The organism is Streptomyces sp. NPDC054866, from assembly GCF_053610745.1.
Genome location: NZ_JBSGZA010000003.1, coordinates 672,458 through 787,800 on the forward strand (window position 1 = coordinate 672,458; position 115,343 = coordinate 787,800).

90 protein-coding genes are annotated in these 115,343 nt (G+C 71.0%); 66 read left to right on the forward strand and 24 right to left on the reverse strand.

The window, feature by feature from the left end; translation table 11 throughout:
• Positions 1-104: 104 nt before the first annotated feature.
• From ACWGI2_RS18520 to ACWGI2_RS18570, 11 genes are all read left to right on the forward strand, one after another.
• Positions 105-1,037 carry a 3-oxoacyl-[acyl-carrier-protein] synthase III C-terminal domain-containing protein gene (locus ACWGI2_RS18520; RefSeq protein ID WP_453696334.1) on the forward strand — a complete coding sequence of 311 codons (933 nt, stop codon included), beginning with the start codon at positions 105-107 and terminating at the stop codon, positions 1,035-1,037.
• A gap of 84 nt (positions 1,038-1,121) precedes the next feature.
• The gene (locus ACWGI2_RS18525; protein WP_453696336.1) at positions 1,122-2,519 is read left to right on the forward strand and encodes a preATP grasp domain-containing protein; all 1,398 of its coding nucleotides are present in this window, start codon (positions 1,122-1,124) and stop codon (positions 2,517-2,519) included.
• A 2-nt stretch (positions 2,520-2,521) separates the two neighbouring features.
• Complete coding sequence (locus tag ACWGI2_RS18530) at positions 2,522-3,808, forward strand: type III PLP-dependent enzyme (RefSeq protein ID WP_453696338.1); 1,287 nt, start codon at positions 2,522-2,524, stop codon at positions 3,806-3,808.
• A gap of 48 nt (positions 3,809-3,856) precedes the next feature.
• On the forward strand, positions 3,857-4,141 hold the full coding sequence (locus ACWGI2_RS18535) for an acyl carrier protein (RefSeq protein ID WP_453397149.1): 285 nt from the start codon (positions 3,857-3,859) through the stop codon (positions 4,139-4,141).
• A gap of 2 nt (positions 4,142-4,143) precedes the next feature.
• Entirely contained in the window at positions 4,144-5,040 is an 897-nt protein-coding gene (locus ACWGI2_RS18540) for a hypothetical protein (RefSeq protein ID WP_453696340.1), read from the forward strand.
• Positions 5,015-5,809: a hypothetical protein gene (locus ACWGI2_RS18545; RefSeq protein WP_453696341.1), complete on the forward strand. Its 795-nt coding sequence runs from the start codon at positions 5,015-5,017 to the stop codon at positions 5,807-5,809. Before ACWGI2_RS18540 ends, ACWGI2_RS18545 begins: the two co-directional genes overlap by 26 nt.
• A complete protein-coding gene (locus ACWGI2_RS18550; protein WP_453696343.1) occupies positions 5,806-6,966 on the forward strand; it encodes an acyl-CoA dehydrogenase family protein in 1,161 nt (386 codons plus the stop codon). Before ACWGI2_RS18545 ends, ACWGI2_RS18550 begins: the two co-directional genes overlap by 4 nt.
• Entirely contained in the window at positions 6,963-7,709 is a 747-nt protein-coding gene (locus ACWGI2_RS18555) for a 4'-phosphopantetheinyl transferase family protein (protein WP_453696345.1), read from the forward strand. The genes ACWGI2_RS18550 and ACWGI2_RS18555 overlap by 4 nt, the downstream gene beginning before the upstream one ends.
• 169 nt (positions 7,710-7,878) lie before the next feature.
• Positions 7,879-10,071: an MMPL family transporter gene (locus ACWGI2_RS18560; RefSeq protein ID WP_453696347.1), complete on the forward strand. Its 2,193-nt coding sequence runs from the start codon at positions 7,879-7,881 to the stop codon at positions 10,069-10,071.
• Between the two features lie 273 nt (positions 10,072-10,344).
• Positions 10,345-10,635, forward strand: a complete 291-nt coding sequence (locus tag ACWGI2_RS18565) for a helix-turn-helix domain-containing protein (RefSeq protein ID WP_453696348.1) — start codon at positions 10,345-10,347, stop codon at positions 10,633-10,635.
• A 162-nt stretch (positions 10,636-10,797) separates the two neighbouring features.
• Complete coding sequence (locus tag ACWGI2_RS18570; RefSeq protein ID WP_453696767.1) at positions 10,798-11,526, forward strand: AfsR/SARP family transcriptional regulator; 729 nt, start codon at positions 10,798-10,800, stop codon at positions 11,524-11,526.
• Positions 11,527-11,594: 68 nt separating this feature from the next.
• On the opposite strand, the gene ACWGI2_RS18575 is transcribed toward ACWGI2_RS18570, so the two are convergent.
• The gene (locus tag ACWGI2_RS18575; protein ID WP_453696349.1) at positions 11,595-18,785 is read right to left on the reverse strand and encodes an amino acid adenylation domain-containing protein; all 7,191 of its coding nucleotides are present in this window, start codon (positions 18,783-18,785) and stop codon (positions 11,595-11,597) included.
• Between the two features lie 295 nt (positions 18,786-19,080).
• Here ACWGI2_RS18575 and sbnA point away from each other — a divergent pair, with 295 nt between their 5' ends.
• From sbnA to ACWGI2_RS18655, 16 genes are all read left to right on the forward strand, one after another.
• A complete protein-coding gene (gene sbnA, locus ACWGI2_RS18580; protein WP_453696351.1) occupies positions 19,081-20,139 on the forward strand; it encodes a 2,3-diaminopropionate biosynthesis protein SbnA in 1,059 nt (352 codons plus the stop codon).
• A gap of 71 nt (positions 20,140-20,210) precedes the next feature.
• Positions 20,211-28,214: an amino acid adenylation domain-containing protein gene (locus ACWGI2_RS18585; protein WP_453696353.1), complete on the forward strand. Its 8,004-nt coding sequence runs from the start codon at positions 20,211-20,213 to the stop codon at positions 28,212-28,214.
• A complete protein-coding gene (locus tag ACWGI2_RS18590; RefSeq protein ID WP_453696354.1) occupies positions 28,211-35,659 on the forward strand; it encodes an amino acid adenylation domain-containing protein in 7,449 nt (2,482 codons plus the stop codon). The genes ACWGI2_RS18585 and ACWGI2_RS18590 overlap by 4 nt, the downstream gene beginning before the upstream one ends.
• Positions 35,643-35,849, forward strand: coding sequence for an MbtH family protein (locus tag ACWGI2_RS18595; protein ID WP_453696355.1), 207 nt, complete (start codon positions 35,643-35,645; stop codon positions 35,847-35,849). The genes ACWGI2_RS18590 and ACWGI2_RS18595 overlap by 17 nt, the downstream gene beginning before the upstream one ends.
• 1 nt (position 35,850) lies before the next feature.
• Positions 35,851-36,822, forward strand: coding sequence for an ATP-binding cassette domain-containing protein (locus tag ACWGI2_RS18600; RefSeq protein ID WP_453397674.1), 972 nt, complete (start codon positions 35,851-35,853; stop codon positions 36,820-36,822).
• Positions 36,819-37,730, forward strand: a complete 912-nt coding sequence (locus ACWGI2_RS18605) for an ABC transporter permease (RefSeq protein WP_453696356.1) — start codon at positions 36,819-36,821, stop codon at positions 37,728-37,730. The genes ACWGI2_RS18600 and ACWGI2_RS18605 overlap by 4 nt, the downstream gene beginning before the upstream one ends.
• Positions 37,731-37,881: 151 nt before the next feature.
• The gene (locus ACWGI2_RS18610) at positions 37,882-38,133 is read left to right on the forward strand and encodes an acyl carrier protein (RefSeq protein WP_453397676.1); all 252 of its coding nucleotides are present in this window, start codon (positions 37,882-37,884) and stop codon (positions 38,131-38,133) included.
• A gap of 63 nt (positions 38,134-38,196) precedes the next feature.
• Positions 38,197-39,465: a beta-ketoacyl-[acyl-carrier-protein] synthase family protein gene (locus tag ACWGI2_RS18615; protein ID WP_453397677.1), complete on the forward strand. Its 1,269-nt coding sequence runs from the start codon at positions 38,197-38,199 to the stop codon at positions 39,463-39,465.
• Positions 39,466-39,467: 2 nt separating this feature from the next.
• On the forward strand, positions 39,468-40,595 hold the full coding sequence (locus tag ACWGI2_RS18620) for a beta-ketoacyl synthase N-terminal-like domain-containing protein (RefSeq protein ID WP_453696357.1): 1,128 nt from the start codon (positions 39,468-39,470) through the stop codon (positions 40,593-40,595).
• Entirely contained in the window at positions 40,592-41,320 is a 729-nt protein-coding gene (gene fabG, locus ACWGI2_RS18625) for a 3-oxoacyl-ACP reductase FabG (RefSeq protein ID WP_453696358.1), read from the forward strand. Before ACWGI2_RS18620 ends, fabG begins: the two co-directional genes overlap by 4 nt.
• On the forward strand, positions 41,320-43,035 hold the full coding sequence (locus ACWGI2_RS18630; RefSeq protein ID WP_453696359.1) for a phytoene desaturase family protein: 1,716 nt from the start codon (positions 41,320-41,322) through the stop codon (positions 43,033-43,035). Before fabG ends, ACWGI2_RS18630 begins: the two co-directional genes overlap by 1 nt.
• Before the next feature lie 70 nt (positions 43,036-43,105).
• A complete protein-coding gene (sbnB, locus tag ACWGI2_RS18635) occupies positions 43,106-44,137 on the forward strand; it encodes a 2,3-diaminopropionate biosynthesis protein SbnB (protein ID WP_453696360.1) in 1,032 nt (343 codons plus the stop codon).
• 21 nt (positions 44,138-44,158) lie between these two features.
• A complete protein-coding gene (locus ACWGI2_RS18640) occupies positions 44,159-44,614 on the forward strand; it encodes a MaoC family dehydratase (protein ID WP_453696361.1) in 456 nt (151 codons plus the stop codon).
• Between the two features lie 164 nt (positions 44,615-44,778).
• Positions 44,779-46,098, forward strand: a complete 1,320-nt coding sequence (locus tag ACWGI2_RS18645; protein WP_453696362.1) for a sensor histidine kinase — start codon at positions 44,779-44,781, stop codon at positions 46,096-46,098.
• Positions 46,062-46,706, forward strand: a complete 645-nt coding sequence (locus ACWGI2_RS18650; RefSeq protein ID WP_453397684.1) for a LuxR C-terminal-related transcriptional regulator — start codon at positions 46,062-46,064, stop codon at positions 46,704-46,706. The genes ACWGI2_RS18645 and ACWGI2_RS18650 overlap by 37 nt, the downstream gene beginning before the upstream one ends.
• A gap of 147 nt (positions 46,707-46,853) precedes the next feature.
• Positions 46,854-47,534: an NADH oxidase gene (locus ACWGI2_RS18655; protein WP_453696363.1), complete on the forward strand. Its 681-nt coding sequence runs from the start codon at positions 46,854-46,856 to the stop codon at positions 47,532-47,534.
• Between the two features lie 18 nt (positions 47,535-47,552).
• Here ACWGI2_RS18655 and ACWGI2_RS18660 read toward each other — a convergent pair whose 3' ends face one another.
• The 4 genes from ACWGI2_RS18660 to ACWGI2_RS18675 all read right to left on the reverse strand — a co-directional run bounded on the left by ACWGI2_RS18660 (position 47,553) and on the right by ACWGI2_RS18675 (position 52,230).
• Entirely contained in the window at positions 47,553-48,158 is a 606-nt protein-coding gene (locus ACWGI2_RS18660) for a response regulator transcription factor (protein ID WP_160506961.1), read from the reverse strand.
• A 70-nt stretch (positions 48,159-48,228) separates the two neighbouring features.
• On the reverse strand, positions 48,229-49,470 hold the full coding sequence (locus tag ACWGI2_RS18665; RefSeq protein ID WP_453696364.1) for a sensor histidine kinase: 1,242 nt from the start codon (positions 49,468-49,470) through the stop codon (positions 48,229-48,231).
• Between the two features lie 259 nt (positions 49,471-49,729).
• A complete protein-coding gene (locus ACWGI2_RS18670) occupies positions 49,730-52,054 on the reverse strand; it encodes a TOMM precursor leader peptide-binding protein (protein ID WP_453696366.1) in 2,325 nt (774 codons plus the stop codon).
• Positions 52,051-52,230 (reverse strand): hypothetical protein, encoded by a 180-nt coding sequence (locus ACWGI2_RS18675; protein WP_160506964.1) that lies wholly within the window; start codon positions 52,228-52,230, stop codon positions 52,051-52,053. The genes ACWGI2_RS18670 and ACWGI2_RS18675 overlap by 4 nt, the downstream gene beginning before the upstream one ends.
• Before the next feature lie 346 nt (positions 52,231-52,576).
• Between ACWGI2_RS18675 and ACWGI2_RS18680 the strand changes: the two genes are divergently transcribed.
• From ACWGI2_RS18680 to ACWGI2_RS18710, 7 genes are all read left to right on the forward strand, one after another.
• Positions 52,577-53,356, forward strand: a complete 780-nt coding sequence (locus ACWGI2_RS18680) for a thioesterase II family protein (protein ID WP_453696368.1) — start codon at positions 52,577-52,579, stop codon at positions 53,354-53,356.
• 26 nt (positions 53,357-53,382) lie between these two features.
• Positions 53,383-54,033 carry a thermostable hemolysin gene (locus ACWGI2_RS18685; protein ID WP_453397689.1) on the forward strand — a complete coding sequence of 217 codons (651 nt, stop codon included), beginning with the start codon at positions 53,383-53,385 and terminating at the stop codon, positions 54,031-54,033.
• The gene (locus ACWGI2_RS18690) at positions 54,023-55,648 is read left to right on the forward strand and encodes an AMP-binding protein (RefSeq protein ID WP_453696369.1); all 1,626 of its coding nucleotides are present in this window, start codon (positions 54,023-54,025) and stop codon (positions 55,646-55,648) included. Before ACWGI2_RS18685 ends, ACWGI2_RS18690 begins: the two co-directional genes overlap by 11 nt.
• Positions 55,645-56,556 carry a TauD/TfdA family dioxygenase gene (locus ACWGI2_RS18695; RefSeq protein ID WP_453696370.1) on the forward strand — a complete coding sequence of 304 codons (912 nt, stop codon included), beginning with the start codon at positions 55,645-55,647 and terminating at the stop codon, positions 56,554-56,556. The genes ACWGI2_RS18690 and ACWGI2_RS18695 overlap by 4 nt, the downstream gene beginning before the upstream one ends.
• Before the next feature lie 103 nt (positions 56,557-56,659).
• On the forward strand, positions 56,660-58,879 hold the full coding sequence (locus ACWGI2_RS18700; protein WP_453696371.1) for an MMPL family transporter: 2,220 nt from the start codon (positions 56,660-56,662) through the stop codon (positions 58,877-58,879).
• Positions 58,880-58,929: 50 nt separating this feature from the next.
• Positions 58,930-61,281 (forward strand): LuxR C-terminal-related transcriptional regulator, encoded by a 2,352-nt coding sequence (locus ACWGI2_RS18705; protein WP_453696373.1) that lies wholly within the window; start codon positions 58,930-58,932, stop codon positions 61,279-61,281.
• On the forward strand, positions 61,281-62,030 hold the full coding sequence (locus tag ACWGI2_RS18710) for a 4'-phosphopantetheinyl transferase family protein (RefSeq protein ID WP_453696374.1): 750 nt from the start codon (positions 61,281-61,283) through the stop codon (positions 62,028-62,030). The genes ACWGI2_RS18705 and ACWGI2_RS18710 overlap by 1 nt, the downstream gene beginning before the upstream one ends.
• A 69-nt stretch (positions 62,031-62,099) precedes the next feature.
• Here ACWGI2_RS18710 and ACWGI2_RS18715 read toward each other — a convergent pair whose 3' ends face one another.
• The 5 genes from ACWGI2_RS18715 to ACWGI2_RS18735 all read right to left on the reverse strand — a co-directional run bounded on the left by ACWGI2_RS18715 (position 62,100) and on the right by ACWGI2_RS18735 (position 67,435).
• The gene (locus ACWGI2_RS18715) at positions 62,100-62,594 is read right to left on the reverse strand and encodes a hypothetical protein (protein ID WP_453696376.1); all 495 of its coding nucleotides are present in this window, start codon (positions 62,592-62,594) and stop codon (positions 62,100-62,102) included.
• Positions 62,595-62,629: 35 nt separating this feature from the next.
• The gene (locus ACWGI2_RS18720; protein ID WP_453696378.1) at positions 62,630-63,865 is read right to left on the reverse strand and encodes an FAD-dependent oxidoreductase; all 1,236 of its coding nucleotides are present in this window, start codon (positions 63,863-63,865) and stop codon (positions 62,630-62,632) included.
• A gap of 80 nt (positions 63,866-63,945) precedes the next feature.
• Positions 63,946-64,971, reverse strand: a complete 1,026-nt coding sequence (locus ACWGI2_RS18725; protein WP_453696379.1) for a 3-oxoacyl-ACP synthase III family protein — start codon at positions 64,969-64,971, stop codon at positions 63,946-63,948.
• Entirely contained in the window at positions 64,968-65,648 is a 681-nt protein-coding gene (locus ACWGI2_RS18730) for an SRPBCC family protein (protein ID WP_453696380.1), read from the reverse strand. The genes ACWGI2_RS18725 and ACWGI2_RS18730 overlap by 4 nt, the downstream gene beginning before the upstream one ends.
• Positions 65,645-67,435 carry a thiamine pyrophosphate-binding protein gene (locus tag ACWGI2_RS18735; RefSeq protein WP_453696381.1) on the reverse strand — a complete coding sequence of 597 codons (1,791 nt, stop codon included), beginning with the start codon at positions 67,433-67,435 and terminating at the stop codon, positions 65,645-65,647. Before ACWGI2_RS18735 ends, ACWGI2_RS18730 begins: the two co-directional genes overlap by 4 nt.
• A 205-nt stretch (positions 67,436-67,640) precedes the next feature.
• Here ACWGI2_RS18735 and ACWGI2_RS18740 point away from each other — a divergent pair, with 205 nt between their 5' ends.
• From ACWGI2_RS18740 to ACWGI2_RS18800, 13 genes are all read left to right on the forward strand, one after another.
• Entirely contained in the window at positions 67,641-67,889 is a 249-nt protein-coding gene (locus ACWGI2_RS18740) for a phosphopantetheine-binding protein (protein ID WP_160506975.1), read from the forward strand.
• Positions 67,886-68,779, forward strand: a complete 894-nt coding sequence (locus tag ACWGI2_RS18745; RefSeq protein ID WP_453696383.1) for a class I SAM-dependent methyltransferase — start codon at positions 67,886-67,888, stop codon at positions 68,777-68,779. Before ACWGI2_RS18740 ends, ACWGI2_RS18745 begins: the two co-directional genes overlap by 4 nt.
• A 2-nt stretch (positions 68,780-68,781) precedes the next feature.
• Entirely contained in the window at positions 68,782-70,107 is a 1,326-nt protein-coding gene (locus tag ACWGI2_RS18750; protein WP_453696384.1) for an NAD(P)/FAD-dependent oxidoreductase, read from the forward strand.
• Complete coding sequence (locus tag ACWGI2_RS18755; RefSeq protein ID WP_160506978.1) at positions 70,104-71,120, forward strand: SDR family oxidoreductase; 1,017 nt, start codon at positions 70,104-70,106, stop codon at positions 71,118-71,120. The genes ACWGI2_RS18750 and ACWGI2_RS18755 overlap by 4 nt, the downstream gene beginning before the upstream one ends.
• A 41-nt stretch (positions 71,121-71,161) precedes the next feature.
• Positions 71,162-72,094 (forward strand): SDR family NAD(P)-dependent oxidoreductase, encoded by a 933-nt coding sequence (locus tag ACWGI2_RS18760; RefSeq protein WP_453397702.1) that lies wholly within the window; start codon positions 71,162-71,164, stop codon positions 72,092-72,094.
• A 51-nt stretch (positions 72,095-72,145) separates the two neighbouring features.
• Complete coding sequence (locus ACWGI2_RS18765) at positions 72,146-73,624, forward strand: MFS transporter (RefSeq protein ID WP_453696386.1); 1,479 nt, start codon at positions 72,146-72,148, stop codon at positions 73,622-73,624.
• A 63-nt stretch (positions 73,625-73,687) separates the two neighbouring features.
• Complete coding sequence (locus ACWGI2_RS18770; RefSeq protein ID WP_453397704.1) at positions 73,688-74,698, forward strand: acyl-CoA desaturase; 1,011 nt, start codon at positions 73,688-73,690, stop codon at positions 74,696-74,698.
• A 2-nt stretch (positions 74,699-74,700) separates the two neighbouring features.
• The gene (locus tag ACWGI2_RS18775; protein WP_453696388.1) at positions 74,701-76,350 is read left to right on the forward strand and encodes an AMP-binding protein; all 1,650 of its coding nucleotides are present in this window, start codon (positions 74,701-74,703) and stop codon (positions 76,348-76,350) included.
• A 57-nt stretch (positions 76,351-76,407) separates the two neighbouring features.
• The gene (locus ACWGI2_RS18780) at positions 76,408-77,517 is read left to right on the forward strand and encodes a pyridoxal phosphate-dependent aminotransferase (protein ID WP_453696390.1); all 1,110 of its coding nucleotides are present in this window, start codon (positions 76,408-76,410) and stop codon (positions 77,515-77,517) included.
• Complete coding sequence (locus ACWGI2_RS18785) at positions 77,514-79,352, forward strand: acyl-CoA dehydrogenase (protein WP_453696391.1); 1,839 nt, start codon at positions 77,514-77,516, stop codon at positions 79,350-79,352. Before ACWGI2_RS18780 ends, ACWGI2_RS18785 begins: the two co-directional genes overlap by 4 nt.
• A gap of 64 nt (positions 79,353-79,416) precedes the next feature.
• Positions 79,417-80,058, forward strand: a complete 642-nt coding sequence (locus ACWGI2_RS18790) for a hemerythrin domain-containing protein (protein ID WP_453397708.1) — start codon at positions 79,417-79,419, stop codon at positions 80,056-80,058.
• Between the two features lie 176 nt (positions 80,059-80,234).
• Complete coding sequence (locus tag ACWGI2_RS18795) at positions 80,235-80,897, forward strand: DUF6875 domain-containing protein (RefSeq protein ID WP_453696392.1); 663 nt, start codon at positions 80,235-80,237, stop codon at positions 80,895-80,897.
• On the forward strand, positions 80,894-81,895 hold the full coding sequence (locus ACWGI2_RS18800) for a beta-ketoacyl-ACP synthase III (protein ID WP_453696394.1): 1,002 nt from the start codon (positions 80,894-80,896) through the stop codon (positions 81,893-81,895). Before ACWGI2_RS18795 ends, ACWGI2_RS18800 begins: the two co-directional genes overlap by 4 nt.
• Before the next feature lie 57 nt (positions 81,896-81,952).
• On the opposite strand, the gene ACWGI2_RS18805 is transcribed toward ACWGI2_RS18800, so the two are convergent.
• Positions 81,953-82,198: a hypothetical protein gene (locus tag ACWGI2_RS18805; RefSeq protein WP_453397711.1), complete on the reverse strand. Its 246-nt coding sequence runs from the start codon at positions 82,196-82,198 to the stop codon at positions 81,953-81,955.
• Positions 82,199-82,375: 177 nt separating this feature from the next.
• On the opposite strand from ACWGI2_RS18805, the gene ACWGI2_RS18810 reads away from it, so the two are divergent.
• Positions 82,376-82,660 carry a chaplin gene (locus ACWGI2_RS18810; RefSeq protein WP_453397712.1) on the forward strand — a complete coding sequence of 95 codons (285 nt, stop codon included), beginning with the start codon at positions 82,376-82,378 and terminating at the stop codon, positions 82,658-82,660.
• 47 nt (positions 82,661-82,707) lie between these two features.
• On the opposite strand, the gene ACWGI2_RS18815 is transcribed toward ACWGI2_RS18810, so the two are convergent.
• The 7 genes from ACWGI2_RS18815 to ACWGI2_RS18845 all read right to left on the reverse strand — a co-directional run bounded on the left by ACWGI2_RS18815 (position 82,708) and on the right by ACWGI2_RS18845 (position 87,090).
• Positions 82,708-83,580, reverse strand: a complete 873-nt coding sequence (locus ACWGI2_RS18815) for a tyrosinase family protein (protein ID WP_453696395.1) — start codon at positions 83,578-83,580, stop codon at positions 82,708-82,710.
• A gap of 42 nt (positions 83,581-83,622) precedes the next feature.
• On the reverse strand, positions 83,623-84,012 hold the full coding sequence (locus ACWGI2_RS18820; RefSeq protein ID WP_453696397.1) for a tyrosinase family oxidase copper chaperone: 390 nt from the start codon (positions 84,010-84,012) through the stop codon (positions 83,623-83,625).
• On the reverse strand, positions 84,012-84,662 hold the full coding sequence (locus ACWGI2_RS18825) for a vitamin K epoxide reductase family protein (protein ID WP_453696399.1): 651 nt from the start codon (positions 84,660-84,662) through the stop codon (positions 84,012-84,014). Before ACWGI2_RS18825 ends, ACWGI2_RS18820 begins: the two co-directional genes overlap by 1 nt.
• A gap of 13 nt (positions 84,663-84,675) precedes the next feature.
• Positions 84,676-85,179: a DUF5949 family protein gene (locus ACWGI2_RS18830; RefSeq protein WP_453696401.1), complete on the reverse strand. Its 504-nt coding sequence runs from the start codon at positions 85,177-85,179 to the stop codon at positions 84,676-84,678.
• 311 nt (positions 85,180-85,490) lie between these two features.
• Entirely contained in the window at positions 85,491-85,772 is a 282-nt protein-coding gene (locus ACWGI2_RS18835; protein WP_453397717.1) for a hypothetical protein, read from the reverse strand.
• 247 nt (positions 85,773-86,019) lie between these two features.
• Positions 86,020-86,670 carry a hypothetical protein gene (locus ACWGI2_RS18840; RefSeq protein ID WP_453696402.1) on the reverse strand — a complete coding sequence of 217 codons (651 nt, stop codon included), beginning with the start codon at positions 86,668-86,670 and terminating at the stop codon, positions 86,020-86,022.
• A gap of 180 nt (positions 86,671-86,850) precedes the next feature.
• Positions 86,851-87,090 carry a chaplin gene (locus ACWGI2_RS18845; RefSeq protein ID WP_453397719.1) on the reverse strand — a complete coding sequence of 80 codons (240 nt, stop codon included), beginning with the start codon at positions 87,088-87,090 and terminating at the stop codon, positions 86,851-86,853.
• Positions 87,091-87,476: 386 nt separating this feature from the next.
• On the opposite strand from ACWGI2_RS18845, the gene ACWGI2_RS18850 reads away from it, so the two are divergent.
• The 9 genes from ACWGI2_RS18850 to ACWGI2_RS18890 all read left to right on the forward strand — a co-directional run bounded on the left by ACWGI2_RS18850 (position 87,477) and on the right by ACWGI2_RS18890 (position 97,056).
• Positions 87,477-87,689 (forward strand): hypothetical protein, encoded by a 213-nt coding sequence (locus ACWGI2_RS18850; RefSeq protein WP_453696404.1) that lies wholly within the window; start codon positions 87,477-87,479, stop codon positions 87,687-87,689.
• A gap of 33 nt (positions 87,690-87,722) precedes the next feature.
• Positions 87,723-88,877, forward strand: coding sequence for a glycosyltransferase (locus ACWGI2_RS18855; RefSeq protein ID WP_453696406.1), 1,155 nt, complete (start codon positions 87,723-87,725; stop codon positions 88,875-88,877).
• A complete protein-coding gene (locus ACWGI2_RS18860; RefSeq protein ID WP_453696408.1) occupies positions 88,874-90,352 on the forward strand; it encodes a sugar transferase in 1,479 nt (492 codons plus the stop codon). The genes ACWGI2_RS18855 and ACWGI2_RS18860 overlap by 4 nt, the downstream gene beginning before the upstream one ends.
• Positions 90,353-90,450: 98 nt before the next feature.
• Complete coding sequence (locus ACWGI2_RS18865) at positions 90,451-91,737, forward strand: O-antigen ligase family protein (RefSeq protein WP_453696768.1); 1,287 nt, start codon at positions 90,451-90,453, stop codon at positions 91,735-91,737.
• Positions 91,734-93,386, forward strand: coding sequence for a murein biosynthesis integral membrane protein MurJ (murJ, locus tag ACWGI2_RS18870; protein WP_453696410.1), 1,653 nt, complete (start codon positions 91,734-91,736; stop codon positions 93,384-93,386). Before ACWGI2_RS18865 ends, murJ begins: the two co-directional genes overlap by 4 nt.
• 61 nt (positions 93,387-93,447) lie before the next feature.
• Positions 93,448-94,161 carry a polysaccharide deacetylase family protein gene (locus ACWGI2_RS18875; RefSeq protein WP_453696769.1) on the forward strand — a complete coding sequence of 238 codons (714 nt, stop codon included), beginning with the start codon at positions 93,448-93,450 and terminating at the stop codon, positions 94,159-94,161.
• Entirely contained in the window at positions 94,158-95,288 is a 1,131-nt protein-coding gene (locus ACWGI2_RS18880; RefSeq protein WP_453696411.1) for a glycosyltransferase, read from the forward strand. The genes ACWGI2_RS18875 and ACWGI2_RS18880 overlap by 4 nt, the downstream gene beginning before the upstream one ends.
• Positions 95,288-95,947, forward strand: coding sequence for a lipopolysaccharide biosynthesis protein (locus ACWGI2_RS18885; protein WP_453696412.1), 660 nt, complete (start codon positions 95,288-95,290; stop codon positions 95,945-95,947). Before ACWGI2_RS18880 ends, ACWGI2_RS18885 begins: the two co-directional genes overlap by 1 nt.
• The gene (locus tag ACWGI2_RS18890) at positions 95,947-97,056 is read left to right on the forward strand and encodes a GNAT family N-acetyltransferase (RefSeq protein ID WP_453696413.1); all 1,110 of its coding nucleotides are present in this window, start codon (positions 95,947-95,949) and stop codon (positions 97,054-97,056) included. Before ACWGI2_RS18885 ends, ACWGI2_RS18890 begins: the two co-directional genes overlap by 1 nt.
• Positions 97,057-97,078: 22 nt before the next feature.
• Here ACWGI2_RS18890 and ACWGI2_RS18895 read toward each other — a convergent pair whose 3' ends face one another.
• Positions 97,079-98,254 carry a glycoside hydrolase family 26 protein gene (locus tag ACWGI2_RS18895; protein ID WP_453696415.1) on the reverse strand — a complete coding sequence of 392 codons (1,176 nt, stop codon included), beginning with the start codon at positions 98,252-98,254 and terminating at the stop codon, positions 97,079-97,081.
• 130 nt (positions 98,255-98,384) lie between these two features.
• Between ACWGI2_RS18895 and ACWGI2_RS18900 the strand changes: the two genes are divergently transcribed.
• Together ACWGI2_RS18900 and ACWGI2_RS18905 are read left to right on the forward strand one after the other, a co-directional pair.
• Positions 98,385-99,716 carry a carboxylate--amine ligase gene (locus ACWGI2_RS18900; RefSeq protein ID WP_453696416.1) on the forward strand — a complete coding sequence of 444 codons (1,332 nt, stop codon included), beginning with the start codon at positions 98,385-98,387 and terminating at the stop codon, positions 99,714-99,716.
• Positions 99,716-100,996 carry an NAD(P)-binding domain-containing protein gene (locus tag ACWGI2_RS18905; RefSeq protein ID WP_453696417.1) on the forward strand — a complete coding sequence of 427 codons (1,281 nt, stop codon included), beginning with the start codon at positions 99,716-99,718 and terminating at the stop codon, positions 100,994-100,996. Before ACWGI2_RS18900 ends, ACWGI2_RS18905 begins: the two co-directional genes overlap by 1 nt.
• A gap of 189 nt (positions 100,997-101,185) precedes the next feature.
• On the opposite strand, the gene ACWGI2_RS18910 is transcribed toward ACWGI2_RS18905, so the two are convergent.
• From ACWGI2_RS18910 to ACWGI2_RS18920, 3 genes are all read right to left on the reverse strand, one after another.
• Positions 101,186-102,052 (reverse strand): chaplin, encoded by an 867-nt coding sequence (locus tag ACWGI2_RS18910; RefSeq protein ID WP_453696418.1) that lies wholly within the window; start codon positions 102,050-102,052, stop codon positions 101,186-101,188.
• A 97-nt stretch (positions 102,053-102,149) separates the two neighbouring features.
• Complete coding sequence (locus ACWGI2_RS18915) at positions 102,150-102,407, reverse strand: chaplin (protein WP_453696420.1); 258 nt, start codon at positions 102,405-102,407, stop codon at positions 102,150-102,152.
• Between the two features lie 209 nt (positions 102,408-102,616).
• Positions 102,617-103,027 carry a rodlin gene (locus ACWGI2_RS18920; protein WP_453696422.1) on the reverse strand — a complete coding sequence of 137 codons (411 nt, stop codon included), beginning with the start codon at positions 103,025-103,027 and terminating at the stop codon, positions 102,617-102,619.
• 206 nt (positions 103,028-103,233) lie between these two features.
• On the opposite strand from ACWGI2_RS18920, the gene ACWGI2_RS18925 reads away from it, so the two are divergent.
• The 7 genes from ACWGI2_RS18925 (at position 103,234) to ACWGI2_RS18955 (ending at position 109,388) form a co-directional block, all read left to right on the forward strand.
• Positions 103,234-103,644 (forward strand): rodlin, encoded by a 411-nt coding sequence (locus ACWGI2_RS18925; protein WP_344521470.1) that lies wholly within the window; start codon positions 103,234-103,236, stop codon positions 103,642-103,644.
• Positions 103,645-104,243: 599 nt separating this feature from the next.
• Positions 104,244-105,173: an LCP family protein gene (locus ACWGI2_RS18930; RefSeq protein ID WP_453696424.1), complete on the forward strand. Its 930-nt coding sequence runs from the start codon at positions 104,244-104,246 to the stop codon at positions 105,171-105,173.
• Positions 105,174-105,284: 111 nt separating this feature from the next.
• Entirely contained in the window at positions 105,285-105,692 is a 408-nt protein-coding gene (locus ACWGI2_RS18935; RefSeq protein WP_453397734.1) for a rodlin, read from the forward strand.
• 103 nt (positions 105,693-105,795) lie between these two features.
• Positions 105,796-106,095 (forward strand): trypco2 family protein, encoded by a 300-nt coding sequence (locus ACWGI2_RS18940; RefSeq protein WP_453397735.1) that lies wholly within the window; start codon positions 105,796-105,798, stop codon positions 106,093-106,095.
• A gap of 11 nt (positions 106,096-106,106) precedes the next feature.
• Complete coding sequence (locus ACWGI2_RS18945; protein ID WP_453696425.1) at positions 106,107-107,177, forward strand: effector-associated domain 2-containing protein; 1,071 nt, start codon at positions 106,107-106,109, stop codon at positions 107,175-107,177.
• A gap of 124 nt (positions 107,178-107,301) precedes the next feature.
• A complete protein-coding gene (locus ACWGI2_RS18950; RefSeq protein WP_160507013.1) occupies positions 107,302-107,469 on the forward strand; it encodes a hypothetical protein in 168 nt (55 codons plus the stop codon).
• Between the two features lie 29 nt (positions 107,470-107,498).
• The gene (locus ACWGI2_RS18955; protein WP_453696427.1) at positions 107,499-109,388 is read left to right on the forward strand and encodes an aKG-HExxH-type peptide beta-hydroxylase; all 1,890 of its coding nucleotides are present in this window, start codon (positions 107,499-107,501) and stop codon (positions 109,386-109,388) included.
• Positions 109,389-109,573: 185 nt separating this feature from the next.
• Here ACWGI2_RS18955 and fxsT read toward each other — a convergent pair whose 3' ends face one another.
• Both fxsT and ACWGI2_RS18965 read right to left on the reverse strand, forming a co-directional pair.
• The gene (fxsT, locus tag ACWGI2_RS18960) at positions 109,574-113,473 is read right to left on the reverse strand and encodes an FxSxx-COOH system tetratricopeptide repeat protein (RefSeq protein WP_453696428.1); all 3,900 of its coding nucleotides are present in this window, start codon (positions 113,471-113,473) and stop codon (positions 109,574-109,576) included.
• A 398-nt stretch (positions 113,474-113,871) separates the two neighbouring features.
• Positions 113,872-115,323 (reverse strand): VMAP-C domain-containing protein, encoded by a 1,452-nt coding sequence (locus ACWGI2_RS18965; RefSeq protein ID WP_453696430.1) that lies wholly within the window; start codon positions 115,321-115,323, stop codon positions 113,872-113,874.
• Between the last annotated feature and the right edge of the window lie 20 nt (positions 115,324-115,343).

Here is a 115,343-nt window from a genome sequence, read left to right on the forward strand (position 1 = left end):
CAAAGGCTCCCCGCCCCGGGGTACGGCACCCCAGAACCCGCCTGTGAGGCTGTGGTCAGCGTGCCGTCAGCTGAGCGTCAGCGCTGCCCGCGACTGTTGTCGGCATGACGTCGATCGTGGCCGTTTCCAGCTACCTTCCCGACACCATCCCGATTGCCCTGTTCCAGAAAGAACTCCAGCTGACGGATGTCCAGTTGAGGCGGTACCAGCGCTTCTACGGGCTTTCCGAGGTCTGCCGCGAGCCGCAGGCGACCGAGACGGAGCTGCTGCTGCGTGCCGCGGTCAAGCTGGTGGAGCTGCGGGGGCAGGAGCAGCGGGTCAAGTACGTGCTGCAGGCGCGGACGATGCCCTCGCCGCTGCCCTATCCGCTGACCTCGCTCGGGCCGATCCAGGCCGAGCTGGGGCTCGAGCACGCCGCCGGGTTCGTCGTCTCCCACCACGCCTGCGCGTCGGGGCTGCTCGCCGTGGACATGGCGGGGACGCTGCTCGCCGCCGATCCGGACCCGGACGCGCTGGCCCTCGTACTCGCCGGTGAGAAGGCCTGCACGGCCCAGACGCAGTCCATCCCCGACGTCACGGTCATGGGGGAGGGCACGGTCGCCTTCCTGGTCGGCGCCGACCGCAACACGGGCGACCGGATGCTCGGGTACGCGGCCCGTACGTACGCGCAGTTCGGTGACGAGTTCATCATGGGCGACGACGCGGCCAAGGAGTTCCAGGAGCTGTACGGGCCGGGGCTCCGCGAAGTGATCGCCGCGGCCCTGGAGGAAGCGGACTGCGCCCTCGACGACGTGGCGCTCGTGCTGCCGCACAACGTCAACCGGCTGTCGTGGATCGGCCTTTGCACGGCGCTCGGGTTCCCCCTGGAGCGGGTCTTCCTCGACCTGGTGCCGCAGGCCGGGCACTGCTTCTGCGCCGATCCCTTCATCAACCTGCAGAAGGCCGCCGAGCTGGGGCGGCTGCGCCCCGGCGACCGCTATCTGATGACCAGCGTGGGACTGGGGGCGACCTTCGCGGCCATGGTCTTCGAGCACTGAACCCAGCCGGTCCCACCCCGCGCACCTGACCGCGCACCTGGCCGCGCACCTGAGCGGGCGCACACGAGAAAAGACGAGGTCGACATGCATCTTCCGCCCACCGGTTTCAGCGGGCGCCTCAAGCGTGCCGTCACCGGGGCAGCCGACACGCCCCTGGTGTTCCTGGGCAACTTCGAGGTCGAGAACCAGTGGGCGCTCGGCGAGCCCGCGCTGCCCCGGGTCGCCTCGCACGCGGGCAGCGCCGTCGTGAACCGCATGGACGAGTTCGCGCTGCTGCTCGGCGGCAAGGACGACCACGTCGTCCTCAAGACCGCCCTGGACGACGGCTACCGCCGCTACCTCGAAGGCCTCGGCCTCACGCTGCCCACCGTGCACGTCGTCGCCGGGCAGGACCCGCAGCGCACGGTCAGCGAGGACGCCCTCGCCGACCCGGAGCTGCTGCGCACCCTGTCCGCGCTCGCCGCCGAGGGCGCGCAGCTCACCGCGCACGGGATCTCCACGGTGGAGGAGGAGCTCGCCGAGCGCACCGGACTGCGCCTCGGCGCGCCGACCGCCGAGCGGTGCAAGCGCGTCAACAGCAAGGTCTACAGCCGCAGGCTCTCCGACGAACTCGGCATCCGGCAGGCGCGGGGCTGGGCGTGCGAGACGCTGAAGGAGCTGGCGGCCGCGGTCTCCAAGGCGTCCCAGCTGCTCGCGTCGGGGCGCAAGGTCGTCATCAAGGACGCGTTCGGTGTGTCCGGCAAGGGCATCGTCGTACTCGACAGCGAGAAGCGGCTCACCCGGCTGCACCGCATGGCGGTCGCCCAGGCCGAGCGCGCGGCTGCGGCCGACGGCACGGCGCCGCGTACGGCACTCGTGATCGAGGAGTGGGTCGCCAAGCGGGCCGACCTCAACTACCAGTTCACGGTGGGCCGTGACGGGTCCACCCACTTCGACTTCGTCAAGGAACTGCTCACCGAGGGCGGTGTCCACAAGGGCCACCGCATGCCCGCCCGGCTCACCGAGGCACAGGTCGCCGAGATCAGCGGGACCGCGGCCAGGCTCGGTGAACGCCTCGCCGCCGACGGCTACTTCGGGGTGGTCGGCGTCGACGCGATGGTCGACCCGGACGACGGCCTCTACCCCGTCGTCGAGATCAACGCCCGCAACAACATGTCCACGTACCAGAACGTGGTGCACGAGCTGGCCGGCCCCGAAGAGGTCGCCGTCGCCCGCCACTTCCCGATCCGCCTGACCAGGCCGCTGCCCTTCGCGGAGCTGCGCGAGGTCCTGGACGGCCTGCTCCTCGACGAGCGGGAGGCGCGGCCGCGCGGCCTGTTCGTGAACAACTACGCCACGGTGAACGCCGCCGCTGCCGGCGCCGGAGCCGACGGCTTCGAAGGCCGCCTGTACGGCGTGCTCGTGGAGTCGTCCGACGACCGGATCGACGCGCTCGACACCGACATCACCCGCCGCCTCGCGGCCCACACGGAACGGACCTGAACGTGAGCGTCGCATTCGACGTGCAGGGCATCGGCATCACCGAGCTCGCCGAGGAGTTCGGCACCCCCCTCTATCTGTACGACGGCGGGGAGATCACCAGCCGCTTCCAGGGGCTGCGCGAGCAACTGCACCCGGCCCTCGAGGTCTTCTACTCCCTCAAGGCCAACCCCAACATCTCCATCTGCTCCCTGCTGTACCGCTGCGGTGCGCGGGCCGAGGTGTCCTCGCTGACCGAGCTGGCGACGGCGCGCCGCGCGGGTGTCGCGCCGCGCGACATCATCTTCCTCGGCCCGGGCAAGAGCCGCGCCGAGCTGGCCGCCTGCCTGGACGAGGACATCCACGCCATCGTCTGCGAGTCCCTCGGCGAGCTGGCCCTGATCGACGAGGTGGCGCGCGAGCGCGGCGTACAGGCGCGGGTCGCGCTGCGCGTCAACCCGAGCTTCTCCGTGAAGGGTTCGGGCCTGACGATGGGCGGCAAGCCCCGCCAGTTCGGCATCGACGAGGAGCAGCTGCTCGCCGAGGACTCCGGGCTCGCGGCCCGCTACCCCGGCGTACGCCTCATGGGCGTACAGGTCTATCTGGGCACGCGCATCCTCGGCGAGGAAACCGTCGTCGAAAACACCCGGCGCATCCTCGACCTGGCCGAACGCATCTCGGCGCACCTCGACTTCCCGCTGGAGACGGTCGACGTCGGCGGCGGTCTCGGCATCGCCTACTTCGACAACGAGAAGGACCTGGACCTCGCGGAGCTCACCACCCGGCTCAACCCGCTCATCGAGGACTTCACGGGCCGTCACCCCGACACCCGCATGATCATGGAGCTGGGCCGCTTCCTCGTCGCCGCGTCCGGCACCTATGTGACGCGCGTGCGCTACACGAAGACGTCGATGGGCGAGAACTTCGCGGTCACCGACGGCGGCACCAACCACCACATGGCGGCGGTCGGCATCGGTTCGTACGTGAAGCGGAACTTCCCGATGTCCGCCCTGGAGCGCGTCGACGAGCCGACGACCGAGCCCTGGCACATCACGGGGCCGCTGTGCACGCCGAACGACGTCGTCGGCAAGAAGGTGCCGATGCCGCCGCTGCGGGCCGGGGAGCTCGTGGGCGTGCACCGGTCCGGCGCGTACGGGCCGACGGCGTCGCCGGTGCACTTCCTCAGCCACGGCTATCCGGCGGAAGTGATGGTCCTGGACGGACAGGCGCACCTGATCCGCGAGCGGGACGACGTCGAGGTGATGCTCGGGCGGCAGCGCCTCTACGAGCCCAGCGGCACCGACGAGAACTGAAATCCACTGACCGGCCTTCGCCGGTCGGCACTGAACAAGGAGACCAGCATGACCGAGAACACCGCAGTCGTCGTGGGCGGCCCGGAGCGCGAGCGGTACGTGGACGCCGTCCGCAAGGGCCTGTCGGAGGTCCTGAACAAGGACGTGTCCGAGGCGAACGAGGGGGTGCGGCTCTTCGACGAGCTGGGCCTCGACTCCAGCAGCGCGCTCGAACTGCTCATCACCATCGAGGAGATCCTCGACGTGCAGTTCGACGCCGACGAGCTGGAGATGACGCACTTCGAGACGGTGGGATCCCTCGCCGACTTCGTCGCCGCGGATGCGAGCGCCTAGGCATGTTCCGCACGACTGCGCCCGTGCGGCGCTCCGGTGCGGCGGCGGACCCCCCGGGGCCCGTGCCCCGGGTGGTACGGGCCGCGCGCCACACCGCGCCGGGGCCGGGCGTGCCGTACGAGCCGGTGGCCTCGCGTGAGGAGTTCTTCCGCGAGATGGGTGCCCCCTACGGGGCGGAATTCGACCGCGAGGGGTACGCCGCCTCGGGTCGGCGCACCTCTGTGGAGCTTGCGTACGGCGCGCTCGACGCGCTGGGGCCGCTGACCGCGGGGGAGTGCCCCGAGGTGGTCGTGGTCGGGTACGCGTCCCCGGACTTCGACCACGCCGAGCTGGTCGCGTCCTGTCTCAAGCAGCGGCTCCCGGGCGAGCCCCTGTCGTTCGCCCTGTCCGACCAGGGTGTCATCGCGCCGTTCAGTGCGCTGCGGGTGGCGTCGGAGTACGCCAGGCGCTGCGGCTTCCGGCGCCTGCTCCTGATGGTCGTGGACCAGAGCACGCAGCCGTTCGCCGTGCCGGACGCCGGGCAAACCCCCGTACGCGAGGACGTGGCGGTGGCCCTGCTCATCGACTGGGACGGCGGCGGGAACGCCGTGCCGGGCATGGCGCACGGCCGGCCGTCGGCCGGGGTGTTCGCGGCGTGGGACGCGGCGGTCGACGTCGTGGCGGGGGCGGGGCTCACCGGCGGCGGGGCTGCTCCCGAACTCCCGGTGTACGACGGGACCTTGACGGAGGCCGAGCCCGGACAGCCGTGCACGGGTGTCTGGACGGCTCTCCTCGGAGCACCGGCCGGGGCCCGGCACACGGTCGTGGCCGACTACGACCGGGAACGGGATTTCCTGGCCTATTGCACGCTGGACATGGGGGAGTTGGAGACGGATGACGGGTTCTGCACAGGCGCGTGAGCACTGGCGGGAGGCGCGGGTCAACGCGCGTGCGGACGGGCTTGTTCCCGCGCTGACGCTGCTGGGCCGCGCCTTCTCCACCAAGGTGCCGCCGCGCGGCCCGCGCGGGCATGCCGTGCTGCCGAAGGAACTGCTCGACGAGTTCGCCGCGATGGAGGCCGAGGCGGACGCCGAGAGCGGGAGCAGGAGTGGGAGCGCGAGCGGCGAGGACGGGCCGATGCCCGGCCTCGCCGTGCTGCGGCCCGGCGAGGGTGCCGGTACCCGTGCGGGCGCCGGTGAGCCGTCGGCCCGGTCCGACCCCGCGTCCCGCGACTGGAACACCGGTCTGGCCTGGCTGCGGCTCGGGGCGTCCGAACGGCTGCGGGACGCCTGCATCGCCTATCTGGCGGCACGGGAGGTCGAGGGAACCTCGCTGCTCATGCAGCAGATGGTCAAGGGAGCGCTTGCCGACGTCCTCATCGACCACCTGGAGATCGAGGGGGTCCTCGACGACCTCGCCGAAGGCATCGGGCCGTTCGCGCCCCAGGAGCCGATGGACGAGCAGGCGCTCGGCCGCCTTCAGGCGCAGATCACCCAGGCCGACCGGACGCTTCTGCGGCTGCTCGGCGCGCACGGCTTCACGGCGGAGGGCCCCGGCATGACGGCCCACGCCTCCGAGCTCATCGCCGACGCGTACTGCGGGGCGCAGCACGTGCGCGCTGCCGGTGAACGGGCCGACGGGGCCGGCGAGAACGAGAACGACGACGAGAACGACAAGAGGTACTTGTGATCAGCTTGCCCGGTTCGCTCGCCACGACGCACCGGTACGTGCGGAACTGGGCCGAGGACCTGCGGGCGGGCGCCCTGGAGCTCGACCGGGACCCGGAGGCGATCCACCGGCACCTGGACCTGCCCGCCGTACGTTTCCTCGCCGGGCACGAAGTACCGCCCGACTGGGACCGGTCGGGCCCGGAGGCGGGCAGCGGACCCGCGCACGGTCTCGCCACGCTCGAGCGGGTCCTGGTGAGCGAGGAGCTGGCGCGCGGCGACGCCGGGATGATGCTGGCCTCGCCCGGAGCCTCGATGTGCGGGGTGCTCCTGAGCATCCTGGGCAGCCAGGAGCAGCGGGACTGGGTGTACGGCAGGCTCGCCGAGCGTCCCCGCTGGACCTGCTTCGCCCTGACCGAGCCCGAACGCGGCTCCGCCATCGGGGAGATGACCACCACTCTGACCCCGGTGGGGGACGGTTCGTACGTACTCGACGGCGTGAAGCGGTACGTCGGCAACGCCGCGCGCGCCGACGTCGGTGCGGTCTTCGCGCGCGTCGCGGGCACCGACCGGCTCGGTGTCATGGCCGTACTCGTCGACACCGCCGACCACGGCTTCCACGCCGAGCCGCTGCCCACGGTCGGGCTGCGCGGCGTGCAGCTCACGCACATCAGGCTCGACTCGGTCCGGGTGCCCGCCGAGCGGGTGCTCGGCGCCCATCTCCCGCCGACGCGCCGTGGCATGTGGAGCATCGTCGCCGTCTTCAACCAGCTGCGTCCGAGCGTCGCCGCGATCGCCATCGGCATCGCCCGCGCCGCCCATGAGTACGTGGCCGAGCACCGGCGGGAGCTTCGGGGCGCGGAGCGCGAGCTGTTCGACGCGCTCGGCCAACGGATCGATGCCGCACGGCAGTTGACGTACCGAGCCGCTCTCGCCGTGGACGCGAGGCCCTCCGCCGGCCATCTCGCGTCGGCCGCGAAGGCCCGCGCGTGCGAGCTCGCGGAGGACGTGACGATGCGCTCGCTCGGCTTCTTCGGGCCCGGTGCCCGCCTCGACCACCCGCTCCTGGACAAGCTCGCCAGGGACGCGCGCGGCGTGGAGTTCATGGAGGGGACGCGGACCATCCAGAAGCTCAATCTCTTCCAGGGGCTCCACACGGGAAAGGTGGGGCGGCCTTGAGCACGGCAGAGGTCGTACGCGACACGGACCAGGTCGAGGTCTGGCAGATCCCGCTCGACGGCGGGGGCGGCGGGCCCCACGCGGACCTGGCCTCCTTCGAGGATCTTCTCGACGACGGCGAGGCGGCCCGCGCCCGCCGTGGGCAACGCCCGGGAATGCGGCGCCGTTTCGTGATCGCGCACGCCGCCGCCCGGATCATCATCGGCGAGCGGCTCGGCCGTGCGCCGGCTTCGGTGCGCATCACGCGTGGCCGCTGGGGCAAGCCGGTCGTCGCGGGCGTGGAGCAGCCGCACTTCAGCCTGTCGCACTCGGGGGAGATGGCCCTGCTCGCGCTGGCGCCACGGCCCGTCGGGGTGGACGTGGAACTGGCCCGCGCGAGCCTGGACGTCATGCGCCTGGCCCGCCGCTTCTTTCCCGAAGAGGAAAGGGAGTTGGTGGAACGCGGCGGCCACGACGCCTTCACCCGGCTGTGGACGAGAAAGGAAGCCTGTGTGAAAGCCGCGGGCGGCCGGCTCACGCAGGGCATGGGACTTCCCGTCGCCCACACCGGGCCACAGGCCACCACACGCCAACCGGGCGCACTTCCCGGTCCATGGAGAGTGGCCGATCTGTTACTTCCCGAGGGGTATGCGGGGGCCGTCGCGATGCTGGGCGACGGCCCCTTCAATGTGTCGCGGCGGATGTGGTATCCAATGCTGCAGGAAAACCCCCGAGTCGAGCGGAACCGGTGGGATGTCAAGTAGAAGAAACTCCCCCTGGTTTCGGAGTACTTGTACCCGTGATCGCGTGCCGGAGCGTCACTAGATTTATGAACGTTAAGAGCACGCGGTAAAGCACTGGCCGATAGACATTTCTGTGGTCAGACCTGTGTCCCGCGCACCTGGGCATTTCATTTGAGGAGGGGAAGTAATCGTGGGAAGCAGGAACCTGATCACCAGGGCTGCTCGGTGGAGCGCAGTCCATCCCTGGCTGGCGATGTCGCTCTGGGTGGTCTTCGTCGTGGGGGCCCTGGTGGTCGGGGGCATGACGGGCACCCGGAACGCCACCGAATCGGACCTGGCCATCGGACAGTCCGGCCGGTCGGCCGAGATCGCCAAGAGCGGCGGTCTGAAGAGCAGTGCGATGGAGAACGTCCTGGTCACGCCCTACCAAGGCAACCTGGACATGGACAAGGCGCGCGCCGCGGCCAAGGACACCGTGGCCGAGCTGAAGGGCCTCAAGGGCATCGCGTCGATCGGTGAGCCCGTGGCGGCGCCCGACCGCTCCGCACTGCTGGTCCCGGTGACTCTCAAGGGCGACCCCGAGACCGCGGCCGACCGGGTGCAGCCGCTGCTCGACAAGGTGGACAAGGCCCGCCAGGCCCACACCGACGTACGCGTCGAACTCGTCGGCGCCGGCTCCATCAAGGCCGGCCTCAACGACATGCTGGGCAAGGACCTCGGCAGGGCGACCGGCCTGAGCCTGCCGGTGACGCTGCTCGTCATGGTCTTCGTCTTCGGTGCGATCGTCGCGGCGAGCGTCCCCGTCATCCTGGGCATCTCGTCGGTGCTCGCCGGCCTCGGCCTGTGGGGCGTCGCCTCCCAGCTCGTGCCCGACCCGGGCCCGGTGACCCACATCATCGTCCTGATGGGCATGGCCATCGGCGTCGACTACTCGCTCTTCTACCTCAAGAGGCAACGCGAGGAACGCGCACTCGGCGCCAACAACGTCGACGCCATCGAGATCGCCGCGGCCACGTCGGGCCACTCGGTGATGGTCTCCGGCCTGGTCGTCATGGTGTCCATGGGCGCGCTCTACCTCGCGGGACACGTCGCCTTCGAGTCGATGGCGACCGGCGCGGTGCTCGTCGTCGCCATCGCGATGCTCGCCTCGCTGACCGTACTGCCCGCCATGCTGTCCAAGTTCGGCCGCTTCCTGGACAAGCCGCGTGTGCCGCTGCTGTGGCGCCTCTCGCGGGGCGGCGTCAAGCCCCGCCTGTGGTCGGCGATGCTCAAGCCGTCCCTGCGCCACCCGGTCATCGCCCTCGTCCTGTCCGTCGGCGCGCTCCTTCTCCTCGCGGTGCCCGCCCTCGACCTGAAGCTCAAGGCCACGGGCATCGATGACCTGCCCAAGTCGATCCCTGCGATGCAGGCCAACGACCGTCTGACGAAGTCCTTCCCGAGCCAGGCGGACACCCACACCGTCGCGGTGAAGGTCCCGGGCGGACAGACCGAGGAGCTGCGCGCCGCCGTGACCGAGCTGGTCGACCGCGCCCTGCGCGACGACCTCTTCACGCACACCCCGCCGCCCGAGACCCGGGTGTCGAAGGACGGCCAAGTCAGCACCATCGCCATCGGCACGCGCTTCAACAGCAGTTCGGTGAAGGCACAGGAGTCCCTGACCAAGCTGCGTGAGGACATCGCGCCGAAGACGGTCGGCAAGATCGAGGGCGCCGAATTCGCGGTCGGCGGCAGCGACGTGGCGTACGACGTGGACTACCGCGCGAACGTCGTCGAGAAGATGCCCTGGGTGCTCGGTGTCGCGCTGCTCCTGACCTTCCTGGTCATGGCCTTCGCCTTCCGGTCGGTCGTGCTCGCCCTGATCACCGTGGTCCTCAACGTCATCTCCGCCGCCGCGTCGTTCGGCCTGCTCGCCCTGATCTTCCAGCGGACCTGGGCCGAGGGCATCCTCAACTTCGAGTCCACGGGCCGGGTGGTGGCCTGGCTGCCGCTGATGCTCTTCGTGATCCTGCTCGGCCTCTCGATGGACTACCACGTCTTCGTGGTCAGCCGGATCAGGGAGGCGGCCCGCGGCGGGCTCTCCATCCGGGACGCCGTCGAGCAGGGCATCACGCGCACGGCGGGCGTCGTGACCAGCGCCGCCGTGGTGATGGTCTCCGTGTTCGCCCTGCTCGCCTCGCTGAGCTTCATCGAGATGAAGCAGATGGGCGTGGGCATGGCGTGCGCGGTGCTCCTTGACGCCACGCTCATCCGGATCGTCGTCCTGCCCGCGGTGGTCATGTTGCTCGGCTGGAAGACCTGGTGGCCCTCGCGGCTCTGCCAGCAGGACGAGGCGAAGCCGCTCCGGATGCCGGCCGCGGTGTCGGAGCGGATGCCGGTTCCGTAGCGGTTCGCAGGCTTCTCCGAGGTTTTCCGTGTGGCTGCGGGGACGGGCAACAGCCCGTCCCCGCAGCCACTTTTTGGGTTCGGCACCTGAACGCATCTGTGCGTTCTATGTGCGCAACTTGTAACTCCTGTGGCGAAAGTTGTGAGAGTTGTATACTCGCCCGTGCGTTCGCCGGGGGGGTGCAGGAGTCGACCGCAGCCGACCTTTTTCGTCGTCCAGCAACTTCCCGGAGTGAGTGCAACGGGGGTTACGGGCGACCAGGGGGAGTGGCTCATGGGTGGCGACGGCGGCCTGCCATTGCGGCGTTGGCAGACCGAGCTTGACCGCGTCGGAGAACTCTCCGAACGGGAGATGCAGGTTTTCGTGTTACTGGCGGCCGGACTATCCAATCGTTCCATTTCCGTTCACCTGCATGTGACGGAACGCACGGTGAAGGCGCATGTCGCGGGGATTCTGGCCAAACTGGAAGTGGAATCCCGTCTTCAGGTCGGCCTGGTGGCCCAGGCGCATCAGCTCATGTACGAAAGTACAATGCGAAACCGGCCAGATGTGGACGATAATTGAGCAGCGCGAAAAACTCTCAGGTTTGCCACGCTTCAGGCTGGGCGGAATGCGTTGACCGCCATTCTGTACACCCTGCCTGAGGCGTGACTTGGGGGCTTGTGCCTGAAGTTTATGGGTAGGGACGGGGACTTGGTGTACATCTCAATATTGGGCCCGCTGCTGATGGGGGACGGTCGCAATACCGTTGGTCTGCGGGCCAAGAAAAACCGTGTGATGCTCGCGATGCTGGCCCTGAACCCGGGGCATGTGGTCGCCTTCGACGAGTTGATCGACGAACTGTGGGGTGAGGCCCCGCTCAAAAACGCGCGGAATGCCCTGCAGGCGAACGTCAAGCGCATGCGCAAGTCCCTGGGCGAGCTCGGGCTCGAGGCTCCGGACCAGGTGCTCATCCGTACGGTGGACAACGGCTATGTGCTGGACGCCTCCGAGGACGCCCTGGACGCGTACCGCTTTCTGCGCAAGGCGGAGAAGGGCGCGAGCCTGGTCGCCGAGCGGCCGCACGAAGCCATGGATCTGCTGCGCGAGTCCCTCGCCATGTGGCGGGGTCCTGCCCTGCTCGACGCCAGTGACGGCCCCCGGTGCAGAGCCGTGGCACTGCGCCTCGACGAACAGCGCAAGACCGTGAGGGAAGACCTCATCGCGGCTCAGCTCCAGGCCGGCGAAGCGGGGGTCGTCGTCGCCGAGTTGAAGCAGCTGCTCGCGCAGTATCCGGAACGCGAGCGGTTCAGCGAGCAGTTGATGATCGCTCTGTACCGCTGCGGGCGGCAGTCCGAGGCCGTCGACATCTTCCACCGCACCCGCAAGTGGCTCGACGAGGAGCTGGGGCTCAAGCCGAGCCGCCAGCTGTACGGCCTCTACCAGGCGATCCTGATGCAGGATCCGTCTCTCTGAGATCCCTGGGACCGCGGTTCCGCCCGTAGCGCCGGCAGCTCCCCAGGAGCTGCCGGCGCTACGGCGTTTCAGGCGTTGCCCAGGGCCGCGTCCGTGAGGGCGCCGATGTGCCGGGCGGCCTCGGTGGCGAGCATCTCCTCGTGGCCGCAGGGCACTTCGTGCACGGCGAGCGGCCCGCCCACGTGCGGCAGCCAGCGGCGCGTGAGCTCGGCGACCGGGGCGTCCGGCTCTCCCGTGGCCACGAAGAGTGTCAGCGGGCCGCTGAAGTGTCCGGGCGTGAACTCCCTCGCGATATCGGTGTGATGGCGCATGACCGCCATCAGGCGGTTCAGGTCCTTCTCGCCGATCTCCATGCCCTTGGCGTGGTGTTCGAGGAACGCCGCGCGGATGTCCTCGTCGGAGGGGTTCGGGTCGCTCGGGACCACAGGGAAGACGTCCAGAGCCCCGAGGAACGCGACGCTCTCGCCCGCCTCCTGGAGCTGGACGGCCATCTCGTGGGCGACCAGGCCGCCGAAGGACCAGCCCAGAAGGTGGTAGGGCCCGTGCGGCTGCACCTGCTTGACGCGGTCGATGTACGTGGCCGCGAGCACCGGGATGTCCCGTGGCCGGTCCCAGCCGTCCGGGTCCGCCGCGATGCCGTCGGACTGCAGGGCGTAGACAGGCCGGTCCGCGTCGATGTGCGGGGCGAGCTCCGCGTACGGAAGTCCGAAGCCGACCCCTCCGTGGACGCAGAAGAGGGGCGCGGCGGTGCCGGTGGGCCGGATGGTGAGCAGTGGGTCCGAGGGTGGCGACAGCTCCGATTGCTCCGAGGGCGTGGTGGACCGGGCGGCCGCGGCGAGTGCCGCCACCGTCTTGTGGGTGAAGACGTCGGCCAGTGAGAGCGTGAGCCCGGCCTTCGCGGCGCGGCTGACGATCTGCACCGAGCGCAGGCTGTCCCCGCCGAGGGCGAAGAAGTCCCCGTCGGCGTCGACCTGTTCGAGGCCGAGGATCTCGCAGAAGACGTCTGCCAGAACCTCCTCGTTGGCCGTACGGGGCGCCCGCCCCGGCGACCCGGGGCCGGGCGCCGCGGAGGCGCTCGCCGTGAGGGCCGGGAGAGCGCGGGTGTCGAGCTTGCCGTTCGCCGTCAGGGGCAGTGCGGGCAGGCACACCAGGGACGCGGGCACCATGTGCGCGGGCAGCGACTCGGCGGCATGGGCGCGCAGGACGGGCACGTCGACGGCCGCGACGCCGGACACGGGCACGACGTACCCGGTCAGCTGCTGGGCACCGGTCGGGGACGGCGTGAGGATGACGGCGGCCTGGGCGATCACCGGGTGACGGGCCAGGACGGTCTCGATCTCGCCCGGTTCGATGCGGAAGCCGCGGAGCTTGATCTGGTGGTCGGCGCGGCCCACGTAGTCCAGGGTGCCGTCGGACCGCCACCGTACGAGGTCGCCGGAGCGGTACATGCGGGCCCCGGCAGGCCCGTTCGGGTCGGCGACGAAGCGTTCGGCGGTGGTGACGGGGCGGCCCAGATAGCCCTGGGCGAGGCCCGCTCCGGCGATGTAGAGCTCGCCGGTGACACCGACGGGTGTGGGGGAGAGCGTCGCGTCGAGCACGTACACCCGGAAGTTGTCCAGGGGCCGGCCGATCGGCGGCTTGCCGCCCGGGGCCAGCGGGGCGCTCCAGGTGGCGCAGACCGAGGTCTCGGTCGGGCCGTAGGCGTTGCGCAGCATGCCGCGGGGGGCGAAGCGTTCGACCACGGCGGGTGGGCACGCCTCGCCGCCGACGAGCAGGCACATGTCGTCGGGGAGCACGGCCGTGTCGGGGAAGCCGCCGAGGACGGTGGGCGGCAGGACCGCGTGGTTGACGCAGTGCTCCGTGATCAGGCCCGCAAGGAGTTCTCCGGAGAGCCTGCTGTCGGCGGTGGAGAGGACGAGGGTGCCGCCGGAGTAGAGCGAGGCGCACAGCTCCCAGACGGTGGCGTCGAAGCTGAACGACGCGAACTGCAGGACGCGCGAGCCAGGCCCTGTGCCCAGGTGCGCACGGTGGTTGGCGACCAGGTTGGCCGCACCCTCGTGCGGCACGACGACACCCTTGGGGCGCCCCGTCGAGCCCGATGTGTAGATGACGTACGCGGCGTCCTGCGGGGTCAGCGGCCGGCTCCGGTCGGCGTCCGTGGGGTCGGCGTCCGGCAGGCCGCCGAGGTCGGCCAGGGTCCCGGGGGCGTCGAGGACGAGGGGGGCGGCGCCGCCGGGAAGCGCGGGGAGACGGTCGGCGACCGTCGTGACGGTCAGGACCACGGCGGGCGCCGCGTCCCCGAGCATGTACGCGATGCGGTCGGCCGGGTAGTCCGGGTCGACCGGCAGATAGGCCGCGCCGGCCTTCAGCACGGCGAGCAGGGCGACGACCGTCGTGGCGGACCGGGGAAGGGCCAGGGCGACCACGTCACCCGGTCCGACACCGCGGTGCAGGAGGAGGTGGGCGAGCCGGTTCGCACGGGTGTTGAGTTCGGCGTAGCTGATGTGGGCCGGATCGGTGGGGGCGCGGTCGGGTGCGATCAGCGCCGGGTGGTCCGGGGCCTTGGCCGTGTGGCCTTCGAAGAGGGCGGTGAGGGTGACCGGCGTCCGGGGGACGGGGCGCCCGTTCCAGGCCGTCAGGAGCGTGTCGCGCTCCTCGGGGGTGAGCAGGGCCAGAGTGCTGAGCGGGGCGTCCGGGGTGCGCGCCGCGGAGGCGAGGAGCGTGGCGAGGAGGTCCGCGATGCGGGCCGCCGTCGCCTCCGTGTAGAGGTCCTCGCTGTACTCCAGGAGGATGTCGAGACCGTCGGGGGCGCCGCCCGCGGTCGTCCGCTCCGCCACCTGGAAGGAGAGGTCGAACTTGGCCGTGGTCGTGCCGACCGGTTCGAGCGTGGCCTCCAGGCCCGGCAGGCCCGGCAGCGGGTCCGTGCCGTTCTGGAACGCCAGCATGATCTGGAACAGCGGTTGCCTGGCCATCGATCGCGCCGGGTTGAGCTCCTCGACGAGGTGCTCGAAGGGCAGCTCGGCATGGGCGTACGCCGTCAGATCCCGCTCCCGTACCCGGGAGAGCAGGGTGCTGAACGAGGGGTCGCCGCCGGTGTCGGTGCGCAGGACGAGCGTGTTGACGAAGAAGCCGACCAGGTCGCGGACCGCGTCGTCCGTGCGGCCCGCGACGGGGCTGCCCAGGGGGATGTCGGTGCCCGCGCCCAGGCGGGTCAGGAGCGCGGCGAGCCCGGCCTGGACGGCCATGAAGAGGCTGGCGCCGTTCCGGTGCGCCAGGTCCGTCAGGCGGGCGTGGGTCTCGGCGGGCACCGTGCGGGCGACGTCCTTGCCGCGATGTCCCGCCCGCGCGGGGCGCGGGAAGTCGGTGGGCAGGTCGAGCTCTTCCGGGAGGCCCGCCAACCTCTCGCGCCAGTAAGAGAGTTCCGCCGAGGCGAGGCTGTCCGGGTCGCCCTTGGCGCCGAGCAGTTCGCGCTGCCACAGGGCGTGGTCCGCGTACTGCACGGGGAGCGGTTCCCACTGCGGCGCGGTGCCCGCGAGCCGTGCGCGGTAGGCGTGCGACACATCACGGGCGAGCGGCCCGAGGGACCAGCCGTCGGCGGCGATGTGGTGCAGGGTCAGCGACAGTACGTGACAGTCGTCGGCCAGGGTCAGCAGGCGGGCGCGCAACGGGACTTGGCAGGACAGGTCGAAGCCTTGGGCCGCCTCGGCGGCGAGGGCGTCGGCAAGAGCGCCTTCGCCGGGCAGCCGCACCTGCTCCAGGCGGGCGCCCGCCTCGTCCGCCTCCTCCAGGGAGAGGACCAGCTGGGAGGGGATCCCGTCGGCCTCCGCGAACACGGTGCGCAGGCTCTCGTGCCGGCCGACCACGTCGCGTACCGCCGCCCTCATCGCTCCGGCGTCGAGCGGGCCGGTGAGCCGTACGGCAAGCGGGATGTTGTAGGTGCCCGATGGGCCGTCCATCCGGCTCAGGAACCACAGGCGCTCCTGGGAGTACGAGAGAGGGGCGGAGGCCGAGCGGTGCGCGACGGCGCGCAGGGGCGGGCGGCGGGTGGCCGAAGCGCCGTCGGGTACGGCGGGGTCGTCGGTCCCGGCGGGTGACGCGGGCAGCGTGCGGGACAGGGCCTCCGCCGTGCGGGCGTCGAACAGGGACCGCACCGGGACGTCGACGCCCAGGGCGGCGCGCAGCCGGTTGGTGACGCGGGTCGCGGACAGCGAGTGCCCGCCCAGGGCGAAGAAGTCGTCGTCGGCGCCCACCCGTTCGAGACCGAGCACCTCGGCGAAGACTCCGCACAGCAGCTCTTCCAGCGCCCCCTCCGGCGCCCGGCCGGTTCCCGCCCGTTCGTCGGGCGGCGCGGGCAGCGCCTTGCGGTCGGTCTTTCCGTTCGGGGTCCTCGGCAGCTCGTCCAAGGGAACGTACACGGCAGGGACCATGTGTTCGGGCAACACCGCGGACGCGCGCTCCCGTAGCAATTCGCGGTCGGTCCCTGCCGGTACGACATAGGCGACCAGGCGGGTTTCCCCGCCCCGGTCGGTGCGGGCCGTGACGACGGCCTGCTGGACTCCGGGCTGCGCGCCGAGCACGGACTCGATCTCGCCGAGCTCGATGCGGTAGCCGCGGATCTTGACTTGGTGGTCGCTGCGGCCCGCGTACTCCAGGGCCGAGCCGGTGGCGTCCCAGCGGACCACGTCACCGGTGCGGTACATGCGCGCCCCGTGCGGCGTGAACGGGTCGGCGACGAAGCGCTCCGCGGTCAGACCAGGCCGGTTGAGATAGCCGCGCGCGAGGCCGGACCCGGCGATGTACAGCTCACCGAAGGTGCCGTCGGGGACGGGGCGCAGGGCGCCGTCGAGGACGTACACGCGGGTGTTGGCGAGGGGGCGGCCGATGGGCGGCGGGCCCTGCTCGGCCGGTTCGCCCGCCGGGAGGTGCGCGGCCGTCGACCAGATGGTGGTCTCCGTCGGGCCGTACAGATTGGTCACGGACGCGCAGTGCGCGGTGAGCGCGCGGGCCAGCGGCTCGGGCAGCGCTTCGCCGCCCACCAGGGCTTTTAGGCCGGCCAGTTGAGGCGCGTGGTCGGCGGCGAGCGTCTGCCAGAGGCTGGGCGTGGCCTGCATCAGGGTCGCGCCCGACGCGGTGACGGCCGCGGCGAGGGCGGCGGGGTCACGGACGGTCTCCCGGGAGGCGACGAGCAGTTCGGCGCCGGCCGCGAGCGGCACGAACAGCTCCAGGTTGGCGATGTCGAAGCCGAAGGTCGTGACCGCGAGGAACCGGTCGGCTGACGTCACCGCGAAGCGCCTGCGCATGTCGTCGGCCAGGTTGGTGAGCGCGCCGTGCGGCACGACGACGCCTTTGGGGCGGCCGGTCGAGCCCGAGGTGTAGATCACGTACGCCGGGTGGTCGGCGTGCGGTGCGACGCCGTCCATGGCGGGCAGGCCGTCCGTGACCGGCCGGGCGTCCGGATCGTCGAGGACCCAGAGCCGGCCCGTGTGCGACTCGCCCTCCCCGGTGAGGAGCGCCTGGACGCGGCGATGGGTGAGCGTGACGACCGGGGCCGCGTCCGCCAGCATGTAGCGGATGCGGTCGACGGGGTAGTCGGGGTCGAGCGGGAGGTACGCCGCGCCGGACTTGAGTACGGCGAGGGCGGCGACGACCAGGTCGCAGGAGCGGTCGAGCGCGATGGCCACCACGCGCTCAGGACCCGCGCCCGCCGCGCGCAGGGACCGCGCGAGACGGTCGGCCCTCTCGTGCAGTTCACGGTGGCTTAGGCTCTGCTCGCCGCAGGTGACGGCGGGTGCGTCCGGGGTGCGGGCGGCCCACTGGGAGAGGACGGGTGCGAGCCAGTGCGCGGGCAGGTCCGCGGCGGTCTCGTTGCGCCCGTCGACCAGGTGCGTCCGCTCGGCCCGGTCCAGGACGTCCAGGCGTCCGCAGGGCACGTCGGGCCGGGTGACGGCCGCCTCCAGGAGCCGCGCGAAACGCATCCCGATGCGGAGCGCCTCGGCGCGTGTGACCAGCGCGGGGACGTGGTTGACCGCAAGGCCGAGCGGGGTGCCGGGGAACACCGTGAGGGTCACCGGGAAGTGCGTGGCGGAGCGGATGTCGACGCCGGTCACCTGGGGGCCCGCGTCCGAAGTGACCGGCAGCTGACCCATCGGGTAGTTCTGGAACATCATGACCGTGTCGAAGAGTTCGCCGCGCACCGAGCTGAGCTGCTGGACCTCCGCCAGGGTCAGGTGCTCGTGCGGGAGCAGGTCGGCCTGGCTCCGCTGTACGTCGGCGAAGAGGTCGGCCGGTGTACGGGACGGATCGACGTGCACCCGCACGGGAAGCGTGTTGGCGAACAGGCCCACCATGTTCTCGACGTCCGGGATCTGCGCCGGCCTGCCCGACGTCACGGCGCCGAACAGCACGGTGTCCTGACCCGTGAGCCGGGAGAGGAGCAGCGCCCAGCAGCCCTGGACCACCGAGTTGACGGTCAGACCCCGGCTGCGGGCGAACTGCGCAAGCGCCGCCGAGACTTCGGGCGTGACGTCGATGGGGACCGGCTGGGGCAGCGCCCCCCGGCCCGCGGCGACGCTGCCGCTCGGGCCCGCGGCCGGGATGAGCCGCGTCGGCTCCGCCACGCCCGCGAGGGCATGCGTCCAGGCCCGCCGGGCGGCGTCCTTGTCCTGTGCGCCGAGCCAGGACAGGTGGGCCTGATAGGGGGCGGAGGGGGCGGGCTCCTTCCGTACGTCCAGCCCGGGGCCGGACATCAACTGTGCGGCCACAGTTGCCAGTTCGCGAGTCAGGGTCGCCATCGACCAGCCGTCCACCAGGATGTGGTGGACCGTCCACACCAGACGGCAGCGCCCACCGCCCGCCCTGATCAGGGTGAAGCGGTGCAGGGGCGGACGGGACAGGTCGAAGCGAAGCAGGCGGTCCTCCTCCGCCACGCGGTAGAGGTCCTCCGCGGTGGCCCGTCCGCCATCGGCGCCGGTCACCTCGACCTCGCGCCACGGAGGCTCCACCGAGGTGGGCACCACCTGGATCGCCTCGCCGTTCTTGCGGTGCCGGAAGCAGGCCCTCAGATTCGGATGCCGCTCAAGGAGCACGCCCGCCGCGCCGCGCAGGGCCGTGGCATCGGCGTCGGTCATTCCCTCGAAGTCGACCACCAGCTGAATGGTGTAGACATCCGTCCCCTCACGGTCGTACTCCGAAAGGAAGAGCAGGCCCTGTTGGAGCGGTGAGAGCGGAAGGACTTCACTGATGGCGGATGGCCGATTCAAGCCGTGCTCCCCAAGGAAGGGCTGGATGCGCATAACTGGCTGTGCGCAAAGCCGGATGGGCGTATACCTGGCTGGGCGTAAAGCTGGCCGGGTGTAAAGAGAGACGATTTCTCATCGCGCTGACGCTCAACTGACCGGCAACTGACGGACCGCTGACGCACCCCCTGGTGGACCCCCTGGTGGCGCGGCCGGAACCGGGCGCCCCGGCCCCGTCAGCAGTCCGTCAGCACCTCGTCAGCGCACGGCGCGAGTCTTATGGCGAGGCTAATTCGTTGCCGAAGGCCAGGAGTCCTCAGTGCCGGTTATATCCGCGTCGCATGAATTCGATGTCAGCGACCTCTTTGTGAATCTGCAGCCGTTCTTCGGTCGCCGTCTCTTTCTGAAGGTCGAGGGATTCAACTTCGCCGGATCCATCAAGCTGAAGGCCGCCCGCGAGATGGTCGCCCAGGCGGAGGCCGCCGGCAGGCTCGGTCCTGGCTCGACCCTGGTGGAGTCCTCGTCCGGGAACATGGGCGTCGCCCTGAGCCTGCTCGCCGCCAACAGGGGCTTCAAGTTCCTCTGCGTGACCGACTCCCGGTGCAACGCCGTGACCCGGCGCACCATGGAGTCCCTGGGCGCCGAGGTCCACGTCATCACCGAGCCCCACGAGACCGAGGGCTTCCTCGGCGCGCGGATCCGCCACGTCAAGGCGCTGCTCGCCGCCGACGACAAGAAGGTCTGGCTCAATCAGTATCTGAGCCCGGGCAACTGGATGGCCCACTACCGGACCACGGCGCCGGCCATCGCCCGGCAGTTCCCCGACCTGAACGTGCTGTTCATCGGCGCGGGCACCACGGGGACCCTGATGGGCTGCGCCCGCTACTTCCGTGAGCGCCGCCCCTCGGTGCGGGTGGTCGCCGTGGACAGCGTCGGCTCCGTCACCTTCGGCGGCCCCTCCGCCACCCGGCACATCCCGGGCCTCGGCACCAGCGTGCGGCCCGCGCTCCTCGACGAGTCCCTGGTCGACGCCATCGTGCACATCCCGGAGGCGGAAACCGTCCGCACCTGCCGCGACCTCATGCGGGGCGGATTCTCCTTCGGCGGCTCCACCGGAACCGTCGTCGCCGGCGCGCTCCGCTGGCTCTCCGAGCAGTACGGGGACGGTGCCGGAGGCGCGCGCGACCAGGTGACCGCCGTGACCATCTCACCGGACCTGGGCGAGCGCTACATGGAGACCGTCTACCACGACGAATGGGTACGGAATTCGCTCGGCGCCGAAAGCCTCCTGGCGAGCGCGAGCGCGAGCGCGGGTTCGGGCGAGGGCGCGGGAACGGGAGCGGAATTCGCCGCAGGAGTCGAAGCCGTTTCCGGCTGAGCGGCGGCAGTGGTTCGAGTGGTTCGACAGTTGGGGCGGGGCTGAGGCTGACGATGACGGAGAGCAAAGCGATGACGACAAACCGAGGCGCTGTCCTCCCGCTCACCGCGGCACAGGCCGAGATCTGGTTCGACGAGCAGTTCGCCACCGGGCCGCTCGCCTACAACATGGCCGACTACATCGACCTGCGCGGACCGCTCGACACGGAGCTGCTCGGGCGCGCCCTGCAGCGCCTCGGCCACGAGGCCGAGGGGCTGCGCGTGCAGTTCGTCGAGGAGGAGGGCGCCCCGGGCCAGATCGTCCGCCCGCTCGCCCAACTGCCCCTGAAGTCCTTTGACTTCAGTGCCGAGAGCGACCCGCTCGGTGCGGCCGTGCAGTGGATGCGCGCCGACCACGCGGACCCCCTGAAGGTCACCGACTTCCCGCTGTTCCGCGGCGCGCTCATCAAGCTGGACGCCGAGCGTCATCTGCTCTACCTGTGCATGCACCACATCCTCGCCGACGGCTTCAGCCGCGCGCTCCTGTACCCGAAGCTCGCGACCCTCTACAGCCGACTCGCCGAAGGCTCGGACGTGTCGGGCCTCGACGCCGATGCCATCCCGCCCTTCCACCGTCTCCTGGACGCCGAGGGGGCATATCTCGAATCGTCGCAGGTCGAGCGGGACCGCGCGTTCTGGACCGGACTCCTCACCGCCGGCGAGGGCGGGCGGGCCCCCGAGCTCGTCTCCCTCTCCGACCAGGAGCCCGCCCCGGGACGCGGCGCGCTGCGGCACACCTCGCGTCTCTCCGCCGAAGCCACCGACGCACTGCGCGACCTCGCCAGGGACGGCAAGGTGACCATGCCGGTCCTGATGGTCGCCGCGATGGCCGCCTACACGCAGAGGGTGACGGGCGTCGCCGATCCGCTGCTCACCCTGCCGGTGACCGGTCGCGTCGGCGCGGTCAGCCGCGAGATCCCCGGCATGCTCGCCAACTACCTGCCGCTCTCCGTGGGCGTACGCCCGGAGCTGACCCGCAATCAACTTCTGCGCCGTGCCTGGGTGGAGGTGTCCCGCGCCCTCAAGCACCAGCGCTACCGGGGCGACCGCATCCGCCGCGACATCGGTCTGCGCACCGACGACCGGCGCGCGTTCGGACCGTTCATCAACGTCCTGAACCAGGACCCGGAGCTCGGCTTCGGCGACGACTGCCGGGGCACGGTGGTCAACCTCTCCACCGGCATCGTCAACGACCTCATCATGACCGTCCTGAACACCTCCGACGGCACGATGGAGATCCACCTCGACGGCAACCCCGAGCTGTACGGCTCCGCGGAACTCGCCGCCCATCTCGCCCGTTTCGAGGCCTTCCTCGCCACCCTCGCCTCGATGCCCGCGGACCAGCCGATCGGCCAGGCCGGCCTCGGCGCGCCCGGCGAGACCCTCGGACTGCTCGGCGCCTGGGACCCGTCCGACGAACAGGCCGCGTACGAGGGGCTTGTCGAGCGGGTGCGTGCCGTGGCCGAGCGCACCCCCGACGCGGTCGCCGCGTACGACGGCACCGAGAGCGTCACCTACCGCGAGCTGGTGACGCGCGCCGCCGGTGTCGCCTCCCGCCTCACCGGGGCCGGGGTGGGCGTCGGGTCGGTGGTGGCGATGCTCGCTGACCCTGGTGTGCCCTTTGTGGCAGGGGTGTTGGGAGTTATGGGGGCGGGTGGCGCGTATCTGCCGCTGGACCCTGCGGCGCCGCAGGCCCGCAACGCGGGACTGCTGAAGGACAGCGGGGCCAGGTTCCTGCTGGTGGGCGCCGCCTACCGCGAATCGGCCACCGCGCTCACGGCGGACCAGGGCCTGCCCCTGACGGATGTGACCGTGCTCCCGCTCGCCGAGACCGCCGATGCCTCCTGCACCGCCGAACTCCCCTGTGTGGGAGGTGGGTTGGATCTGGCGTATGTGATGTTCACGTCGGGTTCGACGGGTCGTCCCAAGGGGGCGATGGTGCAGCGTTCGGGGATGGTCAACCACTTGTGGGCGAAGGTGGGGGATCTGGATCTGGTGGCGGGGGAGTTGGTGGTGCAGAACGCGCCGCTGACTTTTGATGTGTCGGTGTGGCAGATGCTTTCGCCGTTGTTGGTGGGTGGTCGGGTGCGGGTGTCGGGTGTGGAGCTGGCGGCTGATCCGGCGGGGTTGTTCGCTGTGGTGCGGGATGAGGGTGTGGCGGTTCTTGAGGTGGTGCCGTCGTTGTTGCGGGCGGCGTTGGACATGTGGGATGTGGAGGGGGTTGCGCCTGAGCTGCCGTCGTTGCGGTGGTTGATGGTGACGGGTGAGGCGTTGCCCGCGGATCTGTGTGAGCGGTGGCATGCCCGGTATCCGGGGGTGCCGATGATGAATGCGTATGGGCCTACGGAGTGTTCGGACGATGTGACGCATGCGGTGATCGCTGCGGGTGATGTGTTGGGTGCGCGGGTGCCGATCGGTGGTGCGGTGCGTAACACCCGGCTGTATGTGCTGGGTGATGAGTTGCGGCCGGTTCCGGTGGGTGTGCCGGGTGAGTTGTACGTCGGTGGGGCCGGGGTGGGGCGTGGCTATCTGGATGATCCGGCGCGTACGGCGGGTACGTTCATGGCCGACCCGTTCGCCGGGGCGGGCCATCGCATGTACCGCACCGGCGACTTGGTGGTCCAACGTCCGGACGGGCAGCTGGAGTTCATCGAGCGCCGGGATCACCAGGTCAAGATCCGCGGACGACGTGTCGAGACCGGCGAGATCGAGTCCGTCATCCGCTCCCTGGACTCCGTGGTGGACGCCGCGGTCGCCGTGCTGTCCGACGCGTCCGGCAACCCCCGTCTCGTCGGCTATCTGAGCGGCCCCGGCGTGGACGCAGGCCAGGTGCGTGCCGAGCTCGCCCAACTGCTCCCCGCGTACATGATCCCCGCGTCCTGGCTGGTCCTTGACGCGATGCCGCTCACTCCCAACGGTAAGCTCGACCGCAAGGCGCTGCCCCGTCCCGCCGTCGAGGTGCAGGACACCACGCGCGGCCCGCGCGACGAGCGGGAGGCCGCTCTGTGCGGCATCTTCGGAGACGTGCTCGGCGTTGCCCGCGTCGGCATCGACGAGGACTTCTTCGCGCTCGGTGGCGACAGCATCCGCTCCATCCAGGTCGTCAGCCGGGCCCGCAAGGCCGGACTCGCGCTGACCACCCGCGACGTGTTCACCCACAAGACCGTCGCCGCCCTCGCCCATGCGGCGATCGACACGGCCGCCACGAGCGTGCTCGCAGAGGTCGACGACGACGGAGGGGTCGGGCCGTACGAACTGACCCCGATCATGGGGCAGTTGCACGACGACACCCGTACTCTCTCCGGTCCCGTCGTCAAGTACAGCCAGCACGTCGTCGTACGCGTCCCCGCGGACATCGACGCCGATCTGCTCGACGCCGCCCTGCACACCTTGGTCGACCACCACGACGCCCTGCGCACCCGGGCCACCGAACCCTCCCCGGGGCTCTGGCAGATGGAGGCCCTGGAGCCGGGCGCCCTGTCCGGCGTGCGCCTGGTCACCGCCGCCGACAGCGGCCCGGACGCCAAGGACGTACTCGACCTCGCCGAGCGGCAGGCAGCGGCCGCCCGCGCCCGTCTCGACCCCGCGTCCGCCGTCATGGTCCAGGCCGTGCTGCTCGGCGCCGAGCCGGGCGCGGACACCGCCTGGCTGGTGATCTGCGCCCACCACCTCGTCATCGACGGCGTGTCCTGGCGCATCCTGCTGCCCGACCTGGAGGCCGCCTGCCAGGCGCTCGCCGGTGGCCGCACGCCGGCTCCCGACCCCGTCGGCACCTCGTACCGCGGCTGGTCGCGGCTGCTCGCCGAGCAGGCCCGCACCCAGGTGCGCGGCCCCGAACTCGCCCTGTGGCAGGACATCCTGGACGGCCCCGACCCCCTGGTCGGCACCCGCAGGCTCGACCCGGACCAGGACGTGTACGGCACCCGGCGCACCCTGCGCCTCGAACTGGGCCCCGACATCACCGGCCCGCTGCTCACCGACGTGCCCGCGGCCTTCCACGCCGAGGTCAACGACGTCCTGCTGGCCGGTCTCGCCGTCGCCGTCGCGGACTGGCGCAGGCGGCACGGCCACGCCCACTACGCGCAGACCCTGATCGAGCTGGAGGGCCACGGCCGCGAGCAGCTCAGTGACGGCCTCGACCTGTCGCGCACCATCGGCTGGTTCACCAGCGCCTTCCCGGTTCGCCTCGACCCCGGGACCCTCGACTGGGACGAGGTGTGGGCGGGCGGCCCCGCCCTGTCCACGGCCCTGAAGAGGGTCAAGGAGCAGCTGCGCGCCCTGCCCGACAAGGGCGTCGGCTTCGGTCTCCTGCGCTATCTCAACCCGCACGCGGCCCGCACTCTCGCCTCGGCCCACCGGCCGCAGATCGGCTTCAACTACATGGGCCGGTTCGACGCCCGCGAGGCCGGACTGTGGGAGCCCGCCGGCGGCGACGGCGTCGTCGGCACCGGCGCCCACCCCGGCATGCCGCTGCCGCACCTCCTCGACGTCACCCCGGCGACCGAGGACCGGCACGACGGACCGCACCTGATCGCCAACTGGGCGTGGGCGGGCCGGACGGTGGCGGAGGAGGACGCGCTGGACATCGCGCAGACCTGGTTCCGCGCCCTGGAGCTCCTGTCCCGGCATGCCGCAGGGCCGGGCGCGGGCGGCCTTACGCCGTCCGACCTGCCGCTCGTGGACCTGGCGCAGGACGAGATCGAGGAGTACGAGGCCGACCTCGCGCGGAGGGGCGCCGCGCTGGCCGACATCCTGCCGCTCACGCCGCTGCAGCAGGGCATGTTCTTCCACGCGGACTACGACACCGCGGTGGCGCGGGACACGGGTGACGGCACGGACGCCGTGGACGGCGTGGACGGCGTGGATGTCTACACCCTGCAGATCGTCGCCGACGTGGAGGGCGATCTCGACCCCGCCGTGCTGCGTGCCGCCGGACAGGCACTGCTCGACCGGCACCCCAACCTGCGCGCCTCGTTCCGGGCCCGCTCCACCGGCGACCCCGTGCAGATCATCCCGCAGAGCGCCGAACTGCCCTGGCGGGAAGCCGACCTGCGCGACCTGCCGGAGCCCGCGCGCGCCGCCGAACTCGACGCCATCACCGAGGCCGAGCGCACCCGCCGGTTCGACCTGGCCGACGCGCCCCTGCTGCGCTTCACGCTCATCACCCACGGCGAGGGACAGCACCGCTTCGTCTGGACCAGCCACCACATCCTCGTCGACGGCTGGTCGATGCCGCTCCTGGTGCGCGAGCTGTTCGCGTTGTGCGCGCCCGGCGCCGACATCGCACTCCTCCCGGACCCGGCCCCGTACCGCTCCTACCTCGCCTGGCTGACCGCACAGGACCGTGAGGCGGCCAGGGCGGCCTGGCGCGAGGCGCTCGCCGACGTGGCCGAGCCCACGCTCCTCGTCCCGGCCGATCCGGACCGCACACCGGTGCTGCCCGACTCCGTACGGGCCGAGATCCCCCGCGAGCTGACGGCCGCCCTCACCGGGTGGGCGCGCACGCAGGGGCTGACCCTCAACTCCGTGGTGCAGGGCTGCTGGGCGCTGCTGCTCGGGCGGCTCACCGGCCGCCAGGACGTCGTCTTCGGCGCCGTCACCTCCGGCCGTCCCGCAGAGGTCCCGGGCGTCGAGTCGATGATCGGCATGTTCCTCACCACCGTGCCGGTCCGCGCCCGGCTGCACCCCGGCGCCACCCTCACCGAGCTGCTGCGTGCACTCCAGGACCAGCAGACGGCGCTGCTGCCGCACGAGCACCTCGGCCTTGCCGACATCCACAAGGCCGCCGGGCTCCCCGGCGAGGTCTTCGACACCGTGGTGCTCTTCGAGAACTTCCCGCTGGACGAGAACGGCCTGGACAGCGGCGCCTCCGACGGCCCGCGCGTGGTGCGTGCCGAGGCCAAGGACGCCCGCCACCACCCGCTGAGCATGGCGGTCTTCCCCGGCGACACCCTGAGCCTGCGTCTGGACTACGCGCCGGACCTGTTCACGCGCGCCGAGGTCGAGCGGGTCGCCGCCATGGTCGAGCACCTGCTGCGCACCGTCACGGAACACCCCGAACTGCCCCTGGCCCACGTCGACGTGACCGCGGGCGGGGAGTGGGGGCAGCCCGGTGGGCTCGGCGGACTCCTCGGCACCTGGGACCCGGCGATCGTCGAGGAGAGCCTAGGCGTCGTCGAGCGGGTGCGAGCCGTGGCGGCGCGCGTCCCCGAGGCGGTGGCCGTCACGGACGGCTCCGGCTCGGTCACCTACGGGGAGCTGGTCGAAGCGGTCGGCGGACTGTCCGTCGAACTGACCGGGGCCGGGGTGGGTGTCGGGTCGGTGGTGGCGATGCTCGCTGACCCTGGTGTGCCTTTTGTGGCAGGGGTGTTGGGTGTTCTGGGGGCGGGTGGCGCGTATCTGCCGCTGGACCCTGCGGCACCTGTGGCCCGCAATGCCGGGCTGCTGAAGGACAGCGGGGCCAGGTTCCTGCTGGTGGGCGCCGGCTATGAGGAGCGGGCCCGCGAGCTCACCGCCGTCGACGCCACCGCCACATCGCCCGTCACCGTCATCGGCCTGGAAGAGGGCCTGACATCGCGCGCTCTGCCTCCGTGCCTGGGGGGTGGGTTGGATCTGGCGTATGTGATGTTCACGTCGGGTTCGACGGGTCGTCCCAAGGGGGCGATGGTGCAGCGTTCGGGGATGGTCAATCACCTGTGGGCGAAGGTGGGGGATCTGGATCTGGTGGCGGGGGAGTTGGTGGTGCAGAACGCGCCGCTGACTTTTGATGTGTCGGTGTGGCAGATGCTTTCGCCGTTGTTGGTGGGCGGTCGGGTGCGGGTGTCGGGTGTGGAGCTGGCGGCTGATCCGGCGGGGTTGTTCGCTGTGGTGCGGGATGAGGGTGTGGCGGTTCTTGAGGTGGTGCCGTCGTTGTTGCGGGCGGCGTTGGACATGTGGGATGTGGAGGGGGTTGCGCCTGAGCTGCCGTCGTTGCGGTGGTTGATGGTGACGGGTGAGGCGTTGCCCGCGGATCTGTGTGAGCGGTGGCATGCCCGGTATCCGGGGGTGCCGATGATGAATGCGTATGGGCCTACGGAGTGTTCGGACGATGTGACGCATGCGGTGATCGCGGCCGGTGATGTGTTGGGTGCGCGGGTGCCGATCGGTGGTGCGGTGCGTAACACCCGGCTGTATGTGCTGGGTGATGAGTTGCGGCCGGTTCCGGTGGGTGTGCCGGGTGAGTTGTACGTCGGTGGGGCGGGCGTGGGGCGTGGCTATCTGGATGATCCGGCGCGTACGGCGGGTACGTTCATGGCCGACCCGTTCGCCGGGGCGGGCCATCGCATGTACCGCACGGGTGACTTGGTCGTCCAGCGCCCGGACGGGCAGCTGGAGTTCATCGAACGCCGTGACCATCAGGTCAAGATCCGCGGACGACGTGTCGAACTCGGCGAGATCGAATCCGTGCTGCGCGGGCTCGACGGCATCTCCGACGCGGCCGTGTCCGTCCTCCCCGACGCGTCCGGCAACCCCCGTCTCGTCGGCTATCTGAGCGGCCCCGGTGCGGACGCCGTACAGGTGCGTGCGGAGCTCGCCCAGCTGCTTCCCGCGTACATGATCCCCGCGTCCTGGCTGGTCCTTGACGCGATGCCGCTGACCCCCAACGGCAAGCTCGACCGCAAGGCCCTGCCGCGGACCGATCACGCGGACGAGACGGAGCGGCGCGGCCCGCGCGACGAGCGCGACGAGGTGCTGTGCGGCATCTTCGCCGACGTGCTCGGCGTACCGGGCGTCGGCATCGACGAGGACTTCTTCGCCCTCGGTGGCGACAGCATCCGCTCCATCCAGGTCGTCAGCCGCGCCCGCAAGGCCGGACTCGCGCTGACCACCCGCGACGTGTTCACCCACAAGACCGTCGCCGCCCTCGCCCACGCGGCGGGCGAACTGGACCAGGACGGTCCGCACACCGCTCCCGCGGAGCCCGAGAGCAGTCTCATCACGCTCTCCGACGAGGAGCTCGCCGATCTGGAACTAGAGCTGAATGAGGAACTGTCGTGACCGTGTCCAAGACCGGTTCGAAGATCAGCGAGGTGCTTCCGCTCTCGCCGTTGCAGCAGGGGCTGCTGTTCCTGTCGTCGTACGATCAAGCCGAACCCGACCTCTACACGCTCCAGTTCGTCGCGGACATCGACGGGGAGCGCGCGGGTGACAGCGAGGAGGTCGGCGACCGGCTGCGCGGCGCCGCGGCGGCTCTGCTGCGCCGGCACCCGAACCTGCGGGCCTGTTTCCGCAACCGCAAGAGCGGTGAGCCCCTCCAGGTCGTCCTCAAGGAAGAAGAGGTGGAGCCGGACTGGCGGGAGCGGGATCTGACGCACCTGCCCGAGTCCGAGCGGGACGCCGCCGCGCGGCTGATCGCCCGCGAGGACCGGCTGCTCCGGTTCGACACGGCACGGCCGCCCCTGATGCGGTTCACGCTGATCCGGCTCGGTGAGCGGCGCCACCGGCTGCTCTGGTCCGTGCACCACATCCTCATGGACGGCTGGTCCTTCCCGCTCGCCGTGCGTGAACTGATGCTGCTCGGCGAGGAGCAGGGCCGTGCCGGGCGGGGGAGCGAGCAGCGCGGGCGCACGGAGCTGCCCGTGCCGACGCCCTATCGCTCCTACCTGACCTGGCTGCAGGGTCGTGACCGGGCCGCGGCCCGCACGGCATGGGCCGGCCTGCTCGACGGTCTGGACGGGCCTGTCCGGGTCCTGCCCGACGCGGGCGACACCGGCCGTTCGCCCGAACTCCCGGCCTCCGTGGGGCGTTTCCTGCCCCAGGAGCGGACCGCGGCGCTCACCGCATGGGCGCGCACGCAGGGGCTGACCCTCAACTCCGTTGTGCAGGGCTGCTGGGCGCTGCTGCTCGGGCGGCTCACCGGGCGGCAGGACGTCGTCTTCGGTGCCGTCACCTCCGGCCGTCCCGCCGAGGTGCCCGGCGTCGAGTCGATGATCGGGCTCTTCGCCAACACCGTGCCCGTACGGGCCGACATCAGCCCCCATCTGCGGGCGGGAGACCTCTTCCGGGCGCTGGCCGGGCAGCAGCTCGCGATGATGCCGCACGAGCACCTGCCCCTCGCCGAAGTCCAGGCCGCTTCCGGGGTCAAGGGCGAACTCTTCGACACCGTCATGGCCTTCCAGAGCTATCCCCTGGACGAGGAGAGCCTGCGCGAACAGTCGGGCGGTGCGGTGAGCGCGGCCCAGGTGCACTCCGCCACGCACTACCCGCTGAGCCTCACCGTCTTCCCCGGCGACCGCCTGGAGCTGCGGCTCTCCCACCAGGAGTCGGCGTGGCAGCAGGGCGGGGAGAGCGCTCAGAGCGTCCTCGACCGCCTGGTCCGCATCCTCGGCGAGGTCGCCGACGACCCGGAGGCGTACCTCGCGCACCTCGGCGCGCCGGAACCCGCCGAGCGGGAGCGCATCCTCACCGAGTGGAGCGGCGCGCAGGACGCCACGGCGGCACCCCAGCGCCGTACGACCATCCCCGCGCTCTTCGCCGAGCAGGCCGCACGCACGCCCGACGCCGTCGCGCTCACCGTGCCCGCACCCGACGGGGGCGCCACCACCCTCGGCACCACCCTCACGTACCGCGAGCTCGACGCGCGCGCCAACCGGCTCGCGCACCTCATCGCCGGGCGGGGCGCGGGGCCCGAGACGTTCGTGGCGCTCGCGTTGCCGCGCGGCGCCGACCTGATCGTCGCGGTGCTCGCCGTCCTCAAGGCGGGCGCCGCCTACCTGCCCGTCGAACCCGGCCACCCGGCCGACCGCATCGCCTACACACTGGGCGACGCGCGCCCCGCGCTCCTGCTGACCGGTGCGGACATCCGACTGCCGGACGCCCCCGCCGTGCAGCGCGTCGACCTCGACGCCGACGCGACGCTGGCCGAGCTCGCCACGTACCCGGACACCGACCCGGGCTTCGGCGCCGCCGCAGACCCCGAGCACCCCGCGTACGTCATCTACACCTCCGGATCCACCGGCCGCCCCAAGGGCGTGGTGGTGCCGCACCAGAACGTGGTGCGGCTCCTGGACTCCACCGAAGCCTGGTTCGGCTTCGGGCCCGACGACACATGGACCCTCTTCCACTCCATCGCCTTCGACTTCACAGTGTGGGAGCTGTGGGGCGCGCTCCTGCGCGGCGGCCGCCTTGTCGTCGTGCCGTACGACGTGTCGCGCTCGCCCGACGCGTTCCTCGACCTGCTCGCCGCCGAACGGGTCACCGTCCTCAATCAGACGCCGTCCGCCTTCTACCAGCTGATGCGCGCCGACGCCGAGCGGCCCCGCGAACTCGCCCTGCGCCGCGTGGTGTTCGGCGGTGAGGCACTCGACGTGGGCAGGCTCACCGACTGGTACGCGCGCCACGAAGGACCCGACGCGCCGCTCCTGGTCAACATGTACGGGATCACCGAGACGACCGTGCACGTCTCCTACCAGGAGCTGGACGCGGCGACGGCGGCCGGTGGCGGCGGCAGCGTGATCGGGCGCGGCATACCGGACCTGCGGACGTACGTCCTCGACGGCGCGCTGCAGCCTGTGCCCGCGGGCGTGCCCGGTGAGCTGTACGTCGCGGGACCCGGCCTGGCGCGCGGCTACCTGGGGCGCCAGGGCCTGACGGCGGCACGCTTCGTGGCCTGCCCGTTCGGACCCGCGGGCGCCCGCATGTACCGGACCGGCGACCTGGGGCGCCGGCGGCCCGACGGCACCCTGGAATACCTGGGGCGAGCCGACGAGCAGGTCCAGCTGCGGGGATTTCGCATCGAGCTCGGCGAGATCGCGACGGTGCTCGGACGGCACCCGGCGGTCGGCGAGGCGGTCGTGCTCGCCCGCGAGGACCGGCCGGGGGACCAGCGTCTTGTCGCGTACGTGGTGGTGCGCGAGGGCGAGGAGTCCAGCGAACTCACGGCTGTATTGCGGGAGTTCGTGGGCGCGCGACTGCCCGAGTACATGGTCCCGGCGGCCGTGGTCCGGCTGCCCTCGCTGCCGTTGACCGCCAACGGCAAGCTCGACCGCCGCGCGCTTCCCGCGCCCGAGTACGCCACGTCGGCGCGTGCCCCGCGCACCCGCGAGGAAGAGGCGCTCTGCGGTGTCTTCGCCGAGACGCTCGGACTCGAACGCGTCGGTGTGGACGACGACTTCTTCGCCCTCGGCGGCCACTCGCTGCTCGCGACGCGCATCGTCAACCGCGTCCGCGCCGAACTGGGAGCCGAGCTTCAGGTCAGGGACCTGTTCGAGGCCCCGTCCGTGGCGCGGCTCGCGGCCAGGCTGCTCGATGCGGAGCGCGGCAGGACGCCACTGGTCGCGGGCCCGCGTCCTGCGGTCCTTCCGCTGTCGTACGCGCAGCAGCGCTTGTGGTTCATCGAACGCCTCGGCGCGCCCGACGGGCTCTACAACATCCCGCTGGCAGTGCGGATGTCGGGGAGCCTGGACGTGGCGGCGCTGGAGGCGGCACTGCGGGATGTCGTGGCGCGCCATGAGGCGCTGCGGACCGTGTTCCCGCTCCGGGAAACCGGTGAACGAGCCACCGGCGCCGGGTCACCCCCCGGCTTTGGCGCCGGTTCGGCGGGTGGTGTCGGTCCGGCCGAGCAGCGAGTGCTCGCGCCGGCCGATGTCCCCGTGACACTACCGGTGAGCGACAGCACCGAGGCGGGCCTGCCCGCCGCGCTCGCTGCGGAGGCGGCGCTCGGCTTCGACCTGGAGGCCCAAGCCCCGCTCCGGGCACGCCTGTTCGCAATCGGCCCCGACGAGCACGTCCTGCTGATCGTCGTCCACCACATCGCCGCCGACTGGTGGTCCCTCGCCCCGCTCACCCGCGATCTCACGCAGGCCTACGAGGCCCGGAGCGCCGGACGCGCACCCGCCCTTCCGGCGCTTCCCGTGCAGTACGCCGACTACGCCCTGTGGCAGCGCGAGCTGCTCGGCGACGAGGACGACCCGCGCAGTGAGATGGCCCGCCAACTCGCCCACTGGGCCAAGGCCTTGGACGGCCTGCCCGAGGAGCTGCGGCTGCCCTTCGACTTCGCGCGAGGGACGCGCACCAGCCACCGGGGCGGCACGGTGCGCACCACCGTCGCCGACACGCTCGTCCGTGACCTGCGGGAGCTGGCGGCCCAGTGGGGCGTCAGCGTGTTCATGATGCTTCAGGCCGGACTCGCGGCGCTGCTCACCCGGCTCGGCGCGGGCGGCGACATCCCGATCGGCACCCCCGTGGCGGGCCGCACCGACGAGCGCCTCGACGACCTGGTCGGCATGTTCGTGAACACGCTGGTCCTGCGCACCGACACCTCGGGCGACCCGGGGCTGCGTGAACTGGTCGAGCGGGTACGGGAGTACGACCTGGCGGCCTACCGCCATCAGGACGTGCCCTTCGAGAAGCTGGTGGAGCTGCTCAACCCCGAGCGGTCCATGTCGCGCCACCCGCTGTTCCAGGTGATGCTCGGTTTCCAGCAGGCCGCGGAGGCCAACAAGCCCGGGGACGCCGGTTCGGCGCTCTCCGTGCGGCAGGAGCGGGTGGCGGGGGACACCGCCAAGTGGGACCTGTTCTTCCAGCTCACCGAGGAGAGCGAAGGACCCGGGACGGACGGCGGGGAGCTCGTGCTGACCGTCGAGTACAGCGCCGACCTCTTCGAGCACGCGACGGCCCGCCGCATCACCGACGCCTACCTCCGACTTCTCTCGGCCGCGGTCGCCGACCCCGACCGCCCCCTGTCACGCCTGGACGTCATCGCCCCCGCCGAGCGCGAGGAGCTCCTGGCCCGCGGCGCCCACCACGCGGGCACCCCCAGAACCACCGTCACGGACCTGGTGGCCCGGCAGATCGCGGCCACGCCGGACGCGGTGGCGCTCGTCCACACGGAGCCGGGCGCCCCCGAACGCTTGGTGCGCACCACGTACGCCGAGATGGACGCCGCCGCCAACCGGTTGGCGCACCTCCTCGTCTCCCGCGGCACCCGCCGCGGCGACCTCGTGGCCCTCTGCCTGGAGCGCGGCCCGGCCACGGTGACCGCTGTCCTGGCGATCGCGAGGACGGGCGCGGCCTATCTGCCCGTCGACCCGTCGTACCCGGACGAGCGGGTGCGCGACATGCTGACGGACAGCGGTGCCCGCCTCCTCGTGACCCAGGAGTCCCTGGCGGACCGCCTCGCGGGCTCCGCCGACGCGGGCGCGGAACTCCTGATCCTCGACGCACCCGCCACCCGCGACGCGCTCGACGCGCTGCCCGCCACGGCGCCGCCCGTCGACGAGGCCCGTCCCGACGACCTGCTCTACGTCATCTACACCTCCGGTTCCACCGGCAGGCCCAAGGGCGTCGCCGTCCCGCACCGGGCCGCCGTACGTCTGGTGCGGGGGCTGCCCGATCTCGAACTCACCCGGGACGACACCTTCCTGTACTTCGCGCCGGTCGCCTTCGACGCGTCCACCTTCGAGATCTGGGGACCGCTCACCCATGGCGCGCGCCTCGCGGTCTGCCCGCCGGGGCACACCGACCCCGAGGCCCTGGAGGACTTCCTCGGCCGGGCAGGCGTGACGGTCGCCTTCCTCACCGCCCAGTTCGTCCACACCCTCGCCGACACGCGGCCCCGCGCCCTCGCCCCTCTGCGGGCGCTGCTCACCGGCGGCGAGGCGCTCTCCAAGGGGCACATCGAACGGCTGCGGGCCGCGTTGCCGCACACGCAGGTGTTCAACGTGTACGGCCCGACCGAGACCACCACCTTCGCCACCACCCAGGACGCCGCCCAGGCAGTCGACGGCGCGGCCACCGTCCCGATCGGGCTGCCCATCGGGGACACGTCCGCGTACGTCCTGGACGAGGCGCTGCGGCCGGTGCCCCACGGTGTCGTCGGCGAGCTGTACATCGCGGGCGAAGGCCTTGCCCGCGGGTACCTCGACCGGCCGGGCATGACCGCCGATCGCTTCGTGGCCGACCCGTTCGGGCCGCCGGGCGCCCGTATGTACCGGACGGGCGACCTCGTCCGCTGGGACGGGCGCGGGCGGATCGACTACGTCGGGCGCGCCGACCATCAGGTGAAGGTCCGCGGCTACCGCATCGAACTCGGTGAGATCGAGCGCCACTTGACCGCGCATGCCGCCGTGGCGCAGGCCGTCGTCCTGGCCCCCGCCGAGCACGGCGGACAGCGCCGTCTCGTCGCCTACGTGGTGCCGGCCCCGGGTCACGAAAGCACCGAACCGTCGCAACTCCAGGGCCACTTGGCGCGCCACCTGCCCGGCTACATGATCCCGGGCAGCTACGTCACGCTCCCCGCGCTGCCCCTCACCAGCAACGGCAAGCTCGACGTCAGGTCCCTGCCGGCCGCGCCCGCCCGCACCGCACCGGCAGCGGGCGACCGTGCCCCGCGCCCGCCCCGTACCGAGCGGGAACGGCTGTTGTGCGCCGCCGTACAGGAAGTGCTCGGCGGCGGCCCCGTCGGCCCGGACGACGGGTTCTTCACGCTGGGCGGTGACAGCCTCAAGGCCATCAGGCTGGTCAACAGCGCCGCCCGCAGCGGGCTTCGGATCAGCCTCGCCGCGGTCTTCGAGCACCGCACCGTCGGTGCCATCGCGGCGAGCGCGGTCACCGCGGGCGAGGGACTCGACCTGCTCGGGCCCGTCCTGCCGATCCGTTCGACCGGCAGCCGGCCGCCGCTGTTCTGCGTGCACGGTGGGCTCGGTTTCGGCATTCCGTTCGCGGCGCTTGCCGAGCACCTGGACCCGGAGCAGCCGGTCTACGCCCTCCAGGCGCGTGGTCTCGCGGCGGCGGGCCCGCTGCCCCAGGACATCGGGGACGTCGCCGACGACTACCTGGACCGGATCAGGAGCATCCAGCCCACGGGCCCGTACCACCTGCTCGGCTGGTCCTACGGCGGTGTCGTCGCCCACGAGATGGCGGTCCGGCTGCGTGGCGCGGGCGAAGAAGTGGCGTACCTCGCCAACATGGACGCCTTCCCCGACGACGCGCACGGCGTCCGCCCGACCGACGAGGAGTTCCTCGCCGAGTTCGTGACGGAGGCCGGTGTGGACGTGACGGGCCCCGGCCCGCTCACGCCGCGGAGCGTCGCGGCACATCTGGCGCGCTCCGGCCACGCACTCGCCGCGTTCGAACAGGACACTCTGGAGCGCCTGTTGACGATCATGCGCAACAACCTGGAACTGTTCCAGTGCTTCACGCCCGGCCGCTTCGACGGCTGCCCGATGACGCTCTTCCTCGCGACCGGCGGCGCCGCAGCGGGCGCCGGCGGACTCACCCGCGAGGAGCGCACCCTCAAGATCAAGAGCTGGGAGCCGCACATCGGCCGCGCCATCGAGGCGTACGACGTCGACTGCGGCCACCAGCAGATGCTGCGGACCGCACCGGCGGCCGCGATCGGACGCACCGTCGAGCACCACCTCGCCGCACTGCAAGAGCAACCGACCGCCGAAGAGCGGTCCACCATCCAAGATCTGGAGAACCGTCATGGCCAACCCCTTTGACAACGAAGACGGAACGTTCCACGTCCTCGTCAATGACGAGGGGCAGTACTCACTGTGGCCCTCCTTCGCCGCGGTGCCCGACGGCTGGCGGGTGGAGCTCGAAGCGACCGACCGTGCCACGGCCGTCGCCCACGTCGAGAGCAACTGGACGGACATGCGCCCGCTCAGCCTGCAGCGGCAGGCGGGCTGAGGTGTCATCTTCCGACATCGCCGTCCTCGCCGAAGGGCTGCAGAAGCGATACCGCACCCACACGGCGCTGCACGGCATCGACCTCTCGGTCCCGGCCGGCTCCGTCCTCGGAGTGCTCGGCCCGAACGGGGCGGGCAAGACGACCACCGTCCGTGTGCTCGCCACCCTGGTCCAGCCGTCCGGCGGGCGGGCCACCGTCGCCGGACACGACGTGGTGCGTGAGAGCAAGGAAGTACGGCGGCGCATCGGCCTCGCCGGGCAGTACGCGGCCGTCGACGAACTCCTCACCGGGCGCGAGAACATGATCCTGCTGGCCAAGCTGCTGCGGTTCGGGCGGCGCGGCGCGGCCCGCCGTGCCGCCGAGCTGCTCGACCGGTTCGAGCTCACCGAGGCCGCCGACCGCACGGTGAGCACGTACTCGGGAGGCATGCGCCGCCGCCTCGACCTGGCCACCTGTGTCATCGGCGAGCCGGAGGTGCTGTTCCTCGACGAGCCCACCACCGGCCTCGACCCCAACAGCAGGGCCGTCCTGTGGGGCGTGGTGCGCGGACTGGTCGCCGACGGCGTGACCATCCTGCTCACCACCCAGTACCTGGACGAGGCCGATGAACTCGCCGACCGCATCGCCGTGATCGACGCGGGACGCGTCATCGCCGAAGGCACCCCGGAGTCCCTCAAGCGCAAGGTCGGCAACGAACGCCTTGAGGTCACCGTCGCCCGCCGCGAGAGCCTGGGCGACGCGGTCGCCGCGCTCGCCGCGCTCGGCGACCCGCAGCCTCCGGTCGCCGACGAGACGACGCTGCGGGTGTCGGTGCAACTCGGCGGGGCGGGTCTCGACGAGGTGGCGCGGGCCGCCGTGGCGCTGCGCGACAAGGGCGTGGACACCGTCGACTTCGAGGTGCGCAAGCCCACGCTCGACGACGTGTTCTTCGACCTCACAGGAACGGCACAGAAGAAGGAGGTCCAGCGATGACGCCGACGACGGCCACCGCAACGCCGGAGGCCATGTCCGCAAAGCCGGCGGGACCGGCTCCCGGCAGGCCCGCCCGGCGCACGAACGAGCGGCCCGCGGAGTCCAGGGGCGCGCTCCTCGGCTACGTCGGTGACACCCTCGCCCTCGCCGGACGCCACCTGACGCATCTGCGCCGCTCCCCGGGCAGGCTCGTGCTCGTCACGATGAACCCGCTGGTGATGCTGATCGCCATCGGCTATCTCTTCCGCGACGCCATGAACATCCCCGGCGGCATCGCGTACGAGGACTTCATCATGGCGGGCATCGCCATCCAGGTCGGCCTCACCAGCGTCGGCCCCACGGCCGTCGGCGTCGCGCTCGACCTGCGCCACGGCCTCGTGGACCGGTTCCGTTCGCTGCCGATCGCGCCGAGCTCAGTGCTCATCGGCCGTACGCTCTCGGACCTGGCCGTCGGCGCGGTCAGCCTGACCGTGGTGTCCCTGGTCGGCCTCGGCGTCGGCTGGCGGCCGCACGAGGGCGTGCTGCGCACCGCCGCGGGATTCGGTGTCCTGCTCGCCTTCATCTACACCATGCTGTGGGTCGGAATTCTGCTCGGCACCACGCAGAAGAACGTCGAGTCCATTGACGGGACGGGCGCGCTCGTCCTTGTCGTCTTCAGCTTCCTTTCCAATGCGTACGTCGGTGTGAGCGGACTGCCGTCATGGCTGCGCCCGGTCGCCGAATGGAACCCCGTCACGTCCGTCATCACCACCTGCCGAAGGCTGTGGGGCAATGACCCGGCGGGCGCGGCGGGCGGCGGATTCCCGTCCCACCACCCCGGGCTCGTGACCGCTATCACCCTGTCGGTGCTCCTGGTCATCGCGGTCGCCGGCAGTGTCCGGGGCTTCCGCAACGCCGTCGGCAAGTGAGCCGAACCCGCCGTCAGTGAGCAGTCAGTTGGACGTCATCGGCCCGTCATCGGCGCTGACTATTTTTCCTTGCGGAGCAATGCAGGAAGCCCAGGAAGCCGCAATGCAAGAAGCATTGCCGCTCTGCGCGAATCAAAACGGAGGAACGAGCATGACAACGGTTGCGCCCCAGCGTCTCACTCGTATCAAGGAAATCATCGCCGAGAACATCGACGTGGAGGTCGAAAGCCTCTCGGACACGGCCCTGTTCATCGATGAACTCGGCGCTGACTCGCTGAAGCTCATCGACGTTCTCAGCGCCCTGGAGATGGAGTACTCCATCGTCATCGACATGAACGAGCTTCCCAAGATGGTGAACGTGGAAGCCACGTACCAGGTGGCCGCCGAGGCCGCCGGCTGGTGACGGGCGGGGGCTGCCGGATTCCGGTTCCCCGTTCCGCAGGCATCCCACCGCTTAAGGAGTCCCATGTCCACCGCACAGTCACCAGCGGCATCGCCGACCGCCTCGTCGGCGGATCGCCGCAGGGTCGTCCTCACCGGCCTCGGGGCGATCTCCAGCATCGGCACCGGTGTCGAGGAGTACACGGCGGGGTTGCGGGCCGGCCGCTCCGGCGCGCGGCCGGTCACCCGCTTCGACACCACCGGGTTCGGCCAGAACACCGCCTGCGAGGTCCCCGACTTCGAGCCGGAGCGCTGGATCCACAACGTCCCGCTCGACGACATGGGCCGCGCCGGGCAGTTCGCGGTCGCCGCATCCCGGATGGCCGTGTCGGATGCGGGGCTCACCGAGGCCGACCTGGGCGAGCGCAAGGCCGTCATCAGCGTCGGCACGACCGACGGTGAGTCGCACGACATCGCCGTGCTCCTCGAGCAGGAGCTGGCCGCCGGGGACCCCGAGGCGATGGACCCGGTCATGTCCCGCCGCATCAACGCGGGCCGGCTGACCACCGTGATCGCCCGCGAGCTGCGCATGCCGAACGTGGAGGCCACCACCATCACCACGGCCTGCGCGGCGGGCAACTACTCGATCGGCTACGGCCTGGACGCCATCCGCTCCGGCGAGGTCGACATCGCGCTGTGCGGTGGCGCCGACGCCGTGAACCGCAAGGCGTTCGCCCTCTTCAAGCGCTTCGGCGCGCTCACCCCGGACGTGGTGCGGCCCTTCGACAAGGACCGCCAGGGCATCCTCACCGGCGAGGGCGCGGGCATCCTCGTACTGGAGAGCCTGGAGTCGGCGCTCGCACGCGGCGCGCACATCTACGCCGAGGTACTCGGCTACGGCCTCAGCTGCGACGCGAGCCACCCCACCGCACCGAACCGCGACGGCATCGCGCGCGGCATCCGCCTCGCCCTCGACGACGCCGGGGTCAAGGAGCAGGAGATCGACTTCATCTCCGCGCACGGCACCGGCACCAAGGCCAACGACCGCACGGAGTCGGCGGCGATCCTCGACGTCTACGGCGACAATCCGCCACGCACCGTCGCCGTGAAGTCGATGCTCGGCCACTCGATGGGAGCGGCCAGCGCGCTCGGCGCCATCGCCTGCGGCCTCGCGATCGAGCACGGTTTCATCCCGCCGACCATCAACCACGTGGAGACCGACCCGGAGTGTCCGCTCGACGTCGTGCCGAACGTGGCCGTCGACGCGGACGTCCGGATCGTGCAGAACAACTCCAGCGCCTTCGCGGGCAACAACGCCATCCTGATTCTCGGCACGTACGGGGAGAGTGTCTGATCATGAGTACCGCAGCAGCCGCCACGGCGGACCCACTGCCACCGGAAACGCTCGTCATCACCGGCTGGTCGGCGGTCTCGCCGCACGGAATCGGCCGTGAGGAGTTCGCCGCGGGCGTGCGCGGCGGCGCGAAAGCCGCCACGAAGGCGGCCCCGGAGCTCGGCCCGCTGCCGTCGTCCGACGTCTGCACCGTGCCGGGCTTCGACATCCAGGGCCTGCTCGGCAAGAAGGGCACGGCCAAGATGGACCGGCTCACCGCCCTGGCTCTCGTCGCGTCCGACGGGCTGCTCCTGGACGCCGAAGGCAACAAGGCGGTGCGGACCGACGACATGACCGGCGTCGTCCTCGGCATCTCCATGGGAAGCCTGGAGAACGTCACGGACTTCCTGCGCCAGTCGTACACGAACGAGCGTCCCTTCTACGTCGACGCGGGCCGCATCCCCTTCGGCAGCCTCAACCACGCCGCCGGCGCCACCGCGATCCGGCACGACCTCAAGGGGCCCAACACGACGGTCGCGGGCGGCCGCGTCAGCGGTCTCCTCGCCCTCAACTACGCGCGCCGCCTGATGGGTCAGGGCCGCGCGACGAAGTATCTGGTGGGTTCGGCCGAGGAGTTCTCCGCCGCCCACGCCTGGTTCGAGCACACGGCCGCCGAGCCCGGCGACTCCGCGCCCCTGCTGGGCGAAGGCTGCGGACTCTTCCTCGTCGAGCACGCCGGAACCGCCGAACACCAGCCGCTGGCAGCCGTGTTGAGCGTCGAGACCCGCATCGACATCGACGACGACCCGCACGCCGCCGTCACCGCCTGCGTCCGCCGCGCCCTCGACCGCGCCGGGGTCGGCGCCGACGAGGTGTGGGCGGCCGTGCCGTGCGCGGCGCCCAGCGCCGCCGGCAGGGCGGAGCACGAGGCGCTCGCCGCGCTCGTGCCCGCCGCCGCGCTGTCCCGCGTGCCGTCCATGGAACTGCTCGGCGACACCAGTGCGGCGTCGGCGTCCTTCCAGATCGGTGCCGTGCTCGGCGTCGCGGAGACCGACCCGGACGCCCGGGGGCGCATCGCCCTGGTCTCCGCGGTCGACCGTGACGGCGCCGTGGCCTGCGCCGTGCTGCGACTTATGGGGGAGAGCGCATGATCGCGCTGGTCAGTGGAGGCTCCAGGGGCATCGGCAGGGCTGTCGTGCGGCGCCTGGCCCAGGACGGGTACGACGTCGCGTTCTGCTACCGCTCGAACGAAGACGCCGCCGAGCAACTCCTCAAGGAGACCGCCGAGTTCGGCACCCGCGTCACGGCCACCCGCTGCGACGTGGCCGACGCCGCCGACGTACGCGACTGGTTCGCACGCACCGAGCGCGAGCTCGGCCCCGTCGACGCCGCCGTCACATCGGCGGGCATCACCCGCGACCGGCCGCTCGTCCTGATGCCCGAGGACGACTGGAACCAGGTCCTGCGGACCAACCTGGACGGCGTCTACCACGTGTGCCGCGCCGCCGCGTTCTCCATGAGCAAGCGCAAGGCGGGCACCATCGTCAATCTGTCCTCGGTCGCCGGGATCTACGGCAACATGGGCCAGGCCAACTACGCCGCGTCCAAGGCCGGGATCATCGGCTTCACCAAGTCCCTCGCCAAGGAGTGCGGGCCGCGCGGCGTGCGCGCCAACGTGATCGCGCCGGGCCTCATCGAGACCGACATGGTCGGCGACATGACCGAGGCCGCGGTGGCCAAGCAGCTGAAGAACGTGGCGCTCGGCCGCTTCGGCCGCCCCGACGAGGTGGCCGACCTGGTGTCCTTCCTGGTCTCCGAAAGGGCCACGTACATCACGGGGTCGGTCTTCGAGATCCACGGCGGCGGTACGTTCTGATGGGCGCGGGGACGCAGCAGCCGGGGGACGGGCCCGGGGACCGGTACGACGCCATTGTCGTCGGCAGTGGCATCGGGGGACTGGTCAGCGGCGGCTATCTGGCCGCCGCGGGCCGCCGCGTCCTGGTCCTGGAACAGCACGACGTGGCGGGCGGCAACGCGCACGTCTTCCGCAGGCGCCGCAAGTACGAGTTCGACGTCGGCACGCACTACCTCGGCGACTGCGGCCCGGACGGACTCATCCCGGCGATCCTGTCAGGGCTCGGCGTCCGCGACCGCGTGACGTTCAGGCCCATGGACAACGAGAACGGCTTCGACCGGATCATGACGCCCACGGCCACCGTGGACGTCCCGGCCGGCTGGGAGCCGTACCGGCAGCGGCTGAAGCGGGCGCTGCCCGAGGAGGCGGGCCGGGTCGACCGGTTCATCGACCTCGCGTCCGCGGTGGCCGCCGCGAGCCGGGACGGCCTGATGGGCACGCCGATGGTGGAGCTGTTCCGCAGGTCCCCACAGACGATGCGCTGGACCCGCCGCACCCTGGCCCAGGCACTCGACCACTGCGGCCTTTCCGCCAAGGGACGCACCCTGGTCGCGGCGCAGGCAGGCAACTACGGCGCCATGCCCGACGGGATCGGCTTCGCCGAGCACGTCAACATCATGGATCACTACCTGCGGGGCGCGTACTACCCCGAGGGCGGCGGCATGACCCTCGTGGCCGCGTTCGTCGAGGCCCTGGAGGCGTACGGCGGCGAGCTGCGCACCCGCTGCCCGGTCAGCCGCATCATCGTCGACGGCGGGCGGGCCACCGGCGTGGAACTCGCCGACGGGCAGCGGATATCGGCGCCCGTGGTCGTCTCCAACGCGGACTACCGACGCACCGTCCTCGACCTGTGCGGCGGCGAGGCGGCGTTCCCCGCCGACCTCGTCGCGCGCACCCGCGAGGCGACCATGCGCAGCGCCGTCGTCGCGGTGTACGTCGCGCTCGACACGGAGCTGCCGGGCCTGCCCAACGCCAACATCTGGTGGCACGACAGCGACGACATGGAGGGTGCGCACGCGGCCGTCCTCGAACGCTACGAACGCGACGGCTCCATGGTCTCCGTGCCCCAACTCGCCTTCTCCTTCGCCTCGGTGAAGGACGCGGGTTCCCCCGCCGTCTGCCCGCCGGGCCACAGCAACTTCCAGATCATGACGGGCTGCCCGCCCGGCTACGACTTCTGGGGGCTGAAGGGCGGCCCCGTCGACGGCATGCCCTATCGCCGCGACCCCGCGTACATGGCACGCAAGCAGCAGCTGACCGAGGTGATCCTGGACACCGCCGAGAAGGTCATCGGCCCGTTCAGGGACCGCGTCACCCACGTGGAGACGGCGACCCCGCTCACGAACGAGCGCTACATCGGCGCCACCGGCGGCACACCGTACGGCATGGCCACCTGGGGCGGCGCAGGTCAGCGCCCCGATGTGCGCACCGACGTCGAAGGTCTCTACGTCGTCGGCCAGAACGTCCGCTACGGCAGCGGCGTCGGCGGCGTCGCGACGGGCGGCATCGCCGCCGCGTCGCACATCCTCGGCCGCGGGCTGCTCGGCGAGGTGTTCGCGGGATCGGTGCTCGGCGACAACGCCCTGCTGCCCGAACGTCCCGCGGGCTGGGACCCGTTGGCCGTCTCACGCGGACAGGCGCGACAGCGCGCGAAGGGCCTGGCCCGCATCGGCTGACGGCAGTCGGCCGCCCGTTACTCCCCCCTCCTTCTTCCTTCTCTCCCTCCCGACCAGGAGCAGTGTGTCCATGAATCAGGTTCCTCCCTTCGCCGTGGTCTCCGGCGCCCAGGTGCACGAGGCCCTCAGCGGGCACGAGGACAGCGTCGTCGCGACGGTCGAGGCCGCCTACCGCCTGCACGGCGAGGGGCAGACGATCAACCCCGACTCGTACTTCCTGCGCTTCCCCGACCGCCCGTCCTCCCGGATCATCGCGCTGCCCGCGTCGGTCAAGGGCGACGTGAGCGTGCACGGCCTCAAGTGGATCTCCAGCTTCCCCGACAACGTGGCCCAGGGACTCCCGCGCGCCTCGGCCGTCCTGATCCTCAACGACGCCGAGACCGGCTACCCGTTCGCCTGCCTGGAGAGCTCCATCATCAGCGCGGCGCGCACCGCCGCCTCGGCGGCTCTCGCGGCCGTGAAGCTCAGCGATGCGCGCGGCGAGCGCCCCAAGCGCGTGGGCTTCTTCGGCGTCGGCCTGATCGCCCGCTACCTGCACATGTATCTCGCGGCCGGCGGCTTCGACTTCGAGTCGATCGGCGTGCACGACCTGTCGGCCGAGCATGCCGAGGGCTTCAAGAGCTACCTCCAGCGGTCGGAGGGCGAAGACTGCGAGATCACCGTCCACGACAAGGCCGAGGACCTGATCCGCTCCAGCGACCTGGTGGTTTTCGCCACCATCGCGGGCGAGCCGCACGTGACGGACCCGCAGTGGTTCACGCACAACCCGCTGGTGCTGCACGTCTCCTTGCGCGATCTGTCCCCCGAGATCGTGCTGCAGTCCTGGAACGTCGTCGACGACATCGACCACTGCATGAAGGCGAACACCTCACCGCACCTGGCCGAACAGCGGGTCGGCCACCGCGACTTCGTCGCCGGCACGCTCTACGACGTGCTCACCGGGTCGATCACCCCGCCGTCCGACCGGCCGGTGATCTTCTCGCCGTTCGGCCTCGGCGTCCTCGACATGGCGGTCGCGAAGTACGTGTACGACAGCGTCCAGGCGGCGGACCAGCTGCACACCGTCCCGGACTTCTTCCACGAGCTCAAGCGGTACGGCTGAACCCCTCGGAGAATCGGAATCATGAGATCTTTCGCCAGTCTGGCCGAATTCGCCGACGCCGCAGGTGAACACCTCGGCCACAGCGAGTGGCAGGAAGTCACCCAGGCCCAGGTGGACCAATTCGCCGGCGCGACCGGCGACCTGCAGTGGATCCACGTGGACCCGGAGCGGGCGGCGACCGGACCGTTCGGCGGGACCATCGTCCACGGCTATATGACCCTCGCGCTGCTGCCCACGATGATGCGGGCGATCTTCGAGATCGAGAAGGTCGACCTCGGCGTCAACTTCGGCCTGGGCAAGGTCCGTTTCCCCCGCCCCGTCCCCGTCGGCGCCCGCGTGCGCGGCAGCGCCGTCCTCACCAGCGTGCGCGAGACGCCCTCCGGCCATCTCGCGGCCGTGCGCATGACGGTGGAGGTCGAGGGCGAAACGCAGTCGGCCTGTGTGGCGGAGACCCTGTCGCTCTTCGTCGGCTCGTAGGACGTCCGCCGTGGTCCGTCCGGCGGGGGGTAGAAGAAGTACCCCTCACCGGCCGCCCAAGAGGGGATGTAGTACTACCGATTTCCGTGTCCGAACGCCGACACAATGAGGGCACGGGCCCTTCGGCCCCGTACTGCGAATGGCACCAGAGAGGAGCGAGTCCAATGGACCGCACGATGCAGCTCGGAGAAGGCCGCCCGGCAGGGGAGATCAGGGGATTCTCCGTCGCGGCCGGGGCAGTGGGCCTGCGGCGGGCGCTGAGCCTGTGCTGGATGTCGGCCGCGTCCCTTGGCCGGTCCCTGGCGGTCTCCTCGGCGATACTCCTCGTGGGGCCGGGCCTCGGCATGGTGCCCCGCGCCATGGAGGGCGTACGCAGCCTGGGTGACCGTCAGCGCGAACTGGCCCTGCGCTGGTCCGGCGTGGAGATCAAGGCCCCGGCGAGTCCGCCGCCGCCCGTGCCCGCCGGCGCCTCGGGCGCCATCGCACGCTACCGCTGGATCATGAGCGACCCGCAGACCCGGCGCGAGTGGGTCTGGGTCCTCGCCGATCCGCTGGCAGGCGCCTTCCTTGCCTTCCTCCCGATCGCCCTGTTCCTCAGTGGCCTCTGGGGCATCTTCCTCGCGTTCTTCGGTGTTCCCCTCTCCACGGAGTGGGACGGCCTCTGGTACCAGTTCATCCCGATCGAGGGCCAGACCACCGCGGTGCTCGCGGGCATGCTCGGCGTACTGCAACTCCCGCTCTCCCTGTGGGCGGCGCCACGAGCCGTACGCAAGCACGCCCTCTACACCCGTGCGATGCTCGCTCCCAGCGAGAGCGAGCTGATGGCAAGCCGGATCCAGCACCTCGCCGAGACACGCTCCGACGCGGTGGACACACAGATGGCCGAGATCCGCCGGATCGAGCGCGACCTGCACGATGGCGCCCAGGCCCGCCTGGTGGCGATGGGCATGACCCTGGACGCCGCGGAGCACCTTCTGGAGACCAACCCCGAGGCCGTGCGCGCCCTCCTGATCGAGGCGCGCCAGTCCTCCTCCAAAGCACTGGAGGAGCTGCGCAATCTGGTCCGCGGAATCCATCCCCCGGTGCTCGCCGACCGTGGACTCGCGGACGCCGTAAGGGCGTTGGCCATGGTCTGCCCGGTCCCCACCGAGGTCACGGTCGACCTGCCGGGCCGCCCCGAGATGCCGGTCGAGTCCGCCGCGTACTTCGCGATCTCGGAGATGCTCACCAACGTCGCCAAGCACTCGGGAGCAGTCCGGGCCTGGATCGACATCCGTTACGATCACGGAATGCTGTGCGTCACCGTCACCGACGACGGACACGGTGGCGCGGACGCCACCCGTGGCACCGGTCTGCGCGGCATCGAGCGACGACTTGCCACATTCGACGGAGTCCTGGCCGTGAACAGCCCCGTCAACGGCCCGACCATGGTGACGATGGAGCTTCCGTGCGTATTGTCCTCGCCGAAGACCACTTCCTCCTGAGGGACGGACTGATCCGCCTCCTCGAGGCGTACGGCCACGAGATCGTGGCCGCGGTGGACAACGGGACGGAGCTGCTCGCGGCTCTCACCCGCGAGCAGCCGGACGTCGCGGTCGTGGACGTCCGGCTGCCACCGAACTTCACCGACGAGGGTCTGCGCGCGGTCCTCGCCGCCCGCCGCGAGATGCCCGACCTGCCCGTCCTGCTCCTCTCCCAGTACGTCGAGCCGCTGTACGCACGTGAGCTGCTGGCCAGCGGCGGCCGGGGAGTCGGTTACATGCTCAAGGACCGGGTGACCAACGGAACCCAGTTCCTCGACTCCATCCAGCGGGTGGCCGCGGGCGGCACCGCGATGGACCCCGAGGTGATCTCCCAGCTCCTGATGCGCAAGGAGCGCGACGAGAACGTGGGCAGCCTTTCCGCCCGCGAGCGCGAGGTCCTGGAGTGGCTCGCGCAGGGCCGGTCCAACGCGGGGATCGCCCAGGGGCTCTTCATCTCCGAGAAGGCCGTCGCCAAGCACATCAGCAGCATCTTCACCAAGCTGGGCCTGCTTCCGACGGACGGCGACAACCGCCGCGTCCTGGCGGTGCTCGCCTACCTGGAGAAGTGAACTGGACTTCGTCCGCACCCTCTGCCCTGGGTACGGCGTCTCCTGAACCCGTGAAGGGATCACAGCCCCGGCATGAGTTCATGACTGTCGGGACACCTCCCCGCGCCGTCAGAGTGGACACTCTCAGATACTGCGAGGAGAGCGCGCATGGAGGCCACGATCGACCTGCTGGAGCTGCCCGGTGGACGGCTCCGGCATCTCTGGTCGCTGCGCGAGGACGTCGTGGTCGAGTCCGATGCGCTCACGGGGGCCCTGGTGCTCACCTGGGATCAGGGCACCGCCCGCATGACGAGCCCGGAGCCCACCGTCCTCGAAGTGCTCCGGCGCATGCAGCTGGGTCCAGTTCTGCTCGGCAACGCGCTGCTGGACGACGGTGAAGGAGGCCGGGACCGGGACGCGAAGGTCTACTTCATGATGCGGCCGGTCTTCGGGCGCTTTCCCCATCTGCTGGTCCGCACCCTGGGGCTCGACGGCCTGAGCGGCCCGCTCCTCTCGATCGCACCCCTGGCCGACGCGAGCCGAGCGTCCCCTGCCGACGCCTGCGAAGCCTCCCTGGCCGTCGTCCCGCTGGATCAGGCCAGGCCCGTCCGGCTGTTCCTCGGCCTTTCCTTCGCGTTCGATCCGCTGACGGCCACCTTCGAGTCCCGCACGGCCTCGCACCGCCTGATCATCCACCGGCAGGAGGCCATGATGGTCTTCGCGCTCGCCCTCGCCCGCCCCGTCACGCCGAAGGCCATCACCGCCGTGCTGCCGCTGCCCGACGACGTGACGGAAGGCATCCTCTGCTACTTCACCGCGGCGGGAGTCGCGGCCCAACCGCGGGCCTGAGCAGCCCCGGAGGACGGCTCACAGCCACCCGGAGTCGTTGGCGATGCGGATCGCGTCCACCCTGTTGCGGGCGTTGAGCTTGGTCACCACCGTGGTCAGATAGTTCCGTACCGTCCCCACCGACAGGCGCAGCCGCTTCGCTATCTCACTGGCGTCCGTGCCCTGTGACGCGAGGCGCAGCACCTCCGTCTCGCGGGAGGTGAGCGGACTGTCCGCGCTGCCCCATGCGGCAAGCGCCAGTTCGGAGTCGATGACCCGCTGGCCCGCCGCCACTTTCCGTACCGCCTGGGCGAGTTCCTGCGGCGGGGAGTCCTTGAGCAGATAGCCCGAGACCTTGGCGGACATCGCACGGCGCAGAGTGCCGGGGCGGCCGAGGCTGGTGAGGATCAAAGTGCGGCACTGCGGCAGTCGTTCGTGCAGTTGCTCCGCCGCGCTCAGCCCGTCGAGGCCGGGAAGATCAATATCGATGATCGCGACGTCCGGCTGGAACTCACGGGCTGTGGAGAGAATCTCGTCGCCGCGTTCCACGCTCGCCACGACGTCCAAGTCATGTTCGAGATTCAACAAGGCGACCAATGCGCCTCTCAGCATGTACATATCCTCAGCGAGCATTACACGGATCATCGATAGCCCCCCATGATTACCCGTATCGCGAACCCCTGTTGTTGCTCGCGCGCCACATGTTATCAGCCGCCTAGAACGCGCCATTCGGATTTATTCGCCCGATTTTCTGGGGTTGTTCCACATTGTTTCGGCCAACTGCCTGCGCGGGCACCTCGGCCACTAGGCGGAACCAGCCCCCGCAGTCCGGAGGCGTCTCCTGCTCGCGCTCGGTGATCAGCCGGCCGCCGATCTCGTCGAGCCGCTGCTTCAGGTTGCCGAGGCCGTTCCCGCTGTCCGGAGAGGGGTCGTGATAGTCGTCCACCACACCGTCGTTGATGAGGGTGAGGCGCGCCGTCCCGTCGTCGACCACCGCGGTGATGCCGCAGCGTGACGCCTTGCTGTGGCGCAGCAGATTGGTGACGCCCTCGCGCAGGACCGTGGCGAGCGCCGTGCCGGCATGTGAGCTGATCTCCTCGATGGCCGGGGCGAGGACCACCTCGACCTCGACCTCCGCGGCGTCGAGCACCGACCGGGCCGACGACACCTCGGACACGAGTGACATGTCGCGGTAGCTGCGGGCCACCCTGCGGACGTCGCTGAGCGCCTGCCGGGAGATGGCGAGGACCTCCTCCACCTCCTGGTCGGCACGGGGGTGCTGGGCGCGGATCAGCCGCTGGAGGAGCTCGCTCTTGAGGACGATCGCGGAGATGCTGTAGCCGAGGAGGTCGTGCAAGTCCCTTGCCAGGCGCAGGCGTTCACTGGCGACCGCCATCCTGGCTATCTCCGCGCGAGCGGCGTACACCTCGTCGACGAGGGACGAGAGGCGGGACAGGCCGTAGATCACCAGGCCGGTGAGCAGGGTGCTCTGGCACATGTAGACGAGGTCGATCACCGACATCCCCGCGGTGATCCCCGGGACCAGCAGGCTCAGTCCGGTCACCCCGTAGAGCGGCCAGGCCACCCGGGGCCTGAGCAGGAGCAGCAGCGATCCGCCGAGGAAGCCCGCCATCGCCCCCCACAGGATGCCGAAGAAGACCAGGGGCAGATACGTGAGGAGCGCCTGGGCGCCCAGCGTCGCCGCCTTCGCCCAGGGTGCGGCGCGGTCGGCTCCTGGCCTGGAGTGCACGAGTTGCAGGCCGAAGACGGCGGAGAGTGTGACGAGTCCGGTGATGAGCTCGGGCGCGGAGGGCTTCTGGCTCATCAGGTTGATCGCGGTGATGCCGAGATAGCAGATGAGCGCCGCCAACAGGATGACGTGGGCCAGCCGGGGGGCAGGCCGGGGGCTCCATCGGGAACCAGCCACGTCAGACGTGTCCTTGGTGTCGCTGTGCATCCTCGAAGTGCTCCTCTTCTGCCAGGAGAGCGTACGAGAGCGCGTCCCTGCGGGCGCTCCCGAACCTCGGGCCCGTGGTATTCGGCCACAACGCTCGTCCAGCAGACCTTACGTGGAATGTCCGCGCATCAGCCCCTTCCGGAAAAAACCGTGCTTTCGCATCAACTCGCGGGATGGAACTCAGAGTTTGTGTGGGCGCAAGCTCTGAGAAATGCCGTCCGTGTTGGACGACCTGTCAAATGCATCGCCGCACGAACCGTCAGACGAACAGCGGGATCGGGTTGAGTTCCTCGTACGGCGTCGGCTCCGCGATCCGGCCGAGCGCGACGGGAACGTCGTAGAGGCGCCCGGGCGCGTATCTCGCCCAGAAGTGCCGGAGTCCGGGCACGACGACCTTGACCACGGGGAGGCCGATGTCGGGGCGGGTCTGGTCGAGTACGAGCAGATCCATGCCGTGCGAGGCGAGCAGACCGGTGGCCGCCGAGAGGTCGTCCCGCAGGTCGTCCCTCGCGGTGTAGTCCCAGGAGCCGGGCGCCCTGCGGGCCGTGTCGGCTGCGGGGGTCAGATAGGGCTGCGTGGCCGTGGTCTCGCGCAGCCACCAGCTCATGGCTTCCGGCTGGTCGACGCGGTAGCCGGAGCCGTCCGGACGCGCCCCCGAGACGGCGGGCAGCAGCTGCCCCATCTCGGTCAGGGCTCGGCGCAGTGCGATGCGGGGGTCGAGGTGGGCGCCGAAGCCGAAGATGATGTCCTCGGACGGTTTGTCGGTGCGCCGGGAGAGGGCCGCGACGACGGGGATGCCGAGGTCGGACGTGAGGTCGAGCGCCCAGACCTCGCGGTTGAACCGGCGGTAGCCGTCGCGCAGTTGGTCGATGTACGGCTCGGCGAAGGCGTGCAGGTCGATGCCGGGCTGGCGTGTGCGGTTGTACCACCACAGGGCCACCGCGTCACGTTCGACCAGTTCGAGGAAGCCCTGGAGCACGGCGTCCTCGAAGCTGCTGCCCGCCGCGTTGCCGTTGGAGTCGGCGATCGGCTCGTGCGCGGACACCGCGTCGGCGGGGAAGTACAGCATGTTGGTCGGCAGGAGCCGGTGCGTGCCCGTGGCCAGGGACCACAAGGGGGTCCAGTCGACGGGGCGGTTCTCGTCGAAGCGTTCCGGTACGTGGGTGAAGGGCGAGCGGGCCGCGTTCCAGCGGGACCGGTCGCGGAACTGCCGGTCGTCGTACAGCTGGCAGGAGTTGGGGTGCAGCGCCACGTCCCCGAGACCCCGGAAGGTGTCGCGCACCACCGCCTCGTCGCCGCGCCGGGTGCCGCTGTACCGCTCGATGGCCTCGCCCAGGGCGCTGACCTTCGCCTCCTCGGCGGTCAGGCCCTTGCCGCCGCTCAGCGAACGGAGTCCTGCGCGCAGGCCGGAGAGGGTGCTCGCCTCCATGGCGAGGTTCTGGCCCGACACGTAGGCCTGGGTGAAGTCGGGGGCGTCGGGGGCCCGGCGGATCTCCTTGACCACGCCCGTGACCGGGCCGACCAGATGGCCGTAGCGCTCCAGCATCCGCGCGGTGCCGAGCGCGCGATGCCCGCCGCCCGTGCCGTCCGCCGACTTCGGGCGGCTCCGCGGTTCGGTGGGCCGCCAGCCGCGCTCGCTCATGAGCGCCGGGTCGCCGCACGCCGCGCACTGCGGGATGCGGGACACCGGGTGGGTGGCGGTCTGCAGCGTGAGGGTGTCGAGGGTGCGTACGGCGTTCTGCTCCGGACTGCGAAGCCCGCTCGCCCACTTGACCGCTTCGAGCACCGCGGCGTGTACGGCGAGGGCACGCCCGGTCGGCAGGTCGGCCGCCGGCCTGGCCACCGGGTGGTCGAGGCGCAGTGCGCGCTGCAAGGGCAGTTCGGTGGTGCGGTGGCCGCGAAGACGCGTCGCGAGACACGACCAGCAGGGTCCGTCGTCGGGGCGGAACACCGGCCCGAACCAGGGCTCGGGCCCGCCGAGGCGTACGAGGAGCCAGGGGCGCCCCGTCGCCCGGTGCTCGGCGTCCACCTGGCGCAGGCCGGGGGAGAGGTAGTCGTCGCACAGGACGATGCTGAGGCAGGCCTCCTGCGCCGAGTCGGTGATCCGGAGGCCCGAGGCCGCGCAGGCCTCGCGGACACCGGCTTCATCAGCGGGGCCGGGCGGCCCGGACGGCCCCGGAAGCGCCACGATCCGCACCGCCGCCCGCGCCGCCTCTTCGGTGGCGCGGGCACCGTCGAGGCCCGCGAGATCCCAGTAGGCCTCGGCGGCCCGGTCGGCCCGTGACCTGCCGGGCCGCCGCTGGAAGCGCAGAAGACCGGCGTCGGCGAGCACCCGCAGCGCGTCGTCGACCTCCTCCGAGGTCAGGGAGGAGGCGGCGGCGCGGGCGATGGCGGCCGGTGTGCGGGTCCCGTCGAGCAGGGGGGCCAGCGCTTCCGCCTGTGCTCCGCGCAGTGCCGTGATCCCGGAGTGCGACACCAGATAGGCCGCCTCTCCGGGGACGACCGCGCAGCGCAGATGGCTCTTGAACTCGACGAACTCGGTCTCTTCCCCCGTGACCGCGGCCTCGTCCCCCGTGACCGTCATGCGTGGGAGAGCTCGGTGCCTGCGTTGGTGCCGGACAGGAGGGTGCAGAAGGTGAACAGGGCCACCGAGTCGTCGGCGCTCGTGTCGAGGTGGTCCACGACGAGTGCGGGGCGCGGGGAGGTGTGGCTGTCCGCGGCGGCGGGGAGCGTGAGTGCGCCGGCAATGATCTCGATCATCACAACGTTCCTTTTCGGTCTGGGGAGGCGTTCTCCGTTGCCAGGATCCTCATACGGGGAAAGCGTCCGCAGAAAGTGAAGGGCTCATCAGTGAGGGGTGAGACTTTCCCATACCCCGCCTTCGTATTTCACTCCGTGGTCACCCCAGACCTGCGGTGATAATCGGAGACCTCCATTCAGCTTCGCCTCATCTCATGGCAGGGGATCTTCTGGAGGATTTGATTCCGGTGCTGTGATTTCTTCACGGGGTGTGACGTGGTCACATACCGGAGCAGAGAAACCCACCCCGGACGCCGGTACGCACCCACTGTTTCAAGCCCCGGTCCGAATGGAATCTTCGGTGTCCATGAGGGTCACCGAGACGCCGTATCTGCCGCAGCCGGCACCCACCGCAGCCGCGGGGCCGAACCTGTTCTGCCTGCCGTGTGCGGGCGGCGGTGCCTCCGCCTATGCGCGGTGGCAGCAGGAGCTCGACGCGCGCGGCGCCGGAGTCCAGGTGCGGCCGGTGCAGCCGCCGGGCCGTGAAGAGCGCGCCCACGAACCGAGGTTCACCGACCTGGCCGCGCTGGTGGAGGAGATGGACGAGCAGCTGGACGACGCGTTCTCGCGGCCCCATCTGCTCTATGGACACAGCATGGGGGCGTTCATCGCCCACGCGCTGACCCTGCGCAGGCAGCGGCGGGGGGCCGTGCTGCCACGGGCGCTCATCCTCAGCTCCCACCGCGCACCCCACATACCGCCCAACCGAATCCTGGATCCGGCGGCGGACGACGAGGAACTCGCCGCGAGGCTTGCTGAACTGGGGGGAATTCCCCCGGAGTTGGCGGCGCGGCGCAGATTCCGGCAGCGCTTCATGCCGCTGGTCCGGGACGATCTCAGGCTCTGCTCGGGGGCCGTGAAAGAGAACGAGATCGAACCGCTGCGGGTGCCTCTGCGCCTGTTCGTGGGGGAGCGGGACCGGCTGGTGCCGGTTCACAAGATGGCCGCTTGGTCGGAGCACGGAAGCAGGGGGGCCGAGCTGCGCACGATGCCGGGCGGACACTTCTTCGTCCGCTCCCAGGAGAGCGCCTTGTTGGAAGAACTCGCGGGGGTTCTCAGCGAGTTCGGTGCCGTACCGGCCGAGTAATCCCATTCTCGAAAGGAACACGGAACGTGAAGATAGTGATCGCCCGGCGGGGGACTCCGGTCTGGCTGGAATCCGCATCGCTGGTCAGCAAGGTGTTCGGGACGAGTTTCGGGGCTCAGGTGACCCCGGATCCGGATCAGTTCATCGCGTACGTAGGACGGCAGGACGGCGGCCCCGACGAGGTGGAGGCCTGCATCGGGATCTCCTTCCCGGAGAACGGCCCGATCTTCCTGGAGCGGTACCTGGACGGGTCGATCGAGGACGCGCTGTGCGAGGCGGCAGGTCAGGAGGTGCGACGGCACCAGATCATCCAGCTCGGCAGCGTCGCGTCGGTCGCGAACCTGGCGGGCGCGGAGATCTACCGCGCGCTTCCGCTGATCCAGGCCTGCCTGGGCCGGTCGTACGCCGCCATGACGATGACCAACCGGTCCGCGGCGCTCGCGAAGCGCCTCGGCCTCATCACCCACCGGCTGTGCGACGCCGACGGCACGCGCCTGGGCGCCGAGGAACTGGCCCGCTGGGGAACCTTCTACGACCAGCGGCCCGCCGTGCGCTGGGGGCGTCTGGCCGACCACTCCCAGCAGCTGGTCACGGGGGTCGAACGCTACGCACTCGACTCCGTCGACATCCGCCTGCTCTCCTCCCGGAACCGAACGGAGCTGACCCGTGCTGCCTGACGTCATGCCCCACACCACCTCCTTGACGGCCGGGCTCCTGAAGCGTGCCGAGAGCGACGCGGTCATGGTCGAGGTGCTCTCCTCCACCGGAGGGCCCGGAACCCGCCACACCTACCGTGAACTCATCGGCGCCGCCCGCGTGTTCGCCGCCGACCTGCGCCGGCGCGGGGAGGCACTCGGCCGCCCCGTACGGGTGGGGCTGCTCGCCGAGAACTCCGCGCAGTGGGTGGTCGCCGACCTCGCCGCCCTGTTCGCGCGGGCCGTGGAGATCCCGGTCCCCACGGCCTTCACCGCCGAACAGGCCTCCTCGCTGCTCGCCGACGCCGACCTCTGTCTGGTCGACACGCGCGGGGAGCAGTGGCTGGAGCGCGCCGCCGCCACGGGGGCCCGGGTCCTGCCCGCGGGCTGCCCGGTCGTCGGGATCGACCTGCCGGGGCTCATCGAGGCCGCCGCCGACCGTCAACTCCCGTCGCTCGAAGCCGAGATCGCCGCAGCGGAAGCCGCCGGCGACGCCGTCGTCAAGGTGGTGCACACCTCGGGCACGACCTCCGCCCCCAAGGGCGTACGGGTCAGGCTGTACGGCATGGAGGCACTGCTCGCCTCGCTCGGCGGCCGGGTCGACGACGCGGTCTTCGCCCGCTATCTCTCCGTGGTGCCGCTGAGCCTGCTCATCGAACAGGTCGCGGGCCTCTACATGCCCTTCCTGAACGGCGGCAGCGTCACCTTCCTGCCGCCGGGCACCGCCCTGATCGGCACCGTGGCCGACGCGGGCCCCCGCATGCTGTCGCTGCTCCGCCAGGCGCAGCCCACCGCCATGGTCGTACCGCCCACCGTCGCGGGCCTGCTGCTCGGACTGTGCGAACAGAACCCCACGGAGGACCTGGCCCAGCGCAGGCACCGGCTCTTCGGCCACACCGGCCCCGTCTTCATCGCCTGTGGCGGCGCGCCCGTCTCGCTCGACGTCCTGGAGCGCCTCGAAGCGTTCGGGATCCCCTTGTACGAGGGGTACGGGCTGAGCGAGAACAGCTCGGTCGTGGCCTGGAACTTCCCCGGACAGTTCCGGTTCGGCACGGTGGGTCGGCCGCTCGACCACGTACGGGCGCGCTTGGCGCAGGACGGTGAACTCCTCATCCAGAGCACGTCGTTGTTCGACGGATACACCCAGGAGGACCCGTCGAGCGTGGTCGTCGACGACCAGGGGTGGCTGCACACCGGCGACCTGGCCACCATTGACGACGGCGGCTACATCCGGATCACCGGCCGCAAGAAGAGCCTGGTCATCACGGCCGCGGGACGCAATCTGTCCCCCGAGTGGGTCGAGGCCCGCTACCGCGAACTCGGCTTCGTGCGCGAGGCGGCCGTCGTCGCGGACGGCCTGGACGAGGTGCTCGGGCTCTTCGTGATCGACGCCGGCACGGACCGCGTGGAGGCCCGCCGCCAGATCGAGGAGTTCGGCGCCGGACGCCTCTCCGCCATCGAACGGGCCACCTCCGTATGCCTCATGGCCGAGGACGACCCGGAGTACAGCGCCTTCTTCACCGTGACCGGACGCCCCCGCAGGGACGCCGTCCGCGACCTGCTGACCCGCACCGCACCCGAGGAGATCACCGCATGAGCACCGCCCTGAGCACCACTCCGTACGGCACCGGCGGCGGACTGCTCGTGACGCCCGCCGAGCCGGGCACCCTCTCCGGCGTCGAGCCCAAGGAACTGCTCGACCTGCTTGCCGAAGCGGGCTTCCTGCTGCTGCGCGGCTTCGGCGCCGACATGGCCTCGTTCACCGATCTCGTGCAGCGCACCTCCACGTCCACCACCCTCGACCCGGCGCGCGACTTCTACTCGGAGGTCGCGCAGAAGGTCGACGCGGGCCTCGGCGAGGTCGGCCTGCACACCGAGAACGGCAACAGCCCCTTCCGCTCCCACCTGGCCTGGTTCTTCTGCGAGAAGGCGGCCGCGTCCGGCTCCCAGACCACCGTCTGCGACGGCTACCGGGTGTGGGACGAGCTCGCGGAGCCCGTACGCACGGCCTTCCTCGGCCAGGACATCGTCTACAGCCGCCACGTCGCCGAGCCCCAGTGGCGCGCCATGGCCCACCACCTCACCGGCAGGCCCGCCGACGAGATCGCCGTCGACGAGCTCGTCGTCCTCGCCGCGTCGATGCCCGGCACGGAGGTGACGCCCGAGGCGGACGGCGGGGTGCGCTACTCGTTCCGCACACCGGCCGCGGGACCGACGCTGTTCGGCGACCGGACCTCCTTCGCCAACAGCATCCTCGGCCCGTCCTTCAACTACGAGAAGCCGCGCATCACCTTCGCGGACGGCAGCGAGCTCTCCGATGAGCTGCTCGCCGCCGTCACCGGGACCACCGGCGCCCTCACCGAGAACCTGGAGTGGGCCGACGGTGACGTCGCCGTCATCGACAACACCCGGGTGATGCACGGCCGCAGGGCCATCACCGACCCTCGGCGGACCATCTACAACGCGCTGAGCTTCGTCGAGACCGCGGGCCCTGTGGCCGCCTGACCGCGCCGCCCGAGCGGCGGCGCACCCGACCGGCGGAGGCCGGTACCAACCCCCCGGCGCCGACCTCCGCCCCGTACTCCCGAAACCCCGAAGGTGATCTCGCATGTTCTCTGCCCTGGGCTCCGCCCTCCACGCGAAGCGGAGGCTGACCCTGTACCTGGTCATCGGCCTCGCCGTGCTCGCCGCCCTCTTCGGCGGCACCCTGCAGAGCAAGGTGACCAACGGCCTCGCCGACTACGACGACCCGACCGGGTCGCACACCGTGGCCCGCAAGGTCATCCAGGAAGCCACCGGCATCGACGCCCAGCAGGGGTATGCGCTCCTGATCCGTACGGATGAGGCCATCGAGCCCGGCGGGCCGCGGCCCGAGGCGGTGACGGCGGGCATCGCGCTCCTGAAGGACCGGCCCGAGGTGAAGCGGGTCGTCGACTACAAGTCGGCCGGTGACCCGGCCCTGATCTCCAAGGACGCGCGCTCCACCGTTCTCGTCGGCGCGGTCAGGCCGATGAAGGACAAGGAGACCAAGGACGCCGAGAAGGCGTTGCAGAAGGCGATCGACGCCGACCCCGCGCTGCGCGGACACGCCCATCTCGGCGGGCCGACCATCGGCATGGTGCAGGTCGGTGAGGTCACCACCAAGGACCTCTCGATGGCCGAGGGGATCGCCCTTCCCGTCGTCCTCGTGCTGCTCTTCCTGGTCTTCCGCGGCCTGGTCGCCGCGCTCCTTCCGGTCATCGGCGCGATCTTCACGCTGCTGCTCACGATGGCGGGGCTGCGCCTCGTCACCCTCTTCGACAACGTCTCCACCGGCGCGCTCAACCTGGCGTTCGCGCTTGCGCTCGGACTCGCCGTCGACTTCGGCCTGCTGATCGTCTCGCGCTACCGCGACGAGCTCGCCCAGCACGGCCCCGGGGCGCTCGCGCTGCGCCGCACCATGGAGACCGCGGGCCGCACCGTGCTGTTCAGCGGGCTCACCGTGGCCGCCGCGCTCGCGGCGCTGCTCGTCTTCCCGCAGCCGTACCTCCAGTCCATGGGCATGGCGGGCGTGATCACCTCGCTCGCGGCGGTGCTCTTCGCCCTCCTCGCGCTGCCGGCCGTGCTCGCGCTGCTCGGCGATCGCGTCAACTCCCTCGCCCCGCGGCGCTGGCAGCGTGCCGCGCAGGACGACGGGGGTTCCGGTGACGCCGCCGTCCGGCGCTGGCGGCGTATCGCGCAGATGGTGATGCGCAGGCCCGTCGTCGTCGCGGTCGCCGCCACGGCGCTGCTCCTGGCGCTCGCGTCGCCGGTGCTCGGCATCCGCTTCACCGGCGCCGACGCCTCGGCGCTGCCGACCAGCATCAGCGCCGGGAAGGTCTCGGCCGCCATGCAGGACGACTTCGCAGCGCCCGCCACATCGCCGCTGCGCGTCGTCGCGGACACCACCGACGGCGGGCGTCTCGACGCGTACGCGAAGAAGATCGCCCAGGTGCCCGGAGTCGAGGCCGTCGCGAAGCCGGTACGGCTGGACGCCACGCACTGGGAGATCGACGCCGTACTGGAAGGGCAGCCGCTCGGCACGGTGGCCAAGGACGCCGCCGACGAGGTCAGGTCGCTCGACGCGCCCACGCCCGTACGGTTCACCGGGCAGACCGCGGACTTCCTCTCGCAGAAGGACGGCATCCGTGACCGCCTTCCGCTGGCCATCGGCGTACTCGCCCTGGTGACCCTGCTGCTGCTCTTCGCCTTCACCGGCTCGGTCGTCCTGCCGTTCAAGGCGCTCCTGATGAACACCCTCTCCACCGGGGCCGCGCTCGGCTTCCTCGTCTGGGTCTTCCAGGACGGGAACCTCGGGTTCAGCGCGGTGAGCGGCATCGAGTCCACCACACCCGTGCTGGTCTTCGCGCTCGCCTTCGGTCTCTCCACGGACTACAACGTCTTCCTGCTCGGCCGGATCAAGGAGGCGAGGGCGGCGGGCCTCGACGACCGCACGGCGGTGGCCGAGGGCCTGGCCCGCACCGGACGCATCGTGACGTCGGCGGCGCTGCTGTTCTGCGTGGCGGTGGGCGCTCTCGCGCTCTCGCGTCTCGTGTTCGTCAAGGAGCTGGGGCTCGGCACCGCGTTCGCGGTCATCCTCGACGCCACCGTCGTCCGCGCGCTCCTCGTGCCCGCCCTGATGACGCTGCTCGGCGGCGCCAACTGGTGGGCGCCGAGGCCGCTGCGCCGGCTGCACAGCGCGCTGCGGCTCGACCGCATGGAGACCTCGGACGCCACCGGGCGACCACTGACCGAGGACGCCGGGAGCCCCGAGCGGGCCGGGCGTGAGGAGGTGGTGAGCAGAGCCTGAGACAGGACTCACCGGCTGGGGTTGCGGGGAACCACACAAGGGAGAGCGGAATGATTGCACCAGAGCGGGAGTTCGAGGTCGTGATCCCGGCCGTGCCGGGGAGCGGCGGTGCGGCGGCGGAAGCGCAGGCCGACCGCCTGATGGGCCACGGATTCGGCAGACTCCGCGGCCGGGAGGGCGAACTCGCCCTACTTGCACGCCTGTTGGCCCAGCCTCACGAGCGTCTCATCACGCTGACCGGGCCCGCCGGAGTGGGCAAGAGCCACGTGGCCCACGCGGCGCTGATCGCGCGGGCGCGGGCGGGCGGCGCGCCCCTGCTCTGGACGGACCTCGCCGAATCGGTCGGGGCCGCGGCGGTCTGGTCGAGTGTCGGCGCCGACACGGTCAGGGCGGCCGCGGCGCGGATCGGGACCCGGCAGACGCTGCTCGTCCTCGACAACTGCGACCCGGTGGCCGCGCACGTGGCCCTGGACATCTCCGCCCTGCTCAGGGCCTGCCCGCGGCTGAAGATCCTGGTCACGAGCCGGGTCTCGCTCGACATCCGGGCCGAGCGCGTCCTGGTGACGGAGCCGCTCCCCACGGGCGTGGGCTCACCGGCTGAGGAGCTCTTCACCGATCACGTGAGCCCCCGCCACCGCGCCGGACTCGACGGCGCCCAGGCGCAGTCGGCGGTGACGGACCTCTGCCGGGAGCTCGACGGCATTCCGCTGGCCATCGAGCTGGCCGCGGAGGCAGTCGGCGCCGAGGGCCCGCAGGCCGTCCTGGAGAGGCTGAGCAGGGGCGAGCCCATCGGCCGGCGCAGGCTGCGGGACGCCTCCGCCCGGCACGATGGCATCAGCAGCGCCCTCGGCTGGGCCGCCCAGGGGCTGAGCGCGGCCGACCGTCAACTCCTCGGCGTGCTCGCCGTGTTCGAGGCGCCGCTCGGCCTCGCCGAGGTACGCAGGGCGGCCGGCGCAGGCCAGGCGGACGCGGTGGCCGGCATCGAGTCCCTGGTCCACCAGAGCCTGCTGCTCAGCGGGCGCGGCCCGGACGGCGAGCCGGAGTTCCGGCTGCCGCGCATGGCGCGCGCCCACTACCACCGGGACCTGGCGGGCGACGCGGACGCGCTTGCCGGGGCGCTCGACCAGCACGCGGCGCACTGCACGGCCTTCGCCGCCGGGCTCGCGGACGGGCTGCGCGCCGGGCGGGACATGGGCCAGCTCCTGGCGGCCGTCGAGGCCCGGCTGCCCGACCTGCGCAAGGCCACGGGCCATCTGCGCTCGCGCGGCGACCACGCGGGAGTGCTGCGCATGCTGACCGCGCTCGAAGGCCCGCTGCTCGGCCACGGGCTCGACCTCGGCGCGGCGGACGTCATGGAGGCCTCCGCCGCCGCGTGCCCGGACGGCGCCCTGGCCGCCGAGGCGCTGATGGCCGTGGCCCGCTGGGCACTCGGCCGCGACGAGCGACAGCGTGCGGAGGCGGCGCTCGACCGGGCAGCGGTCGCCGCCGCCGAACTCCCTGCCGTACGGGCGCGGGTGGCGGCGCACACCGGGGAGCTGCTGCGCCGCAGGGGCGAGACGGCGGGCGCCGCGGCGCTGCTCGAATCCGCGCTCAGGGAACTCGACGCCAGGAGGGACGTGTACGGAGCGGCCCTTGCCCGGCGGTCGCAGTCGCTCCTGCGGGCAGGCCACGGCGACTCGGGAGCGGAACGCCCGGTGCTTCAGGCACTGGCCGAACTTCCTTGCACGCCCGTCGGGTTGGAGCCGGACGTCCACGGCTTCTGGCGCGACCCGTGGTCCCCGGTCGTGGTCCGCGCCGCCCTGCTCAACGCGCTCGCCCGGGTACGACGACTGCTCGGCCGCACCCCGGAGGCGTACGTGAACGTGCGGGAGTCGATCCGTCTCCTCATGGGCACCAGCGGCCCCGCGGAGGCCGCCGAGGCCCTGGAGACGATGGTGATCGTCGCCGCGGGGCCAGGGACCGAGGAGCACAAGGAGGCGCTGGCCCAGGTCCTCGCCCACGCGGAGGCCCTGCGCGGACGGCACTCGCTGGTCTCCGAGGAGGGCGTCGCGCTGCGGGCGGTGGCCGACCGGCTGCACCAGGGCTTCGACCCCGCCGCGCTGCGCAGGCTGCGTCTGGAGGCCCGCCAGGTCTCGCCGCACAACGCCCTGCTCGCAGGCCTGTTCGCGCCCGCGCCCAGGGAGGAACGGTCCCCGCGGGCGGAGCCCGCAGCCCCGCACGGCCTCACGCCACGGCAGCACGAGGTCGCGCTGCTCGTCGCCGAAGGCATGACCAACCGGCAGATCGGCAGGCAGCTCGGCATCTCGGAGTGGACCGTGACCAACCATCTGCGCGTGGTGATGCAGAAGCTGGAGTGCGGCTCACGGGTCCACGTCGTACGCGCCATTCAGCAGGCCGGCTGATGAGCGGGGCCGGGCGCGCGGGCGTCCACGTCTGGGCCGGGCAGGTGTGCGACACGGTGTCCGGCCGGGACGTGGCGCTCCTGGACGACCGGGAGAGACGCCGGTTCGAGGGGTTCAGGGACGAGGTGACGCGGGCGAGGTATGCGGGCGCCCGCGCCGAGATCCGGCGCACGGTCGCGAGGTGGCTCGGCGTGCGGCCGTCCGCGGTGGACTGGGGCGTCGCGGTCTGCCCGGGCTGCGGGAGCGACCGCCACGGCCCTCCCTATGTCCGCCTGCCGCGCACCGAGTGGCGGACGAGCGTGTCGCGCTCCGGGGAGTGGTGGATCCTCGCGCTCTCGTACGGGGTGCCCGTCGGCGTCGACATCGAGCGCCGGAGCGCCCCCGAGGCGCGGGCGGTGGCCCGCCGTGCCCTCACGCCCGATGAGCGGGCCCATGTCGCGGCCGCCCGGGAGGGAGCGGAGCGGGACGACGCGTTGCTGCGCTGCTGGGTGCGGAAGGAAGCGGTGGTCAAGGCCTGGGGGGTGGGGCTCGGCACGGATCTCGCGGAGGTGGCCGTACGGCCGTGGCAGAAGTCCACGGTCGTGGAGCGGGCTGCGGGGGCCGGCGGCACCGAGCGCTGGGTGGTGCGGGACGTGACGGCCGGTGAGACCTGCCTGGCCGCACTCGCCCGCCCGGCGTCGGCCGTGGCGCCGGTCGTGGTGCACCGGGCCGAGGCCGGGCGGACAGTCGCGACAGCGCCGGGGGCCTGACTGTGCGCACAGTCAGGCCCCCGGAAGTGAACCGCTCAATCAGAGGCAGCTCGTTCAGAAGCGGCTCGATCAGAAGACGATCGGACCCGGCGTCTGCTTGGAGACCGCCTTGCAGGTGTTCTCGCTGCCGAGGATGTTGAGGGTCAGCGAGGTGTCGGCGGAGCCCGCCGCCGGGATGTAGGAGTCGAGGCTGTCGCCCTCGGACACCGAGCCGGTCAGCGCGCCGATGGTCACCGGCTGCCCGGCGGCGGCCGCGTCGTTGGCGGTGCCGGTGAAGTCCACCGTGCCGCCGCCCGCCCGCTCCAGGCGCAGCGTGGCGGTGATCGAGTTCGCCGGGATGTCGACCGGGGCCAGACCGCCGCTGGTGGAGATCTTGACGGAGCCGACGCCGTCCGCGGCCGAGGCCTCGATCTTCAGGTCGGAGACGCCGTAACTGCCACAGTCGTACGACGCCGTCACGGTCTGGACGGCGGTGGGGGCCGCGGCGGAGGGGGTGGCGAGAGCGACACCGCCGACGAACAGGGCGGCGGTGGCGATGGTGCTGGCCTTCATGATGTGACGCACAGTCAAATTCCTTCTGTTGCGGCTATTTTGGGGCTTCAGGGGTGGAGAGAACGGACGGCCGGCGGGCCGTCCGGGTCAGAGGGGTGGCGCTCGGCCACCGGGATCCTCACGGCGGGCGGATGCCAGTCGGCGATTCCGTCGAAGCCGCGCAGGAGCAGGCCGGGAACGGCCTTCGACGCTGCCCTGAACACCGCGTCGCGGGTCGCCACGGCCCCGCGGGAGCGCAGCGACGTCAGTTTCAGGATGCGCTCGGCGCGCCGCACCATCGCGGTCGTACGCGGCCTGCGGTCGTGGTCGTAGGCGGCCAGGGCGGACAGTGGATCGCCGCCAGGCCCGGCGTGATGGGCGAGGACCACGCCGTCCTCGATCGCCATGTTGGCGCCCTGCCCCAGGGTCGGCACCATGGCGTGGGCCGCGTCCCCGAGGAGCGCGGTGCGGCCCCGGGTGAACGAGCCGAGCGGCACGGCCATGTGGTAGACGTCGTGGCGCAGGATCTCGTGCTCGCCGACCGAGTCGATCAGGGTCGGCACGGGGTCGTGCCAGTCGCCGAAGCGCCTGCGCAGTTCGGCCTTCTCGCCGTCGGGGGAGCGGCCACCTTCCTCGGTCGCGGCACAGGCGTAGATGAACACGCTGTCCGGGTCCCGGACCAGGCTGCCCCAGACGAGGCCGCCGCCCCACGACTCGTGCGGCACGAAGCCGGGTCCCGGCGTCGGCGCGAGGATGCGCCAGACGGTCCAGCCGCCGTAGGCGGGACCGGGGTGGCCGGGGAACAGGATGGTGCGCGTCTTGGAGTGGACGCCGTCGGCGGCGACGACGAGATCCGCCTCGTACATCCCCTGCGGGGTGCTGACGTGCGCCTTGCGGTCCGCGGATCCCGCGTCCGTGAGGTAGGCCGCCTCGCCGGTGCGCAGGACACCTTCGGGCAGCCGGCCGACGATCAGGTCGACCAGGTCGCTGCGGCGCAGGACCACCAGCGGGCCGCCGAACCGTGCGGTGACGGCCGCGCTGTTCGTGCGGGTCAGCGGGCGGCCCCGCGGATCGCACATCAGGCCGTCGCCCTGCCACGCCGCGAGGGCGGTGACCTCGTCGCCGAGGTCGAGGGCGGCGAGCGCGCGCTGTGCGTTGGGGGCCAGGGTCAGGGCGGCGCCGATCGGGGACAGGGTGGGGGCGCGTTCCAGGACGGTGGTGTCCCAGCCGCGCCGGTGCAGGGCGAGGGCGGTGGTCAGGCCGCCGATGCCGGCACCGATGACGACGGCTTTGGGGCGTGTCATGGACTCTCCTTGTGAGTCAGGCGAGTTGGCGTGAGCTGCGGGAGGGCGGGGGCGGCGCGAACCGCCCCCGGCCCCCTGGGTCACCCCCGCGCACCTCCCGCCCGCCAGTGCACGGCCGCGGCTCCCGCGAAGTCCCCGGCGTGGGCGAAGCCCGCCAGCATCAGCAGGCTGCCGTCCTCGACCCGGCCCTCGCGGATTCCGTGGTCGAGGGTGATGGGCACGGCCGCGCCGAAGAGGTTCCCGAACCGGTCGAAGGTGTCCAGATGGCGGTCGGGGCCGATGGAGAGCCGCTCCTGCCACTGCTTCAGGAACATCCGGTTGGGCTGGTTGGTGATCAGCAGATCCAGGTCGTCGGTCTTCAGGTCGAGCGACTCGCAGACCCGGTTCACCACCTCGGGCACCAGGCGGTTGCCGCGCTCGACGATGTCGGCGACCTTGTCGGGCGTGAACCCGACGTGCATCTGACTGGCACCCGCCTCCCAGTACTTGCGCCCGTCGTGCAGCGCGAGGCCGCAGTCGCGGGTGAACTCGCCGTGGTTGGCGACCTCGATGCCGAGGATCGGCGACTCGTCGGACGCCGCCACATAGGCGGCGCCGCAGCCGTCACCGGGGATGACGGCCTCGGGGAGCCCGCGCACGTCCGGCTGGGTCATCACCGGGCCCGCGCTGTTCTGCACGTTGAAGAGCAGCGCGGACCTGGCCTGGCCTGAGCCGATCAGCGCACGGGCCAGACGCAGCAGATGGACGAAGGACGCGCAGCCGCCGTTGTGGGCGTCGAGCACCCAGTCCGCCTTGACGCCGAGCCGGTGGGCGACCTCCGCCCCGGGACCGGTGAACGGCACCTCGGGAAGGAGCGAGTTGGTGATCACCACGTCGACGGCGCGCAGGGCGTCGTCCCCGATCCGCTCCCGCAGGACGAGACCGGCCTTCTCCATCATGTCCGCGGGTGTCTCGTCCCTGGACACCTGGTGCCGGGTGCGCGGCGCCTTGAACATCGTGTGGTCGGCCAAATCGCCGCCGCCCGCCTGATGTTCGAGGAAGTACTCCGTGCCCACCGGTTCCCCGGGCAGATAGGAGGCGAGTTCGAGCAGGCTTACAGCCTTCATGCGCCGGTGCTGCCGTTGCGCAGCTCCAGGATCTTCTTCATGTTGTCGATCTCGATCTGGTGACCGGCGTAGAAGAGGTTCCACATGTCGCCGACCCAGGGGCGCTCGGGGCTCGACGCCAGCTCGGGGTGCGGGTTCTTGTCGTAGTACGGGTGACGGCAGTTGGTCCAGATGACCACGGAACCGGGCTTGTTCAGGACGGTCTGCGCGTCGATGATCCGGTGGATGTAGACCATCCACAGCTCCTCGCCCTGGTCCCAGGCGCACTTCATGTCGACGGTGAGGGCCCGCGGGTCGCCGTCGATCCGCAGGAAGATCTTGGTCTCGTCGTCGAGGAGCGTGTCGCGTCCCTGGTAGAGGCCGGGGGTGTCGGTGGGCGCGAAGTCACGGGTGCTGTAGGTGTATTCGTTGAGGTTGCGCTCGTTGGTGAGGTAGTCGTAGACGGCCTGCGGCGGCGCGTCGATGTACTGGTGGACGGTCACGAACTTCCCGTACACCTCGTCGTACGTGAACGACTCCTTCGTCATCTGCGCGGCCTGCGCGAGGGCCTCCTCGCGCGGCGTGGTCTCCCAGCGGAGCAGCCCGGGGACGTCCTTGAGGTCGGCGGGGATCGGCTCCGGCGCGACGTAGTCGGCGGTGGCGCTGGTGGCGTCCGTGTTCGTGAGGGCGGTGGTCATCCTGGTACGACTCCTTGGTTGATGGGCCGGCTCTTTCCGACGGCCATGGCGTGCTGCTGGAAGGGACGGAACGGAGGCATTTCGGTGGGGTCGGTCTCGACGCAGATCAGTGAGGGCGACCCGGCGGCCTCGGCCCGGGCGAGCGCGGTGCGCAGCTCCTCGGCGGTCGTGGCGGTCACCGCGTCGAGGCCGGGGAACATCGCGGCGGCGCCTTCGCCGATCCGGGCCGGGCGGAAGAGGTTGTAGGTGTAGTCGCCGGAGAAGAACAGCTGCTCACGGGTGTGGCACATGCCGTGCGAGTTGTTGTTGAAGATCACGAAGGTGACGGGCAGTTGGTGTTCGATCGCCGTGTGCACCTCCATGCCGTGCATGAAGAACGCCCCGTCACCGGCGAACACGCAGGTGCGCCTGCCGGTCGCGAACGCGGCGCCGATGCCGGCCCCGAAGCTGTGGCCCATGCCGCCCATGCCCATGGCGACGATGAACCGGCCGTCGACGGGCACGCCGACGTGGTGGATCACGGTGGCGCCGGTATTGCCCGCGTCGCTCACCACGGTGGCCCCCGCGGGCAGCGCGGCGCCGACGACCATCGCGGCGGTACGCATGTCCAGCGGGCCCGGTGGTGAGAGGTCGGGGGGCGGTGGCGCCGCCCCGGCCGCGGGGGCGCGGAGCTCCTGCCGGGCGGCTCCCGGTGTCTCGGCCGGTGCGTCGTCCTTGGCCATCACCTCCTTTCTGGCCGTCAGCTCCTCTCGGGCCGTCAACTCTTCTGTCAGTACGGCCATTTCGTCACCCAGCGGCCCGGTGAGGCGCACCAGATCCTCGTGCGGCTCCAGGAACGGCGGCCGCGGGTCGAGGCAGACCACAGGTGAGCCCTTGAGGTGGTCGTGCAGTCCGGCCCCCGCCATCTGCGGCAGCCGGGTGCCGGCGAGCACCACGGCCGACGCCTGCTCCAGGGCTTCCTGCACGTCCGCGGTACCGATCACCCCGGCGATGCCCAGATGACGCGGATCGCGGTCGTCGAAGACGTCCTTGGCGTCCGGGGCCACGGCGACCCGCGCCCCCAGGGCCTCGACGAGCCGGGCGAGCTGCGGCCGTGCGTCCGCCCTGGCCACCGCCTCACCCGCGACCACCACCACGCCCTGCCGCTCGGCGGCCGAGCGCAACAGGCTCACGGCCCGGCCGCGTTCGGCGGCGGAGGACAGCGCGGATGCGGCGATCTCGGGCGGACCCGGAGCGTCCCAGGCGGAAAGCACGGCCTGCTGCACGTCCTTGGGCAGCAGGAGCACGGCGGGGCCCGGAGCCGCCGGGTCCATCGCCGCCGCGAGGGCACGCGGCAGCGACTCGGTGATGGACTCCGGGTCATCGACGCGTACGCAGTGCACGGCGATCTCGCCGAAAAGGCGCTCCGCGTCGATGGACCCGGCGAGCCCGCTGGTCTCCTGGAAGGAACCGTGCCCGTCCAGTGAGGTGGGCGGCTGCCCGATCAGAACGAGGGCGGGCACGAAGGAGGCCCTGAGTTCGGCGATCCCGGGGACCAGGTTCATGGCCCCGGCGCCCGAGGTGGCGGCTATCACCGGTATGCGCTGAGAGGCGCGGTGATAACCGTCCGCCATGGTGGCGGCCGAGAACTCGTGCTTGGCGACCACGCCGAGCGGGCCGGATTCCGCGTGCCGCATCGCGTCGTAGAGGTCTTCGATATTGGCGCCACCGACGCCGAATACATGTCCGACGTCCTGCCGGCAAAGAAAGTCGACGATGAAGTCGACCACTCGGAATTGGTTTCTCATGGACCGTTCCTCTTTTCAGGAGGTGGTCCAGCTATTGCAGGCCCTCCGGTCCACCACGGGCAAGTGACACATCCCTGCCAGCAGGGGCGGCCGTGGCATGGCAGGGATCTGCCATACCGCTCTGTCATGTCCCGGCAGGCCGGCCGAAGTTAGGTTCTGGTCAATCGCTCACCGCACATCGCAACGACCGGAAGGAACAACCATCGTGATCACCGTTGAATCCGTATGCGCCCTCATAGCGAAGAAGCTCGGCAACAAGGCGTCGGGCCTCACGCTCGGCGCCGACACGGCCTTCGACTCGGTGGGTCTCTCCAGCCTGCAGATCGCCGACATCGTCTACACCGTCGAGGACGACGCGGAGATCGAGCTCGACCCGAGCCAGGCGGCGAACGTGAAGACCGTCGGCGACCTGGTCAAGCTGGTCGAGTCGACCCAGACCGCGGCCGCCGCATGAGCACCGCCGCCTACCAGGGCGCCACGGCCGAGGCGATCAGGCACCACTACGACGTCTCCAACGACTTCTACGGCCTGTGGCTGGACGGTTCGCTCACCTACACCTGCGCCCTGTGGGACGAGTCGGGCGCCGAACTCGCCGGTCTTCAGGACGACTTGGAGGCGGCGCAGGCCCGCAAGCTGGACTACCTCATCGAGGGGGCCAGGGCGGCGGGCGCCGGCCGCGTCCTGGATGTGGGCTGCGGCTGGGGAAGCCTCCTCAAGCGCCTCACCGGTATCTACGGCGTGCGGCACGCCACGGGCCTCACCCTCAGCGACAGCCAGGCCGAACTGGTCAGGGCGTCCGGGATCGCGCGCACCGAGATCCGGGTGGAGAACTGGCTGGACCACGAGCCGGCCGAGGGCTACGACGCGATCATCTCGATCGGCGCGTTCGAGCACTTCGCCAAGACCGGGCTGTCAAGGGCCGAGCGGATCGCGGCCTACCGCGAGTTCTTCGAGCGCTGCTACGAGTGGCTGCCCTCACGCGGACGCATCGCCCTGCAGACCAACATCAAGGGCAACAACACCGTGATGGACAAGGCCACCGTGCGTGAGCTCATGTTCATCATCGAGACCATTTTCCCGGAGTCCGAGATCCCGGCGCTCTCCGAAGTCATCGAATCCAGCGAAAAGCTCTTCGACGTGGTTTCCCTGCGCAATGACCCGGACCACTACAGCCGCACCTGCGGGGAATGGCTGAGGCGGCTCCAGGAGAACAGGGAAGCGGCCGTACGCATCTCCGGCGAGGAGAACGTCGTCAATTACGAGAACTATCTCGGCGCGAGCGTGCGGCACTTCAAGAACCGCCACCTCGGCCTCGCGAGGATCATTCTCGAAAAGGGGCGTTGAGTGTGAGCACACGCAAGAACGTCGTCTACTGGCACGAGACGGAGTCCGTCACGCCCGAACCCCCGCTGCGGGACGACGTCGACTGTGACGTCGCCATCGTCGGCGGCGGCTACACCGGCCTCTGGGCCGCCCACTTCCTCAAGGAGGCCGAGCCCGCGCTCGACATCCGCATCGTCGAGGCCAAGTACTCGGGATACGGCGCTTCGGGCCGTGCGGACGGCTTCGTCACTCCGACCATCGGCAAGGACATCCAGGCCCTGGTCGAGGAGTTCGGCACCCGCCGCGCCCTGGAGGCCTCGCAGGCCGTCGGGCGTTCCATCCTGGAGATCGGCCGCTTCACGCGCCGCAACAAGATCGACGCGGAGTACGAGGCCAACGACTACCTGATGGTCGCCACCGACCAGGCCCAGCTGCGCCGCCTGCGCGCGGACCGGGAGCTCGCCACCACCATCGCGGGCCGCGAGCAGCCCGAGCTCCTCTCGGGCGGCCGGGCAAGGGAGTTGATCGGCTCGCCCGCGATCCTGGGCGCCATGCGCACGGGCGGCGCCCTGGTCAACCCGTTCCGCCTCGCCCGCGGTGTGGCCCGGGTCGTCAAGGAGCGCGGGGTGACCGTCTACGAGAACACCCCGGTCCTGCGCGTCGACCCCGGAGTGCGGCCCACGGTCGTCACCCCCGGCGGCCGGATCACCGCCGACAAGGTGATCATCGCGGCCAACGCGCACCAGTTCACCTTCGAGAAGTTCCGCAACAAGACCGTGCCCATCTGGAGCTACGCGATGGTGAGCGAACCGCTCACCGACGAGCAGCTCGGCCGTATCGCCTGGGAGGGCCGCGAGGGTCTCGTCGAGGCGAAGACCTTCCTGACCTGCGCCCGCTTCACCGCGGACAACCGCCTGATGTGGGCGGGCGGTCCGGCCCTCTACTTCTACGGCCGCGACATGCGCCGGCGCCGCATGAACGAGACGCGGGCCTACCGCGAACTGCACAAGGAGTTCGGGCGGTTCTTCCCCATGTGGAGGGACGTCAAGTTCACCTACCTCTACGGCGGCACCGTCGACGTCACCCGTGACTACGCCCCGCACTTCGGGTCCCTGCCCGGCGGAAACGTCTTCTACGGCTACGGCTTCAACGGCAACGGCATCGCGGCCACGCACACCGGCGGCAAGGTCCTGCGCGACCTCGTACTCGGCAAGGACTCCGAGTACTCGCGGCTCCTCTACGTGGACGACGAGCACCGCAAGCAGCGGGACTTCCCACCCGAGCCGTTCCTCTACGTCGGCGCCCGCGCCACCACACGCCTCATGGAGTGGAAGGAGTCCCGCGCATGAGCGAGCGACGCACCGTACTGCTCACCGGCGCGTCCGGCGTCGTGGGCCGCGCCATCCTCCAGGAGATGCCGGGCCGGCCGATCCGGCTCATCTCCATGGCGAGGCCCGGCGGCGTGGCCCTGCCCGCCGGAACCGAGCACGTGCTCGACGCCGACCTGGCCGAGCCGCGCTTCGGCCTCGACGAGGACAGCTACCGCGCGCTGGTCCGGGACGTGGACACCGTCATCCACTCCGCGGGCCTCACCGAGTGGGGGCTGCCCGACGAGCGCTACAAGCCCGTGAACGTGGACGGCACCCGCAGGGTCATCGAGTTCGCCGAACTCTCGGGCGCCACCGTGCACTTCATGAGCACCGCGTTCGTGGCCGCGCTCTCGGCGAACGCCCCGTACAAGCTCAGCGACACGAACGTCACCACCAACTACGTGCGCTCCAAGCTCCGTTCGGAACAGCTGCTGCGCGACAGTGGACTTCCGCACACCGTGTTCCGGCCGACCAACCTGATCGGCGACTCGCGGACCGGATGGACCTCGCGCGGCCAGATCGTGCAGCTGATGTCCGACTGGATCTGCCGCGGCCGTGCACCCTTCATCCCGGTGCACGAGGGCAACCGCATCGACATCGTGCCGCAGGACCTGCTCGCCAAGGCGGTGCTCGCGGCCGTCGAACTCGGGGACACCAGCGGCGAGTTCTGGGTGACGTACGGCGACGAGGCCATGGACATGGAGGCCGCCATCGACGTGTGCGCCAAGCACGCGGCGGGCCTCGGCCGCACCCTCACCCCGCCCCCGGTCACCGACCCCGACGCCCTCGACCCCGAGGAGCTGCGCCGGCTGCCTCCGCTGGCCCGCTCGTACCTCTCCGTCCTGCGGGACGTCAGCGAGGTCACGCGCTGCGGCGGGGGAGTCCTGCCCACGTCGATGCCGGAACTGCGCGAGCGCTACCAGGTCCCCTTCGTCCACGACACGGACGCCTACCAGCGGACGCTCGAATACGCCTCCGCCCACCTCAGCTAGCCACTCAGAGCCAGAGCCAGAGAGTCAGAAAGGACGCAGCCGTGAACCCCGTGAACGAGGAGTGGAAGCCCCCGCGGCTCGACGGAACCGTCGCCGTGGTCACCGGCGCGAGCCGGGGCGTGGGCCGCGGGATCGCCCTCGCCCTCGGCAGCGCGGGCGCGACGGTGTACGTCACCGGGCGCAGCACCCGTACCGAGGGCCGCACCGAAGGCCTGCCCGGCACGGTCGACGACACCGCCGACGAGGTCACCGCCCGCGGCGGCACCGGCATCGCGGTGCGCTGCGACCACCGGTCGACCGAGGACAACCAGGCGCTCACGGACCGGATCCGGGCCGACCACGGCAAGCTGGACCTTCTGGTGAACAACGCCTGGGCGGGGTACGAGCGTTCGAGCGACGTGCGCTTCGACGCCCCGTACTGGGACCAGCCGATGTGGCGCTACGAACTGTGCGAGGGCTCGCTGCGCGCCCAGTACGACATCACACGCCTCCTCACCCCGCTGATGTTCGAGAAGGGCGACGGGAGGACCGGGCTGATCGTCGGCATCGGCTTCACCGACGGCGACACCTACCTCGGCCAGGCGGCGTACGACGTCTTCAAGTCCGCCAACGACCGGCTCAGCAAGGCGTTCGCGGCCGACCTGCGCAAGAAGAAGATCGCCGCGCTCTCCCTGCACCCGGGCTTCGTCCGCACCGAGCGGGTCGAGGCGGCCTGGGAAGCCCTGGGTGACGGTCCCGCCGCGGTCGTCCACTCACCCGAGTACGTGGGCCGCGCGATCAACGCGCTCGCCGCCGACCCCGACGTGCTCAGCCGCTCGGGCCAGGTGCTCTCCACCGGTGACCTGGCCGACGAGTACGGCTTCAGCGACGTCGACGGCAGGCGCCTGCCCGCCTTCCGCCTGGAGGGCCGGATGAGCCTGGCCACCCGCATGGACCGCCTCAACCGGGTCGTCGCGCAGGCCGCGGCCTCCTGACAGCTCGACCGAAGAGCACCCCCACACAGCTCGGCGAACAGGAGAAGGCATATGGGCAGGGGAACCGCCTCGTCCACCGCGGCAGCCGAGAGCGGCGGCGCGGCAACCAAGGCGGCAGGGCTCGCGCTCGCGGTGACCTGCGGCGCACAGTTCATGGTCATCATCGACGACACGGTCGTCGCCATGGCGCTGCCGACGATCCGCACCACCCTCGACTTCGACCGGGCCTCGCTGGCCTGGGTCATCGACGCCTACATGCTGCTGTTCGGCGGCTTCCTGGTGCTCGGCGGCCGCTGCGCCGACCTGTTCGGCAGACGCCGGGTGTTCCTTACCGGCCTCGGGATCTTCACGGCCGCCTCGCTCGCCTGCGGTCTCGCCAACTCCCCCGAGATGCTGATCGTGTCGCGCGGCGCCCAGGGCTTCGGTGCCGCGCTGCTCAGCCCGGCCGCGCTGTCCATCCTGATCACCGTCTTCACCGAGGCGAAGGAGCGCCGCAAGGCCCTCGGCATCTGGGGCGGACTCACCGGGATCTCCGGAGTCTCCGGCGTACTGCTCGGCGGCGTCATCACCGATCTCGTCGACTGGCGCTGGGTGTTCTTCATCAACATCCCGGTCGGCGCCCTCCTCTTCGCCCTCGCCCTGAAGCCCGCGCTCGCCGACCGCGAGGACGGCGCCCCGGGCAAGCGGCCCGCGACGGACGGCATGGGAGCCGTCCTCATCACCGGCGGTCTGCTGCTGTTCGTCTACACCGTGATCAGCACCAACCACCGCCCCTGGGGCTCCGCCGCCACCATCGCGGGACTCGTCGGCTCCGCCCTGCTCCTGGTGGCCTTCGTCATCAGGGAACAGCGCGCCCCCGAGCCGCTGATCCGCCTCGGTATCTTCGCCAGCCGGCAGATCTCCGCGGCCAACGTCATCATGCTGCTCGCCGCGTCGGGCCTGTACGGGATCTTCTTCTTCCTGACCCAGTACATGCAGAACCTCCTGGGCTGGTCCCCGCTGCGCGCCGGAGTGTCCTGGGCGCCCTTCGGCATCACCATGGCGGTCTTCTCCGGCATCGCGATCCAGCTGCTGCCCAGGCTCGGCAGCCGCATCCTGTGCCTGCTCGGCCTCGCCTCCGCCACCACCGGCCTCGGCCTGCTGCTCAACGCCCCGCTCAAGGCCTCGTACGCCGCCGACATCCTGCCCACCCTGCTGCTCTGCGCCGCCGGTTACGGCCTGGCCATGGTGCCGCTGGTGGTGGCGGCCGTCAGCGGTGTGCCGAAGGCGGACTCGGGCGCGGCCTCCGGGGTCCTCAACACCGGCCAGCAGATCGGCGGCGCCGTCGGCCTCGCGGTCCTCGCCACCCTGGCGAGCACCCGCCTCGACGACGAGATCGCCGCGGGTGCCGCCATGCCGGACGCACTCCTGACGAGCTTCCACACCGTGTTCCTCGTCGGGACGGTGCTCACCGGATGCGCCGCGCTCCTCTCGCTCGTTCTGCCCGCGCTCCGCACCGAATTCGACCCGGAGACCACCTCGGGTGTCTGACGCCCCGGGTGTCTGACGCTTCAAGTTTCTGACGTCGAAGACCAACGAAAGTAAGGGGAAGAAATGGACGGCAAGGAACACCGCTGGTACATGCTCGCGGCCTCCCTGGTGCCACTGTTCGCACTCGGAGCCGCCATGGTCCTGGCCTGGAACCACATATTCGGCTGGACGGACGTCCTGGTCACGGTCGTCATGTACGTGATCTCCGGCATCGGCATATCCACCGGCTACCACCGCATGCTGACCCACCGCTCCTTCGAGACGTACAAGCCCGTCCGCGTCGCCCTCGCCACGGCCGGGGTGCTCGCCGGACAGGGCCCGCCGATCATCTGGGCCGCCCACCACCGCAAGCACCACCGCGTCGCCGACAAGGAAGGCGACCCGCACAGCCCGCACCTGGGCTTCGAGCCCGGCTTCAAGGGCGCGATCGCCGGCATGTGGCACGCCCACCTGGGCTGGCTCTTCGACGAGGACCTCAGCTCCGACCCGATCCGCTACTGCCCTGACCTGGTCAGGGAGAAGCCGCTGCGCTGGCTCAGCGAGAACTTCGTGGCCGTCGTCGCCGCCGGTGTCGTGCTGCCCGGCCTGCTCGCCTTCGCCATCACGGGCGGCTCCGTCCAGGCGCTGTTCACGGGCATGCTCTGGGGCGGTCTCGTGCGGATCTTCCTCATCAACCACATGACGTACGCGGTGAACTCCATCGGCCACTACTTCGGCCGCCGCCGCTTCACCACCACCGACCACTCCCGCAACGTCGCCTGGCTGGCCCTGCCCTCCTTCGGCGAGGCCTGGCACAACAACCACCACGCGTTCCCGCGCTCGGCCCGGCACGGCATGAAGTGGTACGAGGTCGACCTCTCCGCGATCTTCATCTGGAGCCTGGAGAAGACCCGCCTCGCCTGGAAGGTCATCCGGATCGACACCGAGCGGATGACGATGCGCGAGGCCGGCGTGAGCCGGGTCAGCGGCACCAAGCTCAGCCAGGAGGAACTCCTGGTCAGCCAGCAGCGGATCGCCCCCATGGCGGACCGTTCGCGCGGCGGATCCGACCTCTCCCTCGTGGATGTGGAGTGACCATGGCAACCACCGACGCCGGACTCTGGGACCTCCTCCTGCGCGACGATTCCCACGGAGTCCTGCACCACTGGCAGGAGGACGACGGCTTCGGGCACACCCCCTGGAGCGAGGTCGTCGCCGACGCCCACGGCATGGCCGCGACCCTGCGCGCCGCGGGTGTGCGCCCCGGCAGCCGGGTCGCCACCGTCCTGACCAACTCGGCGCACACCCTGCGCGGACTCCTCGCCGTCTGGCTGGCCGGCGGGGCCGTCGCCTCCTTCCCGCTGCCCGCCCGCGGCCAGAGCCCGCAGGAGTACGGCGCCCAGCTGAGCCTGCTCGCCGAGCGGCTCGGCCCCACGGTGCTCCTCATCGACCAGGCCCTGGAGCCGCTCGTCCCCGTGGAGCTCGCCGCACAGCTCCCGGTCCTCAACTGGACGTCCCTGTACGGGGATCAGCGCATCGACCCGACGCCACCCGGCGCCGAGGACACCGCCTTCATCCAGTACTCCTCGGGGAGCACGAGCCTGCCCAAGGGCTGCGAGCTCAGCACCCGGGCCATCGGCACCCATCTGCACATGCTGCACGAGATGACCGGCGGGCGCCCCGGCGCCGAGACCATCGCCTCCTGGCTGCCGCTCTCGCACGACATGGGCATCTTCGGGACCATGCTGCACGCCTGGGCGTTCGACTACGACTTCGTCCTGTCGTCGCCCGAGCGGTTCGGCATGGCACCGCGCACCTGGTTCCGCGACATGTCCGAGTACGGCGCCACCATGACCGCGGGCACCAACACCGCCCTGCACCTGGCCGCCCGCGCGCAGGGCCGCAACCAGCTGCCCAAGCCACTGGAGCTGAAGGTCTGCGTGGTGGGGGCGGAACGCGTCGACTGGGAGACCCTGGAGGCCACCGTCGCCGCGTTCGGCCCCTCGGGTTTCGCGGCCACGGCGTTCATGCCCGCGTACGGAATGGCCGAGGCGACCCTCGCGGTCTCCTGCTCCCCGCTCGGCGAGGCCCCCGTCACCCGCAGCTTCGACGGTTCCGCGCTGCTCGACGGCCGCATCGTCGAGGTCCCCGAGGACGCGCCGGGCGCCACCCGGCTCGTCTCCAACGGGCCGCCGCTGCCCGGCGTCACGGTGACCACCGGGGAACCGGACCGCGTCTCCGAGCTGCGCGTCGACTCGCCGAGCCTGGCCAGCGGCTACCTGGGCGACGCCGAGCGCACCGCCGAGCGCTTCCACGACGGCATCCTGCACACCGGTGACCTGGGCTTCGTCCACGACGGAGAGGTGTACTTCGTCGGCAGGGCCGACGACCTGATCTCGGTCGGCGGACGCAACGTCTACACCAGCGAGATCGAATCGGCGGTCGAGGCGATGGGCCCGGTCCGCAAGGGCTGCTCGGCGCTCGTCGACATGGCCGGCGGCGGCGTGTCCAAGCTGGTCCTTCTCCTCGAACCCAAGCGCAGCAGCGCCGACTTCGCGCTCATCGCCGACCAGGCCGCCGCCGTGGCCAGGGAGAAGTCGGGCATCGCACTCTCGGAGTGCGTCTTCGTGGAGCGCGGCCATCTGCCGAGGACACCCAGCGGCAAGATCCAGCGCTTCCGCTGCCGGGCCCTGCTCGGCGGCGACGCCGACCAGCTGCAGACCATTGCCCGGGTCCAACTGGGCTGACCGGACCGGCCGTTCGGCCCGGCCGGCACGGCGACACCGTACGAGAAGGGATCCACCATGCCCCAGGTCCAGGCACCGCCGCCGGGCTTCTTCGCCGACACCGAGATCGTCGGCAGGGAGGACCATCTGCGACTGCATCTCAACGAGAACCCGTACGGTCCGCCGCCCGGAACCGTCGACGCCGTGAGGGCGGAGGCGGCGAGCTACCTCAACCGATACCCCGACAGCGAGTGCGGCGAACTCCGCGGCAGGCTGGCCGGCCACTTCGGGGTCACCCCCGACATGGTCGCCGTCGGCAACGGCACCGACGAACTGGTCCTCGTCACCTCGATGGCGTTCCTGCGCGAGCCCGGCGCCTCGGTGGTCACCACTGCCACCACCTTCCCCGGTTACGTTGTGTCCGCCGCGGCCGTCGGGGCGCGGGCGCACACGGTCCCGTTGGAAGGCGCCTCGATCCCCGTCGACGGGGTGGTGGCCGAGATGGAGCGCGGCGCCGAACTCGCCTTCGTCTGCAACCCGCTCAACCCCACCGGAGCGGTGCTCGACCGGGCGGCCGTGTCGGAACTGATCGACGCCGCGGAACGCAGCGGGACGGTGCTCGTCTTCGACGAGGCCTACATGGACTTCGCGGGCCCGGCCCACGAGTTCGCCCTCGACGCGGTGCGCGAGGGCCGCCGCGTCCTGGTGACCCGCACCTTCTCCAAGGCGTGGGGACTCGCCTCGGTCCGCATGGGCTTCGTCATCGGCCCCCAGGACCTCGTCCAGCGGATCAACACCGTCGCGGCCGCCCTGCCCTTCAACGTCAACCGTCCCGCCCAGCGGGCCGTGCTGCGCGCCCTCGAACAGCCCGAGCACATCGACCGGGTGCGCGAGGACAACGCACGGGCCAGGGAACTGCTCTGCAAGTCCCTGGACAACCTGAACATCGAGTACGCCCCGTCCGTCTCCAACTTCGTGATGGTGAAGGTGCCGGGGGAGCCGGGGCAGGGAACGGCCCCCGGGGACAGCGTGGGGTTCGCGGCCCGGCTCGCCGCCGAGCACCGCATCTTCGTACGCAACCTCGACGTGCTCGGACTCCCCGGTTATCTGCGGATCTCCGTAGGGACCGTGGACGAGGTGGAGCGCCTGTCCACGGCGCTCGCCGCCCTGCTCGGACACCGGTCATGAGCCACTACAGGTCGAACCTGCGGGATCTGGAGTTCAACCTCTTCGAGGTCCTCGGCTGCGAGCGGACGTACGGCAGGGGCGCCTTCGAGTCGACGGGCCGTGACACCGCGCGCGGCATCCTGGCCGAGGTGGAGCGGCTCGCCGTGCACGAACTGGCGGACCCCTTCGTCGAGGCCGACCGCACCCCGCCGCGCTACGACCCGGCGACCCGTTCGGTCACCCTGCCCGACTCCTTCAAGGAGGCGTACCGCACCTGGATGGAGTCCGGCTGGCACCTGCTCGATCTGCCCTCCTCCCTGGGCGGCGCCGATGTCCCGCCGTCCCTGCGCTGGGCCGTCGCCGAGCTCGCACTCGGCGCCAACCCCTCGCTCTACCTCTACCAAGGCCTCGCGGGCTTCGCGAAGATCCTCGACCGGCTCGGCACCCCGGACCAGCGGCGGCTCGCCCGCCTCATGGTCGACCGGCAGTGGGGCGCCACCATGGTGCTCACCGAGCCGGACGCGGGCAGCGACGTGGGCGCCTGCCGGACCAAGGCGGTCCGGCAGCCGGACGGCAGCTGGCACATCGAGGGCGTCAAGCGGTTCATCACCTCCGGGGAGCACGACCTGGCCGAGAACATCGTCCACTTCGTGCTCGCACGCCCCGAGGGCCACAAGCCGGGAACGAAGGGCCTCTCGCTCTTCCTCGTACCGAAGTTCCACATCGCCGACGCCGTGACGGGCCGCCTCGGCGAGCGCAACGGCGTCTACGCCACCGCCCTCGAGGACAAGATGGGCCTGAAGTCCTCGGCCACCTGCGAGCTCACCTTCGGCGCCGAACAGCCCGCCGTCGGCGTGCTCCTCGGCGAGGTCCACGACGGCATACGGCAGATGTTCCAGGTCATCGAGCAGGCCCGGATGATCGTCGGTACGAAGTCGGCGGCCACTCTCTCCACCGGCTACCTCAACGCGGCCGCGTACGCCAAGGAGCGCCTCCAGGGCACGGACCTGGCCGCCTTCGGCGACAAGTCCGCGCCGAAGGTCCCCATCACCCGCCACCCCGAGGTCCGCCGCTCCCTGCTCCTCCAGAAGGCGTACGCCGAGGGCCTGCGCGCCCTGGTCCTGCACACCGCGACGGTGCAGGACCGGATCGCGGAGGCCGAGGCCGCGGGCGGCGTCGACGAAGAGGCGAAGGCACTCAACGACCTGCTGCTCCCGATCGTCAAGGGCTACAGCTCCGAGCGCGCCTGCGAGCAGCTGAACCACGCGCTCCAGATCTTCGGCGGCGCCGGCTACATCAAGGACTTCCCGCTGGAGCAGTACATCCGCGACACCAAGATCGACACGTTGTACGAGGGAACCACCGCGATCCAGGGCCTCGACTTCTTCTTCCGCAAGGTGGCGAAGGACCAGGGCGCCGCGCTCGGTGCGCTCCTCACCGAGGTGGAGAAGACCGCGCACGCCGTCACGGGCGGCGAACTCGCCGAGGCACACGCCCAGTTGGCGGAAGCCGTGGCGCAGCTGCGGGCCATCGTCGACGTCATGGGCGGGCACCTGCTGCGCTCCTTCGAGGAATCCACGGCGATGTACCAGGTGGGGCGGAACACCACCAGGCTCCTGATGGCGGCCGGCGACGTACTCGTCGGCTGGCTCCTGCTCCGTCAGGCCACGGTGGCCGAGTCGCAGCTGGCGCGGCGGCCGGATGGCCTGAACGCCTCCGACGCGGCCTTCTACCGAGGCAAGATCGCAACAGCCAGGTTCTTCGCCCAGGAGGTGCTGCCGCTGCTGACCGCGGAGCGCTCCGTCGCGGAGCGCACGGACACGGTGCTCATGACCGTGCCGGACGAGGCCTGGTGAAACCGAAGCGCCCGGCGGGCAGACACCTGTATCGCCCGCCGTTGACCTGTAAGGAGCGACATTCATGACCGAGTCCATCGCCCACCTGCCCTCGGGCCACCAGACGATGCTGCTGGCCCACCGTGCCATGGTGCGCGACCTCGACCGCGTGGCCCGCAGCGCCGAACAGCTGGCCCGTACCCCCGACGCCGGACAGGCCGCCGCCCTCCTCGACTACGTGGACAAGCTGTTCCAGGTGATCGAGCACCACCACGAGGGCGAGGACGACTTCCTCTGGCCGCGCCTGCGCGAACTGGGCGCCGACCAAGAGGCGTTGGCCCTCATGACCGCCGAGCACGAAGAGCTCGCGAAGGTCCTGCACACCTGGCACGAGACGAGCAAACGGCTCGGCACGGACCCCGCTGTCGCGGCGGAACTCGCCAAACGCACGGAGGAGGTGCGTGAACAGCTGGCCGGGCACGCGGGCGACGAGGAGCGGGAGCTCCTCGGCCGGCTCGCCCCGGCCCTCGGCAAGCAGATCTGGAAGGGCTTCGCGACCCACATGCGCAAGACGGCCCCCGGCTGGACGCTGCGTTTCATGCCGGCCTGGCTGCTGTCCGTGGCCGGACCGGGTGAGCAGGGCGGCGTCGCGGCGGCGCCGATCGGCCGGCTGTTCAGCGGCTGGCTGGAGAAGCGCCAGCGCGCCGCCTTCGGCGAGAACTACTGAGACCCACCGGACGGCCGCGCGTCACCGGACGAGCACTGCCCTGAGATGAGTTGACCGGCCAAGACCAACAACTGCCCGAGCTGAACCGCTGAGTCGCACGGCGACCTCGACACCCCTCTGCGTCACGCGAGTCCGGGTGGCGGTTCAGTGCGTCCTGAATCACGGAGGGAACCCTCATGAGTCCGTCGGTATCGGCCGTCACTCCGCAGTACGGGAAGGCGGACACACCGGATCGCCCTGCCGCGTCACCCCTGGAACGGGGACAGCGGTGGATAGAAGAGTTCATCATGCGGCCGCACGAGCGTATCAACCGGGAGGGCGCCGTCTGCCCGTTCGTCGAATCCTCGATGAAGGCACAGAGCTTCCGCATCGAGGAGTGGCGGGTCGATGCGGACATCGACGCCGAAGGAATGGTGGGCCTCGTGCGCCGGATGGCCGAGGCCTTCGAGACCACACGCTGGGAGGGCCGCAACCGCGTCCTGCACACCCTCGTCCTGGTCCTGACGGGACTCCCCGAGGAAAGCCACCGCCTGCTCGACGAGGCGCACGCCCTCGCCAAGCCCGAACTGGTCGGCCGCGGCCTGATGCTGGCGCAGTTCCACCCGGACTGCGACGAACGCGCCGCGCGCAACGCGGAGTTCGAGGTGTCGCGCTCACCCGTGCCGATGCTGGCGATGCGCTGGATGGCCTTCCACGACGTACTGTTCCTCGGCTCGGACCCCGAGTGGTTCGCCGCCTACGAGGAGCGGTACGGAGGCAGACACGAGCGGGGTTCGGTGGCCGACCCGATGTTCGCCGAGGCCTTCGCAGAGGCACGGGACAAGTGGGGCACCACATGAGCCCGACACTGAGCACCTCCCAGGGCGCCCGCTTCGCACGGATCATGGGCGTGGGTACGTACCGCCCGCGACGGATCGTCGACAACGATGAAGCCAGCCGCCTCATCGACTCGTCGGACGAATGGATCCGCGCCCGCACGGGGATCCGCACCCGACGCTGGGCAGGACCCGACGAGACCCTGGCGGTGATGGCCGAGGAGGCCGCGGCCAAGGCCATCGCGGCGGCGGGCATCACCCCGTCCGACGTCACCTGCGTCATCGCCGCGACGTTCACCTACCTCAAGCAGACCCCGGCCGTCGCGACGGAGATCGCGCACCGCGTCGGAGCGCGCGGCGCAGCGGCCTTCGACCTGTCGGCGGGCTGCGCCGGGTTCGTGCACGGCGTGGTGCTCGCGGCGGACGCGGTCCGCAGCCGCGGCGGCCACGTCCTGGTCGTCGGCGTGGAGCGGATGACCGACCTGCTGAACCTCAAGGACCGCTCGACGGCCTTCATCTTCGGGGACGGCGCGGGCGCCGTGGTGATCGGCCCCTCCGAGACCCCCGCCATCGGCCCGGCGATCTGGGGAGCGGACGGCTCCCAGGCGGACGCGATCGAGCAGACGGCCCCGTGGGACGTGCTCAGGGACTCGCCCGAGCAGGAGTTCCCATGGATGCGCCAGGAAGGGCAGCGGGTCTTCCGCTGGGCCGTCTACGAGATGGCCGAGGTCGCAGGCCAGGCCCTGGACGCCGCCGGTCTGACCCCCGCCGACCTCGACGTCTTCATCCCGCACCAGGCCAACGTCCGCATCATCGACGCGATGGCGAAGCGCATCGGCCTGCCGGAGGGCGTGCGGGTGGCCAAGGACATCGTCACCTCGGGCAACACCTCCGGCGCCTCCATCCCGCTCGCCATGGACGCGGTGCTCGCGTCGGGCGAAGCGAAGCCCGGCGACACGGCCCTGCTGCTCGGCTACGGGGCGGGCCTCTCGTACGCGTCGGTCGTGGCCACCATGCCGTGAGGCGGGGCCGAGGCCGCACGGACCCGACCCCGCCTCTTCTTCGCGCGTGATCCGGTACTACGCGTTGAGCAGACCCGTGACGGGCGCGGCCAGGTCCGTCACCTGGTGCAGCTGCTGCAGCTCGTACAGGCCGTTGAGCCCGTTGAGCTGCTGGGTCACGGACGGCACGTCGGCGCGGTGCTCCTCGGGGATCTGGGACGCGGCGAGCGAGTTGAGCATGCCGGTGGGGGAGATGGCTTCGGCGTTCGCCGCGGGGGCGGCCAGGGCGGAGGCACCGGCGGCGAGAGCGAGGACGGCGGCCATGCGTCGTGTTGAGATCATGTGATGCGCAACGGCTCGGAACAGCGGTGGACACGGGCGATCGGACGATTTCACCAATGATGTACCGATCGGTGCCGTTACCTGCGGTCGATGACGCCGTTGAAGGGACAGTACGGCCGCGTGCATGCGGCCGTACTCGTCAATTCAAAGGAGAACGTGATGTCTCGCATCGCGAAGGCAGCCGCTGTTGCCCTCGGCACGGGCGCCGTGGTGCTCAGTGGCACCGGTATGGCCATGGCGGACGCGGGCGCCGAGGGTGCGGCCGTGGGCTCGCCCGGCGTCCTTTCGGGCAACCTCGTCCAGGTCCCGGTCCACGTCCCGGTCAACGTGTGCGGCAACACCGTGGACATCATCGGGCTGCTGAACCCGGCGTTCGGCAACACCTGCGTGAACGCCGACGGCGGCCACGGCCACGGCAAGCCCCACGGCGGCTACGGCGGCTGACCCCCGTGTGTGAGCCCCCGGCTGTCCGACGACCACCGGGGGCTCTTTCACGCGTAGCGGTAGATGCCCCGATGGCCGATCAGTTCGTCCGGCTTCGCGTCCCACGGCGGCATCCCTTCGAAACGGGCACAGATACGGCCGTGCGGCGGGCCGTGCCCTGGCCTCGGCGGCTTCTCGGGCAGATAGGGCGCGGAGCGGGGGTGGCGGGCCTGCCAGCGGTCCCACAGCAGGTCCACGAAGGCGTGGTTCAGCCAGAAGACAGGGTCGTTGACCGACGCGCCGCCGAGCATGTGCCCGCCGACCCAGCGGTGGACGCGGTTGTGGTTGCGCCACTTGCTGTTGCCGCTGCCGGAGGTCCACCCCTCGAGCTTGTTGCGGAACCCGCCGGGCGAGGTGGAGTCCCAGGGCTCTTTGTCGTACACGGGGTCGCGCATGGCCCAGGCCAGCTGCGCCTCGGTGGGCAGCTCGATCGGGTTCTGCGGCCTGCCGAAGTCGCGCATGAGGAAGTCGCCGTCCGTCTCCCCTTCCTTGATGACCCAGGTCCCGTTCGTGCGGGCGAAGGGGCCGGTCATCACCTGCCGGTCGGAGCGCCGTCCGTTGCCGCCCATGAGCCCGCTGCCCCAGAGCGAGGCGCCGGGCGTCCTGTCCACCGTCCAGTCCCAGTACGGGACGGTCACCGCGGGGTCAAGGCGTTGCAGGGCCTGCTCGAACTCCAGGAGGAACCTGCGGTGCCAGGGCAGGAACGAGGGCGTCATGTGGGCCACCCGTAGTCCGTTGTCCCCGTCGGAGATGTAGTGCTCGATGTGCGTCCGGACGAACTCGTCGTACTCGCCCTTGCGTTTGAGTTCGAGCAGCGCGTTGACGAACCGCCGCTTCTCGGCGCTGGTGAGCCGGGCCTGGTTCTTGCGCGTGTAGACCACTTCGGTTCGCTCCTCCTCCGGTCCGGGTGGGCGCGGCAGTGATCAGACGTCCCCGGCGCGCAGTTGCCGGCCGGGGCCGAGTTCGTCCACTGCTCTGCGGGTGGCGATGAGAGGCGTCGGATACGACTGGTAGTGGTCGATCATGCTCAGGTAGCCGCCGTCGGCGCGCCGCATGAGGTGGAGCGGGCGCCCGTCGACGGTGATGTCCCAGGAGGCGCCCGCGTGTTGATGTCCCGCGGCGGCTCTCGATCCGCGGATGTGCCGACCCTCGTACATCTCGTCGAACGAGCCGTCGCCGAGGTCGTCCGACGGCGGGTGCTGAGCCGGGCGCCGCGTCCACCAGTGGAGGACGGTCTGCCCCGTCACGGCGGCGACGGCCACTCCGATGAGGTTCCGCATCGTGGCCCTGCGGGTGAGGTCTGAGAGCGGCATCAACTGGTCCAGAAGTCCCACCAGCGGGTGAGGATCAGCATGCCGACGATGCCGACGTGCAGCACCGGAAGCACCCAGGTGAACTCACCGAGGAACGTACGCAGCCAGGAGGGCGCGGGCAGGAAGCCCTTGCGGACGTTGAACGACGTGACGTACCAGAACATGATGATCGTGGCGACCCAGGCCAGGCAGCACCACAGGCACAGCGAGTTGATCTCGTACAGCGACTGGTACTGGAGCCACGTGCAGAAGCCGACCCCGAAGAGCATGCCCGCGTTCAGCGTCAGCCAGTACCAGCGCGGGAAACGCGCGCGGCCCAGCAGGCTCATGCCGACACAGATCACTGCGGTGTACGCGGCCAGGCCCAGCATCGGGTTCGGGAAGCCGAACACCGATGCCTGGTCGCTGGTCATGATGTTGCCGCAGGAGACCACCGGATTGAGGCTGCACCCCGGCGTGAAGTCCGGGTCCTCAAGGAGCTTGAACTTGTCCAGCGTGATGACCCACGCCGCGAGCAGACCCGCCGCACCCGTGATCACCAGAAGCAGCGCGAACGCACGGCTCCCTCCGGTGCCGCCGGACGGCGGGTCCACGCGCCCTAAGGGGGCTTCGGGCCTACGGGCTTCAGGAAGAGGTGTCTTGGTGTGCATCGCCGCGGTGCTCCTAGCCGCGCAGGCTCTTCGGGGTGAGCAGGCAGTGCGCGGCCCGGGTCAGGGTCTCCTCGGAGCCCGCGAACGCCGTGAGGGCCTCCTCGGCGAGGGGAACGCCGGGCTTGGCCTCGGGCCAGGGGCGCGTGGTGAACATGAAGTAGGCGTGGCCCCGTTCGCCCACCGCTGCGAGCCACTCCGGCGGTACGACGCACTGGGCGTTGAGGTACGGCATGTTCAGCACGGCCTGGCCGGCCTCGACGAGGAGGGTGACGGGCAGGCTCGGGTTGCGGGAACTCTCCACGACGGGGCCGCCGATGGGGAGTCCGGTGTTCTCCAGCAGGATCTCGATGGCTTCGGTCGCGGCCTCGGGTCCGCCTTCGCCGTCACCGAGCGAATAGGCGAGCAGGAAAGCCATGTCCTGTTCGTCCTCGGGGTTTTCACCACTCCAGGGGACCACGGTGAGGGTGCCCAGATCGGCGGCTCGGAAAGTGCGGGTCTCGCTCGATGTCGACGTCATCCCGGAACCGTATCGATGTGTCCCGATCTCCCGCCCCCGCCTGTCACTTGACTGGGTGATTGTGGGCGAGCGATCACACGATCGGGGCACGCGCCGGTCGAACTCCGGGTCCCCTCAGTCGAACTGAGACCGAGAGCGGAACCAGGAAAGGCGGGGGAAAGGGGGAAAAGCCAGAGGGCCGGTTCCGCAGAATGTGTCTGCGGAACCGGCCCTCACTGCCGCGTGCCGTTTGCTCGCGGCAATACTCCTCGGGGTTTCAGATGTTGTCCCCTGACGGTGCATCGCGCCGAATGAAGGAGCCGAAAGGGGCTCTACTTCGCGACGGGAAGTCCGCCGAGGAGCTTGCCCGCGCCGCCACCCGCGTGCAGGCTCTCCGCGGCGCCGGACACGGCGTTGACGACCGAGTCCTTGTTGTCCTTGTCGAGGGCGTTCGTGGCCAGCGGGGCCGCGTCGATCTTCGACGTCGAACCGGCGATCGTGTCAACTGCACCGTTCAGGCTGGTGGGCGTGAGGTCGGCGGCAAAGGCGGGTGCGGCGGCACCTGCGATGACCATGGATCCGGCAACGACGGCGGCAGCCTTCAGGGGCTTCATCGTGTTCCTTTCTGCGGCGACGGACGGTCGCCAGAGGGGATTTTCACTTCGCCATGGGTAACGAGCCTTGTGTACGGCGGAAACTCTGTGCGGCGGAAATTCCCGGAACCCACCCGAACGAAGGCGGTGTCTCATTCTCGTATGAGATGGACGCGATACGGGCGGCTGTGCGGCGGTGCCGCGGACGTGAAAAGCCCGTCGCGCCGACCGTGCGGGCCGACGCGACAGGACGGGAACTGAACGGGTCTCAGGAAAGCGCGGGCGCCTTGGGCAGGGACGACAGGCCCGCCAGGTCGGGTGCGGGGAGGCCGCTGCCGAGCAGCGTGGCGGCGACGAGGTTGACGAGGCCGGTGAGCACGGGCGGCACCGCTCCCGTGACCTTGGTGACGTCGCCGCCGGTGGCCGACTTGAGCAGGGTGTCGACCGCGGTCTGCAGTGCCTTCAGGGCGTCGGCCTTCGGGTCGGCCGCCGCCTTGTCCTCATCCGAAGTGCCGTCATCCGCAAGGGCCTTGGGGAGCGCAGGCGTCAGCGGGAGCGCGGGAGTCTCGGGAGCCACCGAGGTCTCGGGGGCCTTGGGGGCCGTGGCGGCGGCCTTCGTGATGGCGTCCTTCACCGGGGCGGCGAGCTTCGTGGCGTCCGCGGCCGGCAGTTGACCGTTGTCGGCCTTGAGCACGGCGGTGAGCAGATCGGTGACCGGGGTGAGCACACCACCGGCGTCGCCCAGGGTCTTGACCTGGGCGAGCAGCTTGTCCGCGTCGGGGACCGGCGCGCGGGCCGCCTCCTGGGCGCTGCCCTGCGGAGAGTCGCTCTCGGCTGCGACGACGGGGCCGGCCGTCCCGAGGGGGAGCGAGACGCAGAGGACGGTGGTCGCGATACGCCGTACGGGCAGAGCGCGCATGGATGTTCCCTTCGGTGATGCGATCGGATCTTGTGTTCACCGTGAAAGCGGTGGGCACCGACCGCAACCGAGCGACTGCCATTCGGGGGCACGGCGGCCGTTCGGGGGACCGCAGGGAACGGACGACGGCCGCCCTCCTCGGGGGAGAACGGCCGTCGCGGCGTGCGTGCTGCTGGTGTGTCAGGCGTTGACGCAGGTGTTGCCGAACGCCGGGTTCAGCAGACCGATGACGTTGACGGTGTTGCCGCAGGCGTTGACCGGGATGTGGACCGGGATCTGGACGGCGTTGCCCGAGATGACACCGGGGGAGTTGACGGCAGCCCCGTTGGCGCCGGCGTCGGCGGCGGCGATGCCGGCGCTGCCGGCCATGGCGGCCACGGCAACGGTGGAGAGGGCGAGGGCCTTCGCGGTACGCGACATGGAGAGTTGCTCCTTGGTCAGTTGATGCATCGGCAGGGCGGGGTGCCCGGCCCATGGATCAACGGACGTCGCCCGCTTGAGTTGTGGGCCCAAAAGGGTGATCTGTCGGCGCAGGGTTTACGCGACGGCTTCCTGGCCGTGCTTCAGGCGGGCTCCGAGCGTTACGCACTTCACGTTTCCGACACACTTGTCAGCCTTCCTGGATTAATACAAAAAGCAGCTACTGTTGTTCTCCTCCTGAAGCCATTTGAAAGAACAAGTGCGGGAAGTTACGAGTCGAGTGTGACTGTCGCATTGAATTCTCCCTCCTGGTTCGGAACCTTTCCCGAAAGGGCAACGCCGGTCATGCGTAATTCCGTGGGCCCCTTGCTGCGTCGTGCGACGCCGTGCGCCCTTTCCCTCGCGTACGACGGCGACCGCGGTACGACCAGAGCGCGAGGACGCCCGCGTACGCCGACACGCTCGGATACGACTCCGACATCTTCCGCCTCGACGGGGGCCTCAAGGCCGACCGAAAGGGCCTGCTCATCCGACTCGCCTCGCGGCGAGAGTCCGCGTGGGCCGGTGTGCTCTTCGCCGCTGTGGACGCGAAGCGGTAGCGCACCACCTTCCCCCTGAGCAAGGCGCCGTGCATGCAACTGTCATCAAATGACCACCGGCTGAGCGTCCTTCATGTCGCCCAGCCCGTCGACGGCGGAGTGGCCCGCGTGGTCACCGACCTGGTGAAGTCCCAGCTGTCCACCGGGATGCGGGTCGACGTGGCGTGCCCGGACAGCGGCTGTCTGCCGGATGCCGTGCGCGGCCTGGGAAGCGGCGTACATGGCTGGGCGGCGGCCCGCTCCCCGGGGGCCGGGCTGGCGGAGGAGGTACGGCGTATCGCCCGCATCGTCGACGAGCTCCGGCCGGACGTCGTACACGCGCACAGCGCCAAGGCCGGGCTCGCCGTCCGGCTCGCCCTGCGCGGCAAGGTGCCCACGGTCTTCCAGCCGCACGCCTGGTCCTTCGAGGCCGTCGGCGGCGTGACCGCGGGGCTCGCCCGGCGCTGGGAACGCTTCGGGGCGCGCTGGGCCGCGCACGTGGTCTGCGTCAGCGAGGCGGAGCGGCTCACCGGGCAGCGGGCCGGGATCGACGCGCGCTGGTCCGTGATCCCGAACGGGGTCGACGTCGAGCGCTTCCGCCCCATGGCCGCGCAGGCGGCGCGGACCGCCCTGGGCCTCGCCGAGGAGGAACCCCTGGTGGTCTGCGTGGGACGGCTGTGCCGGCAGAAGGGGCAGGACGTCCTGCTGCGGGCCTGGGCGTCCGTCGCCGAGCGGATGCCGCTCGCCCGGCTCGTCCTCGTCGGGGACGGCCCTGGCGCGGCCGGTCTGCGCGAACAGGCGCCCGCCTCCGTGCGGTTCGTCGGAGACGTCGAGGACGCCACCCCCTGGTACCGGGCGGCCGACCTCGTGGTCCTGCCCTCCCGGTGGGAGGGCATGGCCCTCGTACCCCTGGAGGCGATGGCCTGTGCCCGGCCCGTGGTGGTCAGCGACGTGGACGGCGCGCGCGAGAGCCTGCCGCCCGGACTCGCCCCCCACGGCCTCGTTCCCGCACAGGATCCGCAGGCGCTGGCGCGAGCCCTCGTCGGACTGCTCGGCGATCCGCCGCTGCGTGAATCCCTCGGCCGTGCGGCGCACCGCCACGTTCTGAACACCCACGATGTGCGGCACACCGCGGACGCTGTCGCGGCCGTGTACCGCGAGCTACTGGGCGTGGGGCCCATCAAGTGCAGGGAGTCCATCAACCCGTGAGTGCGGAACGAACCGTCGCCCCTGCCGCGCAGCCACGGGCGGCCGACCATGCCATCGCCACCGCCTCGGTCATCCCTCCCCGCGGGGCCGGGGGCCGCCGCAGGACGAGCATCCAATGGGGGGCCTCGGCACGCCGCTCATCGGCCATCCCCCTCTTCGCCGTCGACTGCAGCGCCGCCCTCCTCGGCACCGTGCTGCTCACCGACCCGCAGCGCCACCCCCTCCTTGTGGCCCTGCTCCTCGCCGCGGTGACCGGCCTGAACGCGCGCGCCGCGCTCTACCGCCCGCTCGCCGTGCCCCGTGCCCTCGACGAACTGCCCTCGCTGGCCTGGCAGGCCCTGCTGAGCTGGTGCGCCGTGGGGCTCCTGGCCGCGAGCGTCTCCGTACTGAGCCCGCTCTCCCTCACCACCCTGTGCACGGCCGCGGCGCTCCAGAGCGTGCTGTGCTGCGCGGGCCGCGGCGCCCTGTACTGGTGGGCGCGCAGAGCGGTGCTCCGCCAGCCGCGCCCGGCCCTGGTGGTCGGCCCCGGCCCTGTCGCGCGGCGCGTGGCGGAGGCGGTGCTCCGCCATCCGCGGGCCGGGGTGCGGCCCGTGGGCATCGTGGGGGACGCGCCTGCCGAGCGCACGGAGTCGGAGGGTGCCGAACTGCCGGTGCTCTCCACGATCGAGGAGCTGCGCCGCGCGGTCATCCAGAACGCCGTACGCACCGTCCTGGTCGTCGGGCCGACCCCGGGCCCCGAGCAGATCGGGTGGCTGCGGACGCTGAGCGGTTCGGGCTGTGACGTATGGGCGGTCGACGCGACGCAGCCGCCGGGCTATGACGCGCCGGGGCGCCAGTCGAGGTCCGGGCAGCTCGCGGGGTTCCCCTGCCGTCCGCTCGCGCCCGTGCGGCGCGGGCACTTCAGCGTCAGCAAGCGTGCCCTGGACCTCGTGACCTCGGGGATCCTGCTGCTGCTCATCAGCCCCGTGCTCCTGGCGTGCGCCGCCGTCCTGCGGGCCACCGACGGCCCCGGGGTCATCTTCCGGCAGGAGCGCATCGGCAAGGACGGGCGGCCGTTCACCCTGCTGAAGTTCCGCACGCACCGGCCCGCCGACCCGCACGAGGCCGCGACCCGGTGGACCGTCGCGGGCGAGCAGCACATGAGACCGTTCTGCCAGTTCCTGCGCCGTACGTCGCTCGACGAGCTTCCCCAGCTGTGGAACGTCCTGCGGGGCGACATGAGCCTGGTCGGGCCCCGGCCCGAACGCCCCTATTTCGTCGGCCAGTTCAGCAAGGCACACCCCGGTTACGCCGAGCGCCACCGCATGCCGACCGGCATCACCGGGCTCGCCCAGATCCAGGGGCTGCGCGGCGACACCTCCATCGAGGACCGGTGCCGCTTCGACAACGCCTACATCGACAGCTGGTCGATCTGGCAGGACCTGTGCATCCTGCTGCGCACCGCCGCCTCCCTCGTACGTCCCACGGGGAGCTGACCCGCGTGAACGGCGCCCCGATCGCGCTCTTCCCGGCCGGTTCGCCGGCCGCCGCACTGTCGTCGGCACTCCGGAGCGCCGGGCCCGTGCTGCCGGTCATGGCCGTGGTCGCGCTGCTCGCGCTGCCCGCGGCGCCGGGCGACGGCGGCTCCGGGGGCGGCACCGTCGCCGACGCGGCCTCCGCCCTGGTGGTGCTCTGGTGCGTGGCCCGCACCGTCTGCGCGGCGCGCAGGCCGCTGACGCGGACCGCCGCCGTCGTGCTCGGTCTGCCGGTGATCGGCATCGCGGTCGCCGCGGTCGGCGCGAGCACCGCGTCCGCCGGGGCGGCCGGCCTGGTGCGCTACCTCCAGATCTTCGTCCTCGTACCGGCCGCGGTCCTGATGTTCGTCCGCGACCGCCGCGACTTCCGCCTGGTGGCCTGGTCCCTCATCGGACTCGCCCTCTTCCAGGGCTCGATCGGCGTCTACCAGTACGTCACGGGCACGGGCGCGAGCTACATGGGATCGGACGTCCGGGCCGTGGGGACCTTCGGCGCGACGGACGTCATGGGAATGTCGACCGTGGTGTCGTACGGAGTGGTGTGCGCGGTCGCCATCGCGCTCGGCCCGGCTTCCGCGAGGCAGCGTCGGGCGGGGCTGAATCAGCGTCAGACGGCGCTAGTGTGCGCGCTGCTCCTGATCGTGCCGCTCGCGCTCTCCTTCAGCCGCGGCGCCTGGATCGCCACCCTCGTGGCCTGCGGTGCGCAACTGGGGCTCGCGGGGGTACGGAACGCGCTGCGGGCCCTCGCGGCTGTTGCGGCCGCCGCCGTGGTCCTCGTGGGCGGGTTCGGCATCGGTACGCAGATGCTGTCGGAGCGCGTCACCAGCATCACGCAGGTCTCCGACGCCCCCGACCAGTCGGTCACCGACCGGTACACCATGTGGGCCGCGGCGGTGGACATGTGGCGTGACGAGCCGGTGACGGGCGTGGGGCTCAAGGCCTTCCCCGACCACCGTGACAGCCACGCGTCGCTCGCCCTCTCCTCGGCCAGCGACACCGCGGGCGCGGGCGCGAAGTTCAGCCGTCAGCCGCTGCTCTCCCCGCACAACATGTACCTGCTCGTCCTCGGCGAGCAGGGGCTGCTCGGCCTGTGCGCGCTGGTGGGCAGCTGGGCCGCGTTCCTGCTGCTCGGCCTGCGGCGGCTCGCCCGGGTGCGCGGAGGCGTCGGTGCGGACTGCGGGCTCGTCGCGTGCGGGCTCCTTGTGTGGCAGCTCGTGGACTTCGCGTACGCCGACATCGGCGGGCCGTCGACGGTGCTCATGGCCGTGGTCCTCGGGCTCGTGGCCTGGTGGGCGCTGTCCGGCCGCGCGCTGTCCACCCCGCTGCCGGGGGAGGTGCCGCGATGACCTCCACCACCCACTCCGTGGACGCGGGAACGGGCGGCAAGGTGCCCGCTCCGGCCACCGAGGCCGGGCCCGTCAAGGGCTCCGACCCCTCCAACGGCTTTCTCGCCAAGGCCGCTCTGATCACCGCGGTCCTCACGGTGGCCGGATCGGTGCTCGGGCTCGTACGTGACCAGGCCCTGGCCCACTTCTTCGGCGCGGGCCCCGAGACCGACGCCTTCCTCGTCGCGTGGACCGTCCCCGAGGTGGCCACCACCCTGCTCATCGAGGACGGCCTCGCGTTCGCGCTCGTCCCCGCCTTCAGCATGGCGCTCGCCCGTCGCGGCCAGGGCGCGCGCCGCGATCCGGTCCGTGCCCTGGTGGCCGCGTCGCTGCCCCGGCTGATGCTGGCCTCCGGAGCCGTCGCGCTGATCCTGATGGCCGGGGCGCCGGTCCTGGTGGACGTCCTCGCGCCGGGGCTGCCCGACCCGCGCCTCGCCGTGGACTGCACGCTGCTCACCGCCACCTGTGTCTTCACGTTCGGCCTCGCCGGGTATTGCAGCGCCGCGCTGCGCGCCCACCGCCGGTTCGTGGCCCCAGCGGGCATCTACGTCTTCTACAACATCGGCATCATCGCCGCGGTGTTCGTCCTCGCCCCCCGCTACGGCGTCCGCGCGGCAGCGCTGGGCGTCGCGGTCGGCGGCGTACTCATGGTGCTCGTCCAGGCCCCCTCGCTCTGGCGGCAGCTCACCCGCGACACGGCCGACGCGCCCGACGAGAGCGCCGGCGGCCCCTCGGCCCCCGCGCTGATGAGCAGCACCCTCATCGCCACCGTGCTGCTCTTCGCGCTGTGCAGGCAGTCGCAGGTGCTCATCGAGCGTTTCCTGGCGTCCTCGCTGCCGTCGGGGGCCATCTCGCACCTCAACTACGCGCAAAAAGTGGCGCAGGTGCCGATGATCCTCTCCCTGATGCTGTGCACGGTCACGCTGCCCGTCGTCGCGCGGGCCCTGGCCGAAGGCGACATCAAGCGCGCCAGGTCGCGCGTCGAGCGGGACCTGGGCCTGGCCGGCTGCGTGGTGCTTCTCGGCACCGCCGTGGTGATCGCCTGCGCGCCGCAGCTCATTCAACTCCTGTTCCAGCGCGGCGCGTTCACCGCCGGGGACACCGTCGCCACGGCGGGCGTGATGCGCGTGTACGCGCTGGGGCTCCTGGGCCACACGCTGGTCGGGGCGCTCACCCGCTCCTACTTCTCCGGCGGGCGTGCCACGTGGTTCCCGCTGGGCGCGATGGCCGTCGGGATCACCGCGACCGCCGGGATCGGCAGCTGGACGGTGGACCTGTGGGGCGTACGCGGCATCGCGCTCGCCAACGCGGCGGGGATCAGCGTCACCGCCTTCGTGCTGCTGTGCGGGATGGGTCCGCGCAATGTGCCGATCCGGGTCCGCGAGGTGGTGGGCGAACTGCTCAAGCCGGTGGCCGCGATGGTGTGCGCCACCGCGGTCGGCTGGGCCCTCGCGAGCTGCGTCGACTCGCCGTTCCCCGCCCTCGCCGCCGGCTCCCCGGCCGTCGTCACCGTCTTCGTCCTGGTGCTCTGGGCCCTGAAGGCCCAGGCCTTCGAGCCCGTACTCCGCTCCGTCACATCCGCCACACGAAAGCTCACGCATGTCCGTTGACACAGCACTCGGTGAGACCTCCCGTTCGCGGCGCTTGCGGCACTGGCTGCCCGAAGCCCCGATGTGGGTGGCGATGTACCACTCCGTGGACAACCGCGCGGACGACCCCTACAAGATCACCGTCTCGCCCGAAAGGCTCGCGGCCCAGCTGCGCTGGCTGCGGAGGCAGGGCCTGCGCGGGGTCAGCATGTCGCGGCTCCTCACGGCGCGTGCCCGTGGCGAGGGGCGCGGCCTGGTCGGCCTCACCTTCGACGACGGGTACACCGACTTCGTCACCAACGCCCTGCCGCTCCTGCACCGCTACGACTTCGACGCCACCGTATTCGTGCTGCCGGGCCGCCTCGCGGGCGACAACGCGTGGGATCCGCTGGGTCCGCGCAAACCGCTGCTCGACGGGGAGGGCATCCGCCGCGCCGCCGCCGAGGGGATGGAGGTCGCCTCGCACGGCCTGACCCACGTCGACCTCACCCGGGCGAGCGACCGGCTGCTGTGGCAGGAGACCAGCGGCAGCCGGGTCGCCCTCTCCGACCTCATCGGCCGCGAGGTCGAGGGCTTCTGCTATCCGTACGGCACCGTCGACCAGCGTGTCGTCGACACCGTACGAGCGGCAGGCTACCGCTACGCGTGCGCGATCTCCCCGGGCTCCCTGACCGGGGTGCACGCCCTGCCGCGCGTCCACATCGGGCAGGAGGACACCGCCCTGCGGCTCCAGCTGAAGCTGCGGCTCAACCGGCTGCGCCGCCGTGCGGTCCGCGAACCGGCGGTGACCGAATGAGAGCCCTGCACATCATCACCGGCCTCGGAGTCGGGGGCGCCGAACAGCAACTGCGCCTCCTCCTGCGCCACTTGCCCGCCACCTGCGACGTCGTGACCCTCACCAATCCGGGTCCGGTCGCCGACGGCCTGACGGCGGACGGAGTGCGCGTCATCCACCTGGGGATGTCCGGCAACCGCGACCTGGGCGCCGTGCCACGCCTCGCCAAGGTCATCCGCGGCGGCGGATACGACCTCGTGCACACCCACCTGTTCCGCGCCTGCCTCTACGGGCGCATCGCCGCACGCCTCGCGGGGACGCGAGCCGTCGTGGCCACCGAACACTCCCTCGGCGACTCGCAGATGGAGGGGAGGTCGCTGACCGCGGGTGTCCGCGCGCTGTACCTGACCGGCGAGCGCCTGGGGCAGGCCACGGTGGCGGTCTCCCCGTCCGTCGCCGAGCGGCTCAGCCGATGGGGGGTCCCGCGGCAGCGCATCCACGTCGTACCGAACGGCATCGACGTCGAGCGGTTCCGCTTCGATCCCCGGGTCCGGATCGCCGCACGTCGTCAACTGGGGCTGCCGGACGAGGCGTTCGTCGTCGGCGGGGTGGGCCGCCTCGCCCCCGGCAAGCGCTTCGACGTCCTGCTGTACGCCCTGGCCGCGCTGCCCCGTGACGTACGCGTGCTGCTGGTGGGCGGCGGCCCGGACGAGGACAGGCTGCGCGCGACGGCTGCCCAACTGGGCGTGGCGGACCGGGTGTTGTTCGCGGGGGAGCGGCCGCACATGTCCACAGCGGCGGACGGCCTCCCCGCGCTCCTCGCCGCCATGGACGTCCTCGCGTCGCCGTCGCCCGAGGAGGCCTTCGGCCTCGCCGTCGTCGAGGGCATCGCCGCCGGTCTGCCGGTGCTCTACGTCCGGTGCCCCGCCGTCGAGGACCTCCCGCCGGACGCCGCCACCGGCGCCGAGCGCGTCACGGGCGACCCGGATTCCTTCGTGCGGGCGTTGCTGCGGGCCCGGTCGGCGGGGCCACGGCCGCGCCTCCCGCTGGAGGCGGCGCACCACTACAGCATCACCCGCAGTGCGGCACAGCTGATGCACGTCTACGAGGCAGCTGCCTCCGGCTCGACCCCGAGAGTGAGTTCCTGATGACCGATACCCTCAGCCGGCGGTTCCGCCCGGCAGGACCGGCCCCGATGCTGGCCCGCGTCAAGCGACTGCCCGCCTGGTGGCTCCTGCCCGCGGGAGCCGCGCTCGGCGCCCTCACCGGCGGTCTGTACGGCGTGGTCAAGACACCCGAGTACACCGCGACGAGCTATGTGATCGCCGTCCCGCAGAAGGACTCCGACCCCACCGCCGCGCTGGGCTTCGCCACGGCGTACGGCCGGGTCGCCACACAGCTCGCGGTGCTCGGCGACGCCCAGGTGGAGTCGCGCGTCTCGCCGCAGACGCTGCGCGAGAGCGTGCGGGCGGCCACGTCGCCCGACGCCCCGATGATCTCCATCTCGGCGACGGCGGCCAAGCCCGGCAAGGCGGCCGACATCGCCAACGCGGTGTCGCGCTCCCTGACCAACAACGCGAACCACACCAAGGACAGCACGCAGGTACGACTTCTCCAGCTCTCCCGCGCGGTCGAGCCGAACGCCCCGGCGTCGGCGTCGGCGCCCATGACCGCCCTGGTGGGCGCCTGCGCGGGAGGTCTGCTCGGCGGGCTCGCCCTCCTCGTGCGCCCCCGCCGCGGCGAGGGCGCATCGCCGGCCCCGGTGCCGGGCCCCGCGCAGTCCGCCGATCTCGACCGGGACCGGTGATGCGGGTGGACCGCGGCGCCCTGACGGTCGAACTCTGCACGGACGAGGGGGAGTTCGGGAGCCTCGCGGCGGCGTGGGCCCGGCTGCACCGCAGGTGCGGGACGGCGACGCCGTTCCAGAGCCATGCGTGGCTGCACTCGTGGTGGCTCTCCTACGGCAGGCGCGGCCGGCTCCGCGTGGTCCTCGTGCGCAGGGACGGCGAGCTCGTCGCCGCGGCGCCGCTGATGCGCGCGTACGTCCCGCTCCCTGCACTCGTGCCGCTGGGCGGCGCGATCTCCGACTTCACCGACGTGCTGCTCGACGACGCCTTCGCCGACGAGGCCGCGGACGCGCTGGCCGACGGCCTGGCGGAACTGGCCCGCGGCGCCCTGATCGACTTCCGCGAGGTCCGGTCGGGAGCCGCCGTGGAGCGCATCTACGAACGCTGGCGCGGACCCCGGCTCCGCCTCGTGGACTCCCTCTGCCTGGAGCTGCCCGCGGCGTCGATGGAGGAACTGCTCGGGCGGCTTCCCGCGCCGCGCGCACAGCGGGCGCGCGCCAAGATCCGGAAGCTGGACAGGCTGGGCGTCGAGCGACGGGTCGTACGGCACGACGAGGTGGACGCATCGGTGCGCACCCTCCTGCGCCTGCACCAACTCCAGTGGCAGGGACGCAAGGTGACCGCCGAGCACCTCCAGGAGCGGTTCTCCGAGCACCTGATCAGGTCGGTCGGGCTCATGGTCAGGTCGGGCGACGCGGTGGTCACCGAGTTCCGGCTCGACGACGCCGTGGTGGCCGCCGATCTGACCCTGCTCTCGCCCCACCTGGTCGGCGGCTATCTGTACGGGGCGCACCCGCGGCTGAGGGAGCGGAAGGTGGACGTGGCGACGATGCTCCTGAACTCCTGTGCGGAGCATGCCGAGGGCGACCGCGGCCGGGTCCTCAGCCTCCTGCGCGGCAACGAACCGTACAAGCACCACTGGCGCCCCGAGGAGGCCGCCAACCACCGGCTGCTCCTCGCCCGCAGGCGCACCGCCCCCGTACTGCGGGCCGCCGCATGGGAAGCGGCGGCCCGCAGCCGGGGCAAGGAGTTCCTGCGGGGGCGCCGGGAACGCAAGGAGCGCTCCTGATCAGCCCCTGACCGGCGCCTGCTTACGGCCGCTTGTACCAGTCGAGGCGCATGCACAGCTTGCCGCCCAGCCAGTGCTCGACCCAGTCGCCCAGGTTCAGCGGGGAACAGTTCGGCGGTGTCGTGGGCTTCGTCGGCTCCGGGGTGGTCGGCTCGGTGCCCGTACGGCCGAAGAGCAGGGAACGGTAGGCCTTGGACGACTTGGGATTGTCCTCGCACTGCCACACGCCATGCGGGCAGTAGTCGGTGACGGTGTTGTAGAGCGGTTTGTGCTCGTCCATCCAGGCGAGCATCTTCCGCATGTACTCGTCGTTGTCGCCGTTTCGGAAAAGGCCCCACTCCGGGTAGGAGATCTCCTTGCCGTGGGCCTTGGCGAATTCCACATGCTCTTTCAAGCCATACGGCTCGCTGACCTGCTCGGCGAAATCCGTGCCCGTCGGCTGGTCGTACGAGTCCATGCCGACGATGTCCACGACGTCGTCACCCGGATAACACTGCGTCCACGGAATGGCGTCCCGGCCCCTGTTCGGCGTGAAGTCGAACTTGAACTTCTGGCCGGGCACCGAACGCATCGTCGTGACGATGCGTTTCCAGTACTTCTTCCAGGATTCCGGGTCGGGACCACATCGATGGGTGTACGTGGTGCCGTTCATCTCCCAGCCGAGCACCACCACGGTGTCCGGAATCTTGAGCTTCACGAGCCGCTCGGCGAGGGCGCGGTAATGCTGGTCGAAATCGCCCGCGGCGCCGCGGCGGAGCAGTGAACGGACCTCCCAGTCGCCGACGTGGTCCTCGTTGCGCTCCATCATGGGGACGTTGAGCACGAAGAGCCGGTCGTCCTTCTCGCGCCGCCACTGAGCCCAGCTCTCGAGGAAGTTCGGCGCCCCCTCGATATTGCTCCACCGGTCGCCCGGCAGATAGGTGTGCCCCACGCGCAGCTCGGCGCCGCCCAGCCATTGGCTGAGCTCGGCCATGCGCTCCACGCCCTGGGGCCCGTAGGTGAGGTAGGCCCCGAACGCGGGGGTGGTGGCCGGGGTCGTCGGGACGGCCGGGGTCGTCGGCACGGCCGGGGTCGGGACCGGGTCCTGACCGACTCCCCACGCGTAGCCGGGGCCGACGGCGAGCGCTGCCGATACGACGATTCCGGTGGCAATCAATGCCGGCCGTTTACTGATGGTCCGGCGTCTCTGCAAGGCCATGGCCGCTCCTCATGCTGCTCCTCCGTCTACTGACACTCAGTCATATGTATTTCTATTGCGCCAATCGAGCCCCTAATCCTTTGGGTGTGCCCATCGCCCGCATGGAGGATCGAATTGAGAGAATTTGGCCGTGCTAACTCTCGACACCCGGGTCCCCGCTGTTCTGCTGCGGATCGACCGGAACCCTTTTCATCACGGCACGCTCGGAGCTGTCCGGTCATTGGGCCGTGCGGGAGTGGAGGTGCACGTGGCGGCCGCGGATTCCGCGGAGAGCCCGGTGCGCAGATCCCGCTATCTGCACCAGACGCACCCTCCGCCGCCGCCGGGCGCGCCACTCCAGGAAATCTCCGCCGTACTGCGCCGCATCTCCCACCGGGTGGGCAGGCCGGCCGTGCTCATTCCGATGGACGACGCGGGCGCCCTCGCCATCGGGCGCCTGCAGAAAGAACTGGCCGACATCTACCTCCTGCCGGACCAGGCGAGCGGACTCGCGGAACGGGTGGCCGACAAGGCGACGCTTGCCCAGCTGTGCGCCTTGGCCGGCATCCCCCACCCGGTGACGCTCATGCCGGAAACACCGGCACAAGCAGCCGCCGCCGTACGGAAGTTGGGGCTCCCCGCGGTGGCGAAGTGGAGCCGCCCGTGGCTGGTCCCCGGCGGCACGGATCTGCGCAGCACGGTCCTGGTGCGGTCGGCGGGCCAGGCCCAGGAGCTCCACCGGCGGAGCGAGGAGGCGGGCAGCCGCCTCCTGCTGCAGGCCTTCCTGCCGGACGGACCCGGCCGCGACTGGTTCGTCCACGGCTACGCCGACCGGGCGGGGGCCGTGCGCGGCGGCGGCTCGGGCCGCAAGCACCGCGCCTGGCCGCGCGGGGCGGGCCTGACGGCGGTGGGCGAGTGGACGCCCGACCCGGGCCTGCGGGCCGGCGTGGAGAGACTGGTCGAAACGCTGGGCTACCGGGGGATCTTCGACCTCGACTTCCGGGTGGACTCCGCGACCGGCGAGCACTGCCTGCTCGACTTCAACCCGCGGCCCGGCGCCCAGTTCCGGCTCTTCGCCGACGGGGCCGACCTGGACGTGGTGCGCGCCCAGCACCTGGACATGACACACCGGCCGCTGCCCACCGCCGCCGTACTCCCGGGCCGCTCGTTCGTCGTGGAGAACTACTCCCCGCTGGCCGCCCTGCGCGTCCTGCTGACGGCGGGGCTGACCTCCACCGCGTCACACCGCCGTGAGCTTGCCTGGCACGCACGCGACGACATGGCGCCCGCGCTCGCCATGTGGGTGCTGTGGTGCCGGCATGTCACGCGGCGGCTGCTCGGCAGGCTGCGGCGGACGGTGCGTCCCGCCGGGCCACCGGGGGAGGGGGTGCGGGTGCGGATGGTGCGCCAGGCGGGCGCGCCCGACAGCTCAGGGCGCGCCGACGACGCCCGTACCGAAGACGAGAGAGCGAGCAGTCGCTGATGTACGACCTGTTGGTTGTCGGAGCCGGCCCCTACGGGCTCTCCATCGCGTCACACGCCGCCGATGCGGGCCTCGACGTACGCGTCTTCGGCAGGCCCATGGCGTCCTGGCGCGACCACATGCCGCAAGGGATGTTCCTGAAGTCGGAGCCCTGGGCGTCGAACCTCTCCGACCCGAGGCGCCGCTACGGCCTCGCCGCGTACTGCGAGCGCAACGGCATGCGGGCCCGGCACGGCGAACCGATCTCCGTGGAGACGTTCGCCTCGTACGGCCTGTGGTTCGCGCGGCACGCCGTACCGGACGTCGACGAACGCATGGTGGCGTCGGTCGGCGCGTGCCCCGGGGGCTTCGAGGTGGTCACCGACGACGGACAGGCCATGCGCGGCCGCACGGTGGCGCTGGCCGTCGGGGTGATCCCCTTCGTCGAGATCCCCTCGGCGCTGCACGGGCTCGGCAGGGAGCACGTCTCGCACAGCAGCCACCACCGGGACCTGGACCGCTTCCGCGACCGGGACGTCACCGTGATCGGCGGGGGCCAGGCGGCTCTGGAGACCGCGGCGCTCCTCGCCGAACAGGGAACCCGCGTGCGCGTGCTCGCCCGGTCGCACCAGCTGAGCTGGAACAGCGTGCCCCCGGCGTGGAAGCGCCCGTGGTGGCAGTCCGCCCGCGCTCCGCACAGCGGCCTCGGCTGCGGATGGCGCAACTGGTTCTACTCCGAGGTGCCGGGCGGCTTCCGGCGGCTTCCCGAGGCCACGCGCACCCGCGTCTCGGCGTCGGCGCTCGGCCCGGCGGGGGCCTGGTGGGTGCGCGACCGGGTCGAGTCACGCGTCGAGGTGCTGCTCGACCACGAGGTCGTCACGGCGTCGGTCGCGGCGGGCCGGGTGCGGCTCGCGACCGTGCGCAACGCGAGCGGGGGCCCGGACTTCGACACCGACCACGTCATCGCGGCCACCGGCTTCAAGGCCACGAGCGCCCGCCTCGGACTGCTGGCCCCGGACGTGCGCGGCAGCCTGGCGGTGAACGCCGCCGACGAGCCCTGCGCCTCCGCCGAGTTCGAGTCCTCGTACCCCGGTCTGTTCCTTGCGGGCCTGGTGACGGCGTCCAGCTTCGGCCCGGCCATGCGCTTCGTGCACGGGGCGTCCTTCACGGCGCGTCGGCTGGTACGGGGCGTTCGCCGCAGCCTGCGGCGGGGGCCGCTCGACGCCCCTGTCCGTCAAGCACCGAGTGGGAACCTCACCTCTCGGGAACTCGATCAGGTGATGCCGTCGGCGAACGGGTGAATCGGTTCTTCGTCCACGGCTCAGGTGGTGGACTCTGTCGTCATGGGACGGGCCTGGTTGCCCTCCGCCAGCCGTCGGCGTCTTCGCCGTAGGTCGGCAACACCCCCCTTCGCGGGCCGGCCCCCCTCCCGTTCTGGCGGGGAAGAGACCCTCGGGTGTCTCTTCCCCGCCAGCGGCATGTCCGGGGCGCTAGCGGCGCGATGAGGCGAACCCGCGGCGGTACAGGATCCCTCCGCCGACCAGCAGAGCGGCGCTCGCGGCTGCGGCGGCCAGGAGGTCCTGGTCGCTTCCGGTCGCGGCGAGCCCAGTGGCGGCGTGCGGCGCCTCGTGGGCGGCCGACGGCAGCTGCCGAGCGGTCGAGGTCGACGACGCGACGTACTGCGGCTGCTGCTGGCCGGCCTTCCCCGGCGGGACGGCGCGCTCGTTCGGCGGCTCGACGGCCCGCGGAGGCGTCTCGTGCGAAGGCGGCGTCTCGTGCGAGGGAGGCGTCTCGTGCCCGTGCCCCGGGGGAGTCGGCGCGGCCGCTCCGTTGGCGCAGCCGTTGCCGCCGGCCGGGTTGAGCAGGCCGACCACGTCCACGGTGTTGCCGCAGGCGTTGACCGGAACGTCAGCGGGCGCCTGCGCGTTGTTGCCCGAGCCGATGCCCGGCGAGTTGGCGGCCTCGCTCCGGGCCAGCGACTGGGTGCCCGCGTGCGTGCCCGAGTACGCGTCCCTCTCCGGAGTGTGGCCGTAACCCGCTCCGTCGTCCGACCGGGGGGCCGTTCGCTCCTGCGTCGCCGTGCGCTCCGGAGCACCGGCGTGCTCCTTGTGGGAGCCCCCGGCGGTCGCGCAGTTGTTGCCCATGGCGGGGTTGCCCACGCCGACCACGTTCGCGCTGTTGCCGCAGGCGTTCACCGGCACCTCCACGGGGGCCTGCACGTTGTTCCCCGACAAGATCCCGGGCGAATTCGCCGCCACGGCGTCCCCGCCCGCGGCGAACGCGTTCGAGCCGGACAGGGAGAGGATGCTGCTCGCGGCCGCGGTCGCGAGCATCCCTTTACCAATGACCTGTCGCATCTAGTTGTCTTCCTCTGAGCAGTGGAAAGCCGGCCTTGGAGTCGTAGCGACTGTCCAAGGCCGGCCATGAAAGAGAGCCAGGTGGCTGGGTGCTACCTCAGGTGTTGACGCAGGTGTTGCCGAAGGTCGGGTTCAGCAGCGCGATCACGTTCACGCTGTTGCCGCACAGGTTGACCGGGATGTGGACCGGGACCTGGACGACGTTGCCGGAGAGAACGCCCGGGGACCCGACGGCCGCACCCTCGGCACCGGCGTCGGCGAACGCGGGGGCCGCCATGCTCATGGCCATCACGACACCAGCGATGATCGTCGCGCTCTTCTTGTGCTTCACAGATGTTCCCTTCTCTGTGGTCATGCCGATCTGGCAGTCGAAACCGAGCGAGCACTTGATTGATGTCTCGCACCATGACCCGCAGCCTGCAAACGAGTTGAGGGTCGGTAAGAAACCACCGGTCTCGACCGTTCAGTAAATTCACCCGAATTACCGCATTCAAAAATGAAGAAGCGCCCGGGCTGCCCGGCTTGAAGCAGGCGAGCAGCCCGAGCGGTCCTCACGCCGACGGATCAGCCGTTGAGCTCACCGTTCCCGGACAGGACCGGGATGTCGTTCAGGATGTGCGACAGCGGCTCATCGCCCTTGGCCTGCGTGGAGTTCTCGGTGCACTGCTGGTTCTGCGGCGCCGACAGGATCGGGATGTCCTGGACTCCGATGTTCACCAGCGCGACGAGCGACTGGAGGTTCGCCTTGACCGGGAGACCGACACAGGGCTTGTTCAGCGAACCCTGGACGAGGGAGAGCTGGGGGCTCATGTTGCCGTGCGTCGCGGAGTTGCCGTACGCCTGCTCGGATCCGTTGCCGCTCAGGGAGGTGGTGCCGTGGTCGTCACCGATGGCCAGTGCCGACGGGGCCGCGGCAGCGGACATACCGACGACGGAAACGGCAACTGCCGCCGTGGCCATAGCCTTCTTCATCATTTTGTGTGTTCCTTTTCTGGCAGAAGCTCGAGTCACTGCGAGCTGACCAACCGGCCGGCGCGAGTTTGAGTTTCGGGGCTTCACTCGGTTGGGGTCTCCACCCGCCCCGCATTGGGCCATCAGAGTGAATGGCAGCAACTAAGCGCAGGGCGTGGAGTTAATCAGAGCGCTCCGGCGAACGGGGTTTCTCCAGAAGGGAATTAGTTGTGATCAAGAAGGGTATGGCTGCAGCCGCGGTTGCCGTCTCCGTCGTCGGCATGTCGGCCGCCGCAGCTCCGTCGGCGATGGCCATCGGCGATGACCACGGCACCACGTCTCTCAGTGGCAACGGCGCCCAGCAGGCGTACGGCAACTCCGCCACCTACGGCAACATGAGCCCGCAGATGGCGCTGATCCAGGGTTCGCTGAACAAGCCCTGCATCGGTCTCCCGGTCAAGGCGAACCTCCAGTCGCTCGTCGCGCTGGTGAACGTCGGAGTCCAGGACATCCCGATCCTGTCGGCGCCGCAGAACCAGCAGTGCACCGAGAACTCCACGCAGGCCAAGGGCGACGAGCCGCTGTCGCACATCCTCTCCGACATCCCGGTCCTCTCGGGGAACGGGAAGGGCAACAGCTGATCCCCCACGCATTGCACAGCGGGCCGCCGTTCACCGGCGGCCCGCTGCCGCGTTCCGCGTCCCCCGTGCCGTCAGCCGCGTGGCCAGTGATCGCGTGACATGAGAGCTCTCCATTCCCGGTCGGGGCGACCGGGAACGGTTTTCCCCTGCCTTTCCCAGGAATCCTGCAACGACGTGAAGATGGGGTCATCGACGCGGCTTTCCGGAGAATTCCTGCTCACCGGGATGAGGCCCTGCCGCTTCCATTGACGCTTGAAGTCAGCCATGTTCCCTCGCCATCGACGGGCGTGTGTCGAGCCATCTGTTCCAGATGTGGAATCCGGGGAAACCGAACGGATTGGGGCGAACGAGTTGTTGTTCGTGCGCGCCATGAAATCCCGCGCTCCGCGGTGGCGTCGAGCGGCTTACCGTTTCTTCGCCCCGGTTCCCCCGCAGCGGAGTTCAGCTTGCTCACTCACTTCAACTCACCGACCGGATCCCGGCGTGCGCGAAGTCTGCGTATCGCCATTTCCGGGGTTCTGCTGATCGCCGCTGCCGCTGGAATGGGGAACGCCACGGCGCTGCCGCTTCCGGTCCAACGCGTCGATGCCTTCGGCGACATGAAGAATCGACCGAACGAGGGAAGCGGTACGAATATCCTCCTGATGGGGACGGACGGCCGCGACACCATCACGCGCAAGGAGAAGCGGAAGTTCTACGCGGGCGGAGTCGCCTGCAACTGCACGGACACGCTCATGCTGGTCCATGTCTCCGAGGCGGGGGACCACGTCAGTGTCGTCAGCCTCCCCAGGGACTCCTACGCCAAGATCCCGGCGCACCGCGACAAGGCAACGGGACGGGAGCGTCCGGCGCATCCGGGGAAGATCAACGGCGCCTACGCGGAAGGCGGTCCCGCGCTGTCGGTGCGGACCGTCGAGGCAATGACCGGCGTCCGCGTCGACCGGTATCTGCAGCTCGACTTCCGGCGCTTCATGGACAGCGTCGAGACGGTCGGCGGCGTGCGGGTGTGCACGCCCCGCCCCCTCAAGGACAAGACCACGAAGCTCGACCTCGCGCCCGGCAGCCACCTGCTGGGCGGCGGCCGGTCCCTGCAGTACGTCCGCTCCCGCCACGTGGACACGAGCGCCGACTTCGGGCGGATCCAGCGCCAGCAGCGCTTCCTCGTGGGCGCGCTGCGCAGCGTACGTACGGAGAACGTCCTGGCCGACCCGGTGCGGGCGGCGCAGCTCGGCCGGGCGCTGGTCGGAGCCGCGTGGGTGGACCGGGGGTTCAGCACCGAGCAGATCCTGACGCTCGCGGCACAGCTGGGCCGACTCCCGGCGTCGTCCATGGAGTTCACCACGGTGCCGGTCAGCGGCTTCAGCGAGAGCGGGTCGCTCCGGTGGGACCGGGCCAAGGCCGGCAAGGTCTTCGCGGCCATCAACCGGGACACGCCCCTGACGCCCCCCGACTCGAAGGCCAGGCTGAGCGATCCGCCGCGGTTCGGGAGCCCGGCGACAGTCAGGGGGGACACCCTGGAATGCCGTTGACGGCCGTCTGATTACTCGGCCAACCGGGTCGAAGGTCGCAACCATCACCGTGTCGGGCAGTTGATCATCACGCGGCTCTGCCAAGGGAGCCCGCTCTTGAAGGGAATCAAAATGAACAAGCTGTGGGCATCCGCGGCCATTGCCGCCTCTGTCGCAGGAATCTCGGCAGGCATGGCCCCCCAGGCCATGGCGATCGGTGACGATCGCGGCACCACGTCGCTCAGCGGCAACGGCGCCGACACGGCGTTCGGCAACTCCGCGACCAAGGGCAACCAGAGCCCCCAGCTCACGCTCGTCCAGGGCACGCTGAACAAGCCCTGCATCGCTGTGCCGGTCAAGGCGAACGTCCAGTCGATCCTCGCGCTGGTCAACGTCGGAGTCCAGGACATCCCGATCCTGTCGGCCCCGCAGAACCAGCAGTGCACCGAGAACTCCACGCAGGCCAAGGGCGACGAGCCGCTGTCGCACATCCTGTCCGACATCCCGGTGCTTTCCGGCAACGGCCAGGGCAACGGCTGACCTTGCCCCCAGGGGCCGGCCGTCGTCGTGCCGGCCGGCCCTTCGGCTCTCCTCGTGTCGCCTCCACCGTGTGGAGGCGACACGCCGGGGGTAGAGGCCCGGCGTGATTGAACTCGCCGAGATGATCGCGCAGTTACGTGGGCAGCTCGCCGCCGCCATGGCAGCGGCCGAGGAAGAAGAAGTGCGTTTCGAGCTGGGTGCCGTGCAGCTGGAGGCGGAGTTCGTCGTACAGCGGACCGCCGGCGCGGACGGCAAGATCCGCTTCTGGGTCGTCGAGGCAGGTGCCTCCGGCCAGCAGGTGAACAGCACCACCCACCGCGTGACCCTCAGCCTGGAGCCCCGCGTCCGCGGCTCCGATCAGCGGCCCTGGGTCCGCGGCGACCGGACCGCACGCGAGCGCTGAGCCCGGACACCATGTCGGCGTCGGAGGGTCTCGAGGCGGCGCGGGTCGCCGAAATACTGGTGGAGAGGCCGGGCGGAGAGCCCGGAAGGCGCGGGTCCGGCTACCGCGTGGGGGAAAGGTCCGTGCTGACGGCCGCACATGTGGTCGCGGGACCTGTGACGTCGGTGCGGGTGCGCTTCGACGCCGATCTGCCGGGGGAGTGGAGCGCCGACGTACGCGTCGTGCTGCTCGCCGAGGCCGTGGACATGGCGCTCCTGGAGGTCATGAACGTGCCGCCGCACGGGAGAGCGGCTGTCGGGAGCCCCCGTTACGGCGCCGTGCCCGAGTCCGATGTGGTGCTGCCCGTCAGCGCGATGGGCTTTCCCCGTTTCAAGCTGCGGGACGACAGGATGCGCCTCCTCGACGACGGCGCCCCCAGCCAGTTCAGGGACTCCTGCCATGTCTCGGGGACCGTCTCCGTCCTCTCCAACCGCCGCGAGGGCACACTCGAACTGGCCGTTCTCGCGCCGCGCGCGGACCCCGAACCGGAGCGTTCGCCCTGGGAGGGGATGTCCGGTGCGGTGGTCTGGTCCGGCGGTGCTGTGATCGGTGTGATCAGTGCCCACCACCGCTCGGACGGCCTGGGGCGGCTCGCGGCCGGCAGGGTGGAACATTGGTACGGCGCGCTGTCCTCGGCCGAGTTGGAACAGCTGCACAAGGAAGCGGGTCTGCCCATGCCTGGAGGGCTCCGTTCCGCAGCGGATCCGGACGGGACGGCGGCGCCCGCCAGTCTGGCCGGACTCCCCTCTGACCTGCCGTTGCGTGAACTCATGGGGCTTGTCGACGCGTTGGTGGACGTGCCTGCACTGAAGGACGCGAGCGGCCTGGGTCTGGTGCTCTCCAGCATCGACGCGGAGATCGCCGCGAACCGGCCGAGGGACTCCAGACTCAGGATGGACATCTACGGCATCGTGCGCACCTGTCTGCGCTACCGGGGCACGCTCGATCAGCTCCTGGAGACGGTCCGGCTGCTGGAGGGGCAGTCGACGGAAGTGGCCCGCCTCGACCGCGAGGCGGCTCAACTGGCCAAGCGATACTGCTGACTTGATGTCGGGCACGGCTCGGACGCGGGGTTTCGCAGCGTGCCGTGCTGGGCCATCATGAGGGGGAAAGGGATGGCGCATGCACGGAATCGCGGGAGGGGACTTGGCAGCCGTGGAGCAATCGATGCCTGCCGTCGAGTCCGATCTCGTAGATCTCTCGGGGGTTTCTCTTGAAGCGCTGCTCTCCATGGACGGTACGGCCATCGCCGTGTCGCTGGAACAGCTCCTGCGGCACATTGACGGCCCCCAGGCCATCGCCGTGTCGTACAACCCCCCGGACCGCATCGACTGAGGAGCTCGGTACGGTGCGGTGGAGGGCCCATGGCGGGTGAGTCCGCGATATCTGCGGATCTGTCGTTCCACCAGCTCTCGGCGGCCGGCGTCCGTGCTCTCGCGCGCGGCGAGGGCGGCAAGGACGTGGTGGACGAGCTGCTCGCCGCCGAGCGGAGCCGCCGGCTGCTGATGCTGCGAGCCCTGGACGACGGACTCTCCCAGAGCGATCCGCCACTCGGCTTCGGTGCGGCGCTGTCGCCCGACGCGGCCTGGGCGCTGCTCGAGCGGGTTCAGAAACAGTCACCCGAGGCGTTCGAGGACGTGCTCATGTGCCCGCACACCGGCATGTGGCTCTCGCTCGCGTTGCGCCGGCTCAGAGGCAAGTCGTACGAGGACGCGCCCTTGTGGGTGGTGACAGGGCATCTGTCGGCGCTGGCCGCTGCGGCGGGAGCGCGGGCAGGCCTGGACTTCTCGATGACCGTTCCGGTGCGCCGTGGCGTCGTGCCGCTGCCTACGCTGGGATGCGCGGTGCTTCCGGTGACCGAGCCGTGGAGCACTGCCGAAGTCGTGGCCGAGAAGGGCGTGAAGGGGGCGTTACGGGTCATCGGCGGGAGCGGCGAAGTGACCGTGCCCGGCGATTGGCAGGAGAGCGGTCCGGGCTGGCACGCGGTGCGCCGCGTGACCGTCGGGTCCGGCGACGGCGCCAAGCGGCTGGCCCTGGAGGAGCTCGACCCCTACCGCACGTTCCCCCGCCCGAGCGAGCCCTCCCTCATGTCGGCTTCGGAGGACGTGAGCTGGCGGGAGATGCTGGCCGCCGCGTGGGAGGTCCTGCTGCGCGACGACGCGGAGAGCGCCGACGCGATGCGCCCTGGGCTGATGTCGGTGGCGCCCGTGTCGGCCAGGGAGCGGTTCCGGCCATACAGCGGGACAGCGGGCGACGCGTTCGGCAGCGTCACGGCCTCCCACCCGGACGACGCGGCGCAGCTCGCCGCCACGCTGGTGCACGAGTTCCAGCACACGAAGCTCGGCGGACTCATGCACCTGGAACCGCTGAGCCGCCGGGCATCGGACCCGGAGCAGCCGGAAGAGCTCTTCTACGCTCCCTGGCGCGACGACCCGCGGCCCTTGGGCGGCCTGATGCAGGGGATCTACGCCTTCGCGGGCGTCACCCGCTTCTGGCGTGCCCACCGGCATGCCGCCGACGCCGCGTACGCCCCCTTGGCCCACTTCGAGTTCGCGCTGTGGCGTGCCCAGGTGTGGTCCACGCTGAATCTGGTGGCCGGTCATGGGCAGTTGACGCCGCTGGGCCGACGCGTCATCGAGGCGCTGCGCGAGCGGTGCGCGGAGTGGATGGCCGACGAGGTGCCGGACCGGGAGCTGGAGCTGGCAGGGGAAGCCGCCGCCGACCACCGGGCCCGCTGGCGCGCGCACCATCTGCGGCCTCCCGTCACGGCCGTCGAAGAAGCCGTACGAGCCTGGCAGCGGGGGGAGAGCCGCCCGCCGGCCGCCCTGGCGGCCGAGCCCGAGCTCGTCCCGGATCCGGAAGGCAGGCACTTCGACGTCGCGGCCATCCTGGCCCGCTACCTCATCAGCGAGCCCGAAGGGATCTGGCGGCAGACCGCTGCCACGGCGGACGGCATCAAGGGCGTCGAAGCAGCCGACGTCCTGCTGGCCCGCGGCGACCGCGCCGGAGCCCGGGACGCCTACGCCGCCCGGTTGACCGGCGACGGCGGCCCCGTGACCGCCTGGGTGGGCCTGGGGCGGGCGCTAGGCGGCGATGCGGACGACGAGGGCGGCAGTGCCGCGGCCCGGCTCCTGCGGCGGTACCCGGAGCGGGCCCGTGCCGTGCGGGACGCGCTGCGGGTCGGCACGGGCGACGGCGTGGACCCCGTACGGCTCGCCGAGTGGCTGGGCCGGGGCGGGACGACGGGACGCTAGAGGAGGCCGGCCCGGGCGGCTGGCTCCTGTGCCGGTATCCGGAGTGGGCCCGTGCCGTGCAGGATGCGTTGCGGGTCGACACGGGCGATGGCGCGGACGCCGTGCGGCTCGCCGCGTGGCTGGGCCGGGACGCTAGAGGAGGCCGGCCCGGGCGCTAAGCCCGCAGCCGGCCCTGCCTCTTCGCGTTACAGCGACACCGGGTCGATGTCGCAGTTGGCCCGCGTTCCTTCCTTGGCCTGAAGGGTCGCCGGGTGCGGGCCCGCCTCCTCGCGGATCCGGGGAGCGTCGAGCACGCGCTCCATGCGCTCCAGGGTGTCGGCCCGCAGCGCGTTGCCCGCGGTTTCCTCCCCGACCGCGATGAGGTCCATCGCGAGGTTGCTGGCGCACGCCAGGGTGGTGGGGTGGTCGGGACCGAAGGTCGACTGGCAGAGCGCGAGCGTCGTCTCGCCACGCCTGCGCGCGTCCTGGTGGTGGGAGAGCGCGGCCAGGTCGCTCGCCAGGTTGATCGCACAGGCCAGGGAGATCGGGTGGCCGGGGCCGAGCCGTTCGGCGAGTGAGGTGAGAGCCGCCTCGTTCAGCCTGCGCGCCTCGTCGGGCTGCCCGAGCAGGCGCAGGGTGACCGCGAGGTTGATGTCGGCCGACAGGACGTGCGGGTGGTGCGGGTCGAAGATGTTGCGGTAGCCCTGGCAGGCCTTGATGCCCCGGGTGCGTGCCGCCTGGAGGTCGCCGTTCTGGCGCAGCGCCACCGACAGGGTCAGCGCGGTGGAGAGCGACTGGGGGTGGGTGTCGCCGTAGCGCCGGGTGAACAGGGCGTAGGCCTCGGTGGCGAGTTCCAGGGAGCGCGCGTGGTCGCCCTCCTTGCGGTACGACTCGCTGAGCTGGCGCAGCACGCCGACCGTGGAGGGATTGGCGCGGCCGAAGACGTCACGGAAGGCGCCGAGCACCGCTTCCTGGAGGGCGCGGGCGCCGACGTAGTCCCCGGTCTCGCGGACGTCGATGGCCACGGAGTTCTCCGTGACCAGGGTCCGCTGGTCGTCGCGGCCGAACAGCCGCATCTTCAACCCCAGGGTGTGGCGGTCGAGTTCGAGCGCGCGGCGGAACTCGCCGGTCAGCCGCAGGCTCACGCCGAGGTTGTGGGCGATGTTCATCGTCGTGGGGTCGTCCTCGCCGAACGCGCGGCGGGCCCGCTCGAAGGCGGTCTCGTCCAGCTCGGCGCCGAGGGCGAAGTGGCCTTCGACGCGGCGTACGGCCGCTTCGAGCTGGATCGCGTCCAGGGCGTCTTCCCTGGTGTCCTCGCGGTCGGCGGGGGCGGTGCGTTCGTAGATGCCCTTGAGCTGGTCCACCAGGGCGGCCGCGTCGTCGTAGCGGCCGACGACGCGGTACATGATGCACAGCCACTGGCCCATGAGGACGGTCTGCTGGTCCTCCTCGCCGAAGATCGTCAGCCAGGTGTCCCAGGCCTGCTCGGAGAAGTCGAGCGAGACCTCGTGGTCGCCCCAGTAGTAGAGGTACTTGGCGATGTTCATGACGAGCTGACGCACCCAAGGCTGGTCGGACTTGATGGCGTCGGAGGCGATCACGTGACCGTACAGCTCCGCGTACCGCTGCCAACTGGCCGCGTTGTTCGGTGATTTCGGGTCAGCGGCGGCCAGCAGGGTGTGGGCGCCATGGCGCATGCGGGACTGCTCCTCAGGGGTCATGCGGTTGTTCAGGACGAGCTGAACAAGGCGGTGCATCTCGATGGAGTTCGTACGGTGGTCGATGCGGGCGAGGGAGTAGCGGTTCACCTCCCTTATGGCCCGCGCGAGCCGCATCGGGTCGTTCAGTGTCGCGTCGAGCTCGGGGAAGATGCTGCTGTTCCCCAGGCCGGAGAAGATGGACCGCGAAATCGGGTCGGGTGCGAAGTACGAGCAGAGCTGCAGCAGCCGCAGGGCTGACGGGCTGCGGTTCTCCAGGTGGTCGAGGGAGACGTTCCAGGCGGCGGCGACCGGGAGTTGGTAGTCCGGCGGCGGGGCCACTTCGAGGAGCTCCGTGCGCTTGTCCTCGAACAGCCGGAGGTACTCGGACGCCGGCATGCCCGTCTCCGCACGCCATGCGGCGGCCTGCTCCAGGGCGAGCGGCAGGTCTCCGAGCGCCTCGGCGAGCTGGTCGGCCTCGTCGTCCTGGAGAGGCGGGCCGGAGTGGCGCAGGAGTTCCTTGCTCTCCTCGCGGGTGAAGACGTCCACCTCGAGAGAGCCGCCGACCAGGCCCCATCGCCTGTTGCGCGAGGTGACCAGGATCGTGCCGTTGCCCCCCGTGGGGAAGTAATGGCGAACCTGTTCGGGGTTGTCGGCATTGTCGAAAATCAGCAGCCAGCGTGAGAAGGGACGGCCCTCGCGCAGTGCCTCGCGCACCGCGGGGCCCGCGATATTGGCCTCGGTGCTCGTCTCCAGGCCGAGGCGCCCCGCCAGCTCCACGAGCGCCTGCCCGATCTGGCCGGGCCGTTCCGAGGGAATCCACCAGACGATGTCGTACTCGGCCTGATGGCGGTATGCGTATTCAATGGCCAGCTGGGTCTTGCCCACGCCGCCCATGCCGTGAATCGCTTCCGGCAGGACTGTGGTCGTGCCTTCCCTCAGACGCTCGCCGAGGAGTTCGAGGAGTGCCATCCGGCCGGTGAAATTGGGGTTCCGAGGCGGTAGGTTTCCCCAGACGCGCGGCTGTGATGTGCGGTCCCCCTCCATCGTTTGCTGGGGCGTAGTCGACATCACCGATGCTCCTTCAGGATCGGGCCGAGAGACGGGGGTTCCACCGCTTTTCTCCAGGCTGACTGCGTAGCGACGATCGTGCCAGCCAAGTACCCCTGCCAGCAGGGCGGCGCGCTGCATGAAACGTCCTGAGAGTGCTCTCAGCGCGGCGAGTTCCACGCGGAGGAACCCGATATTGCGACTGTTCACCCGGGGCATGGCCAGGGTGTCGAGCGGTTCGGCGGGGGAGGGGAGCAGCGAGGGGGCCCCTGTGCCGTCACCTGCCAACAGTGCGCGTACGTCGTGCAGGATCCGCGCGGTGTCGCTGCGGCGGCCCAGGGCGAGCAGCTCCTCGCGGATGTCGGGAGCGAAGGAGAACGCCACATCCGTGACCTCGTCGCCCTGTTCCCCGCTGGGCCGGACGAGGCCGCTCATCAGCAGCTCCGACGCGTGCACCGGGCCCGCGCCCGGTGTGGTCTCCAGGACCTTGCGGATGAGGGGGAGGCTCAGCGGGACGGCGGATAAGCGCGTCGCCAGTGTGAAGGCCGTGGGCGATGCGCCGGCCCGGAAGTCCGACACGCGTTCGGAGGCCGGCACCGTGCTGCGCGGGTCGGGGACGTCGTCCGTCCAGGGCAGGGCGCGCGCGGCGTCGGGCCTGCGCTTCCACTCCCGCGCCCGGATGGCGGACATCTCCAGCCACCGCTGCTCCGGCCCCATGACGAGCTGGGTCCAGGCCTCGGCCCAGCGGTTGGTCAGGGCGAGGACCGGCACGAGGACCGCGTCGCCCTCGGCCTCCGGTTCGTCCGGGTCGCGTGACTCCACCGGGGCCTCGCGCAGCTCCCAGTCGAGCGCGCTGTTGGCCGCCCAGGCGTGGTCGGCGCGCAGCCGCACCCGGCAGACGTCGAGGCCCGTGCGGAACCACAGCTGCTGGGGGAGCACATGCACCACGGCCACCGGGCAGGTGCGGCCCCAGGCGCGCAGCAGGGGCATGACGGCGCCCGACCGCCATCCGGCCGCCAGCCCGTCGGTGAGGACGAGGATCACCCGGCGCATGTCTCCTGCGCTGCCGAGCGGTTCCTCGGGGCCCAGGCGTGCGGGGTCGGTCTCGTCCGTGCCGCGTAAGCGCAGGACGCGTACGCGCGCGAAGTCACCCTCGCGGTTCAGCTCGTCGACGAGGTCGTCGACAGCGTGGTCCCAGATCTTCATCGTCAGGTGGCTGTCGAGGACGAGGACCGCTTCGGAGCGCTCCTGTCTGCCCGACTGGCCGGTCCTCGGATGCCCGAGCCGGCCGAGAACGGACGCGGCCTCACGACGTGCCCGCGTTGCCGGTCCCTGCCGCTGCCCTCCGTCGTCATGCATATGCGCCCTCAAGGCGTCGAGGCGGCCAGGACAATGGTGCGGAGTCCCCCAGTGCGCGGGCGTGCGTGACATCCACAAGCGCAGCGTGACAGTGCGCCCGCACAGCAAGCAAGGGGGTACGGCGGCATGGGCCGGGGCGCACGGAAATCGTGCTAGAAGTCACGCCCGCCGCGGGGAAATCCGTGCCTACGGCGGAAGACATGACGCCCCCGGCGTGTGGCTCCGTGCGCCCGGTCGGCAGGCGCGTACGCCCGGTCGGCAGGCGCGTGCGCACGGGCGACAGGTGCATGCGCCCGGCGGAAAGCAGCCGCACGGCAGCGGAGGCCGGCTCGTTCACGGCGCGGCACCCCCTCTCGCCGTGTGCGGGAGGTTCACGGACCTGTCGCCTGCGGGCCCGTTCAACTCGTCACCGGCGCTCGGTCGGGGCCGGGCGGCCCGGGTCTGCGTTCCGGATCGTCGAACAGGATCGCCAGATGGCGCCCCACGTGGTTGTCCCAGCCCTCGGGTCCCAGCGCCAGAGCCTCCTTGCGCCAATTTCCGGCGCGCGTCACCAGGCTGGACAGGCCCCTGGCCTGGACCATCTCGGCGACCGCCTCCTTGAAGGCGGGATCACCGCAGTCACCGCGGTGCCAGATCATCGCGGGCACCCCCGCCCGCAGCCCCGCCATGAACTCCTCGTGGCTTGCGGGTGAGTCGGTGCCGGGTGGCTGGCTCAGTACGAGACAGACCGCGTGGTCGTCCTCCTTCAGCTCGCGCTCCAGGTGGAAGTGCGACTGGCCCGGAGGGTTGAAGTACGAATGGCTGTCGGCGGGCTGCTCCTTGAGCTGGCGCCACTTCTTGTGCCAGGGGCGATGCCAGGCGGCCTTGCGCAGACGCTCGAAGCTGCGGATCAGAACGGCGTAGTCCATCACCAGGGGGGTCGGTGACGAGGACGAGGACTCCTTGTGCCACCACTCCACGGGCTCGCCCAGCAATTCCCACGGGAGGATGAATTCAAGGACGACCGGTTGCCGCAGGTCCGCCCATCGCTCCTCGGTCTGCTCGATGAGGACCTCGACCTCGGCGGGCAGGTCGTCGCGGTGCAGATGCAGGGTCTCGCCCGGCACGGGATGCCAGCCGTCGGCGTCCGACTGCCGCCAGTGGGAGAGGAGATAGCGGTCGGGATCCACTCCGTCGGGCTCGAACTGGATCATCAGATACGCGGGCACCATGGGCGGCGGAGCCTGCTGGACCAGGCCGCTGCGCTGCCAGTCGGCGATCTGGTCCTCAAGACCCCACGCCCTGGCCTGCGAGCGGTTCCAGCGACGCAGGTCCTCCGCTGCCTCCATCTGTCCGTCCTCCACGAGCCGGTCGGCGGCCAGGGCCAGGAACGCCATGCTGACGGGGAGTTCCCTCGCGGCGGTGTTGCCGCCGGCCAGCCGTAGGAAGACTGCCCATCCCGTGTCGCACCACGCAGGCAATTCCTGGGTGCGTGACCGGCTGGCCCGCCGGGCGAGCGTGGCGAGTCCGGCCGATGAGCGCATGTCCCGCAGGATGGGCTGCAAGGGATGCAGGTCGGCGCCGTCGAAGAACTCCACGGCCTCCCATTCGTCCACGAGACGCAGCAGCGACAGAATGGCGGAAGACTGCTGCTCCAGATATTGCAGGCAGCGCACCAGGCACCCGAGACCGTCGGGAACCTGCGCGCAGCGCTCCACCAGCTGAAGCAGCCAGGGCCGCAGCGCCGCGTTGCGCAGGGGCTCCACGGGGGATTCCAGCTCGTCGCTCAGCATGCGCACCCAAAGATCGGCGCTGTTCTCCTGTCGTACCGTGCCCGATTCCTGCAGTACGTCGACGATGTCGGCGACCAATTCGTTGCGAACCCTCGCAG

Bases quoted from the DNA above. Each gene is read 5' to 3' on its own strand.
- ACWGI2_RS18730 (WP_453696380.1), bottom strand. From the start codon at position 65,648: ATGACCACCGCCCTCACGAACACGGACGCCACCAGCGCCACCGCCGAC.
- ACWGI2_RS18720 (WP_453696378.1), bottom strand. From the start codon at position 63,865: ATGACACGCCCCAAAGCCGTCGTCATCGGTGCCGGCATCGGCGGCCTG.
- ACWGI2_RS18800 (WP_453696394.1), top strand. From the start codon at position 80,894: ATGAGCCCGACACTGAGCACCTCCCAGGGCGCCCGCTTCGCACGGATC.
- ACWGI2_RS18695 (WP_453696370.1), top strand. From the start codon at position 55,645: ATGAGCACCGCCCTGAGCACCACTCCGTACGGCACCGGCGGCGGACTG.
- murJ (WP_453696410.1), top strand. From the start codon at position 91,734: ATGACCTCCACCACCCACTCCGTGGACGCGGGAACGGGCGGCAAGGTG.
- sbnB (WP_453696360.1), top strand. From the start codon at position 43,106: ATGAATCAGGTTCCTCCCTTCGCCGTGGTCTCCGGCGCCCAGGTGCAC.
- ACWGI2_RS18890 (WP_453696413.1), top strand. From the start codon at position 95,947: ATGCGGGTGGACCGCGGCGCCCTGACGGTCGAACTCTGCACGGACGAG.
- ACWGI2_RS18735 (WP_453696381.1), bottom strand. From the start codon at position 67,435: ATGAGAAACCAATTCCGAGTGGTCGACTTCATCGTCGACTTTCTTTGC.
- ACWGI2_RS18675 (WP_160506964.1), bottom strand. From the start codon at position 52,230: ATGATCGAGATCATTGCCGGCGCACTCACGCTCCCCGCCGCCGCGGAC.
- ACWGI2_RS18700 (WP_453696371.1), top strand. From the start codon at position 56,660: ATGTTCTCTGCCCTGGGCTCCGCCCTCCACGCGAAGCGGAGGCTGACC.
- ACWGI2_RS18535 (WP_453397149.1), top strand. From the start codon at position 3,857: ATGACCGAGAACACCGCAGTCGTCGTGGGCGGCCCGGAGCGCGAGCGG.
- ACWGI2_RS18785 (WP_453696391.1), top strand. From the start codon at position 77,514: ATGAGCCACTACAGGTCGAACCTGCGGGATCTGGAGTTCAACCTCTTC.
- ACWGI2_RS18875 (WP_453696769.1), top strand. From the start codon at position 93,448: ATGTGGGTGGCGATGTACCACTCCGTGGACAACCGCGCGGACGACCCC.
- ACWGI2_RS18895 (WP_453696415.1), bottom strand. From the start codon at position 98,254: ATGGCCTTGCAGAGACGCCGGACCATCAGTAAACGGCCGGCATTGATT.
- ACWGI2_RS18660 (WP_160506961.1), bottom strand. From the start codon at position 48,158: ATGATCCGTGTAATGCTCGCTGAGGATATGTACATGCTGAGAGGCGCA.
- ACWGI2_RS18620 (WP_453696357.1), top strand. From the start codon at position 39,468: ATGAGTACCGCAGCAGCCGCCACGGCGGACCCACTGCCACCGGAAACG.
- ACWGI2_RS18935 (WP_453397734.1), top strand. From the start codon at position 105,285: ATGAACAAGCTGTGGGCATCCGCGGCCATTGCCGCCTCTGTCGCAGGA.
- ACWGI2_RS18865 (WP_453696768.1), top strand. From the start codon at position 90,451: ATGGCCGTGGTCGCGCTGCTCGCGCTGCCCGCGGCGCCGGGCGACGGC.
- ACWGI2_RS18680 (WP_453696368.1), top strand. From the start codon at position 52,577: ATGAGGGTCACCGAGACGCCGTATCTGCCGCAGCCGGCACCCACCGCA.
- ACWGI2_RS18910 (WP_453696418.1), bottom strand. From the start codon at position 102,052: ATGCGACAGGTCATTGGTAAAGGGATGCTCGCGACCGCGGCCGCGAGC.
- ACWGI2_RS18705 (WP_453696373.1), top strand. From the start codon at position 58,930: ATGATTGCACCAGAGCGGGAGTTCGAGGTCGTGATCCCGGCCGTGCCG.
- ACWGI2_RS18770 (WP_453397704.1), top strand. From the start codon at position 73,688: ATGGACGGCAAGGAACACCGCTGGTACATGCTCGCGGCCTCCCTGGTG.
- ACWGI2_RS18825 (WP_453696399.1), bottom strand. From the start codon at position 84,662: ATGCACACCAAGACACCTCTTCCTGAAGCCCGTAGGCCCGAAGCCCCC.
- ACWGI2_RS18545 (WP_453696341.1), top strand. From the start codon at position 5,015: ATGACGGGTTCTGCACAGGCGCGTGAGCACTGGCGGGAGGCGCGGGTC.
- ACWGI2_RS18615 (WP_453397677.1), top strand. From the start codon at position 38,197: ATGTCCACCGCACAGTCACCAGCGGCATCGCCGACCGCCTCGTCGGCG.
- ACWGI2_RS18780 (WP_453696390.1), top strand. From the start codon at position 76,408: ATGCCCCAGGTCCAGGCACCGCCGCCGGGCTTCTTCGCCGACACCGAG.
- ACWGI2_RS18645 (WP_453696362.1), top strand. From the start codon at position 44,779: ATGGACCGCACGATGCAGCTCGGAGAAGGCCGCCCGGCAGGGGAGATC.
- ACWGI2_RS18755 (WP_160506978.1), top strand. From the start codon at position 70,104: ATGAGCGAGCGACGCACCGTACTGCTCACCGGCGCGTCCGGCGTCGTG.
- ACWGI2_RS18595 (WP_453696355.1), top strand. From the start codon at position 35,643: ATGGCCAACCCCTTTGACAACGAAGACGGAACGTTCCACGTCCTCGTC.
- ACWGI2_RS18775 (WP_453696388.1), top strand. From the start codon at position 74,701: ATGGCAACCACCGACGCCGGACTCTGGGACCTCCTCCTGCGCGACGAT.
- ACWGI2_RS18905 (WP_453696417.1), top strand. From the start codon at position 99,716: ATGTACGACCTGTTGGTTGTCGGAGCCGGCCCCTACGGGCTCTCCATC.
- ACWGI2_RS18565 (WP_453696348.1), top strand. From the start codon at position 10,345: ATGGGTGGCGACGGCGGCCTGCCATTGCGGCGTTGGCAGACCGAGCTT.
- ACWGI2_RS18830 (WP_453696401.1), bottom strand. From the start codon at position 85,179: ATGACGTCGACATCGAGCGAGACCCGCACTTTCCGAGCCGCCGATCTG.
- ACWGI2_RS18795 (WP_453696392.1), top strand. From the start codon at position 80,235: ATGAGTCCGTCGGTATCGGCCGTCACTCCGCAGTACGGGAAGGCGGAC.
- ACWGI2_RS18945 (WP_453696425.1), top strand. From the start codon at position 106,107: ATGTCGGCGTCGGAGGGTCTCGAGGCGGCGCGGGTCGCCGAAATACTG.
- ACWGI2_RS18920 (WP_453696422.1), bottom strand. From the start codon at position 103,027: ATGATGAAGAAGGCTATGGCCACGGCGGCAGTTGCCGTTTCCGTCGTC.
- ACWGI2_RS18610 (WP_453397676.1), top strand. From the start codon at position 37,882: ATGACAACGGTTGCGCCCCAGCGTCTCACTCGTATCAAGGAAATCATC.
- ACWGI2_RS18885 (WP_453696412.1), top strand. From the start codon at position 95,288: ATGACCGATACCCTCAGCCGGCGGTTCCGCCCGGCAGGACCGGCCCCG.
- ACWGI2_RS18955 (WP_453696427.1), top strand. From the start codon at position 107,499: ATGGCGGGTGAGTCCGCGATATCTGCGGATCTGTCGTTCCACCAGCTC.
- fxsT (WP_453696428.1), bottom strand. From the start codon at position 113,473: ATGCATGACGACGGAGGGCAGCGGCAGGGACCGGCAACGCGGGCACGT.
- ACWGI2_RS18835 (WP_453397717.1), bottom strand. From the start codon at position 85,772: ATGAAGCCCCTGAAGGCTGCCGCCGTCGTTGCCGGATCCATGGTCATC.
- ACWGI2_RS18670 (WP_453696366.1), bottom strand. From the start codon at position 52,054: ATGACGGTCACGGGGGACGAGGCCGCGGTCACGGGGGAAGAGACCGAG.
- ACWGI2_RS18765 (WP_453696386.1), top strand. From the start codon at position 72,146: ATGGGCAGGGGAACCGCCTCGTCCACCGCGGCAGCCGAGAGCGGCGGC.
- ACWGI2_RS18655 (WP_453696363.1), top strand. From the start codon at position 46,854: ATGGAGGCCACGATCGACCTGCTGGAGCTGCCCGGTGGACGGCTCCGG.
- ACWGI2_RS18840 (WP_453696402.1), bottom strand. From the start codon at position 86,670: ATGCGCGCTCTGCCCGTACGGCGTATCGCGACCACCGTCCTCTGCGTC.
- ACWGI2_RS18520 (WP_453696334.1), top strand. From the start codon at position 105: ATGACGTCGATCGTGGCCGTTTCCAGCTACCTTCCCGACACCATCCCG.
- ACWGI2_RS18745 (WP_453696383.1), top strand. From the start codon at position 67,886: ATGAGCACCGCCGCCTACCAGGGCGCCACGGCCGAGGCGATCAGGCAC.
- ACWGI2_RS18790 (WP_453397708.1), top strand. From the start codon at position 79,417: ATGACCGAGTCCATCGCCCACCTGCCCTCGGGCCACCAGACGATGCTG.
- fabG (WP_453696358.1), top strand. From the start codon at position 40,592: ATGATCGCGCTGGTCAGTGGAGGCTCCAGGGGCATCGGCAGGGCTGTC.
- ACWGI2_RS18570 (WP_453696767.1), top strand. From the start codon at position 10,798: ATGGGGGACGGTCGCAATACCGTTGGTCTGCGGGCCAAGAAAAACCGT.
- ACWGI2_RS18540 (WP_453696340.1), top strand. From the start codon at position 4,144: ATGTTCCGCACGACTGCGCCCGTGCGGCGCTCCGGTGCGGCGGCGGAC.
- ACWGI2_RS18845 (WP_453397719.1), bottom strand. From the start codon at position 87,090: ATGTCGCGTACCGCGAAGGCCCTCGCCCTCTCCACCGTTGCCGTGGCC.
- ACWGI2_RS18915 (WP_453696420.1), bottom strand. From the start codon at position 102,407: ATGACCACAGAGAAGGGAACATCTGTGAAGCACAAGAAGAGCGCGACG.
- ACWGI2_RS18525 (WP_453696336.1), top strand. From the start codon at position 1,122: ATGCATCTTCCGCCCACCGGTTTCAGCGGGCGCCTCAAGCGTGCCGTC.
- ACWGI2_RS18710 (WP_453696374.1), top strand. From the start codon at position 61,281: ATGAGCGGGGCCGGGCGCGCGGGCGTCCACGTCTGGGCCGGGCAGGTG.
- ACWGI2_RS18805 (WP_453397711.1), bottom strand. From the start codon at position 82,198: ATGGCCGCCGTCCTCGCTCTCGCCGCCGGTGCCTCCGCCCTGGCCGCC.
- ACWGI2_RS18585 (WP_453696353.1), top strand. From the start codon at position 20,211: ATGACGACAAACCGAGGCGCTGTCCTCCCGCTCACCGCGGCACAGGCC.
- ACWGI2_RS18820 (WP_453696397.1), bottom strand. From the start codon at position 84,012: ATGCCGCTCTCAGACCTCACCCGCAGGGCCACGATGCGGAACCTCATC.
- ACWGI2_RS18810 (WP_453397712.1), top strand. From the start codon at position 82,376: ATGTCTCGCATCGCGAAGGCAGCCGCTGTTGCCCTCGGCACGGGCGCC.
- ACWGI2_RS18725 (WP_453696379.1), bottom strand. From the start codon at position 64,971: ATGAAGGCTGTAAGCCTGCTCGAACTCGCCTCCTATCTGCCCGGGGAA.
- ACWGI2_RS18630 (WP_453696359.1), top strand. From the start codon at position 41,320: ATGGGCGCGGGGACGCAGCAGCCGGGGGACGGGCCCGGGGACCGGTAC.
- ACWGI2_RS18855 (WP_453696406.1), top strand. From the start codon at position 87,723: ATGCAACTGTCATCAAATGACCACCGGCTGAGCGTCCTTCATGTCGCC.
- ACWGI2_RS18605 (WP_453696356.1), top strand. From the start codon at position 36,819: ATGACGCCGACGACGGCCACCGCAACGCCGGAGGCCATGTCCGCAAAG.
- ACWGI2_RS18880 (WP_453696411.1), top strand. From the start codon at position 94,158: ATGAGAGCCCTGCACATCATCACCGGCCTCGGAGTCGGGGGCGCCGAA.
- ACWGI2_RS18930 (WP_453696424.1), top strand. From the start codon at position 104,244: ATGAAGAATCGACCGAACGAGGGAAGCGGTACGAATATCCTCCTGATG.
- ACWGI2_RS18950 (WP_160507013.1), top strand. From the start codon at position 107,302: ATGCCTGCCGTCGAGTCCGATCTCGTAGATCTCTCGGGGGTTTCTCTT.
- ACWGI2_RS18640 (WP_453696361.1), top strand. From the start codon at position 44,159: ATGAGATCTTTCGCCAGTCTGGCCGAATTCGCCGACGCCGCAGGTGAA.
- ACWGI2_RS18665 (WP_453696364.1), bottom strand. From the start codon at position 49,470: ATGCACAGCGACACCAAGGACACGTCTGACGTGGCTGGTTCCCGATGG.